Raw genomic sequence first — 115,343 nt, 5'->3', positions numbered from 1 at the left:
GTTGCCAATAGACCACCATCACCGATGTCATGGTAAGCCTTGATTAGACCACGGTTGTTCCAATCTTGAACCAACGCAAAGAATGCTTTGAAGTCATCGAAACTATCTACGTCTGGTGTTACAGAACCAATGGCTTTATAAACCTGAGCAAGGATCGAACCGCCTAGACGGAATTGACCTTTAGAAAGATCGATACGTACCAGTACAGACTCGATATTTTTAAGTTCAGGTGTAAGAGTTTTGCGAACATCCGTCACAGGTGCAAATGCTGTGATCACGCCTGACATTGGAGAAGTTACAGATTTATCTTCGCCTTCGTCATTCCAAGTGGTACGCATAGACAATGAGTCTTTACCTACAGGAATTGCAATACCTAGTGCAGGACACATTTCCATACCGATGGCTTTAACACCTTCGAATAGCGCTTGGTCTTCACCTTGTTGACCTGCAGCAGCCATCCAGTTTGCAGACAATTTAATGTCGCTGATCTGGTCGATTTTTGCAGACATGATGTTTGAAATCGATTCTGCTACAGATAAACGTGCAGAAGCAGCAGGATTTAACAACGCAACTGGCGGACGTTCACCCATTGCCATTGCTTCGCCTGTGTAACCGACAAGGCTCGTCGTTGTAACCGCAGCATCCGCTACAGGCACTTGCCACTTACCGACGAACTGATCACGTGCAACCATACCTGTAATCGAACGGTCACCAATGGTGATTAAGAACGATTTAGATGCAACAGTTGGGTTCTTAAGAACGCGGTAAATCGCATCTTTCAAATCTGTTACAGTTTCAGCAGTGAAATCATCACCCTTACGTTCAACAGTTTCGTATGACCGGCTCATACGCGGTGTACCGCCAAGCATCACTTGCATTGGCATATCCACAGCTTTGTTTTCAAACAATGGATCGTTCACAGTCAATTGACGCGCTTCAGTTGCTTCACCAAGTACGGCGAATGGGCAACGTTCACGTGCACATAATGATTCAAATAATTCTAATGAGCTTGGACGAATCGCCAATACATAACGCTCTTGCGCTTCGTTCGACCAGATCTCCATTGGAGACATGCCTTTTTCCAATGATGGAATTTTACGAAGATCAAGGATTGCACCTAACTCATGATCGTTCACAAGTTCAGGCATTGCATTTGAGATACCGCCCGCACCCACGTCATGTACAGATACGATTGGGTTATGGTCTTCCATGCGCCAGCATGCATCAATCACTTCTTGGCAACGGCGTTCCATCTCTGGGTTTTCACGCTGTACAGATGCGAAGTCTAGGTTTTCACCTAACTTACCACTGTCTACAGAAGACGCAGCACCACCGCCTAGACCGATCAGCATGGCAGGACCGCCAAGTACGATTAAAAGATCACCCGGTTGGATTGCATCTTTTTCAACATGGTCAGGACGGATGTTACCGTAACCGCCAGCAATCATAATTGGCTTATGGAAACCTTTTACGTCGCCATTTACATTTTGTTCAAAGGTACGGAAGTAACCATTTAAAGCAGGACGGCCGAATTCGTTGTTAAACGCAGCGCCACCCAATGGGCCTTCAATCATAATTTGAAGCGGAGATGCCATACGAGACGGCTTGCCGTAGTTTTCTTCCCAAGGCTGTTCAAAGCCAGGAATGTTCAAGTTAGAAACAGTGAAACCTGTTAAACCTGCTTTTGGCTTACCGCCACGGCCTGTCGCGCCTTCATCACGGATTTCACCGCCTGAACCAGTCGCTGCGCCTGCAAAAGGTGCAATCGCTGTCGGATGGTTATGCGTTTCCACCTTCATTAAGATGTGAGCAGCTTGGCTCTTATATTTGTAAACGTGCTGACCTGTTTCTTCGTCTTTTTTCGGATAGAAACGTTGAGTGTCAAAGCCCACGATCACTGATGCATTGTCTTTATATGCAGACAAAACGTCATCTGGAGATTCTTTATACGTGTTTTTAATCATTTGGAACAATGACAATGGCTGAACTTCACCATCAATTGTCCATTCAGAACCAAAGATTTTATGACGGCAGTGCTCAGAGTTTGCTTGAGCAAACATCATCAATTCGATGTCATGCGGGTTACGGCCAAGCTTGTTAAACGCTGCAACTAAATAATCAATTTCTTCGTCAGATAGTGCAAAACCAAACTCAGAGTTTGCTTTCACTAAAGCGTCTTTGCCTTGACCTAAAATATCAATTGCATTTAATGGCTTTGGTTCCGTTTCAGAGAACAGCGCAGTCGCTTCTTCAATTTGATTGAACACGCTTTCTGTCATGCGGTCATGCAATGCCAGTTTTACTTCATCAGAAACAGCATTTACGCCCTTCAAAGTAAATAAAACACCGCGTTCAAGGCGATGAACCGGTGTATTACAGTTTGCAAAAATATCCGTTGCTTTCGATGACCACGGAGAGATTGTCCCAACGCGTGGCGTCACTAATATTTGGACTTCATCACTTGCTGGCTGGCGCAATTCAAAAGATTGACCATCATTAAGCAGCTGTAAAGCAGATTGCTGTTGCTGTTCGCTTAGCGCTTGGTCAAATAGATAGACCAATTGGCTTTCAATTTCTTGAACAGAACTAATCGAAGATAGACGTGTTAATAGTTGCGTTTTCTTAAAAGAAGAGTGTGCTGGTGCACCGGCCACGATAAACATGCTGATTTTGGCTCCACGGGCTGGTCTTTTGAACCAAGCCGCAATGTGACTTGAAGAGAGCGCATATTCTACTGTGAATTAGTTAAATCAGCTAGATGGCAAAAGCAGTTTCTATCCGAGAATGACACAAGATTTTTTAAATTTTGTTTTTATATTCAGTAAGCAATATTGAATCTAGTCGCACAGATTAACATAGTTTTAATTGTAAAAATTATTAATTCAAAATAAATATTAAAACGTCTTGTTTTTCCTCATCCGCCCACTTTAACAACCATGCAACGCCCTAAATAAAGCAAACAACGCTTAAACCGCTCATTGATCATCTATTCACATTTAAGCATGTAAAATATGCAATCTCAGCGGTTTAAACATTCAGTCAGTACATTGGCCTTGCTTACTTTTCCAAGGACTGCATCAAATGCAGTACAGCCTCCGAAGCCAAACTTAAAGATGCTGGATCAACCAAATCGATGGAATCACATTCCTGATGATAACAAGGTGCAAATTCTAAAACATCACCTTTCAATTGTTCATCAAAAAGAATAATTGATGCTACAGGCACTTTACCTAAAAATGGTGCGGTATCACTTGCCGTTAAAGTAGATACATCTTTTTTAACTGTAATACCCTTTTGCTGGAAAAAACCACTCAACTGTTTTTCCAGTGCCAAGTCACCAGCATGTACAGGTATAGCGCGCAGTCCATCCAGTAGCGGTTTGTATTCAGTCTCATTCATGCCACGCTCTTTCAGCATTTTCTCCATTTCATCTACAGAAGACTTCGTCACATCTGCAATCATAATGTCTGGATTTTTTGTTCCTACCATATCAACATTAATATAAGCCAATGTGTGCTGCAGCTGAGATGGCGTCAAGTTTTTAACAAAGGCCTGTGAACCGCCTATGCCTTCTTCTTCAGAATCCCAAAAAGCAAGATAAACGGTATTGTTCGGTTTATTTTGCGGTTTTGCATAATGGTGAATCAACTCCAGCAGCAGCGCAGTGCCTGAACCATTATCGTTAATCCCCGGACCTGTTTTCACAGAATCATAATGTGCACCCACAATGACCGCGTCATCTATATTTTTACCTTTGATTTCGACAATAATATTTTGACCAACCACCTTTGCTCTATTTTCAAAGGCAATCATCTGCGCTTGGAATCCTGCTTCTTTGGCTTCATTCATAATGTATTTTGCACTTGCCAGCCCACCCGCAGTTCCTACCGCACGGTTGCCTGCATGTTTTACAGCAATATCCTGTAAAGCCTGCAAATGCTCCATCATTTTCGTGCTGCTGAGTGTAACTGCAGCGTATTGAACTTCTGCTGGCGAAATACCTGGTGTTTGAACTGAAGCGCAGCCAAATAATGAAATACTGCAGCCAATTGCCAATAACGGCGCTAAAAAATTAAATTTCATTCAATTCCCCTCATCTTTATATGCATCAATATTTAGAGAATTCTAATTCAGCATATATATGAGGATATAGGCGCTTTAAGTAAGTCACTGCCTCTTCATTTTAAATATAAAAATGGAGCAATATCTATATGCTCCATTTTTCAAAAATAGTTAAGCTGATTTGTTTAAAGTAAAGCCGGCAGTAGCAAATTCAATCACGCCATTTTCTTTGACATAAACTTTCCAGTCTTCCAGAAGCTCATGCAGTTTTTCTGGATACCGCTCTGCCAAATCATCAATCTCACCAGCATCTACTGCCAAGTTATACAGCTGCCACTGATTTGGGCCATTTGGCGCAGGGATAAATAAGGCTTTCCAATCCCCTTTACGCAATGCTTTTTGCCCGAACAGCTCCCAGCCTGTAATGTGGTCTACATCATGAATATGATCTTGCTGCTGGTTTAAGTACGGCAGAATACTTTTACCGCGCAGCGGCACTAAATCACGGCCTTTATATTGTGTACCCGGATGCTGTACATCCAAAACATTTAAGAGTGTCGGCAGCCAGTCCATCACGGTAAGAAACTCGTGGCTGATTCCTTGCTGACGCCCAAAACCTGAATGTTTAATAAAAGCTGGTGTACGGATGCCGCCTTCACTGGTATGCGCCTTATACAGACGCGCTGGCGCAGTGGCTGCCTGCGCCCAATGTTCGCCATACCACACATAGGAATTGCCATTGCCGATATTGTCTAAAGCATTGTCATAATATTTGGCAATCACCGTCGAAATGTCTGGGCCAAATACAGGCAATGCTTCCAGCTGCGCGCCTTCTGCGCCATTATCAGACAGGAATATAATAACCGTATTGTCGTATTGCCCTGTTTTCTTTAAATGATCAATCACACGGCCAACGTTTTGATCCAGCCTATCCACCATCGCAGCATAAACTTCCATGGTGCGCGCAGATTGCTTCCTATCTGCATCTGACAATTCATCCCAAAATTTAGTTTTCGCCAGTACTGGATGAATGGTTGCATCCGCGCCGACCAAACCCAGTTCGCGGACACGATCCAAACGTTTTTGACGTAAGACTTCAGGGCCTGCATCATATACACCCTGATATTTTGCAATATCATCACGATGAGCTTGCAGCGGCCAATGCGGCGCCGAAAATGGCAGGTAGGCAAAGAATGGACGGCCTTGGCGCTGTGTATCATCTTGCAAATAGTCCAGCAATTTATCCGTAAAATAGTCTGACGAGTAAAAATCTTCGGGCAGTGAAGTCACATATTCGTCATTTTCCGCATATAAACCGCGGGTCACTTTTAACAAACCCGGCACTTCTTCTTCAGGTATATCCGCTTCAAAGGCATAATGATTGGCCGCCCCTGGCAATAAGGTAAAAGACTTTTCAAAACCGCGTTTTGCTGGAAAACGATCCGCTGTTAATCCCAAATGCCATTTCCCAGACATCACAGTGTAATAGCCAGCATCTTGCAGCAGCTCTGGCAAGGCTGCCACCTGATCATTCAAATAGCCTTCATAGCCCGGCTGGCCCTTTTGTTCAGGACGGATCGCTTCCGCCATCGACCCTAGTCCAGCCAAATGGTGATCTGTGCCTGACAGCAGCATCGAGCGGGTTGGCGAACAAGTTGAAGCTGTATGAAAATTAGTAAATCTTAAACCTTCAACTGCAATCGCATCTAAATTCGGTGTTTGTATTTCCCCACCAAAGGCACCCAGGTCAGTAAAACCCAAATCATCTGCGACAATGAGTAAAATATTTGGCTGCTGTTGTGACATCTGTTTTTATCTGCGTTTTTATAAAAAAACTACAGTGCCTGAAAACAGGACTGAAACCCTGTCAAAGATTTGACAATCTCTAGCTAAATTTCCGCAAAGCTATGCACTGAATAGCGTAGGAAAAGTGTCAAACTATAACGCGTTGCTCTAGTGCATTTCCTGTAATTTTGGCATGATGCATACAGTAAATAACTGAATAATGATAAATGACTCACATGCGTTGGCTTGAACTGCTCTCCACAGTTCGTATCGGCAGTAAAAAACAAAGTTCTGAACAGGCGCGCAGCCCTTTTCATAAAGACTATGACCGTATTATTTTTTCGCAAAGCTTTCGCCAGCTCAACCGCAAAACCCAAGTCCATCCGCTGACACAGCATGACGGCATTCATACGCGTTTAACACACTCGCTCGAAGTGTCTTGTATCGGCCGCTCACTTGGCATGCTGGCTGCTGAAAAAATTAAAGATCAGCTTCCGGTTTGGATTTCCCCTGCAGATGTCGGCGCAATCATTCAAGCTGCCTGTCTGGCACATGACATTGGCAACCCGCCATTTGGCCATGCTGGTGAATATGCCATCCGTGAGTGGTTTGATGACGCATCACATACCGATTTTTTAAAAGACTTAAGCCCTGAGCAAGAAGCCGATGTACGCCAATTCGAAGGCAATGCACAAGGCCTGCGCTTACTGACTAAAATTGATTATCACCCCAATGACGGCGGGATGCGCTTAACTTACGCAACCTTAGGGGCTTACTTAAAGTATCCATGGCTGTCCAAAACCATTGCGTCACAAGGCAACACGCCAGCCAGTAAACGCGCAAAGTTTGGCTGCTACCAATCTGAAAAAGAAATATTGCAGCAAATTGCTGAACAGCTCGGCCTGATCCAGCTCGGTGATTTCCACTATTGCCGTCACCCGCTGACCTACTTGCTCGAAGCTGCCGATGACATGTGCTATGCCCTAATTGATTTGGAAGACGGTATTATTCTCAACATGCTGAGCTATGAAGAAGTTGAGCCTATTTTTCTGAATTTGATTGGCGACTATGGTATTCCATCTGAGCTTTCAATGAATACCACGTGGCAGCAGAAAATTGCCGCGCTGCGCGGGCGCGTCATGAAACGCCTAGTAGATGAAGTGACGACCGCTTTTGCCAAACATCATTTTGAAATTCTTTCAGGCCAGCTGCAAGGCAGTCTACTGGACTATTGCCCAAATGATATTGGTCAAGGCATTAATCGTGCTAAGGATTTAGCACGGGATAAAATTTTTGAACATCCGCAAAAAGCTGGTTTAGAAATTATTGCGCATCAAAGCTTACAAAATATTTTAGATGCGTTCATTCCGCTAACCACGCCAAATAAAACGCTGAGCTTTAAAGAGCAGCGCCTAATGTCTATTTTACAGCGTTCAGGCACACAATTTGGTGAAGATCACTATGAAAACATCATGAGGGTATTAGATATTATCTCTAAATTTTCAGACCATCAGGCCTATAATTTGTCGCAAGAACTACAAGGCAATAAAGTTGGTTTTTTTTAAACCTATTCATTAAAATTTTTTTGTAGAACAGTGAATTAGAATATAATCTTTCGATGTTAAAAATGTAAATATCATAATTAGGAGAATAACTAAATGCTTAACTGGAATGATGATAAAACTATAAATGAAATCTTATACACCTCACTAACTCTCGCCACTGCTAAAACAGACCAATCATTAATCGGCGAAGCAGATCAGGCTGCACGTAATGCAATTCATTTTTGCCAACAAACTCCCCCTGTATCAGGATCTTTTACGCAAATTAAAAATGCTTATATTTTTAAAAATGTCAAACATGATAATTTTGGTGGGGTGAATGCAGCGATCGATGGCATTGTCAAAATCACACCTTCAAATCCAATTATTCGGGAAGATCTAGAAATAACGCTTACGACCATTGAAATGAACTTAACTATTGAATATTTAGAAGGTAATGAGTTTATTCAAGGTGATAAAAATACTTGGCTCGGACGAATTACAACAACGACGGTCAAACCGCACACACAAAGTCGACTCATTAATGCACAACAAGCGAGTAAAATTAGATTGGTTAATAAATCAGATCAACTTGTTGTTTACTCCCAAACAAAAAAAAATCGCTTTGCTATGACTACATACACTTTAACTGATTTTGAATCTGCACAATATTCAACATTGGATCAAAATGAGAATAAAATTAATTGGTTATCAACCAAAGCAAAATTACATGTAAAAAATAGTCCCATTGGCACCTATGAAGTTAGCTTCGATAATCAAGAACAACCCTTTATGATGGATATCCATTTTCCTATTTCGGGACATCTTGAAATCAAAGATCAAAACTCTTCTAACCTCATTCTTATAAGTGCAGATGAAAACGCCAAAAGATTTAATTATCAAGTTTTCCATCAAGGTAAGCCTCAGGATAAAATAACTAAAGATTGGGAAAATTTCTTAGGTTGGGAATCTGAAATTTATTCATTTTTATAAAGATAATTTTTATATTCTATTTTATAAGCTGATATTCATTCGAATGAGCTTAAACAAACATTTAATTTGAGTTTGTTATTTAGGGCCAAACAAATTGTTTATAACAATGAGCAATATTATGCATAATACTGCTCACTCAATTTACACTTTTCGTTTAAGAAGATAACTACATGATCGGATGCCTGATTGGTGAAGTGCTGGCGCTTGAAGCCCCAACTGTACTTTTAAATGTAAATGGCGTTGGCTACGAAGTTGACACCCCGCTTTCAACATTTTGCCAATTGCAAAAAGGACAAAAAGTCACTTTATGGACTCACTTGGCTGTACGCGAAGATGCTCAGCTTCTTTATGGCTTTGCCAATGCGCAAGAAAAAATCATTTTCCGCACACTGATTAAAGTGAATGGTGTCGGCCCTAAAATGGCACTTGGCATACTATCTACCTTAAGTGTCGAAATGCTGATTCATACCGTTGAAAATGGCGATGTGAAAACACTTGTGAAAGTACCAGGTGTAGGCGCCAAAACAGCTGAACGTTTGATGATTGAACTGCGTGACCGTTTTAAAGCCATGTCAGCTGTATCTGTTCCAAGTAACTCGACCAGCCCGCAAATTCAATTTACGGGCAACTCCGCTGTGGCTGAGGCAGAAGCTGCTTTACAATCTTTAGGCTATAAACCTGCCGAAGCACAAAAATTAGTGAATGCGACTAAAGGTGATTTCACTGAAGCCAGCGATATTATTCGAGCGGCATTAAAGTCGATGAATAAATAACTCATTAAAAAACATATCCCGACCTATCATTTGATATGTGCTGGCGACATGGATGTCGCCGTTAAACTGTGCTACAAGAATGTAGCATCAGTTTAACAAATGGGTTTTGTCACTTTTGCCCAGTCAAAAGTGAAAATCGCCTATACAATAGGTATAAATAGTCCAAAAGTTATTTAAGGCAGTGCTCACATTGACCTTGAGTTTTAGAGATTAATTACATCAATATGCAAGACCGTCTCATCAGTGGCTCCGAAAAACCCGAAGACCACTTCGACCGCGCCATTCGCCCAACGTCCCTCGAAGACTACATCGGACAACCCGTCGTACGCGAACAAATGGAAATCTTCATCGGGGCTGCCCGTGGTCGTGCTGAAGCACTTGATCACACATTAATTTTTGGCCCACCTGGTTTAGGTAAAACCACACTGGCCAATATTATTGCCAGAGAAATGGGTGGTAACCTAAAATCGACCTCTGGGCCAGTATTAGAACGTGCAGGCGACTTAGCGGCGATGCTGACCAACCTCGAAGAAGGCGATGTACTGTTTATTGATGAAATTCACCGCCTTTCACCAGTCATTGAAGAAATTTTGTATCCTGCAATGGAAGACTACCAGCTGGATATTATGATTGGCGAAGGCCCTGCTGCCCGCTCCATCAAACTAGATTTACCTCCATTTACGCTGGTGGCGGCAACCACTCGTGCAGGCTTGCTCACCTCGCCACTGCGTGACCGTTTTGGTATTGTGCAACGCTTAGAGTTTTACTCTGTCGAAGACTTAACACATATTGTTAGCCGTTCAGCCAATCTCATGGATGTGCCCATGACCGCTGAAGGCGCTCAAGAAATTGCCCGCCGTTCACGAGGCACACCACGTATTGCCAACCGCCTATTGCGTCGTGTACGTGATTATGCACAGGTCAAAGGCACTGGCGAAGTCACTCAAGATATGGCACAGCGCGCATTGGATATGCTCAAAGTTGATAAAGATGGATTAGATACACTGGACCGTCGCTATTTATCTATGCTTCTAGAGCGTTTTGACGGTGGGCCTGCTGGCGTTGAAGCACTCGCCGCCGCTATGGCTGAAGACTCTGGCACACTTGAAGATGTCATTGAGCCATACTTAATTCAGCAAGGCTATGTGATGCGTACAGCACGCGGTCGCATCGCAACCAATATGGCTTATTTACAATTTGGAATGACTCCACCAGAACCCAAAGATAAATAAGGCCTAGACCACAAGATAAAAAGCAACTTCGGTTGCTTTTTTATCTTTCAATTGAGTGAATAATGCAGTGAAAACCTAAAAAAACACCTTCAAATTTGGGTAGAGATAAACATCCTTACAGCTCATAACATGCCATATAAATATGAGCGCTTAGTTAAAAAAGATACTTGGTTTTTTATTTTTAAAATCATAATCATAATTTATACAAATGAATAAAATCGTCTTTCTCAGTCGCAGAAATCACACTCCAACTACATTTTAAACAATAAAACAACAATTCATTCATCAAAAGATCTTGTTTAAAACATAATGCTCAGTTAATTTTATAAATGTGATTCATTTAACACTATTTTTGTAAAATGTAAGTTGAACAATAAAACAGCGGAACATAAAAATAAAATCTAAACCCGTATAGCCAGATCAAAAGAAGTACAAAAGTTTTATTGCTGTTCTATGTCAGCGTACATAGACAGCAATAAAACACTTAAATTACTTAATACTAAAGGGAAACGGTCATGAAAAATTTTATTTTATTTGCGTGCGCATCTTGCATAGCAACAGTTGCTTTAGCAGATTCGTCTTGGCAATGTGCCAATTCAATTGCTGAAATATCTTGTGCTAAACAAGGATATTGTCAAATTCCTCAAAACCTAAACAATACATTTAGCATTACCATTAAAAATAACAACCAAATTGCCGTATGTGCGCAAAATAACTGTTGGCGTGGTTCTAGCCAAGCCGTACAAAATGGCAACCAAACCACCTATGCCATTAAGCAATTTAGTTGGACTACCCTTGATCAACCCAATAGTGAATACCTACTCGCAGTAGATCAAAATACACAGCACTTATCACTACAAGGTGCAGGTAAAAAATATAATCTACAATGTGTAAATGCCTAATCCAATATATCTATCGAAATTAGAAGGAAATTATATGCACCACATCAGGCTGTGAGCGCTAGCACATCGAACAAAAAAAATACCTTGTGCTAGCGATCTTCCAGTTTCTCATGTGACTTTTATTGAACAACCAAAAAACCAACGAAGATATAAAAATTTCATGCATGTCTATGTTATATGTGTCGCGAGCCTTTCCGACGTTTAAAACAGCAAATATCCTTATAGAAAGTTAAGTACTGATCAAATAAACCACAGCCTCATAGGCCAGTCTAGATTTGAAATCTTGTGCCATTGGACTAAGCAGTCATAGTGCTAAAATTTTCGCTCACACCGCTTGACCTTTAGCTAAGTAAAAGTCAATTTAAAGACCTCAATCTTATGCTAAATCACAGCAATCATTTTAAAATAGATCCAAAAACGGAATAAACACATGGCGAATAAATTCGAGTTCAATATTCGTGTCTATATTGAAGATACTGATGCTGGTGGCATCGTCTACCACGCCAATCATATTCGCTTTATGGAACGCACTCGCACCGAATGGCTTCGCGCATCAGGCATTAGTCATTATTGGCATCAAAAAGACTATAATTTTGTCGTACATAAAATTAGTGTGAAATATGCACGCCCTATTCTTATGGATGACTTAATTACCGTAACTGCTTCTGTGGTTTCATGTAAAGCTACGTCATTTGTATTGCAACAAAATATTTATCGTGGTGAAATTATGCTTGCATCGGGTGAGGTCGAATTGGCATGTATTAATGCAGATATGCGACCAACCCGACTTCCTGAAGAAATTCGTGATCTAATTCTAAAAGAATTGGAACAAGATTAAAAAAATTACTTGGCTTAATGTAACTATGGCAACACAACTAGAATCTTCTCTGCACGTCACTGATCTAATTTTACAGGCGAGCCCTGTTGTACAGCTGGTGATGCTTCTCCTTCTATTCGCATCACTGTATAGCTGGTATCTGATTGCCAAATTGCATTTAAGCTATAAAAAAGCCCAGACCGATGATGAACATTTCCAAAAAATCTTTTGGTCTGGTGCTGAACTAAATACGCTATATAACAATGCCCAACTCAACTCTAAGCGTGTTGGCCTCGAAGACATTTTCTATCAAGGTTTAGGCGAGTTTTTAAAACTTAAAAAGCGTCAAGCAAGTTTGCCACAAAGCATTGAAAGCACCGAACGTATTTTGCGTGTTGGTTTAAGCCGTGATCAAAGCTATTTAGAACAAGGCCTTGGTGCTTTAGCCAGCATTGGTTCTGTTGCGCCTTATGTGGGTTTATTTGGTACTGTTTGGGGCATTATGAATGCATTCATTGGTCTTGCAGATGTTGACCAAGTGACTTTGGCAACGGTTGCGCCAGGTATTGCAGAAGCCTTAATTGCAACAGCCATCGGTTTATTTGCCGCAATTCCTGCTGTACTTGCATTCAACCATTTTACTGCTAAAGGTGAAGCAATTTATTCAGATCGTGCCTTATTTTCTGAAGAAATGGTGGCTTTATTACAACGCCAATCTTTGGGTTCTGATCAGGAACAAAAATAAATGGCTATTCAACGTTCTGGACGCTTTGAGCGTATTAAAAAGCCCCTAAAAAGTGATATGAATGTGGTTCCCTACATTGATGTCATGTTGGTACTTTTGGTTATTTTCATGGTCACTGCACCCATGATTACCACCGGTGTAAAAGTCGACTTACCACAGGCCAATAGCAGTCCTATTCAATCTGAAGACCGCCCTGCCATTGTGACTTTAGAAGCTGACGGCACAATTAAACTTGAAGATAAAACCCATAAAAATGATGTACTCAGTTTGGCTGAGCTGACTGTGGCATTAACAGATGCTCAAAGTCAGGCAAAAGCTGAGCAAAAGCAATTGAGCGTACTCATAAATGGTAGCGAATCTCGCCCTTATGGCGAAGTCATTAAACTTATGTCCGCATTACAAGATGCAGGATTATCTCAAGTTGGATTACTGACCGAGCCATTAAAATAATTTATGAAAGATTTTAAGAAGCCTCCGTTTAAGCAAAAAAAAATTGCCATTGGTTTTACGCTCGGCGTACATATAGTGGCAGTTGTTGGTTTGCTTTATCTCGGCATGAGTAAACCACCTGAACCCCCTAAACAAATTAAAACGCTTCTGATCAAACCAGAAGATTTAAAGCCTGTTACACGTGAAGAAACAGCCTTTGATGAAACTGCACATGAAAATATTGCTCCTGAGATCACACAAACTGCTGAGCCGAGTCAAGAGCCTGCACCGGTTGTTCCAACAGCCCCACCACCACAAACAATACCAACACCTGTACCAACGCCTGCAGTAGACACTAAAAAGCTAGATGCTCAAAAAGCGGCGCAGCAAGCTAAGTTAGCCGAAGAAGCTGAACGCAAAGCGGCAGATGATGCGAAACGTGCAGAACAAAAACGTTTAGCTCAAGAAGCGAATCAGCAAAAAGCGAAAGCCGAGGCTAAGGCAAAAGCTGAAGCTCAAGCACAAGCCGAAGCAGATATTAAACGCAAAGCTGAATTAGAAAAGGCAGCGCAAGATGCCAAACGCCAAGCGGATTTGAATGCTAAACGTCAAGCTGAAAATGCAAAATTAAAAGCAGATGAGGCAAAACGTAAAGCTGAAGCAGACGCGAAGGCTAAAGCTAACGCGAAAGCCAAGGCAGATGCCGACGCCAGAGCGAAAGCAAATGCAGAAGCGAATAAACGTAAAGCAGATGCTGATGCCAAAGCAAGAGCCGATGCAAAAGTAAAAGCAGATGTAGACGCCAAAGCGAAAGCAAATGCGGAAGCCAATAAACGTAAAGCTGACGCGGATGCGAAAGCCAATAAACGTAAAGCTGACGCGGATGCGAAAGCAAGAGCCGACGCTAAGGCCAAAGCAGATGCTGATGCCAAAGCGAAAGCAAATGCGGAGGCCAACAAGCGTAAAGCAGAAGCTGATGCTAAGGCTAAAGCCGATGCAAAAGCCAAAGCAGATGCAGAAGCGCGTGAACGTGCTGCCGAAGAAGCCAAAGCCTCGTCTGCACGTAAAGCTGCTGAAGAAGCTGCTGAGAAAAAAGCGGAAGCGAAAAAAATTGCATCGTCTGCAAAACGTGATTTTGAAAATAAAATCCGTCGCGTATGGGACACACCTTCTGGTTCAGCAGGTAAAACTGCAACTGCACGAATTAGCTTAACCGAAAGTGGTTCAGTTCGTTCCGTGGTTGTTACAGCCAGCGATCCTGATATGAAAGCGAGTATTGAAGCTGCAGTTCGTGCCGCTGCTCCCTATCCAATGCCATCAGATCCTGATGCAAGACGCGAAGCCATGACTTTAACGTCTACGTTTAGGTCTGCAAATTAAATACAAGCTATTCAACATCTTTAAAATCCCTGCACATCTGTCAGGGATTTTTTGCAAGTGCTTCAAATAAATCACTAGACTAATATGCTCAATAAAATGCAATTAATAACCCTAAAAATTCAAAATAATTCCACATTCCGCAGTTAATTTATATGCATGGAAAATACTGTCATAAAAAATTCACTGCCTAATGAACACTGCAACACAACAAGCTGATAATATTTGGACAGTTTTTCACACTCCAATAACAGATTAATCATAATGTGATGCTTTTAATATTTTTAAAACATGCCATTATGTGACACATTCACAGTAACAAAAATTTATAGATTTAGAGTATTCAGCGAATGATGGAAATGACGCGTAAACATCTGCTTTGCTTAGCCGTTTTGACTGCATTTAGTCCTGTTTTAATCACTCAATCCCATGCACAGTTGCATTTGGAAATTACCAAAGCACCTGAAGAAGCCCCAAAGATTGCCATTATCCCTTTTGCCAATGATCAAAACATTTATCCAATTGTCGAAAATGATTTAAATCGTTCAGGCAAATTTAGCAGTGCATCAAAGAATCTTCCTGCAACAGCGGCATTAAATGCACCCAATGCAGAAGCTTGGCAAGCAGCGGGTATTCCGTATGTTGTGACAGGTAACCTAAAACAAACTGCGGACGGTTCATACGAGATTCAATATCAGCTCTATGATGTTGAAAAAAAACAGTATCTACTCAATGAACTTTTGAATGTGCCTGCTTCGCGTACACGCCAAGCAGCACACATGATTAGTGATGCAATTTACGAAGCACTCACTGGCATTAAAGGTGATTTTACTGGCCGTATTGCTTATGTATTACGTAATCCTGCTACACCAGAACAGCGTTATACCCTACAAATTGCAGATACAGATGGCGAACAACCACGTACCGTATTAACCTCGCGTGATCCTATCTTATCGCCTGCTTGGACACCGAATGCAAAAAAAATCGCTTACGTTTCATTTGAAACCAAACGACCTGCAATTTACATTCAAGATTTAGCGACTGGCAGTCGCGAAAAAGTTGCAAGTTTCCGCGGTTTAAATGGAGCACCAAGTTTCTCACCTGATGGTAAAAGCATGTTGTTTACAGCATCTATGCACGGCAACCCAGAAATTTATCAAATGGACTTGGAAACCCGCCAACTACAGCGTATGACCAATGACAGTGCAATTGATACTGAAGCACGCTATGCCCCAGACGGGAAATCTTTTATTTTTACCTCTGACCGCGGTGGCTCACCACAGATTTATCGTTATAGCTTTGCCGATGGCAACAGTAAACGATTAACTTTCCGTGGTGCATTTAACGCTCGTGGCACCCTGAGTGCTGATGGTAAAAAACTGGCATTGGTACATCGTCCAAGTGGTAGTAACTACAAAGTCGCAGTACAAAATATTGACTCGGGTGTAACCAATATCTTAACGCCGACCAGCTTAGATGAATCACCAAGTTTTTCTCCAAATGGACAAATGGTGGTCTACGCAACACGTGAAGCCAATCGTGGCCTTCTATCAATCATGTCACTTGATGGTCGTTTCCGTATGAACTTACCAAGTGAACAAGGTGAAGTTCGTGAACCCGCATGGGCACCAAAATAATATTTACTTTTAAAAACTTTATGGAGATATAAATATGCAAGCAATTAAACTTTTTGTTTTACCTTTATTGGCTACCGCTGTTGTGATGACTGGCTGTGCAAGTCGAAAACCAGTGAATGTTGCTGAAGCAGGTCAAAATCCATCAACTTCTACAACTGTAAACACTGAAGGTCTTAGCGAAGACGCAGCTTTAAATGCGCAGAACCTTGCTGGTGCATCTTCAAAAGGTGTTACGGCTGCCAACAAAGCATTTTTAGCAAAACGCGTTGTGCACTTTGATTACGATAGCAGCGAATTAAGTAATGATGATATCCAAACATTACAAGCACATGCGCAATTTTTAATGGCCAATGCAAACTCACGTGTTGCTTTAACAGGCCATACAGATGAACGTGGTACGCGTGAATACAATATGGCACTTGGTGAACGTCGTGCAAAAGCAGTCGAAAGCTTCCTTGTAACAACAGGCGTAAATGCCAACCAACTCGAAGCAGTAAGCTACGGTAAGGAAATGCCGATTAATGCGGGCCATGATGAAAATGCATGGAAAGAAAACCGTCGCGTAGAAATCAACTACGAAGCTGTTCCTCCATTACTTAAATAAGTCGCACATTTGCTCAAGTAAATCATTTTACTCAAGCAATAAAAAAAGCCCTCCATGAATGAGGGCTTTTTTTATTGCTTAATGTTTGAAGGAGATGCTACCAGAATATGTTATTCAGCTGATTCAGCAGGCTCTTCTGAACTTTGCATAGACTCAATAAGATCATGCTTATTAAATTTTTTATATTCAGGCTTAGCGTCGTAACCACTCCAAGCTTCCTTAACCTTTTCTGCAGAAATTTCATCCAATGAAATTCCTTCTGTAGGTGATGGAGTCGCATCAAATTTTTGAATCGTCATTGTTGTGCTCCTATGTATTAAAAATCAATCCCCATTCCTTCAACATAGCATGTTCTTCTAGACTTGCAAGCGCAAAATCACGGCAAATAATCGAGTTTAATTGTTCTTTTAACTCATTCTCATCTAAAATACGCACATATTCAATTCCGATCATTTTGACCGCTTTATTTTGGAGCCATCCAGTTATGTCACGTTTAAGCTTATCCCAATTTTTACAACAACAAAGTGGAAATTTAACGCCTGCTTTAGCTCAAGTTATTGAAACTATTGGTAATACGTGCAAAGACATCGACGTACTCCTTCAAAAAGGTGCTTTAGCTGGTGTATTAGGTAGTGCTCAACACGAAAACGTGCAAGGCGAAGAGCAAAAGAAACTCGACGTTATTTCAAATGACTATCTTATCGATGCTTTAAAAGTTCATCCACATGTTGGCGGCTTAGCTTCTGAAGAACTTGATGAGTTTACACCAGCACAAGAAAATGGTGATTACCTTGTGTTATTTGACCCACTTGATGGTTCAAGCAACATCGATATCAATATGTGTGTAGGTACAATTTTTTCAATTTTGCCAGCTAAAAATGCGGTAACGCAAGCTGAAGACTTTATGCAAGCAGGCCGTGAGCAAGCAGCTGCAGGTTATGTCCTCTATGGTCCATCGACCATGATGGCATTAACAGTCGGCGCTGGTGTTGTATTCTTTACTTTTGATCCAGAAACTAAAGAATTTTTATTAACCGCTGATGCAATTCAAGTAGCCGCAGATACCAAAGAATATGCAATCAATGCATCAAATGCACGTCATTGGGAAGCACCTGTACAACGTTATATCGATGAACTACTTGCAGGTAAAACTGGCCCACGTGAAAAAGACTTCAACATGCGTTGGGTTGCATGCATGGTTGGCGATATTCACCGCATCTTATGCCGTAGCGGTATCTTCATGTACCCATACGACTTAAAAGATCCGAAAAAAGCTGGTCGTTTACGTTTAATGTATGAAGCGAACCCAATGAGCATGCTTATGGAGCAAGCTGGTGGCGCATCAACTACAGGTCGCGTACGTATTCTTGATATTCAACCGACTGAATTACACCAACGTGTTCCTGTCATTATCGGTTCTAAAAACGAAGTTGATTTAGTCACAAGCTACCACAACTAAAACCTTATTTTTCTATAGACCCATAGTACCTTGTACTATGGGTTTTGAGTCTCCCCAATATGTCTATTGTATTTTTAGAATCTAAAGATAATGCCAAAATTAAACACCTCCGTGGTTTAATTGAGCAAAGTAGCTACCGAAAAAAACAAGGTCAAACCGTACTTGAAGGTACACATCTTGGTTTAGCGTGGGTTGAACAAAAACGTCGTATCAACTCGATTTTCACCACAGAAAAGTACCTCGAACATCCAGATATCTGCGATATTTTAGATGAATATGATGGCTCAGTTTTTGTCATTGCCGAAAGCTTGTATCGAGACCTCAGCACTTTAGGTACAACCTTGCCCTTCTTAGCGATTGTTGACCTGCCAAGTTCTAGCCAAGCATTACAATTTGATTTAGACACGCTTATTTTAGAAAACGTACAAGATCCTGGTAATGTTGGCACCTTGTTACGTTCAGCTGCTGCTGCGGGTATTCAGCAAGTTGTATGTACTAAAGGTTCAGCATCACTTTGGTCGCCTCGCGTGCTCCGTGCAGGCATGGGTGCTCATTTTTCAATTAAAACCTTTGAAAACATTCAACTCGAAGATATTTTAGAACGCTTTGAAATTCCAGTTTATGTGACCAGCTCACACCGCTCAACCAGTTTATATGATCAAGACTTAAAACAGCCTAGTGTTTGGGTTTTAGGCAATGAAGGTCAAGGCGTAAGCGAATATGCACTTGCGCATGCAAAAGCTGTAAGCATCCCACAACCAGGTGGTCAAGAATCATTAAATGTTGCAATCGCAGGTTCTGTTTGCTTCTTTGAAATGGTTCGCCAACGTATTTAATCGTTATTTTATTTTAAATCGGCTAGCCGATTTAAAAAAATAGATTACACTAGAAAAATAACAAGTATTTTTGTCAACCAAACCATTATTTTCAACGTTATATGTAGTATGAATTTGGAAATAATGGTGGGTATCCAATGACAGGATTTTCCATCTCTATGGATTTAGCGCCTAAACAGTCAGACAGTACACCAGCTAGTGTTCTTAAGAGCACGGCTGAGTCTCGTCTAAAAAACTTCATGCATGAAGTGACTGGTCGCGCCCTTGTCATGATCGAAAGTGCAACACAAGGTCAACAAGGTATTGCAATGGACTTGGTTCAAGAAGCCTTTATTTCATTACATAAGTCCTATGCAGAAAAATCCACAGAAGAATGGTATCCATTGTTCTACACCATTTTAAATAACAAATTACAGGATTGGCGTCGTAAAGAAGCGCGTCGTGCACAGCCCTTCTCTTTTTTCAGAAAAGTTTCATTAGATGATGACGAATTTGAAGTACAAGATGTGGTTGACGAATCGACCCCAAATCCCTCTGATTTTTTAACTCAAGCAGTGACTGCAGAAGAAATTCAAGAAGCCATTGCTCAATTGCCTGTGCGTCAACAACAAGCATTTATGCTCCGCGCATGGGAAGGCTTTGACACGCATACCACTGCAGAAATTATGAATTGCACCGAAGGCAGTGTTAAAACGCATTATCACCGTGCAATTCAGGGCCTTCGCGCCTCATTAGCACATTTAAATCCCAATTTGGGAGGGTCATCCGAATGAAGCAAGATGATTTTGTAAAAAACGTGAGCCAAAAGCTTGATCGGCTTGCACAGCAACATCAACATAAAGCACAAGTGATGAATAACGTGCTTGACCAAATCCATGAGCGAGAAACATCTCGTTATGGCTTATGGAAAATGTCTAGCTTCGCACTCGCCGCAGCTATTGCTGGTTTTATTGTATTACCTAATTCAGTCACTTTGAATGAAAAACCTGATACTCAAGTTATTTCTACACCTAAACTTTCACCTCAAATGGTTGAAGATTTAGAAATGTTAATGGTTTTGGGTGAGGATAAATCTTCTCATGGTAGCTAAAAAGTTAGCATTGGCATTTTGTGCGTTCAGTTTCCTGCAAACTAGCTTTGCGGGCTTTGAACGTTTTTGGATTTTTTCAAAAGATGCCAATACTCAAGTCAGTGATACCTGGGACTCTTTGTCTGATGCTGAACAACTGGCACTGATTAAACGTTATCAGTCATTGAAAGAAATTCCATCTGAGCAAAGTACCAACTTACAACAACGTATGGATTGGTTTAATCAGCTGCCTGATGCAGATAAGCAACGTATGCGCGAAACTTGGCAAAAAATGAGTACTCAAGAACGTAAAGACTTGGCTCACCGCTTACAACGTGCTGCACCTGATGACCGTGCTAGTATTCGCGAAGAATACATCAATAAATATTTAAAGGTTGAAAATCTTAGCCATTAATTATGCATGACAAGCTTAAAAAGCTCATTAAAATGCCAGCATAATCGCTGGCATTTTTGCATAAATTGCAACATTAAATCCGTAAGTACAAACTACTTTTAAATAATGCGATAAAACTTCAACATAACTACTTTGTCAAATAGGTACAAAAAAGCCAGTACATGAGTACTGGCTTTTTATATAAAGGGCTAGCCATAAAATAATACATAGCTAACCAAGACTACAGATTATGCTTTTGATTTACGACGGAATACTGCTAAGCCCATTAACGCAAATACACCCAACACGCCCATAGAGCCTCCACCACCACTCGATGAAGTATTGGTGTTTTTAGCTGCATTTTTAAGTGTAATGGTAGCTTGATTTGATTCCGTACCTTCAGAATCAAATACTGAATATTTCACAGGATAATCAAACTGACTGAGATTATTTTTCACAGAAAATTCAATATTGCCACCATAGCATGTCTCACGTGCATAAGCTTCAGGACATGGCCCACTAAATTCAGCTTTAAAGTTTAAACCTGCAGGAATCGTGTCAAATTTAATTGCTGTGTTCTGACCTAACGCATTTTGGAACCAGATTTTTTTACCAGCAGGTACTGTATTTTCTGGCCCATCTCCGTGATCGTGATCATTTTCCAACGGATTAACGCTGACCGTTAAATTATTATTACTACTAATGCTGTATTCATCAGATACAGCCACTGGCGCAATGTTGTTAAATGTAGACTTTAAAATGCCTGAAGATGTAACTGTTGGATTTTCTTTATCCGTTAGCGTATATGTGCAATAACCAATTACACCTGGAGCACTCACCGCACCACTACTACGGTATAAAACAATTTGTTTTAAACCAGCATTCCACTCACAAATCAAATCAGAATCAGCACCAGTATTAACAACCGTAGGCACACCATTATTTATCAATAGATCTGTGCCTAATCCGAGTGTTTTAACACTGACGTTATAATGATCTGCATCCAAGCGTTTAACAATTTGATTCCCTGAAGCATCCGTTGATTTTTCACTTGCCAATGCCAACTTGAATGGATCGAAATAAATCGCGCGATATTTCAAATTCGCTTTTAAGCTATTTAAATATGGCTCCATTTCAGATAAATCATCTTGGTTCGCAATTTTGTATTGTTTAAAGTTTGGATCTTCAATGTCTTTTTTCAGTTGATCAACAATTTTTTCATAGCTATCAACCAAGGTCACCAAAGATGTATTTTTTAAGTCTTGTACATCTGCAGCGGTTAAGTTCATTACTTCAACTGAACCAATTTCACACAGGTTACGTTGATCCGGTGTTAACAATAACGTCGCATCAATGACACGCTGAATCCCTCGTTGATCCGCTGAAACGGTACTAAAGGTATTACAGTTAATAGAAGAGACATCAAATAAGTCATAGCCCGTTGAATATCGCTTAGGATAATACAATGGTAAGAAAACGTTATATGCAGATGCTGGCATTAAATTCGACAAGATATTCGACATCGCTGTATTACTGACATCGACATTTTTATAGTCATCTACTGCTTCATCTAATGCAGACTTTGGTAAATCACATTTTGATGCGCTCAGTTCTAAAGCATTGTTAAAAGCAATGAAGCTTAATTCATCATCAGGTTTTGCATTATTTATAAAACGACATGATTTAGAGTTTGCAATATTTTTACCATTATATGCAAAGACATTAAAGCCTAATTGCTTAGTACCATTTTTGTCATAATACAGACCCGTATATGCATCATTTTCTACAATAGTATTATTCGCAAGAACGATATTTGAGTACTGACTTAATAAGTTATTTCCTTCTGATATCGCCTTAATCACGCTACCATTGTTTGGATTTGCAATATTTTGCGCAATTGTATTGGTCGATATCGTAGCAGAGACATTTCCACAAAAGTCTAAAATACTTTGGTTATCCGTCGCGCCATTTTTAATAATACTGCTTTGCAATAAGCTAAGAACAGGCTTGCTATCACTCATATTGCTGACGCAATCCATGGCCAATACGCTACCTTTCGTAGCTTTATTGCCTTGTAATAATGTACTGTTAATCGTTAAAGTTCTTTCACCATTTTGTGCCAAAGCATAGATTGCACCACCAGCCTGTACGGCAGTTGAATCTAGAATTGCACTTCGGTTTAAAGACAAATTACCGCCAGAAAAAATTGCACCACCCAAATCAGCTTTACCATTTTTCAATGCGACATCGGTCAAGTCTAAATTGGCAAAAGTTTGCGCTGTATTGAAGATACGATGTGTGCCATCCCCAACAATAAAGGTTTTTAAATCTTCATAAGCAGGATAAGCATCTGTAAGCGCATTGCGTTGATCGTAGTTATAGCGTGTCGCACCTCGAATATCGACAGCTGACTCTGGCTTCAATTCTCCACGAGTTAGCTTGTAAGTACCTTCCTTCAGCTGAATAACATCGGCTTGTGTAGAATTGGTATCACCTGCGCTACAACCACCAAACGCGGCATTTTTATGCGCCGCAAAAATGGCTTCACGTAAAGAACAGTTATCTAAGTTTTCACCATTCTCATCTTCAAATGTGTTGACTTCAATGGTTTTTTCTTCTGCCGCCATCAATGACATCGCAGAAAGAACCATGAGCACTAATAATCCTTTTTTATAATTTTTCATGGCAATTCCCTTCTTATTTTTTTAGACGGCGTAAACCAATCAATCCAAACAAGCCCATTAATCCATAAAGGCCAAATGCGCCACCGGAGGTTTTTACAGACTTACTATCAATATCGTTGTCTGGTTCTTGATAAATACGGACTTCCGCAGAAATATACTTATTTGCTGGGTTATAACGTGTTGAAGACGTTACGACTTGAAGCTCAAAAATATCAGCGCCATGCCAAGCACCATTTGGAATATATTCTAAATCGCCATTCAAATTGAGCGTTGTTTTTCCTTTAGATTCCGCTTGAGTCTGTTTAATGACTAAGCATCCATCTTGCCAAGCTGCACCTGTGGGATTTTTACCAACAACAACATCACATTGTTCTTTAGGAATTAAATCGCTATCCCCTAATGATTGTAGAATATTAAATTTTGCGGTTTGGCCTGGCTTAATATCGTCAGCAATACGCGGAATACTGCTTGGAACAATAATTTCAACTGCACCACGGTCACACCACAAATTATTTGTTTCACGGTTTTTATCACGCTGATCCTTACTTTCACACGCTACGAATTGCTTATTTCCATTCGCTTCAGTTTGGCCTTTATTCAAGATAGGACCAGAAAAAATATCGGCAAAACTTACTAAAATACGTGGACGCAAATAACCCAAAAATGCATTGTTTGGAACGCTATATGGACACAGTAATGCAGTTGTATCATCATTTAGATTCTTACAAACACCTTCGTCTTCACCCGCAATTAAATCATTTTTTGCCCATACCGTATTATTATTTTCAACAGCCGCCGTTGGACATTCAGCAGTCAGTAAGTTGTTATAAATAACGCTTTTATCGGTACTTTGATCTACAACTTTACAGTTCATTGAGCCACTGGCAGTACCATTGCCCAACAAGATACTATTTGCAAGATATCCCTGTCCGTCTTGAACATCTAGCAAAACACCACCACCATTTTTAATAATAGTGAGGTTATTTAAACCAATGCCATCTTTAAGATTCAGTGCAAAACCTGAATTTTTAAAAAATGTTGAATTGGTAATTAAATGATCACGTGCTGGAAAAACTAATGAACTTGCATTCGCCAATGGATTTTCGGTATAAATCGTCACATCGCCCGTATTTCCTTTAAACACAGAAGAAGCGATCCAGAAATTTGGCGCAACACTATAAATCGCCGCTCCGTTATTGGCTTGGTTATTTTCGAAGAGCACATTATAAGTTTGAACGACGCTGCCTAAAGAGGCACTTTCACTTGAAAAACCAACATTATAAATAGCACCGCCTTTATCTGCACGGCCACCTTTTAATGCACTACTTTGCAGTGTTAATTTCTCATTATTATAAATAATACCGCCTAAACTTGCACAAGCACTGGTTCCACAACCTTGAAAAGAAACTTCTTGGAAGTTGACTGTAATCAAAGCTTTATTGCCATCATCAATATGGAAAATTTGATCTTGGCCATCCATTTGAATCGTGGCATTGTTTAAGCCAACCGCGACTGATTGATTTTCAGTACTGTCATAGGTGGTTTTAAGGGTTAAGCCTGCTTTTATATCAATACGGCTTTTTAATTTATATGTTGCTTGTTTTTCAAGCAAAATAATTGAGACAGCACCTTCGCCTCCACAGCCGTGATAGCCTTCTTTTGGCATGCCTGCATTAATATATTGAATTGCTTCACGTAGTGAACAAACGTTGTCATCTACATCATTATCATCAGTCGTTGTTACTGCAATTTCAGCACTATAGGCGTGCCCTGCAAAACACAGTAAACCCATGACTATGCTCCGTTTGAGCATCACATTCTCCTTGATTTTTTTTTATCTTTTTATATTTCGCTGCTCGTTCCTGACAGCTACATACTATTTTTGTGTACTTTGTCACAGCTAGAGCAATTACTCAAGTTTTTTATCGATTAACGGTATTCATCAATCAGTGCATAAATTTGACGTAAATTTGCATGGCTAATTTTCAGCTTTTCACCTTTAAGTAGTTGAATTAACTGCTCAAGCGTTTGTAATAATACCGAGGTTTGATGCGGGCCATGTAAAAGTAAATAATCTATGATTTGCGGATCAATATGTATGCCTCGACGGTTCAACACTGAAGTGACCAAAGCCTGTCGATCTGCATATAAACTACCATTTGGCACCTTTACACTCACCGCTTGTGTTAAACGTGACTGTAAATCAGGTAATTCTAGTTTGAGCTCAATGGGTGCAAAGCGGGATGAAAACACCAACTGCCCACCGCCTTCATTATTATAATTGATTAAATGAAATACTGCTTTTTGCCAATGTGGTACACCGCTAATCGCTTCAATGTCATCTAGTGCCACCAGATCATAACGATCGAGTGATGTAATCGCTTCTGTCGGGGCATCTAAAAGTTCTAACAACGAAACTTGTATCGCGGTTTTACCAATTTCCAGATATGAATCGCAAATCGCCGAGAGTAAATGACTCTTTCCAGACCCTGCTCCCCCATAAACATAAAAGCGATTCATGAGACCTGCATGTAGCTGTCGAACCGCATCAATGACATGCCCCCAGCTCGGCCCTGAAAAATCACTGATTCGGGCATCAAGTTGGGGTTCTATATCTAATTGCAATTGACGCATTTATTAAGCAGGCCTTATCTATCTTTATTTTCTGGTTTTTCAATCTTACTCGAATTTTCAGCGTCTTGCAGTGTATTTAGCGCGCTGTCTTTCAATTCAATATCAATATTGGCTTGTTCGGTTTCAATGCTAATTGAACCTGCACCATGAGTATTCACATGTGCGTTTGCACCAATATATATTGTACTACGTTCATAAGTCTCACGCGCATGGCGCAATAACACCACAATAACCGCAGCAACAGGTAATGCAATCAACATGCCCAAGAAACCAGCCAACTGTGCACCAGCCAAAACAGCAAAAACTACGGCAACAGGTGATAAGCCAATTTTATCGCCTAAAAGGAAAGGTTGTAGAATATAGCCTTCTACAGCCTGACCAATTAAAAATACAACCAGCACCAGTACCAACTGCATCCAATCCATACCAAATTGGAAGAAAGTTGCAATGACAGCAGCAATAATACCTACCGCAAAACCTAAGTAAGGAATAATACTGGCTAGGCCTGCAATCATGCCGATAATTAAACCGACTTCCAAACCAATAACTTGTAGCCCGACTGCATATACCACGCCAAGCAAAAACATCACCAAGAACTGACCTTTTACAAATGCACCTAATACACTGTGACATTCACCTACAATTGTCATGGTGCTAGCTTCATATTGGCGAGGAATTAAACGACGCATACGCTCAAGCATCGGCTCCCAATCCAGTAAAAAATAAAAAGCAATCACTGGAATAAGTACAACCGTACCGCCAATTTGGATAAAGTTCAGACCAGACTGTGCAACCTTCATCAACATCGCTTGAATGCTGTCTGCACTATAATTTGTTTGGATATATTCCATGATTGCCGCAGACATCTGCTCGGTGTCAATTTCCATTGGCACAAGATTAAATGTATGAGACAGCCATGGCAGAAAGGTATAATTAATCCAATGAATATTTGCAGGAATATTTGTTTTTGCATACATTAATTGTTGCCAAATGAGAGGTACCAAGTACCAAATGGCAATCGTTAATGCGACACCAATACCGACAAATACTACGCTGATTGATATCCAGCGAGGTAAGCCAATTCGATGTAGTTTATTCACCAAAGGACTAAACAAATAGGCGATTAAAAAAGCACCTACAAAAGGAATCACCACAGGTTTGAGTAAATAAATAACCCAAAGAATAAGTGCAATGCCAGCCAGAATAAAAATGCGGCGCAAGGTGCGATCGCCCATAAAACTCACCTTTATGTCAGTGTAATCGTTATAAAAGAGAAATATTTTAATAAAGATAGCATTTTAGCGCATAAATAACATAAGAGTTTCGTTTATTCAGGTTATAATCGCCGCGCGAATGCGGAGACTTCATTATGAGCAACTCAACTTCTACCCCAAACACTGGTTTAAGCTACAAAGATGCAGGTGTCGACATTGAAGCGGGCGACGCATTAGTCGATCGTATCAAATCAGTCGCTAAGCGCACAAAACGTCCTGAAGTAATGGGCGGTCTAGGTGGCTTTGGCGCACTTTGTAAAATTCCTAAAGGTTATGAAGAACCTGTCCTCGTATCCGGCACAGATGGTGTTGGTACTAAATTACGTTTAGCATTGAATTTGAACCGTCATGACACTATTGGTCAAGATTTGGTTGCAATGTGCGTAAACGATCTTTTGGTTTGTGGTGCTGAACCATTATTCTTCCTCGATTACTATGCAACAGGCCACTTAAATGTAGACGTTGCAGCTAATGTCGTAACAGGTATTGGCGCAGGTTGTGAACTTGCAGGCTGTGCGCTTGTAGGTGGCGAAACTGCTGAAATGCCTGGCATGTATGAAGGTGAAGATTATGACCTTGCAGGCTTCTGCGTAGGTGTAGTTGAGCAAAGCAAAATTATTGATGGCTCTAAAGTTAAAGCGGGTGACGTTTTAGTAGGTGTTGCATCAAGTGGCGCGCACTCAAACGGTTATTCACTTCTTCGTAAAATTTTAGATGTGAAAAACGTTGATATGACTCAAATCGTTGATGGTCGTCCACTTGCTGATACAGCGATGGAACCAACACGCATTTATGTCAAACCAATTCTTCAGTTATTAAAAGAAGTTGATGTACACGCAATGGCGCACATCACAGGTGGCGGTTTACCAGGTAACCTACCTCGCGTACTTCCAAATGGCGCTCAAGCTGTAGTCAATGAAGCTTCTTGGGAATGGCCAGAATTGTTCAAACTTCTTCAAAAAGAAGGTGGTGTTGAACAATTTGAAATGTACCGCACATTTAACTGTGGCGTAGGTATGGTATTGGTTGTTGATGCTGCAGATGCAGAAAAAACAGTTGAATTGCTCAATAGTCTTGGCGAAAAAGCATTCGCAATGGGTCATATTGCAGACAATGCTGAATCTGTTGAAGGCGCTGACGAAAAAATCCGTGTGATTTTTGCATAAGCACTTCCAATGATTAAAATTGCTGTTCTTGTTTCAGGAAGTGGCTCTAACCTTCAAGCCTTAATCGATGCAAATCTATCTGGGAAAATTGTTGGAGTCATTTCAAATAAACCTGAAGCATTTGCACTACAACGTGCAAAAAATGCAAACATTGCAACTGCAGTGATTGAGCATAAACAATATCCAAATCGTGAAGCCTTTGATGATGTGATGCATCAGCAACTACTCGACTGGGATGTTGATTTAGTCATTCTTGCAGGCTTCATGCGGATTTTAAGTGCCAAATTTGTGCATGCTTGGGAAGGGAAAATGATCAACATTCACCCTTCTCTATTGCCTCATTACAAAGGCATGCATACGCATCAACGTGTACTCAATACAGGTGATGCCCTACATGGTTGTACAGTTCACTACGTGACTGCAGAACTCGATGCTGGCCAAGCGCTTGCACAAGCAGTGCTTAAAGTGAATACGCATGATACTGCTGACAGCTTAGCAAACCGCGTACATGTTTTAGAACACATCATTTACCCACAAGTAGCTGAATGGATTTGCACTGGCACCATTCAACACACTGAAAATGGTGTACTGTTCCGTGGTCATCCAATGACTGAAGCAGTTCAATTCTGCAAATTTTAAGCCGTATATCAGATATAAAAAAACGCATCCTAGGATGCGTTTTTTATTATGCTGAACCTTAGTTCTGCTAATTTTTTGTTGCAAGCAACTGCTTAAGCAAATTCGCAACTTCGACAGGTTGCTCTAATGGAAACATGTGCCCGCCTTCGGTCATACGTAGTGGTATGTCAAATTTTTTGCTCACCTGTTGCGGGAACTTATGTTGCAAAAACGGACTGCCTTTAGGCACCAGCAACTGTGCAGGAACTTTGGTCTTTGACTGTGGTAGCCAATACCAAGACGGATTCGTGTTGAACATTTTGACTTCATCATATTTGCTAATGGTCAGTTCTACACCACCGCGAATATGGTCTTCAGTCAAAGCATAGTCAATATAGTGTTGAAAACACTCTGGATCGAAATCTTTATAAAAGCCTTTCGTCACTAAAGATGTAAATGCTTGCTCACGAGATTCCCAATGATCACGACGATTTTTTGACAGTCCTGCAGGTGACAACTTATCCAACATTTTAAGCTTCAAAGTTTTCACTACATGTAACATGAATGATGCAGTGCCAGTCACAAACGGCGGATCCATCAAAATAAGTTGTGAAAACAATTCTGGACGTTGCTGCGCTGCTTTAAAAGTTAGTACCGCACCTAAAGAGTGACCAAGACCAATGACTGGGCGCCCTTTGGCTTGTCTTACAATACTATCAATCAGTTGTTGTGTCAGACTCTGCCAATGATTATCAATAGGATAACGGCGATCTGGGCCAATAAGTGGCACATAAATCACGTCAAAGTCATCTTCAAGTGCTTGAAAAAACTTGGTGTACACTTGTGCAGGTACACCATTGGCATGTGCAAAATGAATAATCGGCTTCATTGTAATTTTGCACTACCTTCAGTCTGTACTTGCTGACTTAGAGACGTTGCAAAACCTTGTCCAATTGAAGCCCCCATACGACCTAAAATTGAATCGAATGGACTATATTCAACGGTATAATTCACAGTTTTATCAGTTTTTAATTCACGTTTTAAACTTTGAATACTGCCAGTACGGTCTGCAATACCCAATTTAACTGCTTGTTCACCAGTCCAGAATAAACCAGAGAAAATCGCTGGATCTGTAGATTTTAGTTTTTTACCACGACCCTGTTTAACCGCATTAATAAAGTGGTCATGGACATTATCCAATACACCTTGTACATGTGCTTTTTGTGCAGGATCTACAGGTTGAGTCATCGACAGTAAGGCTTTGTTTTCACCCGAAGTCATGGTGCGATCTTCTACACCTAACTTTTGCATCAATTGATTGACGCCATAATTTGGCATAATCACACCAATTGAGCCAACTAAACTTGATGGGTTTACAATAATTTCATCTGCTGCCGAAGCAATATAATATGCACCTGAAGCACCAGTATCACCAATCACGGCATAAAGTTTTTTATCTTTGTGCTGTTGTTTTAGATACTGAATTTCTTGCCAAATTTCGTCAGATTGAACAGGTGAACCACCTGGTGAGTTAATATTTAACACCACAGCTTTGCTCTGTTTATTTTCAAAAGCACGCTTTAATGAACGAATAGTATCTGTGCTATTTACACTTTGTTTATCCGCTGCAATCGTTCCAATAATATCCACAACCGCAATGTGTGAACTTGAAGCTGCTGCATCACTTGAAGTTGAACTTGCAGTACTACAGCCCTTACCTAAAGCAACCAATACAAAAAGGATATAAGCAAAGGTCAAAAATTTAAAGAAAATCCCCCAGCGACGTGTGCGACGTTGCTCTTCAACTGACGCTAAAACCGCTTTTTCTAAGATTTTCCATTCATTGCCAGTGGGCTGATGGACGTTATTTGTTGATGTTGTCTTCTGAATTTCACTTTCAGGCTTTGGTGGCCAATCGGACATAAAAAATCCAATATTCAATTATAATGTTGTCCCATTATATACATGTAAATGGTGAAAACTGTCTATACCACGCAATTTCGCCTATAATTAATTTAATTTTTCTCCATTTGAAATAATCCAATAAAACATGAATGATCAAAGCCCTCATAACGCCACCCACCGTGCATTGAGTTTTATCAGTCGTATGCCGATTCAGTTCTCGCGTTTTTTTGCTCGTGGATTAGCGGCATTGGTCAATACTTTCAAAATTTCAAAGACTTCTGCCACAATTCGCTTAAATTTAAATATTGCACTGCCAGAACTCGATCAGACAACACGTGAAAAAATTACAGAACAAGCGATTCGTAATGAGTTAAGTTCATATTTTGAATTTTTCAGCATTTGGGGTTCATCTGCTGAGAAAAATTTAGCGCGTATAAATAAAGTATATGGCGAAGAGTTTTTTCACGAAACTTTAGCTGAAAATAAAGGCTTAGTTTTGGTGGTCCCACATTTTGGTACTTGGGAAGTAATGAACGCTTGGTTTGCCCAACACAGCAAAATGACCATTATGTACAAACCCGTCAAAAATGAAACTGCGGACCAGTTTGTGCGTAATGCACGTAGCCGAGAGCAAGCCACACTTGTCCCTACAGATGAATCTGGTGTGCGCCAAATTTTCAAAGCGCTCAAACAAGGCGGTATGACCGTCATATTACCTGATCATACCCCTAATGTTGGCGGTGACATGATTGAGTATTTTGGCTTACCCCTGGCAACCAGCAATCTGAGTGCTAAACTGATTCAAAAAACCAAATGTGGTGCTTTATTTGCCTATGCAATGCGTAATGAAGATGGGCTTTTTGATATACACATTGAAAAATTAGATTCACATATTTATGAAGGTACGGCAAATGATGGTTCAGGTGTGATTTTCTCAGCTTTAGAAAACCTGATTCGCCGTTATCCAGAACATTATCATTGGAGTTATAAACGCTTTAAGGCCAATCCTGCTTTAGAAGATATTTATAACATAGCACCTGAACAAGCGATTGAAATTGTGCAAACATTGCGTTCAGAGACTGCACACTTAAAACACGTGGATTACACTGCGCAAAATACCGTAAAGGCATAACACTTCAACAAATTTCGAGCTCAATGATTTAACCATTGCCATTGATCTCGAAATGCGATGAGCTGTATTCGACCATCTTTGGCTTTAAATTCTATACTGCCTTTTTCGGCTGTACTCAACATCGGGATATTTAAAGCCTTCAGTCTTGCCAGAGTTTCTTTACTCGGGTGTCCATAGCGGTTCCACTTTCCAGCCGATGCAATAGCCAATTTAGGCTGATAGTGCTGTAAAAAATCAAATGATGAACTGTGTCGACTGCCATGATGGCCCAAGACCAACACATCGACTTGTAAATTTGGATAAGCTTTTAATAACTCATATTCCGTTTGCCAGCCTGCATCCCCCATCAATAAATAGGATTGATAAGGCATTGCATGGTTCATTCGAATGTACAGCACACATGAGTTTTCATTACGCTCAGCCCCTGCTCTCACCGCTTGTATATTATTGGGTGAAAGGACTTCTATCTGTACATTTTCCCATTGCCAAACTTGTCCCTGTTGACAGTATTCAAATTGTGTTGCATTAGGCACAGCTACATGCTCACTGGCATATAAGCTTTTAATTGCCAGTTGATCTTGTATAGAAAAATAGGCCCCACTATGATCTTGATCTAAATGCGTCAACACCAATTGATCTATGCTTGATAGTCCTTGCCTCGACAGAAAAGGCAAAATAATATTCTTACCAATACTAAATTTCTGCTCATCATAATAACCACCTGTATCGACCATCATGCTGTGCCGACCTTCACGCACCAAAATAGACTGACCTTGCCCTACATCTAATACCGTGAGTTGAAAAGGTTGCGGTGTATAGGACTTCAAGCAAATCGCAACTAAACCTAATAACAACCACGCTTTCGGTACAATGCCATCTGGAAGATAAAAAATAAAAATACATAGGCTCAGAAGTAAAATCGTCGCAGGATTAAAAGTAATATTTAATAATTGTGGATTAAATACATGGTCAATTACATTCAATAGGCTCAAAAGTAGCGTTAGACAAAAATCATTGAATTGAAAAATCACCGCTGCAATGCCCGGCGCAAAAAAATTAACGAACGCCGCCAGCACATCTAAAGGTACAACCACCAAACCTAAGCTTGGAATTGCCAATAAATTACTTAAAGGTGCAATCCAAGCCACCTGCTTAAAAAACAGTGCCATCATGGGAAAAAGTGCTATAAAAATTTTCCATTGTGATGTGATCAGCACATGAAGGGATAAGCGCAGTTTGACCCACCAAGCCGTATTGGCTTCAAGCGATTGCTGTTGTAGCCAAAGTGTTTGATAAATTCTGAGTAAAATAAAACATGCGCCATAAGACAACCAAAACGCTGCCGATAAAATACTAAAAGGATCAAATAACAATAAAAGCGTTGCACTATAAACCAATAACTTAAGGGCATAGACTCTTAAGCGTAAAACCAACATGCCACTGGCAACGACCGTCATAATAAAAGTTCGCATTGCAGGAATTTCAAAACCCACAAAAGCACAGTACACAAATACACAGCCCATAAATGGCCAAATTAAAATAAATTGGCGTGGTATTTTTAAATACAACCGCGGTGCAAATTTGCGTATGCAACGCGTGATGATCCAACAGATCAACATGGCAAAAATTAAGACATGGGGCCCAGATATGGCCAACAAATGACTGATGCCAAAACGTTGAAATTGATCTACGGTCGCTTCATCTAATAAGCTTTTATCTCCTGTTAATAAGGCCAGTAACAATCCTTTATGTGCTAAGGGCAAATGAAAGATTTTGACTCTAAACGCCAGCCTTTGTTTTTCAGTCCACAGACGAAACTGAGGGATTAACTTTTGCTGTTGATACAAAATATCGCTATAACCCAATGCTTTAATTTGAGCTTCATTTAGCGCTATGGCACGTTTAACTCTAAAAGTGGCCTGAATATTTTGCTGGAGTAACCATTGTTCTTGATCAAATACACCAGCAGTTGCATAAGTGTGCGCAGGCTTTAACTGGCCTTCGAGTTGATAATAATGACCTAATTCCAACTCTAAATCTGAAGATGAAACCGTCTTGGTTTTAGGCAAATAAAGTAAATACTGCAAAGGTTGCCGAGCGGCATTTAACACCATAACGCGTTGTTGAATACTGTGTTCACTATATTGATTTAAAGCATGCACATAAACCAATATGCTGGTATTTTCAGGCTGATGTACTGTGTATTGTAAACGTTGCTTAAGTTGTTGATTGGCGTACGCAAAGCCCAAATAAGCACCTAAACACAGAACCACTGCCATACTTAATGTTTTGAATACAATGCCTTTTTGAGCAATAAATTTACTACTGATGATAATGAATACAAAGCTCAGTAAAGCCAATACTGTGCTCATCTGCGCATCAAATCCTGTTGTTCCCATCCACGCTGTGCCAAAAATCCAGCCCAAGCAAAAACAAAGCAACATATTTTTTATTCTAATATTTTATGATTGCTGGCAATAATAAAGCCCACCGAGGTGAGCTTCAATTCATAGCGGAATATTCCAATAATATGCTTATACACCAAGCACTCAATTGATACTCAGTGATCGACCCAAACACCATCTTGCATGTGCAAAACAGCATCTGCGGATTTTGCCAATTGCTCGTCATGCGTCACAATCAGCATCGCCATATTAAATTCTTGACGTAGCTCCGAAAGTAACTCAAAAATTTTCACCGCAGTTTTACGGTCAAGGTTACCCGTTGGCTCATCTGCCATCATCAGTTTGGGTTTGGTCACTAAAGCGCGAGCCAAAGCCACACGCTGACGCTCACCACCTGATAATTCGCCTGGTTTATGGGTTAAACGATGCGATAATCCCACACGCTCAAGCAAATACTCAGCTTGCTGATTTACTTCTTTAAAATTCGTACCTTTGCGAAGCATCAATGGCATCGCTACATTTTCTAAAGCGCTAAATTCAGGCAATAAATGATGAAATTGATAAACAAAGCCTAAATGTTCATTACGGATATAACCGCGCTCAGCCTCACCCAAATTATCAAAACGGCGTCCCTGTACAAATACCTGCCCCGTTGTTGGGCGATCTAGGCCACCCAAAACATGAAGCAATGTACTTTTACCTGAGCCACTCGAACCCACAATCGAAATAAACTCGCCTGTTTTAACCTGAAGCGACAAATTACGAATCACATCAACAGTTGTTTTACCATCGGTAAATGACTTACTGATATTTTGCGCATCTAAAACTACATTACTCATAACGCAATGCCTCCGCAGGTTGAATTTTAGCTGCACGCATTGCAGGGTAAATCGTTGCCAAGAAACTCAACAACAATGACAACACCACGATTAAACACACATCTTGCCATCTTAAATATGATGGTAAATAGTTAATAAAGTAGGCATCAAACATGTGTAAGCCTAATGCTGTATTTAACCAACCAACAAAACCACTAATCCCTGAAGCTGCAATAATTCCCAAAATTGCACCAGACACCGTACCAATCACCCCAATAATGGTGCCTTGAACCATAAAGATTCGTGTAATTGTCCGCGGTGAAGCACCTAAGGTACGTAAAATTGCAATATCTGATTTTTTATCCGTAACGACCATCACCAATGAAGAAACAATATTAAACGCAGCAACCAAGACAATTAGGAACAAAAGCAGACTCACCATGGCTTTTTCCATTTGAATCGCGCTAAACAAATTCCCGTGAGTATACGTCCAATCCGAAGCATAGAAGTTTGCAGGTAACTCACGCACAATTTCTTGTGAAACTTGTGGCGCCATAAAAATGTCGTCCAACTTCATTCGTATGCCTTGCGCACCATCTGGTAGGCGCAATAAAGTAGATGCGTCATTTAAGGCAATATAGCCCATCATAGAATCGACTTCGGCACCAATACTAAAAATCCCCACCACTTTAAAACGCTTAAAGCGAGGTACAACCCCTGCAGGCGACGGGGTTGCTTCAGGCAATACCAAGGTAATACTGTCATTTAAGCCCAAACCTAAAGCGTCAGTCATTTGCTTACCCAGCACAATACCAAACTCACCTTGCTTAAGTTTATCTAGGCTACCAGCGATCATGTGATCTTGGATAATTGAGACTTTTTTCTCATACTTTGGTTCAATACCATTGACCATAATACCAGCAACTTGGCCTTGTGCTGTCAGCATTCCCTGCAATTGTGTAAAAGGTGCAACACCTTGAACATGGGAATGATGCTCAATTTTCTTTGCAAGATCGGGCCAATTTGTTAAAATTTGTGTTGATGAAACAGTGGCTTGAGGTATCATTCCCAAAACACGGTTTTTCAACTCACGGTCAAACCCATTCATTACGGAAAGGACCGTAATGAGCACAGCCACACCTAACGTGAGGCCGATCATAGAAACCAAAGCAATAAAAGAAATGAAGTGGTTACTGCGCCGTGCGCGAGTGTACCTCAACCCAATATATAGCGAGATCGGTTTAAACATAACCATCTAGTCCGAGGTAATTTAATTATGGAAAATGTACAGCATCAAAGCGGTTTAACGGAACGTCGCGTAATGTCTCGTATCGATGCTGCCTTGCGCATTAACTATCAGATCATTTCTGATGAGGTTGCGCTAAATGATCCTTACGATCCTAATTTTATCTTGCCGCGCTATTTTCTACTACTTGCAGAGTTAGATCAATTTGATCATGCGCTCAACTACGAATTAGAACAATTAGCTGAAAAAGATCAACAAATTTCTCGAATATTATCCTTATTCAACCAAAAGTTAAACCTGATTACGGGCTCTTTATACGACGCAATTGTACAAAGCATGTTACCAGTACCTGAGCATGTGAATTTTTCAGAAACAGGTTTAAGCTTTTTTAGCGACCGTCCAATCATGGAAGGCACTTATTTACACATGACGCTCAGTCATCCTGAAAATTTCTTCCATATTGCAGCGACAGCGCATGTAGTTTATAGCCGTCAGGAAGAAAATGGGAAATATCGTACGGGTGCATACTTTATTACTTTACACCCGCAAGACCGTGTAAAAATTGCAGAATGTGTAGAACTCACACAAAGTAAAAACTGAGGTCTTTATTTTTTCAGGTTGTGGGCGAGCGTTCGATTCGCCCTAAAATCTTTATAAAAATAAACACATAACCCAAAAAGTAAAACTGCAGTACCGCACAATACCAACAATGTTAATTTTTCATGGTTGAATACTGCCCCCACCACAATCGCTAACATGGGCGTCATCACTGTGGTTAAAGACAATGTCGTCGCTTTAATATTTTGCACCAATTTAAAATAGCAGAACATTGCAATCAGCGACGCCATAATCACAGCATATAACAAGGCCAACACTGACTTAGTGGAAGGCATCTGAGTGGGGAAATCTGCCCAAATAAAAGGCACCATACATAATGCAATGAGCGAAGAAATTAAAATAGAGCCCGTTGCTTGGGCTATTGGATTCAGAGGCGCATTGACTTTTTTTACCCAAAATATAGATGCACAATAAATCAGCACACTCATAAGCATGAGTAATATACCTATAGGCTGTACATGCTGACCACTACCACCCATACAGATAATTCCAAGGCCACATACTGCAATACACATACCAAACCATTGCAGACGATGCAAATGCATACGAAAAACAAAATGACCAATCAACCCAGTAATAATCGGAGCTAAACCAAACATTAAGGCAATAATGCCTGAGCTTAAATAACTGGTTGCCATATACGTAAAAATTTGCGAGCCAATAAAACTACATGAACCAGCAATATAACTATGTATGGACCGTGCGTCATAAGGCAATGCTTGGCGCATAAGGAGCAATAACACACCAGCTAAAGGCAAAGCTAAGAAAAAACGTAGTGCTAAAGCCCAATATAGGTTGATATCTTCCACACTCCATACAATCGCCAAGGGCGTTGTGGCCCAAATGATGATCAATAGCACATAGGTGGACATGAGATTGAGTTTTGAAGGCATGGGGCTTATACCGAGGTCTTACGTTTTTGTTTCATAATGGTCTGGTCTAAACTACTTGAAAACTCACGCTTGTCTCGCTCTGAAATCGGTGGCGGCCCACCTGTTTGCACCCCTGCACCACGTAATGTGTCCATAAAATCACGCAGATGAAGGCGGGCTTTCACATTGGCTATTGTGTAAATTTCACCACGTGGATGAATAGCAATCCCGCCTTTTTCAATCACTTGCGCTGCCAGTGGAATATCTTGCGTCATCACAATGTCGTTTTCTTTCATCCGATCGATAATTTCTTTATCGGCCGCATCCGCACCACTCATGACCTGAATAGAATTAATCCGTACCGATGGTGTAATGCCCACGTTTTGATTGGCAACAAAAGTGACTTCGAGTTGATAACGGTCAGATGCGCGAATAATGACATCTCTAAGAATGCGAGGTAATGCATCGGCATCTACCCAAAGTTTAAATGGCAACAAAAAAACGCTTCCAACACAAAATACAAAGAACTAGTGTAGCAAAGAAGCATGACAACTCGATGCCAAAGCCCTACGTTTTACCACATAGAATTCAAATCAATCTACTTATTTACATATATAAAATGAATGAAAGAATCTAAAAAATGGCAGTTATTGCCAATCCATTGGGCCATAGTTGAGAGGTTTTTTGGCATATTCTTAAAAATTTGCACTATTTCATTGCGATTTTTTCATGACTTGACTTGAAAATTGAAAATAACCCTCGATTTAATATATAGATAACAACCCAGCATCAATTGTGTATATGAAAAATCAAAATAGACCAGAAATTATCACCATTGAAGACCAAAACTTCGGTAGTCATATTGAACATTGGTCCCTGCTGACAGATCAACCTGCCTCAGACGTACCAAAATGGTTAGGCCAAGCGCTTGATCAACCCATTATGCCTATGGGGCTTTGTACTGCTGAATGTGATATGGATGCGACGACATGGCTCATTCAAGGGCCAAATAAAGCATCTGTGCAACTCTCCCAAGTGATTGCTGTAGAAAACAATAAACCCAAAGCAGTAAAAACCGCATTTCCATGCTTTGATAGCCCGTATAAAGTTACGGCCAAAGTCGAACGGATTATTCGTTGCACAACCAATACACAAGCGGTCTTACAACTCAATGTTGGTGGCAATAGCGTGGTCTATGCTTTTGATAATTTATATAGCGTAAATTCTGCACACTATGACAAAGCACAAAATTATGCAGTACAGTTAAATGCATGGGCATATCAATTAGAAGCCGTTGCTGAACAAGAGCAATTGGTGGTTGATGATCCTGCTTCAATTAAACATCACCGTGCTTTAAATGACATTTTGGCACAGCATAATGGTGTGGCGCCAGAAAACTTACAAGACTTGCTCGATGCTTGGGAGCCTCAATCTGAAGATGACAAAGCGCCTGTTACTGTTAACTTTTCTAAAATGGTTGCTTACCTATACGGCGAAACACTCGGTCAAGAAGATGAGGCGTGGTTCCAAGGCAGTATTGTAGGTAAAACTGAAATGCAATTTATGCAACAAAGCTACACACTCTATGATGTTACGCTCATTCATGAGGAAAACCAGCCTGCAGTATTGATGCGTATTGCTACCCGTGATGCGAATTTTAAAGATTTTCAAATTGGTCAATTTATTCGTGGTAACGTTTGGCTACAAGCGAATATTTATAGCAAAGCTTAGTCCTCAGTAACGACTTCGCTTCAAAAGTAAAAAACAATCATCCCTGCACATGCAGGGATTTTTATTTAATTAAAATCAATTATTTAAAGATATTCCATTGATTTTATTTCATTAATTTTTAAGCAACATGCTGGTCATAAAACTTTAATTAAATAGAATTACCCACAGTTTTAGATTTATTAATGCTTTTTAAATTCATTTTAAAATACACTTATCCACAATTTTAAATTCAAAAACTATCTTAAATAAATCACAAAAAATATACCGATATAATCATAAAATGCCTGCAAGAAATAGAAATAGCCTTAAAAATACGTTGCTTAATGTAGATGCTCATCCTTGGACTAATAAAATAAAAGCATTGTGTTATTTAATTGAGATTAGTACTTTATTTAATCAATTATTTGTGCTAAAAATGCAATCTTGAAATAGGAATTAACGATAAATAGATCGGAAAATAAATATCTATGAAAATCGTGCAAGAAGAAAATATTCAGAGCGTCGAACACCAACTGAATTCTCGATACCAAGTCGATGGAATGTCATGTCTATTTTTTGCATTAGGCATGTTGATGTGCGCATATATTTTGCATACATTTATTCTTTAATTTCCAAACAAATACAAAAAAAGCCCATCAATTTGATGGGCTTTTTTCGCTACAGAAATTATGCATTACGTTTTGCAAAATCATCCATAAAGTCAACCAAAGCTTGTACGCCTTCAAGCGGTACAGCATTGTAAATGCTCGCACGCATACCACCTACTGAACGGTGACCCGCCAAATTAAGTAAGTGATGTTCTTCAGCTTCTTTCAAGAACTGTTTTTCAAGCTCAGGCTTAGCCAAAGTAAATGGTACATTCATAATTGAACGGTTTTCTTTAGCAATTGGATTTGCATAAAAGTCGCTTGAATCAATATAGCTATAAAGCAGTTCAGCTTTTGCAAGATTGGCTTTATGAATGGCTTCTACACCACCTTGTGCAAGTAACCATTCAAAAACTAAACCTGATAAGTACCATGCATAAGTTGATGGCGTATTCACCATAGAATCATTTTTTGCTTGTGCAGAATATTTCAAAATACTTGGAATTTCAGCTTTTGCTTGATCTAACAAATCATCACGAACAATAACGATTGTTAAGCCAGCTGGGCCAATATTCTTTTGCGCACCAGCGTAAATTAGACCGAACTTGCTGACATCAATTGGTGCAGACAAAATACTTGAAGATAAATCCGCAACCAAAGGTTTATCAGTTTCTGGAATATTCGCGAATTGAATACCACCAATCGTTTCATTGTCTGCATAGTGTACATAAGCAGCATCTGCAGATAAATTCCATTCACTTTGGTCTTTAATTGCAAGCTTACCGTCTACAGTTGTACCCGCTTCAACAACATTAATGTCGCCATAGCGCTGTGCTTCTTTGAGTGCTTTTTCAGACCAAATCCCTGTATGGATATAATCAGCTTTGCTGTTTTTACCCAATAGATTCAGTGGAATTGCAGAAAACTGCAATGATGCACCACCTTGTAAGAACAATACTTTGTAGTTCTCTGGAATATTCATGAGCTTGCGTAAGTCTGCTTCTGCTTTTTCAGCAACAGCAACATAGTCCGCACTACGGTGGCTCATTTCCATGATCGAAAGACCCTTGCCTTGCCAATCGAGCATCTCAGCTTGAGCTTTTTCTAAAACGGCAGTAGGTAATGCAGCAGGACCAGCACAGAAGTTGTACGCGCGCATGATTTTTCCTTTCAAAGTGAAACACAATAAAATGATGGCATTTAACCACAGATAGCCTGTGCTTGCAGTAAATTAAGTTGAAAAAATTTCAATGCTGTCGGACATTTAAAGCTAAAACTTCAATAAGGCGCTGATCTTTTTGTGAGTTTTACTAATAATATTTCCTAACCTACACATACAAGATCATTCAATTTTTTGCTGGATTGAATTTCATTCGATCTATTACCTAAATGCCTACCCCAATTTAAACCGACTGAGGTCACCTTCATGTGTGAGCTATGCCTTTTCAATTGCGCAAAATTTTCCTTAAGCTTCATACTGTTTTGCGTCCAATTTTCAGCTTATACTCAAGCTAAATAAAGTATATATTTCAAACAGAATTAAAAAATTGATATGCATGCGGTGCGAATTAAGCTGTTCTTTGTTTTATACTGCAGTTGAAAATACGGAGAATCGATTGAATGTTAAAATATTTCGTACATTTCAATAGTGCAGATTTATGCCTCAATACAATGATAAAAATGAATAGCGCAACAAAATGTACAATGCTAGTTTGCACGTTGCTGGCAAGTCCATTCTGCACAGCACAAAGTATGAGTTTTCAACAAGCCGAGATTGATTTACTCAACAACTCCTACAGTAATCAAGCCAATTTAGCATTACAACAAGCCTCACAACTAGAAGCTGAAGCCATTAAAGGCATTGGCTTACCCCGCGTAGATTTAAACGTACGTGCATACGCTTTTCATAATGAATTAGACGTGCCTTTAGGGGCCGTTAAAAATAACCTTGAGCAGTCGCTAACGAATGGCTTAAATGCCAAAATTGATGAGTTTAATTTAGGTGCAATTGCAGACCCACTCAAAGAAAGCTTAAAACAACCTATCCATGATGGTGTTGGTTTAATTCCAGATTCGTCACAGGTTGTATTGGATGATCAAGTGATTCGTCCTTCTGTCTCTGTCATGATGCCTCTTTACACAGGTGGCTTAACCCAGAGCGCCAAAGACGTTGCTAAAATCAAAGCACAGCGCAGTGAATTAACCACGCAGCAACAACAAGACACACAGCGTTTTGAGTTAATCCAAGCCTATTTTAATGCTCAACTACAAAAACAATTATTGGCCAGTAGCCAATCCAATCTCAGCGCGATGCAACTCCACTACCAAAATGCACTTAAATTAGAACGCCAAGGCTTTATTAGTAAAGGTCAGCGCATGCAATTTGAAGTGGCTCAAAATAATGCAACACGTTCTGTCAATAATAGCCAAGCACAATACCAAGCCAGCTTATTTAAGCTGAATAATCTTTTACACCATAGCCAAATTAACGATTTAACCACGCCACTGTTTATTAACACCCAACCGCAACGTGCGCTACAACAGTGGCTAGACAGTTTTGCGAATGAATCCACACTCATACAAAAAATGCAGATGGACACTGCACTAGCCAATGCCAATGTAAAAGTTCAACAGGCAAGCAAAAAGCCGAATGTATTTGCCTTTGGTGAATACAGCCTAGACAGCAATCAAAACTGGATTGTGGGTGTCGGTGCCAAATACAATCTATTTTCAGGTATCGATAAAAACAAAAATGTGCAAGCTGCCGAATTACAACGTTATGCCTCTGAACTATTAACTGCACGAACCAAGCAAGAAATTGAAAATACAATTTTTAGCGCATTTAGCGAGGCACAAACTGCACAGCAAAGTGATGCGCTGCTACAACAAAATATAAAGGCAGCTCAAGAGAACCTACGCATACAGCAATTATCATTCAAAGAAGATATGGGTACGGCGACCCAAGTGATTGATGCGCAAAATACACTTAACGGCTTAAAAGCCGAAACAGCATTGAATGCTTTTAAATATGTCATGTCATTGGCAACATTATTACAAAGCCACGGCTCAATACAGCAGTTTCAAAGCTTTATCAATCAACCCAATACACACTACATTCGTTAAATTCACATGGGGAATCGTATGAATCAGGATCCAAATTCAAAAGAGACCACAGAAGAGCTCCCAAGCCCTGAAACGAATGCTAAAAGTGATGTAACAGCAAACAGCACGCTCGATCATTCAGATTCAACTCAAAATCGTCATTCCGTAGCTCAATCTGCACCCACGTCAGCTGAAAATCAGAAACAAGAGCAGACAGAATCTACAAATATGCAAAAAAAACCCGTTTCGAGCATCGTGAAGCTGATTGCAATTGTGCTACTGATTTGTGTATTAGGACTGATTGCTTTTGGACTCTGGAAAAGTTATCAACCCAAAGAGGTAGAACTACAAGGTCGAGTTGAGGCAGAAACCATTCATATCGCGACTAAAGTGCCGAGCCGAATTGAAGAAATTTATGTGCATGAAGGGCAAAAAGTACATAAAAACCAAGAATTGGTACGACTATATAGCCCAGAAGTTGATGCTAAAAAACAACAAGCACTTGCCAGCTTACAATCTGCTTTAGCTTTACAGTCCACCACAGATCGCGGCTCACAAGACGAGAATATTGCCAGCTTATACGCCAATTGGCAGTCGTTAAAAGCTCAACAAGAATTAGCACAAACCACCTATACCCGCGGTGCTCACTTGTTTCAAGAGGGTGTTATCTCTCGTCAACGTCGTGATGAAATGCAGGCAGCCGCGCGCTCTTCTGCACAAATGACTGAGGCCGCTTATCAGCAATATGCCCGTGCACAACGTGGCAGTACGCCCCAACAGAAATCTACTGCCGACGCACAAGTCGACATTGCCAATGCTGCAGTTGCTGAAGCCAATGCGCTTGAAGCTGAAACTAAATTGCTCTCACCAGTAAATGGAACCATTTCCAAAACCTATGCCAAACCGTCTGAGTTAGTGGCAATCGGTGTGCCTGTGGCCAGTATTATTTTAGATGATGACATTTCAATTAGTTTAAATGTTCGTGAAGATCAATACCGTTCGGTCTATCAGGCTCAAACCATGCAAGGCTATGTTCCTGCCTTAGATAAAACAGCAAACTTTAAAGTAAAAAATATTGATGCCGAAGGTGAATTCGCCACCATCAAAACGACGCGTCAAACAGGCGGTTATGATATTCGAAGCTTTAAAGTGCATTTAGTGCCTGAGCAGGCAATGCCCGAGTTAAAAGTGGGGATGAGTGTCTTATTTAAAGTTAAAGAGGCACCATAAGTATGTGGGCAGGGATCAGCCGTGAATGTCGCTACTTATTAAAACACAAATGGGATTTGTGTTTGGTCAGCCTTGCCCCCCTGTTTGTCATTGTTCTATTTAGCTGTATGTTTGCCCAAGGTAAACCGTCTCATTTACCCATTGCAATATTAGACCAAGACCACGGTGCCTTAAGTCAAAACATTGAACGCTATTTGGCACTCAATGAAACACTACACATTCAAACAGTCAGTGAAAACCAAGCTGAAATAGAACGTCTACTGAACCAAAATAATATTTGGGGCTATGTGTTGATCCCTTCGGGCGCAGAACAGCGCTTTGTACAAGCCAAAGATGCTGAAATTAGCATTATGTATAACCAAAGCTATTTTAGCGTAGGCAATACTATTTCTTCTGCCATGCTGGTAAGTACCTTACAAGCACTCGCTAACTTTGCAGGACAAAATTATTTAGAACAAAAAATTCCTTATTTGGAAGCTCCTACGGCAAATGTCAAAATATCTGCACTTTACAATCCAGGCTTAAATTATGAGTTCTATTTAGAACCTTATATGATTCCGGCAATATTGCATTTGTTGCTCTGTTGCTGTGTGGCCTTTGCTGTTGGGCAAGAGTTTAAGTTTAATCGCGCTCAAGATTGGTTAAAACCGCAAGGTTTGTTTTACGCCCTCCTCTCTAAGAATTTAACCTATGTCGCAATTTTTAGTGTGTGGACTTGGCTCTGGATGTTTTGGCTGATTGATGTACGAGGTTGGTTTATTGCTGGCCATTTGTGGTTGATTCTGCTGGCTCAAATTGTATTTTATAGTGCCTATGCCTTTTTAAGCAGTGCCTTGGTCTTAGCTACAGGTAATTTAAGTAAAACCTTCGGCGTGATTGCCGTTTATGGTGGCTCATCCTTAAGCTTTGCGGGCGTGACTTTGCCTTTAAATAATGCCCCTCTATTTACCAAGTTTTGGGCGCATATTATTCCCTATACTCCTTATGCCAAATTACAAACTGAACAATGGGTGATTGGTAGCCCTTTAAGCTCCTCAGTACAGCCCTTATTGGTATTGTTGGTCTATGCGCTCGTATATGGTGCGCTGGCCTATCTATTTTTAAAGAAACAAGCACGAGGGCTTAAACCATGAATAGCCTGCTGTATTATTTCTGCAAAACCTTTAAAGATATTTTTGCCAATTCATCTATTTTAACTACACTGATTTTATCAGTTGTGCTCTATAGCTTTTTTTATCCAACGGCCTATCAGGCACAGCAAGCTCAATCCATTCCCATTGTAATTGTAGATGAAGAGCAAAGTGCCATGACGTCAGCGATTATTGGTCAAGTTGCTCAAAGTCCAAATGTTGAAATTAAAGCCGTGACTGCAAATTTTTTAGATGCCGAGAACATGGTTCGGCATCAGCAGGCTGATGGTATTTTATTATTACCAGAAAACCTCAGCCAAAGTATACGACGCGGCGAAGAAGGTGGGATTGGACTGTATTTAAGTGCGGTTAATTTTTTAAAAACCAAACAAATTGGCCTAGGCTTGGCCAGTTCAATTGAAAACTCATTGAAGGAATACACAGAAAAATTTGGCAATATTTCGCATTTCTCCCCCGCTCTTTCTGTTCATCAAGTGCCTTTGTTTAATACCTTATCTGGTTACGGTAGTTATATTTTTCCAGCAGTTGCACCTTTAATTATTCATCAAACGATATTACTGGGGTTGTGCATGCTCATTGCAGGTTATCGTGAACAAGGCTGGACTGCCCAGCCTAAAGAACTCATTGCCATTTTCCTTGCAATATTATTCATTGGCTGTTTGGGATGTTTTTATTTATTTGGTTTTACCTTCTGGCTTTATGACTACCCACGTGGCGGAAACTTTTGGGGTATGTTACTTGCTGTACCTATCTATGTAGGATGCATTATTTCTTTAAGCATGCTCTTAGCTTCATTTTTAGATATGCCTGAACGCGCTGGACACCTCATTGTATTTACATCTATTCCGCTCTTTCTATTAACAGGTACAGCTTGGCCATTGGCCGCGATGCCTGAATGGATGCAATCTTTCTCAATGCTTCTACCTTCTACCCAAGGGATACAAATGTTCATCCAACTCAACCAAATGGGTGTAGAAACTAGTCTTGTCGTACCTAAATTAATCTATTTAGCATGTTTTATGGCCATTTGCTTCACCATTGCTTATTTCAGACTCACCGCTAGAGCTAAATTGCATTGATTCTTCGTTTTCATCTACTTTATAAATAAAATATAACTTAAAAATCGATTTCATAACTAAAACTGTCCCAAATATAACCAAATAGAATAGCAATGATTAAATTTTGTTAGCCGATTCACCACAATCGATTCACAATAAAGTTCTCCCAATCCGCTTTTTCTCGCCATGAATACTCTGTTTTTTAATACGGGTATGAGGACCTTTTGCGGATTTTATTTCTAGATAACTTTTTTCAGAGCTGAGTATGAAAAAAATTAAGATGAGCCTTGCGTGGCAAATCGTTATTGCGCTGATTTTAGGTATACTTGTAGGCTCATTCCTTCACTATTCTCCTGAATATCGTGATGTCCTAGTGAGTAATGTTTTAACTCCATTGGGCTCAATTTTCATTAACCTCATCAAAATGATTGTGATTCCACTTGTGGTATCAATGTTAATTTTGGGTATTGCAAATACGAGTCAAGGGGCAAGCCTTGGTAAGCTTGGTTTCAGAACGATTTTGTATTTTGAAATTATTACCACAGTTGCAATTTTAGTGGGTTTAGTTGCTGCAAACATTTTCCAACCAGGTGCAGGCATTGACATGTCTAGCCTCACCCAAGTGGATATTTCTAAATACCAAGAAACGACCCATGCAGTTAGTGAGCAATCACATGGTATCGTGCAAACTGTATTATCGCTGATTCCACCAAACTTCTTCGCAGCTCTCACTAGCGGTCAAATGCTACCGATTATTTTCTTCTCGGTGATGTTTGGTATTGGTTTAGGTGCTTTAGATCAAGAAACAAAACAACCTTTACTTAATGTATTGAATGCCGTTTCTGAAACCATGTTCAAAGTAACGCACATGATTATGAAGTTTGCACCGCTGGGTGTATTCGGTCTGATCGCTGCAACTGTTGCGAACTTTGGTTTTAGTTCTTTATTGCCTTTAGTAAAATTAGCATTATTGGTTTATGGTGCAATTTTATTCTTTGCTTTTGTTGTTTTAGGGTTGGTTGCCAAAATTTGTGGTTTCAGCATCTGGACCATTATTAAAATCTTGAAAGACGAGCTCATTCTTGCATATTCAACAGCAAGTTCTGAAACTGTATTACCTCGTATCATGGAAAAAATGGAAGCTTACGGTGCGCCAAAACCGATTACTAGCTTCGTGATTCCAATTGGTTATTCATTTAACCTAGATGGTTCAACACTTTATCAAAGTATTGCCGCAATTTTTATTGCGCAGCTCTACGGTATCGATCTTTCAATTGGCCAACAAATCATTCTAGTACTTACACTCATGATCACCTCTAAAGGTATCGCAGGTGTTCCTGGCGTATCTTTCGTGGTACTTCTTGCAACATTGGGTAGTGTAGGTATTCCTTTGGAAGGCTTAGCATTTATTGCAGGTATTGACCGTATCTTAGATATGGCACGCACTGCATTAAACGTAATTGGTAACGCACTTGCGGTACTGGTTATTAGTAAATGGGAAGGCCAATTTGACACTGAAAAACAAAAAAATTATCACGAGACGATGAGTCAGCGCGGATAATACTTTTTTCAAGTCAAATCAAAATGGACGTTTCGGCGTCCATTTTTTATGGCTTGGCTAAAAGTATATTCTGCAATTTATATTGCTATGAAATATAAAATCGATAATATAGATTAAATAATAAACTAAAAATTCAATAACATGGGGAACATAAAATGGAACAATTTATTGCCAAAATTCAAAATCATATTGAGCATGTAAAACGTGTCGGTAACCATTGTTCTACAGAAGAGACAACAAAACAGGCACTTATTTTACCGTTATTAGAAATTTTAGGATTTAATCCCTACGATCCTACAAAAGTATTAGCAGAATTTGCAGCTGATTTTCCTGGTGTAAAATCAACTGAGCGCGTTGATTATGCGCTTTACTGTAATGGTCAACCTGTTATGTTCATTGAAGCTAAAGCCCATGATGCAAACTTAACTAACCATGCTCCACAATTATCTCGATATTTTAATAGTAGTCTAGGTGTGACAATTGGTGCGATTACAAATGGCCGTGAGTGGAGGTTTTTTACAGACTTAATTAATACTAATGTCATGGATGAAAAACCTTTTTTGACTATAGATTTCACCAAACACAAAGCTGAGGAATTAATTCAACTTGCCGAATTTAAACATGACAACTTTCACGTAGATAAACTAAGATTTTTCGCTGAGGAAAACCAATATATCCAACAATTCAAAACAGTTATTAAAAAAAGTATAAATGAAGTAGATTTAGACTTTGTCCGCTATGTCGCTCAACAAGCGAACATACCTCGCCAACTAAATACAAAATTTTTAGAAACCATTCAACCTTTTGTAAAGCAAGCAGTAGAACAGGCCATCAGTGATACTGTAGTTAAAGGCTTGTCTTCACCAACAATTATTACTGCTCAACCTATAGAGCTTCCAATAGCTCCTAATCCAATAGAATCTAACATCGATTCCCCACGTGATATTATTAATGAAGAAAATACAAAGATTGTTACTACGCTTGATGAACAATTACTATTTAAGCTAGTTCAAGAACTATTACCCAACCATGAATTAATCGCAAAAGATACCGAAAGTTACTATTCGATACTGTATCAAAATAAAAATAATAGATGGCTATTTCGCTATGATGTAAATCGTAAACGTCCAACCATCCAGTTTATTGTCCCACTCGATGACACAAAGCGTAATGAATTAGCAAGAGCTGGACTAGAAGTACAAGCAAATGGTCAAATATTTTTAGATAAACCAGAGTATATTTACCGTACAGTGGGTTTACTCAATGACGCTATTGAATATTGTATGAATGATGAAAACTTCAAAAGAAATGTATAAAAGGACGCTTATGCGCCCTTTTTTTAATCAGATCCAATTGAATACACCCAGATTATTTAGTTGATTCACCAAATACTGACAGATTCAAATTACGAATTTTGCTACTTCCAGCGGGTTTATCAAAACTCACATCGTACTGTACGAGGTTTTTATTACTGTAACCATATTCATAGGTCACCGTGTATAAAGATGGCTTTTCTGTTGATGTTTCAATGTGTTTAGAAACAATATTTTTACGTGTGTAGTCTTGCTTTGGAATTGTGCGCGTAAATTTACGTAGCTCTTTTTCATTTTGCATAAACTTGGCTTTCAGTTCAGGCTCGAAATATGGATATAGTTTTTCAAGGTTACCTTCACGTAATTGATCATAGACGGCTTGCGCAACTTGAGCTTGTTCCGCACTTGGATCAGCTATGGCATTTTGTCCAATTTGACCACAACCCGACATCACTATTGCACAACCGAGTAAAACTATTTTTGCCTTCATATCCACGCTTTTCCACATTTCAGGTCTGTAGTATATACATCATTATGACCATATTATTTAAGTTTAGAAATAAAAAAGGACGCCGTAGCGCCCTCTTTTAAGATCATGACTTAGTCTTCTTCAGGCTCATTTAAATCGTCTGATTCAGTTTCAGTTTGATCCATAATAGTTGAGTCATCTACCAATTGCTCTGCATCAATCGCTGAAACTTCTTCTAAAATTTCATCTTCTTCTACAGCTTCAATAGCTTCAACACCCACCAATGTTTCGTTGTCACCCAAACGGATTAAGCGAACACCTTGTGCGTTACGACCTGTTTGTGCAACTTCAGAGGCACGTGTACGAACCAATGTGCCACCATCAGAAATCAACATCAATTCTTTCGATGCATCAATCGCAACAGCACCCACTAACTCACCATTACGGTCAGAAGTTTTAATGGCAATAACACCCTTACCACCACGTTTCTTGGTTGGGAAGTCATCTACAGGAGTACGTTTACCATAACCATTTGCAGAGGCACAAAGCACTTCGCCAGTTTCTGGTACAACCACAAGCGATACAATACGGCTCAAGAAATTAGCATCTGAATCTTCATCATCAGAATCTACATCTGCTTCTTCTGCTTCTTCAGATTGTGCAGCGCCAATCGTTACACGCATACCGCGTACACCTTTGGCTGAACGGCCCATGGCACGAACATCAGTTTCAGCAAAACGAATCGCCTTACCTTCATTCGAGAACAACATAATTTGCTGTTCGCCATCCGTAATCGCTACACCAATTAAGGTATCGCCTTCGACCAACTCAAGCGCACGTAAACCATTTGAACGTACATTTGAGAACTGGTCTAATTCAACACGTTTAATCGTACCAAATTCAGTTGCCATAAATACGTAGAAGTTTTTACGCAAGTTTTCAGCAAGTTCTGCAAATTCAGCAACAATTTCATCGTCCAAATCAGTTGTAGAAAGCTCTACACCTAATTCTTTCAATTGAACACGCAATGCATCCGTTAGGTCATCACCATCTGCAATCTCTGCAAAAGCAGCTTCTAGTGCATCATAGTGATTCGCAATAATTTCATTTTGTTGCAATTGTGCTTTATTTGCTTTCACAAACGTGCGGAAATCAGCTAAACGCTCTTTGAATTTCTTCGGCGCATCAATCACAGGAAGAATCGCTGTAATTGTCTCATTGTCATCCAGTGGCAATAAATTCACCATTGGACGGCCTTTGGCACCGCGAGATGCTTGAGGCACTTCAAACACACGTAAACGGTAAACCTTACCTACGTTCGTGAAGCAAAGCACTGTTGCATGGCTTGATGTCACAATCAGATGCTGAATGTAGTCATCTTCTTTCATTGAAGTTGCAGACTTACCACGACCACCACGACGCTGTGCAGCATAATCAGATAATGGCTGTGTTTTTGCATAACCTGATTGAGAAACAGTCAGTACCATTTGCTCTTCAGGAATTAAATCTTCACGAGAGAAGTCAATACGTGACTCTACAATCTCAGTACGACGCGCATCGCCATACTGTTGCAAAATCAGCGCAAGCTCTTCTTTAATCACATTCATCAATAAATTGAAATCATTTAAAATTGCAGTGTATTCAGCAATTTGAGAAAGAATTTCAGAATATTCAGCTTGTAATTTATCTTGCTCTAGACCAGTTAAACGATGTAAACGAAGCTCTAGAATCGCACCCACTTGCGTTGGAGATAAGCGATAAATATCGCCAGTCAACCCAAATGGACGGCTTGGATCTTCACCTTCAATCTCGTCTGGACGTACAGATACTGCACCTGCTTTTTCAAGCAATGCAACAACACCGCCACCTGCCCATTCACCCGCTTGCAAGCGCTCACGTGCTTCTGCAGGGTTCGCAGAGGTTTTAATGGTTTCAATAATTGCGTCAATGTTAGCAAGCGCAACAGTTAAACCTTCTAAGATATGACCACGTTCACGCGCTTTGCGTAGTTCGTACATAGTACGACGTGTAACCACTTCTTGGCGGTGACGAATAAAGGCTGCAATAATATCTTTTAGATTCATCAACTTTGGCTGGCCATTGTCTAGGCAAACCATGTTGATGCTAAATGAGTTCTCAAGCTGTGTGTTTTGGAATAGGTTATTCACCACAACTTCAGCGTTTTCACCACGCTTTAAGTCAATGGCGATACGCATACCGTCTTTGTCTGACTCATCACGAAGTTCAGAAATACCTTCCAGTTTTTTCTCTTTAACCAACTCAGCAATACGTTCAATCGTTTTCGCTTTGTTGACCTGATAAGGAATTTCTGTAAATACGATGGTATTACGACTCGTTTTTGCATCTTCTTCAATGTGGTATTTACCACGAATATGCAAACGGCCTTTACCTGTACGGTAAGCATCAACAATACCTGATTTACCGTAGATGATGCCACCCGTAGGGAAATCTGGACCAGAGATATGCTCCATCAAACCTTCAATTGAGATTTGTGGGTCGTTGGCATAAGCCAAACATGCATTAATCACTTCCGTCATATTGTGTGGCGCCATATTGGTCGCCATACCTACTGCAATACCCGCTACACCATTAATGAGTAGATTAGGTACACGAGTAGGCATTACTTGAGGAATACGTTCAGAACCGTCGTAGTTATCTTCCCATTCAACGGTATCTTTTTCTAAGTCAGCCAAAAGCTCATGCGTTAATTTACGCATACGAACTTCGGTATAACGCATTGCAGCGGCACTGTCACCATCGACAGAACCAAAGTTACCTTGGCCATCGACCAATTGGTAGCGCAAACTAAAGTCTTGTGCCATACGAACAATTGTTTCGTATACAGCATAATCACCATGCGGGTGATATTTACCGATCACGTCACCAACAACACGGGCAGACTTTTTGTATGCTTTGTTGTAATCATTGCCCAATTCGTGCATTGCGAACAGCACACGACGATGAACTGGTTTTAGACCATCACGTACATCAGGCAATGCACGAGATACAATCACGCTCATCGCATAATCGAGATATGAACTTTTCAGCTCATCCTCAATGGCAATCGGTCTAATTTCCGATACGCTCATGCATACTCCTTGTTATACAAGCAGAATTCTGCCCGCATTTATATATCGTAAAATCAGCTAAAAATTGGTTCAAAAAAACCGAACCAATATTAAAAATTCAGTCGGCCATTATAGCACAAATAGCATCGTTTTTGCGTCAAAGATTACGATCTATAACTATGATTTTTTGTGTGTATTTTCAGCATTTTCACAAATATTTAACAGCTGTATTTTAATCACTTTATCCATCTATAATTATTCTGTAATCGCCTCTTCAACTGCTTATTCTTTTTAAATCTTCTTCATGCATTTAGCGTGAGCTAGATCACCTTAAGACCAGCATACGCCGAAGTAACATCATTCAGTTATGCGCTCTATTTGGACGCTATACCAGTTTACTTTTATGAGGCATGACAACGTTCATTTTGGGTTGATTAAACCCCTTCAGCATGCGTATTTTCTCATCTACGTAGCTTTTAAAAGCTTCCCCATATCTAAATTATGAAAACTTACACAAAATCTAAACCCAATAAAAAACGCCCTTATGCATCATGCATAAGAGCGTTTTTTGAACTAAGTTCAGAAATTAGATTTTAGATACTAATTCTGGAACTACAGTGTTCAAATCACCTACTAACCAGTAGTCAGCTACTGCGTTAATTGGCGCTTCTTCATCTTTGTTGATCGCAACGATCACTTTAGATTCTTTCATACCTGCCAAGTGCTGAATCGCACCAGAGATACCTACAGCGATATACAATTCAGGCGCAACGATTTTACCTGTTTGACCTACTTGCATGTCGTTTGGAACGAAACCAGCGTCAACCGCAGCACGTGAAGCACCTTGAGCAGCGCCTAGCTTGTCAGCTAATGGGTCAAGTACAGCGTGATAGTTTTCACCTGAACCAACACCGCGACCACCAGATACAACAATGCGAGCAGCTGTTAATTCTGGACGTTCTGATTTCACGATTTCTTCAGAAACGAACTTAGAAATGCCAGCATCGCCAGTTGAAGCAGCAGCTTCAACTGCAGCAGAACCGCCTTCAGCAGCAACAGCATCAAATGCAGTACCACGAACAGTTGCAACTACAACTGATTCACCAGATTCTACAGTTGCAATCGCGTTGCCTGCATAGATAGGACGTTTGAAAGTTTTAGGACCTTCAACAGCAATGATGTCAGTGATCATGCTTACGTCAAGAAGCGCAGCCGCACGTGGAAGTACGTTTTTACCCGTTGTCGTAGAAGCAGCAAGGATGTGAGAATAACCCGCACCGATTGAAGCAACTAATTTAGCAACGTTTTCAGCCAATTGATTAGCATAAGCCGCGTCATCAGCAAGTAATACTTTGCTTACACCCGCAACTTTAGCTGCTTGGTCTGCAACTGCTTGCGCGCCAGAACCAGCTACCAATACAGTGATATCACCACCGATTTTTTGCGCCGCAGCAACAACGTTTAAAGTTGCACCGTTAAGTGCTTTGTTGTCGTGCTCAGCGATAACTAAAATACTCATGATTTTATCCTTCTGTATTAGATCACTTTCGCTTCGTTTTTCAATTTTTCTACAAGCTCATCTACAGATTTCACTTGTACGCCAGCTTTACGTTCAGCAGGAGCTTCAACTTTAACAGTTTTAAGCTTAGTTGCTGGAGAAACGCCATAATCAGCTGGTGACTTAGTATCAAGCGGTTTTTTACGCGCTTTCATGATGTTTGGAAGAGCCGCATAACGTGGTTCATTCAAACGCAAGTCAGTTGTGATGATTGCTGGAAGAGAAAGCTCAACAGTTTGTAAACCACCGTCGATTTCACGAGTCACTTGTACTTTGTCGCCTTCAACTTTAACTTCTGAAGCAAAAGTACCTTGACCTGCGCCAAGTAAAGCACCCAACATTTGACCAACTTGGTTAGAGTCGTCATCAATTGCTTGTTTACCAAGAAGAATCAATTGAGGTTGTTCAGCGTCTACTACGCCTTTAAGAATTTTTGCAACTTCAAGCGCACCTAGTTGGCTGTCATCAGCTTCAACTAGAATACCGCGGTCAGCACCAAGAGCCATAGAAGAACGAATTTGTTCTTGAGCTTCTTTAGGACCAATAGAAACAACAACGATTTCTGAAACAGTTCCTTTTTCTTTTAAACGAACCGCTTCTTCCACTGCGATTTCACAGAATGGGTTGATAGACATTTTAACGTTAGTAAGGTCAACCCCACTATTGTCCGGTTTAACGCGAACTTTAACGTTGGCATCAACCACACGTTTTACAGCAACAAGAGCCTTCATGTAATCCTCGGCTGTTTTAGCAAATGTAAATGTTATGAAAAGTTATAATAACTCTTCACTTAAAATTTTTTAGGTGCCCTATCTTGCAATGTGTATGGCATTTCGGTCAAGTCACAATTATCGAAAGACCTGTAAAAATGCGTAAATTTCCTTGAACTAATGGTTCACATTTTTATATCGCACTTGAATTGGACTGTTTTTCATAAAGTTTTTGTTATTTTTTAACCATTGATTTATATTATGTTTTTACCTGATTTACATCATCAAAAGTTTTGATCGATCTGTTTTTAGATGTTTATCCACTCAATATGGCTCGCTTAAATGCGCAGATTGCTTGTAATCGGGGTTATGTCATTTAAGACAGAATAGTTTTTCATCTTATTTTTTATACAATCTAACAATAAATCAGATGTCCTATTTTTTAGCTTCCATTCTTGTGGCTGTGACTCAAAACCCAAAATACATCATGATTCAAATCATAAAAAAAAGCCCGTTTAGATAAAACGAGCTTCTTTAAAGTACTTAACTGGTTCTAGTGCTTATGTATTTTTAATTTGAAATTAGCCAAATTGCTGCCAATCCCAATAGACCGCCAGATGTACCATCAATCCATTTTTGTTTGCGTTCATCAATATGGGTTTTTGCGCTAATTTTTGCAAAAACCAAACTCAAGGCGCAGTACACGATAAAGATCAACCCAATAAATACCAATGAAAGTAATAGGCCTTGAGCAACTGTATTGCCTGCTTTATCTATAAACTGAGGCAGAATTGCAAAATAAATCAACATGCCTTTGGGATTAAGCAATGCCGTAAAAAAGCCCTTCTTAATAGGTGAACTGGTGCTTTTATTTTCAATATGGATCGCATTTTTACTAAAGACCGACTTTAACAAGGTCACAGCCAGATAAATTAAGTAAGCAATCCCCAGCCAACGAATAGTTTCAAACAAAATTGGGAACGATACAATAATAGCTGCTAAGCCTAATGCGACCAAAATGGAATGCACCAAATAGCCCGAGCAAATCCCTAGAGTTGCCATCATGCCTACTTTTGCATCCTTACCCATCACTTGAGACAGAACAAATAGCATATCTGGCCCTGGTGTAAAAATTAGCGGTGTAACCGTTAAAGCAAAGAGTACTAATACAGACATTTTCCTTTTCCTATCGCTGTACTGATGGAAAAAATAGTATCTTCGAATTGCGCTAAAATATGATTTCAAATATTCTAATAAATTACTTATTTTTAGAATTATATTCTATTTTATGAAAATTTCTTCCAAGTCTATTCTAGTAAAGCTGGATCGTATTGATAAAAATATCATTCACTCGCTTCAAAGTAATGGTCGCATGCAAAACAATGAATTGGCCAAAGCCATTGGGCTTTCACCTTCATCTTGCTTAAGACGTGTAAAGTTATTAGAAGAAGCTGGCGTAATTCAAAGCTATACCACAGTGGTAGACCCACAGCGGATTGGTTTTCAATTGTTATTATTTTCTCGAATTTGGTTGGTTGGCCAAGATGCCGAAACAATCGATTTATTTATCGAAGCAATGAAAGAGCTACCCCAAGTCATGGAGTGCTATATTATTTTAGGTGAGTGCGATGCCATGCTAAAAGTCGTGGTGCCAGACTTAGAAAGTTACCGTAAGTTTCAATCAACGCATTTGACCAAAAAAAATGGCATTACCAGCGTAAAAACGGATGTTCCAAGTCAAATCGTGAAACAGAGCTACCAATTACCTTTAGAAGATTTATAAGTCTTAAAAGATTTATCCGTCTGCCCATGTCTTATTTACGTAAGTCATCATTCAACATAAAAGAGATCAACAATCAGGATGAATTGATGATCTCTCTTTCGCTTGTCTCATTACTCTTTATCTGCAGACTGATTGTCTAAAAAGTCTCGATGAATATGGCTTAAATTAATAAGCTCGTGGTCTTTTAAATTAAAAATCTGCCAAACAGCAATTGCATCTTCTTTTAGGTCTACAGCAACAGTCGGTTTGGTATAAATTTGCCATTGTAGATCTGAAATCCAAACATAATATTGTTGGCTTGCCTCATGATAAGCCAAAACTTTACCTTCAGCATTAATGCCTTGTACCTTCGCACCTTCGGGCAATGCCACTTCTATTTTAGGCAAGCTAATTTCAACAAAATGTTTAATTTGTCGTAAACCATAGCCGATAAAAATATCTTTCTGCGCTGGGCTAAGCTGGTTATATTTTTCTTGAAGATTGGAAATCATTGTTTCTGCCTAGTTTTTAAATCAAATTCTTTATATTGCATGGGTGCTTAAGGAATGCATTTTCTGTATGGTTTTCATTGAGTTCAGCCATACGATTGCGACTATGTTTTATCCATCTCTATTCATCTAGCAGTTATACGCTATTTTTATACTTGAAAAAGTGACTATTTATTATTCTACATTAGTACAAAAGATCAATTTAAGTCATTTCAAAACAATAAATCACTATAATAAATTGAATTTAAACATATAAAAAATTACCTACAGATTTTAGAAATTTAATATAGAAACGAAAAATTCAAACAATTGCTGTGAATCTTCTATTTTTATGTCACTTTTAAAGCATTAAATTCTCGATAAATGCTGGTACTTTTTATTCTAAAATTTTAAATCAAACACTAAAAACAAGAATAATCAAAACTATACATGGCACAAGCATTGCATTAGCAAGTCTACAAACATACATTTCTGGGGTAGGCTTCATGTTGGGTTTTAAAAAAACTATTTTACTAATCTCTCTTTCAGGTTTTCTAACCGCATGTAATGACTCAAAAGATAGCAATTCAGCTTCTGAAACAATCCAGCCAGTACCCTTTAATCCTGTTGAAGCCAGTATTGCTGATGTGCATCAATCGATTCAAACCAAAGGTGCAACATGCGTTCAAATCGTGCAAAGCTATTTGGATCGTATTCAGGCCTATGACAAACAAGGACCAACATTAAACAGCATCATTTCTGTTAATCCTACAGCACTGAAAGATGCCAAAGACTTAGATGATTACTATGCCAGTACAGGTAAACTGAAAGGTGCTTTACACTGTGTGACAGTATTGCCTAAAGACAACATTGATGCCATCAACATGGCCAATACAGCTGGTTCTAAAGCACTGATTGATAATTTCCCACAAGACGATGCATACATTATTAAAAATATTAAAGATCATGGTGGCATTATTTTAGGTAAAGCCAATTTAGATGAATTTGCCTTTGGGTTTGGTGGTAGCTCTAGCCATAAAAATGGTGGACAGACCAAAAATGCTTACGATCTGAGCAAAGGCCCAGGGGGTTCATCCGCAGGTACAGGTGCTGCCATTAATGCAAGCTTAGCCCTGATTGGTATTGGAACAGATACAGGTGGCTCAATTCGTATTCCATCATCATTACAAGGCCTTGTTGGTTTGCGTCCTTCACTACGTCTAGTTAGTCAAGATGGCATCATTCCTCTTGCACCAACACAAGATACGGCTGGCCCGATGTGTCGTAAAGCCGTCGACTGTGCCATTTTAATGGATAGCATGACGGGTTTTGATCATTCAGCATCTTCAAATCAACGCAATGATTTTGACCGTTTAGCACCATTATTAAGCACTGAAAGCGAATATAAAACCTTGTTTTCAGTACCAACAAGCTACGTGCCTACAGCAGATAATAACTTACAAGGAAAACGTATTGGCTTAGTCCGTGCACTATATGCTCAGCCGAATAATGCGGGTGTATTCACTGAGGACGGCCAATTAATTAATCAAGCAATGGATCAAGCAGTTGCCAAATTAACCGCAGCGGGTGCCATTGTTGAGGAAGTAACAATAGATGATTTATCTACGATTCTTAGCACTTATTCAAGTTTGTCTTCTTATGAGTTTAAAATTTCACTTACTAACTATTTAAAAACCACACGAAGTATTTTTCAGTCTTATACCGATTTGCAAAACAGTGGCTTAATGATTTCAAGTTTTAATAACTATGACCGTGACAGTACGGCGCAATCATTTATTGAGGGTTATCACCTGAACACCGTCGTACGTGCGCCACATGTCCGTGGTAGTTTAAATAAAGCCTTAGATCATACCAATGCAACTGGACAACTTACAGGGACCAGCTTTGATGCGCTTGCTTATCCAACCATGCATGCTTTGGCGCCAAATTTAGGCCGTAGCCCATCGGCGGGGACCAATAATCGCCTGAGCCCATTTAGTGGCTTCCCTGCACTTTCAATGCCTGCAGCACAAGTGGTTGCGAGTACCAGCCAATATCCAATGAACGTCAATATTGAATTTATTGCACGTGAATTTGATGAGCCTACACTATTTAAAATTGCGACAGCGTTTGAAAAAATTAACCCAGTGCGCCAAACACCCGTACATACGCCTGCTTTATAAATATTGGGCGGACTCATCTGCCTTATAACAAGCACAAAATAAAAAGAAGGCCATGCCTTCTTTTTATTTTGTCTTACTTTTTCAATTGTGCTCTGGGGTGCGCCTGATCATAAACTTGTGCCAAATGATCAAAATCCACATGGGTATAAATTTGAGTTGTGGTTAAATTACTATGCCCCAACATTTCTTGTACGGCGCGTAAATCTCGACTATTCGACAGCATATGACTGGCAAAACAATGTCTTAACAAATGCGGATGGAGATCGATATTCACCCCAGCACGTTGCGCTTGTAGCTTCACGCGATTTTCAATTTGACGTGCACCAAGTGGGTTTCCCTTTTGGGTAATAAAAACATTTGCTTCTGGGACAAAGTCCCCATGCCACAGCGGATATATTTGTAGCCATTGTATGACGGCATCTTTAGCTTTCACGCCAAAAGGGACCACACGCGTTTTATTGCCCTTACCTGTAATGCGCAGTAACTGTCGATTAAAATCAACATCCTTAATTCTTAAAGACTGTACTTCTGCTAAGCGTAATCCACTGGAATATAAAAGCTCTAAAATCGCTTTATCTCTAAGCCACATCTGCTGTTGTGCTTCTGAAGCTGGTGCAGGCTGATCTAAAATTTGATTGACCGTTTCTATATCGACTAAACCGGGCAATGGACGAGACTGTCGTTTGAGCTGAAAATCATCAGCTGGGTTAAAGGCCATATATTGCCCCTGCTCAGCCCACTTCATAAACTGGCGCACAGCGGATAATATGCGTTGCAAACTACTCGAACTCAGTTGTTGATGTTCAACTTTAGAACCTAAAAACTCACGTAAATCTGCACTTTCAATATCATTTAAGTTGAGGTTTCGCGTCGCACAAAATGCCAAAAAATCACTGACATCGCGTTCATAAGCTTGCAAAGTATGTTCCGATTGATTTTGGATTTTTCGCTCCTTTAACCACATAGATAGCAATACTTGTGGCTCAAATCCTTCTAACATACTTCAGCACTCCCACTGAGCTAAATAATGAGCAATAAACGTCGCGGTTTGATCTGGATATTTTTCTGCAAACAGATGATCACCACCTTCTACAATGTGAAGTTGCGCTTTGGCAAAGGTGGACTGTAAATAAGTGCCCACCGCGATAGGGCTCACGGGGTCCTGATCTCCCCACAACAATAAGACAGGCTGTAAAATAGTCTGTAATTGTGGGCTGTAATCAATACTTGCTGTACAGAACCAATCAGGATAGTTTAAATATTGTTGTTGATAGGCACTACGCCTATCTTGCGCCTGAAAAGGCGCTAAGTTCACTCCACCGGAGGTTGCCAGTAAAACTAAGCCTTTCACCAAGTGCGGTTTTTGCAATGCTGCTTGCACTGCAAAAATCCCCCCCATTGACTGCGCAATAACAATGCTTTCCTGCTCAATTTGTTCTAATACGTATTGAGTCAAACTTGCAAAATCATAGACATCTGCATGCGAAGGTTGCATGCCGAATGAAGGGTATGCAATCACTCTTTGAGATGTAAAATTACCAAATGTGCGCTTAGCCAGCCTTTGCTGGACAGGTTGCCAAAAAGCTGTGCTACCCGATGCGCCTGGTAAAAAGATCAGTTGCATAGTTTTAATTGATGAAAAATATCTGATTAGAAACAGCATAGCTGATTTTTACCCATAAAAAAGCACCTTCATTTGAAAGTGCTTTTTTCGTTTTCCATATTTAGCCTGGTTTTGGCTTAAGCTTGGAAATATCGCAAATCTAAACGGCCTTCGTAAACGGTCGCAGTCGGACCTGTCATCCAAACTACATCGCCTTCTTTCCATTCAATTTGTAGCTTACCGCCAGCCAATTCAATTTCGACTTTGCTTGAAAGTAAACCACGGCGCATACCCGATACAGCAGCTGCACATGCACCTGTACCACAAGCTAAAGTTTCACCGACACCACGTTCAAACACACGCAAACGCGCATGCTTTTCATCAATGATTTGCATAAAACCAGCGTTTACACGTTGCGGAAAACGCTCATGAGATTCAACTTGTGGGCCAATACGTGGCACATCAGCTGTAATCACATCAGGAACAATGGTCACCGCATGCGGATTACCCATATTCACCACATCAATTGTCAACTTTTCATCATTGGCTAATGCAATGTCATACAAGTTTTCAGGCTCTTCTGCCAAAAATGGAATTTCTTGTGGCAAGAATTTTGGATAGCCCATATTAACGCGAACCCAACCATTTTCACCCAATTCAGGTTCAACAATACCTGCTTTGGTTTGTACCTTAATTTTGGTTTTTGTGGTCAATTGGCGCTCGTGTACAAAACGCGCAAAACAACGTACCCCATTACCGCATTGCTCTACTTCAGAACCATCTGCGTTAAAGATACGGTATTTAAAATCTGCATTTGGTACATCTGGTGGTTCTACAATCAACAATTGATCAAAACCAATACCAAAGTGACGATCCGCTAAACGCTGAATCGTTAGTGCATCTAAATAAACACGTTGGCTAATTAAATCTAAAACCAGAAAGTCATTGCCCAAGCCATGCATTTTGGTAAATTCTACTAACATCTCGAATCACTCCTTAAGGCAAAAGACGTTCACGTTCCCATAACGATTCTATTGTTTCGCGTTCACGAACTAAGTGTGATTGCGCACCATCGACCATCACTTCAGCTGCACGACCACGGCTATTGTAGTTCGAACTCATAACAAAACCGTATGCGCCTGCGCCCAATACAGCAAGCACATCATTTTCTTGAATGGCTAATTCGCGCTCTTTACCTAAGAAATCGCCAGTTTCACAAATTGCACCCACCACATCCCAAGTTTTTGTTTCAGCTTGAGGATTTGGTGTAACTGCTTGAATGTCCATCCATGCTACATAAAGCGCGGGACGGATTAAGTCATTCATCGCTGCGTCAATAATGGCAAAATTGCGGTGATTGGTTGGTTTAAGCAAATCAACTTTGGTTAATAATGTACCTGCATTGGCAGAAATACTACGACCCGGTTCCATATAGACTTTCATACCAAGTTTTTCTAAAGCAGGTTTCATGGCATTGGCATATTCTTCAACAGAAGGTGGCGTTTCATCTTTATAAATCACACCCAAGCCACCGCCAATATCGATATGCTTAAGATGAATACCTAAAGTTTTTAAATGATCAATCATGATCATGACGCGCTCTAAAGCATCAACAAATGGCTGCGTTTCAGTTAACTGCGAACCAATATGACAATCAATACCCACAACATCTAAATTGGGTAATGAAGCAGCATATTGATAAGTTTCATATACACTGTCTGATGGAATACCAAATTTATTTTCTTTTAAGCCAGTCGAGATATATGGATGTGTTTTAGCATCGACATCTGGATTCACGCGTAATGAAATCGGCGCTTTTTTGCCAAGTTTCGCTGCGACATTTTGAATACGATCCAACTCTGCATAAGATTCAACATTAAAACATGCAATGCCAACTTCAAGTGCTTTTTGAATATCTGCTTCAGTTTTACCTAAACCCGAAAATACAATTTTAGACGCATCGCCACCCGCTTTGAGTACACGAGCCAATTCGCCACCAGTCACAATATCAAAACCTGCACCAAGCTTGGCCAATACATTCAATACCGCAATGTTGGAGTTAGACTTCACCGCAAAACAAATTTGATGGTCGATAAAGCTAAATGCACGATCCATATCTAAATAATGCTTTTCAAAAGCCGCTTTAGAATAGACATATAGTGGTGTGCCGTATTGCACTGCGAGCGCTTGTAATGAACATTGCTCAGCATGCAAAACCCCATTGATGCGGGTGAAACTCATGAAAGTATCCTTGCTTAAATCAAATCAGATGTAGTTTTTGAAGCTCTGGCTTCGGTCTCTGCAGACTACTGAGCTGGTGCCTGTTGCTCACGCACGTCCTCAGCTTTTTTTTCTGTATTCTGATCTGAATACAGTAAATATTTTGCACGTTTGTCAGCGTTCGCATCGCCTGGCAAATGTAATGCGCCCGACTGGCCACAAGCAGTCAAAAGTAAACTGCCCAAGAAAAGCATCACCACCTTGCAACTCATAACACGGTTCATACGCGTACCTAAAAATATTTTTTCCGAGTATAACGTGATCAACACACGGATAAAAGAAAAGCCCACGATTTCTCAATAAGCTGATCCTGACTCTGATTCAAAATTAGGCAACTTTGATTTGCTTTGGCACAAGTTCTTCTTTAATTTTACTGTGCATTGTAAGCAATAGTACTGCAATTAAAATAGAGCTTAACGCGTAGCGTCTTTAAATCTTAAAATAATCATCAGACTCGCATCACAATTCGATCTTTTATTCTTCAGTCTTTTTCAGGTTCGATACGTATGACTTTATCAATTATAGTCATAAAAAAACTGCCCAATGTGGACAGTTTTTTTAACACAGATACTTATTTTTGCTTTTTCTTATAAAAACCAAAATAACCAATGACCAAAATGACAAACCAGATTGGGCTCACCATCAAGGCTTTCATGGTGTCTGCTTCCATTGACAATACATAAATCATGCCGATAAAGAAGGCAATAACCAACCAACACGTATACAACCCGCCTGGCAGTTTAAATGTTGATTTGGCATGAAGCTCTGGACGTGTTTTGTAGTACACAATATAACTCCAGATGATCATCAGCCATACACAAATAAACAAGACTGTTGAAAGTGTAGTTGCCAATGTAAAGGCTTCAACCGTATTCGGAACAAAGTACTGAAGTGCAGCACCCAATAACAAACAAACTGCAGAGAAATACAATGCATTTGCAGGTACAGCGCGTTTATTCAATTTACCAAAAGCTTTTGGCCCTTGCTCTTCACGAGACAAACCAAACAACATACGCGAAGTTGAAAATACGCCACTGTTCATCGATGACATCACCGATGACAAGACCACCAAGTTCATAATAATGGCAGCTGCAGCAATACCCGCTTGGCTAAATAAATTTACGAAAGGCGAAATGCTTGGATCAATCTTGTTCCAAGGTGTTACAGACATCACGATCACCAAAGCCAATACATAGAAAATAATAATACGGATTGGAATCGAGTTAACCGCTTTAGGTAAATTATGCTCAGGATCTTTGGTTTCAGCAGCAGTCGTACCCACCAATTCAACCCCCACAAATGCAAAAATAGCAATTTGGAAGCCTGCTAAGAACCCTGTGACCCCTGTTGGGAATAATCCACCATGTGACCATAAGTGCGTAAATGAAGCAATTTCACCAGCTGTTGAAGTAAATCCGGTAAAAATCATCCACAAACCGACGCCAATCAGCACCACAATGGCTAAAATTTTGATGAGGGCAAACCAAAACTCTAACTCACCAAATAGCTTAACGGTGACTAAGTTTAGCCCCATAATAAACACAATGGCGGCAATACTAATGAGCACCCCTTCTTCAGGCGAAAATGGGTTACCTCCATTAAAAAACTGCAAATAGTAAATAATTGCAGAAAGATCGGCGATACCTATCGTAATCCAACACAGCCAGTAGGTCCAACCGACAAAATAACCCGCCCACGGGCCAATCAAATCCGTTGCAAAGTCAATAAAAGAGATGGATCCGTAAATTTGAACAACTCCTATAAGTGATATTCTGCTCCTCAAATGATGTTATAAACATCAATATATGGAGTATTTTATGGCACGTAGACCAAGAAGAAATCATTCAAATGATTTTAAAGCTAAGGTAGCACTTGCTGCGATTAAAGCAGAAAAAACACTTGCTGAATTGAGTGCTGAGTTTGATGTTCATCAAAACCAAATTATTGACTGGAAAAATCAATTGATCTCAGCTTCCTCGCAAGCTTTCGATCAATCAAAAGCTCCAACAGAACCACCCATCGATCTAAAAAAACTACATGCAAAAATCGGTGAGCAGGCATTAGAAATTGATTTTTTAGAAGGTGTGTTGAAGAAACTGGGCCGCTTCAACCACAAAAGTTAATCGACGACTCACTTCAGATTTCAGTATCTAAGCAAGCTAAGCTGCTGAAAGTCTCCCGTGGTTGTTATTACTATCGCCCAAAACCTGTGAGTGCATCAGATCTGAAGCTGATGCGATGTATTGATGAATTACATATGCAATATCCTTTTGCAGGCAGTCGTATGATGCGTGATTTGTTGAATCGTCAAGGACATCATATAGGACGACGTCATACACGTACTTTAATGAAGAAAATGGGTATTCAGGCGTTATATTGCAAACCAAATTTAAGCCAGGCTAATCAAGCTCACCGTAAATATCCATATCTGCTCAAAGGATTGGCTATTCAGCGCAGTAATCAAGTGTGGTCTACGGATATAACGTATATCCCTATGGCAAAAGGCTTTGTTTATTTATGTGCTGTGATTGATTGGCATAGCCGCAAGGTACTTGCGCATAGAGTATCGATTAGTATGGAGGTGGATTTTTGTATTTCGGCTTTAAATGAAGCGATTGAAAAATATGGTCGACCTGAAATATTTAATACAGACCAAGGCAGCCAGTTTACCAGTGATGCATTTATTGATGTATTGAAATCAAATGGCATTCAAATCAGTATGGATGGTAAAGGTCGATGGGTAGATAATGTGATGGTTGAACGATTATGGCGGAGCGTTAAATATGAAGAGGTGTATCTCAAAGCTTATAGCAGTGTCACAGATGCGAAAAAGCAATTAAGTGCATATTTTGAGTTTTATAATTTGAAACGACCTCATTCGAGTCTAGACAAAATGACACCAAATGAGTTTTACTATGATCAGCTACCCCAACAAAACAAGGTGGCTTAACTAGAGCGGAATATCACTTATAAATACGCTTTTAGTTGTTCAAACAAGTGGGACCACCTCTAAATGACTTGTACTGCAAGTTAGATAACAAAAGTTCACCTAATGCTCGCATGACCAAAAAGACCATGAAACCAATGATCATATAGATCACCAGTATAGATGGACCTGCCAAACTAATTGTTTTACCAGAGCCCATGAATAAGCCCGTACCAATCGCGCCACCAATTGCAATTAATTGGAGATGTCGGTTAGACAGACTACGTTGCAGATCGCCATTTTCAGCTGGCGAACTATTATTTTGGTGATTCATTCTTGATTCAATTTTGCTGTCCAATCGGCACAAATTAACTTAATTGATTAAAAAAATACAAAATTATTTTCGCTTGATCTGTATTTTCGGATTAATTGCTGTATTTAATTTATTTTTCTTATATACAAAGTATAAATATTACACTAAATATAAGTAGTGACATCAACGCATACATCAATATAAAAACTTGAAAACATGAGTAATAAAAAAACCTCCTTGCCTCAAAAAGGAATTAAACACTGGAAGTTTCGACTAACTGGCATAGCACTTGCTTAATGCAAGCTTAAATAACCTAGATGGGATGGATAAGAAAAATATGCAAAACTTACAAAATTTTATGGAGACCCTAAGCGGATTAGTCTGGGGTCCTTACATGCTCGTACTGATTGTCGGTACAGGTGTGTTCCTCACATTCCGCTTATTATTTTGGCAATTCCGTATGTTGCCATTGGCTTTCAAACAAGTCTTTGGTAAACATCCCAAAAAACATGAAGGTGATATTAGTCAATTTGCCTCACTCATGACGGCCCTTTCAGCCACGATTGGTACGGGTAATATTGCAGGTGTTGCTACAGCCTGCGTACTTGGTGGCCCTGGTGCTGTATTTTGGATGTGGATGACCGCGCTATTTGGTATGGCCACTAAATACGGCGAAGGCGTATTGGCAGTTAAATTTCGTATAAAAAATGAAAAAGGTGAAATGTCTGGTGGCCCGATGTATTACATCGAGCGTGGACTAGGCGCTAAATGGAAATGGCTGGCAGTACTTTTTGCGCTGTTTGGTACCTTGGCATCCTTTGGTATTGGCAGTTCCGTGCAATCTAACACTGTGGCATTAGCGGTTGAAAAGAGCTTAGGCATTAGTACACTTACCACAGCGATTATCATTACTGCTTTCTCTGCCTTGGTCATTTTAGGTGGTATTAAATCAATTTCAAAAGCGTCTTCGGTGATTGTTCCTGTCATGGCGATAGGCTATGTGTTAGGCGGTCTCATCATTATTGTGAACAACCTAGAGCTGGTTGTCCCTGCACTAAAATTGATCTTTACTTATGCATTTACAGGTGAAGCGGCCGCAGGTGGCGCAATCGGTGCTGCAATTCGCTATGGTGTTGCACGCGGTGTATTCTCAAATGAAGCAGGTATGGGTTCTGCGCCCATTGCGGCAGCAGCAGCACAAACTGATCATCCTGCACGCCAAGGTCTTGTATCTATGACAGGTACATTCCTCGATACAATTGTTGTGTGCTCAATCACTGGTATTGTTTTAGTCATGGGCTTTATTATGGCTGGCAATTCGTTTGGCGATCAAACCGGTGCTGTCCTCACGATTAGTGTATTTGACAAACTCCTACCAGGTTTTGGTGGCTGGGTGGTGACCTTTGGTATTATTTTCTTCGCCTATTCAACGATTTTAGGTTGGAGCTACTATGGCGAAAAATGCTGTACTTATTTATTGGGTGATAAATCCATCTTAATTTATCGTCTTATTTATATCGCATCTGTCTTTGTAGGCTGTGTGGTGACCCTTGATTTGGTTTGGTTATTTGCAGATACCTTTAATGGACTTATGGCTGCACCAAACTGTCTCGCACTGTTACTCCTTTCGGGCATTATTGTGAAAGAATCCAAAGACTTTATTGAACGTCGTAAAAACGGTGAACTGTACTAAAACAAAGTCTACCGCTCAAAAAGCCACACATTTGTGTGGCTTTTTTAATGTGTCCATGAGCATCCAAATAAATACTCAATGGTAAACCTTAACTTAAACGACCACGTGCCGTAGAATCTTGGTCTTCATCTTCAAACTGATTTTCTAAGTCAGCTGACTCTTGACGATCAGCTTCAATTTCTAAAGCCACTTCCAGCGATAATACAAAAAAGAAGACATCTTCAATTTTCATATTACCCTCTTCATCTTCAAGATGCTGTTGCACCAATTGATATTGTGGATCTTGCTCATCAAATGGAAGCTCTAAATAAACATCTCCTAAATAGCCATCAATGAGACTTTCATCCTCAATGCCCATACATGGTGTATATGCAATTCCATGTTCATCTAACCATGCCAAAACAACATTACGCGCATTGTCTTCTAAATCTTTATCTTCAATGTAATTTTCAAAATGTAAAAAAAGCACATCACGTTTTTTTTCACGCGCAATCGCATCGATATGTTGTATTAGCATTGGCATTGCAGTGATCCATTTTGAGTAATTTAAGCATCTATTATAGAGCCTGAAATGCAATTCATGCTAATGAGCAAGCACTTATGCGACACAGATTGACTGGAAACAGCCAATTTTCATTCGAATCCATAGCGTTCCAACTTATTCATGGTTATGCTCTTGCACAATGACAACAGCTTTCGACTTGGGTTATGGCAAAAGCAAAAAGTGTTTATCGTTGCGAACAATGTGGTGCAGACCATCCTAAATGGTCAGGCCAATGTAGCGATTGTGGGGAATGGAATTGTTTAAATGAAGTCAGCATTGCACCTGCTGTCAGCCATCGCGCACAGCCGAAAATGGGCGGTGGTTATGCAGGCCAAGCTGCCAGTATTACCACACTCAATAAGATTTCAGTGTCCAATGAAACACGTCTGGCAACTGGCATAGGCGAATTTGACCGTGTATTGGGTGGCGGTTTAGTCACAGGTTCAGTGGTACTGATTGGTGGTGACCCTGGTATTGGTAAATCTACCATTTTATTACAAACCGCCACGCACATGGCATCTGCCAATAGCCCAGCACTCTATGTCACAGGTGAGGAATCACTTTCTCAAGTTGCGCTACGTGCTAATCGACTCGATTTGCCCACGGATCAATTAAAGGTTATGGCCGAAACCTGTGTTGAGCGTATTTGCGAAGTACTGGCACATGAACGTCCCGCTGTAGCCATTTTAGACTCAATTCAAACGCTGTATACCGAAACCTTACAATCTGCACCTGGCGGTGTTTCACAAATTCGTGAGTCGGCAGCTTTACTCACACGCTTTGCCAAAAATAGTGGCACGGCGTTGTTTATTGTGGGTCACGTGACCAAAGAAGGCTCATTAGCAGGCCCTCGCGTATTAGAACACATGGTCGATTGTGTATTGTATTTTGAAGGACAAGCAGACTCTCGCTTTCGTATGATTCGTGCGGTTAAAAACCGTTTTGGAGCGGTCAATGAACTGGGCGTGTTTGGCATGACCGATAAAGGCCTACGCGAAGTATCTAACCCTTCTGCTATTTTTTTAAGTCGTTATGACGAAGCCATTCCAGGCTCGATTGTGATGATTAGCCGTGAAGGTACACGCCCACTATTAGTGGAGGTTCAGGCCTTAGTGGATGATGCGCATGGGCAACCACGTCGCGTGGCTTTGGGCTTAGAACAAAACCGCTTAAATATGCTCCTTGCTGTTATGCACCGACATGGTGGCGTACAAACCTCAGGCCAAGATGTCTATGTAAACATCGTGGGTGGCTTAAAAATTACCGAAACAGGTTCTGATTTAGCAGTCCTACTTGCCTGTGCATCCAGTATTCGCGGTAAGGCCTTACCACAACAGCTAGCTGTTTTTGGTGAAGTCGGGTTATCTGGTGAAATTCGCCCTGTGCCCAATGGTCAAGAGCGCTTAAAAGAAGCGATTAAACATGGATTTAAATACATTATTGTGCCTCGGGGCAATGCGCCACAAAAATCGATTGCAGGCGTACAAATCATTTCTGTCGCCCGTTTACACGAAGCTTTAACAGAGGCGATGAACTTAAGTGAAGAGCTCAGCTAATCCAAGTGATGTTTGCTTGTATATTTTTTAATTAAAAATACGATTTAGATATTGAAATTCAGCGCAAATGACTGCATAAATAAGAAGAATCTATTTCTTTTTATTTTTTATAGGAAAACTCAATGGAAGTTCGACAGCGTGGTTTGATTGCGGGTTTATTAACGGCTGCTTTATTAGTAGCGCCTTTAACAGCTGAAGCGAAACGTGCTGGTGGTGGTAAAAGCCATGGTATGTCTCGTCAAGCAGCACCAACTCAGTCTTACCAACAGCCTCGTCAAGCTACTCCAGCTCAACAGCCAGTTGCTCCTGCAACTGCGCCTGCTAAATCTGGTCCAGGCGTTGGCGGTATGGTTGCTGCTGGTGTAGCTGGTGCTGCAATTGGTGCGGTAGCAGCCAATGCATTAGCAGATGACAAGAACACTCATGCAACTTCGGAAGCTCAGCAGCAAGCTGCTGCACCAGCTGAAGAAGAAAAAGGTGGTCTTCCAAGCTGGATTTGGATCTTACTAGCTGCTGCTGTTGCCTTCTTCATTTTCCGTAAGATGGGCGCAAAAAAAAAACTAGCTACTAACAACCCATACGCACCTAACAATGGTGGTGCTGGTAATACAGCACCATTTGGTCAAGCACCTAATGCGCCTCGTGGCGGTGATAACACCAATATTTTTGGTCAATCAGTGGGCGGTTCAACACCATCTGCACCTGTAAATAACGCACCTTTTGCAGGTGGCGCATACACGAATTCTGGTAGTCAGTTGCCTGATGGTACTGAGCCTGCAGCATTCTTACGTATTGCACGCCAACGCTTTAACCATATTCAGTCTATGAATACGGCGAGCAATATTTCAGAAATTCAGCGTTATTTAACTCCTGATCTTTACCAGTCAATGTATCAAGATATTATGGCTAACCAAGATCAAGACGTTGCTGAGTTTTCTAACTTAAATGCAATGGTGACTGATTCTGCAACTGAAAATGGCCAATACGTTGTAAGCGTTCGCTTTACAGGTACTGTGAGCGAAGACTTAAACAGCCTTCCACAACCATTTGCAGAAATTTGGCATTTTGTTAAACCTGCTGGTTCTACACAAGATTGGTTGGTTGCTGGCATTCAACAAGAAAGCTAAGCATCACTTCTAAAAAAGCGATCTTCGGATCGCTTTTTTTTATGGCTAAAATTCGCTTTTCTGAGCCAATCACTTTAATCTAGGCAGGTTTATTTTTGAGGTTGCCTTATGTCGCAGCGTATTACTCCCCCTATTGCTTTAATTAATCGTGCATCTGCTGGTAATGCTGAAGCTCAATTTGAGCTAGCCGAAGCCTATATGCACAGCGAACATGAAGACGATATTGATCTGGCTGAAGAATGGGCACTCAGAGCAGCACAATTGGGCTTAACTGAAGCAATGTATTGGCTGGGTGAAGGCTATACAGTTTATGCTAAAGAATTACGCGAAGAAGACCCAGAAGAGTCTAAAAAATACTTTGAATATGGTTTTAATTGGTTAACTCAGGCCAGCAAAGATAAACATGCTGCCGCTATTTTTGAGTTAGCAGGCTATTACCGCCGTGGTGATGCCACTGAAAAAGACGTGAGCAAGTCTATTGAACTGGTTGAACAAGCAGCCAAATTAGGCGATGTACAAGCCATGCGCGATTTATCTTTTATCTATGCAAATGGCTTAGGTATTGATGCCAATGAAGAACAAGCTGATTTTTGGGATCAACAAGCACAGCTTGCTGAAAGCAAAAATACTGAGCAATAAGCAATACAGCCCATCATAATGGGCTGTAATTTTTTGCACTCTTACATTAAGCATCAACAACAATGGCTTGTCTAAAAATACCTTCCACTGCACGTTGTTGTTCAAATAACGCTGCTGGCATTGCTTCAAAACTGTCAAAAAAACTAATCTCATTGGCATCAACTGCATACACCAACGAGTGATTGCCCTCACCTTCTAAAGTGTCGTAATACACAATCACATATTGCTTTTGCTCAAAAGCTTGCTGGATTTCTGCATAGCTAAGTGCAGGTAAAATTGGCAATTGAATTTGTTGTGCTGTGTTCAATTCCTTTAGATCTTCTTCACTTGGCTCTAAGTCTTCATCAGTATGAAATTGAATCTGATAGCCAAACTTTTTTAAGCCAATGGCAAGACCCAATGAACTTGTTCCATACTCTGCATCATAGCCGCACACATTGACCAGCTGATCTATTTCAGCATCTAGGCCTAAGTGCTGCAGCAGCATCCATACGGCATAGATACCGCCATTGGCTTCTAAATTGGCAAGTGCTTCTGGGATTTCCAAAGACATGAAAGGAACTCAAAATTTATCTAAAATTAATATTAATATTAATATTAATACAAATACTTTAATTTTAGGGATTATTCCAACAACCTGAACTTTGACTATCAAAAAATTCTACTTCTATTTTAGGAGCTATTACTTTAATTAATGTATTAATCCGATGACATTCTTTCTGCTCTTTAGAATAAGTCGAGATAGCAACTTTACCTACAGTACCTTGTTTAAAAATTTGCTGGATTAAATGGGACTCTTGTTCACCTAAGCCCCATCCATAAATAACTAAATTTTTATTTTCAGCCACTAAGCTTGGTAAAACTTCATAAAATATTGTGCTCAAATATGGACTACTTTTTATTGACTCTAATTTTTTAATCCCTGTGCCTTCAGCTATAAATAATGGAATTTTGTCTTCACACCACTGCGATGTAATAACATCCAATAAACTTTTAGACTCATCTCTTTGTAGTTTATTCTCAGCATTTTTAGCATCTCTAAAGATACATAAATTACCATGTTGGTAAAAGGTCAACGTGACGTCTTTTTGATGCCGTCCGTATGGTTGTTTAAACTTTTCCCAATCATGATCAAACTGGCCGTATCCAATAAAGCAATCTTTAAAAATATGACCATCATTGTTGATGCTACTCCCATTACCATACATACGTATCCAATACAGAATCAAATCATAATTAAGTGAAACAATCGTAGAAAACTGCTTTGTAAATTTATAAAGATCAGATAAATGATCAAATATTTGTGCATGTTCGCAATGAACTTCTTTAACAACTTCGATTAGAGCATTTTTAATATTCTCATAAGCTGAATCAATTTTTGTATCGTGTATACCTAAATGATTATTTACCAACTTTGCATGCCAAACTAATCTCAAAACTAACTCGAAATCATCTGTATCAAACTCCTTAAAAAGTTTGGATATATCTGCATTAAAAAGTTCTAATTTTTCAGCTTCTTCTTTTAAAGAATCAAAACGAAATTTTTGATGCAGAGCAACACTAGCCCCATTGCCAATTATTAAACTCCCATTTTTATAATCATCCTTAATTTCACCCCATTCTTTGATAGGGTAATTAAAGCTATCCATCATAGTACAATCTCGAAATTTACTTATATGACAGATATTAACCAATTGAAGATTGGAACTCACTCTATTTCCAAGTACAATACTTCGCTAGTCGAGGGATGCTGCGACTTTCTTATAGGCACTAAATATAAGATCGCTAGGCTCGACGATTCGGTTGAACATTCGTTTCAATCAACAACGGCATCCGCGAACATAATGATCAATTGTTTTTATTAAGGAGATCGTGATGAACGCGGTTAATGCTTCATTTACAGATTACAAAGTTGCCGACATTTCACTAGCTGACTACGGCCGTAAAGAAATCAAACTTGCTGAAGCAGAAATGCCAGCGCTAATGGGTCTTCGTAAACGCTATGCTGCAGCTAAACCGCTTGCTGGCGCGAAAATCCTTGGCTGTATCCACATGACAATTCAAACTGCAGTTTTAATTGAAACTCTAGTTGAATTAGGCGCAGAAGTTCGCTGGACTTCATGCAACATCTTCTCTACGCAAGACCACGCTGCTGCTGCAATCGCGGCTGCTGGTATTCCAGTTTTTGCTTGGAAAGGCGAAACTGAAGAAGAATACGTTTGGTGCTTAGAACAGCAAATCAACGTAAACGGCACACCTTGGGATGCCAACATGATTCTGGACGATGGCGGTGACTTAACTGCACTTGTTCACGAAAAATATCCTGAAGTGATTGCTAAAATCCACGGTATTACTGAAGAAACTACAACAGGTGTTCAACGTCTTTACGAAATGCACCGCGACGGTACTTTAAAAGTTCCTGCAATCAACGTAAACGACTCTGTAACTAAGTCTAAAAACGACAACAAATACGGCTGCCGTCACTCTCTAAATGATGCAATCAAACGCGGTACAGATATGCTTTTATCTGGCCGTCGTGCGCTTGTAATCGGTTATGGCGACGTAGGTAAAGGTTCTGCTCAATCACTTCGTCAAGAAGGCATGATTGTACGTGTAACTGAAGTTGACCCAATCTGCGCAATGCAAGCATGCATGGACGGTTACGAAGTTGTTGCTCCGTACAAAAACGGCGTTCAAACTGGCAAAAAAGAAGATATCAACCTTGATCTTCTTCAAAACACTGACTTGATCGTAACGACTACTGGTAACTACCACGTATGTGACGCAGCAATGCTTGATTCATTAAAAGCTGGTGCTGTTGTTTGTAACATCGGTCACTTCGATACTGAAATCGACACAAACTACCTACGCGGTTACAAGTGGGTTGAAGTTAAGCCACAAGTTCACCAAGTGTATCGTACAGAAAACGAAAACGATTACTTAATCCTTCTTTCTGAAGGCCGTTTGGTGAACCTTGGTAACGCAACTGGTCACCCATCACGTATTATGGATGGTTCTTTTGCTAACCAAGTATTGGGTCAAATGCACCTATTCGCTGAAAAATTTGCTGATCTTCCAGAAGATCAAAAACAAGCTGCAATCCGTGTAGAACTTATTCCTAAGAAATTAGACGAAGAAGTTGCTGCGGCAATGGTTGCTGGTTTCGGCGGCGTATTGACAACTTTGACTCAAGAACAAGCTGATTACCTAGGTGTTCAAGTTGAAGGCCCGTTCAAAGCTGAGGCTTATAAATACTAAGTTTTTCACCTCTCCTAACCTCTCCTGTTAGGAGAGGAACTTTCCATTGAGAATTTAATTTTCTCATGGACTCTCCTTCTCTTGCGCCATATATGGCTCAGGAGAAGGCTGGGATGAGGGCAATAATAAACAAACAGTATTTATAAAAAAGGATTTGAACATGTCAAAACAGATTCCTATTTCCTTTGAGTTCTTCCCGACCAAAACTGATGCTGGCGCGGAAAAACTTAAAGTTGTTCACCAAGAACTTCAATTATTAAATCCTGAGTTTTTCTCTGTAACCTATGGTGCAGGCGGTTCTACGCGTGAACGTACACTGTCTACCCTTGCCGATTTTAATGGCAAAGGTACACCTGTTGCTCCTCACCTTTCTTGTATTGGTGACAGCAAAGAACGTATTGCAGAACTTCTAGATTTGTACAAATCACAAGGCATTGACCGTATTGTTGCACTTCGTGGTGACTTACCTTCAGGCCAAGTTGGCTTAGGCGAATTGCCTTATGCAACTGATCTTGTACGTTTCATTCGTGAACATTCAGGTGATCATTTCAAAATTGAAGTGGCAGCGTACCCAGAAATGCACCCGCAGGCAGACAGCTTTGATTTAGACATCAAACGTTTCTGTGATAAAGCCAATGCAGGCGCAAATGCAGCATTGACACAGTTCTTCTTTAATCCAGATGCATACTTCTACTTCGTAGAACGCATTCAAAAAGAAGGCGTGAACATTCCTGTAGCACCAGGCATTATGCCTATTACCAATGCAAGCAACCTCATTCGCTTCGCTGATGGTACAGGTGCTGAAATTCCTCGCTGGATTCGTAAGCAATTGGCAACTTATGGCGACGATACTGATTCAATCAAAGCCTTTGGTCATGAAGTGATTGTAAAACTTTGCGAACGCCTAATTGTAGGTGGTGCACCAAGCCTGCACTTCTACACCATGAACACCACTGATCCAACTCGCCAGCTTGTGCAAGACTTAGGTCTGGCTTAAGTATTTTAGACTTCTGAGCCTTACAAAATTTCCTATTTCTTTACTGAGATAGTTATAAGCCGTAATTCAGAAGTCTTTTTATTTCACCTTTTGAGAGTAAAGCCAAATGCCTCGTTTTTTTATTGAAGCAGACCTAAATGTTGATACCACTGTCGAACTGACTGAAACAGTATTTCATCACTGGGTTAAAGTGCTACGCGCGCAAACAGGTGAAACTGCCACATTCTTTAATGGCCAAGGTGGCGAATACGAAGTGACATTAACGGACGTTGCTAAAAAATCAGCATCTGTTGCTGTAACAGCTTTTAATCCTGCCAACCGTACCCCTGCTTTTACAGCCTTACTTGGCCAAGTCATGAGTAAAGGCGATCGCATGGATTATGCGATTCAAAAAGCGGTTGAACTCGGTGTTTCTGAAATTCAATTGCTCACTTCTGAACGCTGTGAAATGCGTTTGAAGTATGACCGCGACCAAAAAAAATTAGATCATTGGCAAGGTATTGCGATTGCAGCCTGTGAACAATGCGGTTTGAATGTGGTTCCAAAAATCCTTGCACCCATTAGTTTAGACAAATGGCTTGCTTCTAAATTACCAGTCACTAAACTCGTACTTGCTCCAAACAAGGACCAAACAGACGTCTTAGCCAATGCAACGCCAAATATCGCATTGCTCATTGGCCCAGAGGGTGGTTTAAGTGAAGCAGAAATTGAAAGTGCTAACCAAGCTGGCTTTATCAATTGGTGCATAGGTGAACGTGTTTTACGTACAGAAACCGCCCCAGTTGTTGCACTTTCTATACTTAATTATCGAATAATCAATAATTTCATCTGATTTTTTATATTTATGTATACATATTGATTGATTTTTGTGCTTCTGGCAATTACCCTTATTTAGATAAAATGTATGGCCTTGAAAGGATTTCGAGCTGTTTACAGCTAGGCCAATAAAAATTGACTTAATTATTACATTGAAATAAGGCATTGATATTCATGATAGAAGATCAATATGAATATATTCGGGAGCATAATCATGCCGCCCAAATTGCAAATACAATTCGTTTAAGCCGTTATTTTCTAACCAGTATTCTCGTTGTTTGTCTCTATATTTTCTGTATTTACAAATTTTTTAGTTCAACGCCTGCACCTTATTTTTATACATGGTTTTTTACAACAGAAATTATCGTTTGCCTGTTTTGGCTTGTAAGTACAGCGCATTTTAAACCTGGGCTTTATAATTTAAATCACGCCCATCGCTGGCTACAAATTCAGTGTTTTACCGTAGGTTGCTTGGTAGCTATAGGAATTTATATCCTTTACAACTACCTCCCAACCATCAATCCAGATTTTGAAGAAATTCATGCGCTAACACTTTCAGCATTATTATTGATCGTGACTCAAAGCTTTAGCCTGACCTACTTAACCCAAAAGTTAAATTATTTTTGTCTCACTTTTTTGCCTTCGATCATTCCATTTTTATTTTCACAATATTTTATTCAACACGACACCAACCCCCTTTTTAGTCTGGCTCTGAATTTTGCACTTATTGTTATTTTATTATGTGCAACAACGTCATATCGAATTAACCTGCGCCTGAGTACCACGTATGCACGCAATCAACTCTTAATGAAAGATGCTGCACAACAAGTCACGTGGACAGATGATTTATGCAAACAGCTTCAAGATGAAATAAACCACTCTAAAGATATTGAACTACAACTACAGCTGAACAACCAACTGCTCGAGCAAAAAGTACGTGAACGTACCTATGATATTGAGCAAATGAACAAAGACTTAGAAAATCAACAAGAAAACTTAGTATTAGCACACGAAATTGCAGGCCTTAGACCTTGGGATTGGAACATTAAAGATCGTAAAATTCGGATCACCAACCACTTATATGAAAAACAAGTCCGTGATTCAAAACAGCACCTTGAACAATTACAACACCAAATTCATCCTGATGATGCAGAACAATTAAAACTAACCTTAAAACTGCATTTACGCGGTGAAAGTGAACGTTACGAAGCCAACTACCGTATTCAAAACTCAGAGGGCAAGTGGACTTGGGTACATGACATTGGTCGTGTGGTTGAACGTGATCCAAATACAAAAAAAGCCATCCGCATGGTAGGCATTCGTCGTGATATTCAAAAAGAAAAAATGTCACAAGAGCGAATTAAATTAGCCACCAGTGTATTACAACAAGCTGCTGAAGGCATTTTTATACTCGACGAAGAGCTCTGTTATATCGACGTCAATCCTTATTATGAAAAGTTAACAGGCTTTAGTAGCAACCAAATTTTAGGTAAACACCTATTTGACATCACAGCGAATTACAAGTCACAACAACGTAGTGCCCACTACAGTGTGATTAAACAACTCATGAATATGAATGAGTTTGATGGCGAATTAAATGAAAAATTCCTCTCTGGCAAAGAACTTACCTTGTGGATGCACATTAATGCCATCACTGATGAAGACCATAAAGTCACGCACTATATTGGTATTGTGTCTGACTTAACTGAACGTAAACTCCAAGAGCAACGTTTATCTTATTTAGAAAATTATGACACGCTGACAGATTTACCTAATCGTTTTTACTACAACTATCAATTACATAAACTTTTGGTAACACAGCGTGACTCACAATTTGCCATTATTCGCCTCAATATCGATCGCTTCCGCCCACTCAACGAATATTTAAACCATAACGGTGGTGATGAATTACTACGCCAAGTTGCTCAGCGTTTGCGTTTGACCAACCCAGAAGCACTATTCATGGCGCATTTAAATGGTGATGACTTTGCCATTGTGTATGAAGTGTCCCACTTATGCCCTTCGGTACACGATCAATGTGCACGTATTAACAAAGCATTTGGCTTGCCATTTAATATTGCCAAACAAGATCATTTAATTACCATCTCTATGGGCGTTGCTTTCTACCCAGAGCATGGACGCCAATTGGATTATTTAAACAATTGTGCCGAGCAAGCCCTCACCGAAGCTAAAACACTAGGTGGCAACACGATTCGTTATTATTCGAAAGAAAATACAGCCCTTTTAGAGCAAGGTATATTCCTCGAACGTGACTTACGCAAAGCCATTCAAAACAACGAATTAATGGTTTATTACCAGCCTAAAATCAACTTTAGAGATAAAAATGTATGTGGTTTTGAAGCACTAGTACGCTGGAATCATGCTGAAAAGGGAATTATTCCACCTAATCTTTTTATTCCACTTGCAGAGCAAACTAGCCTAATATCAGACATTGGTCGTATCGTAATACAACAAACTGCCAAACAAATCCGCCAATGGAAAGACATGGGCTTTAATAATATTTGCGTCTCAGTGAATATTGTTGCACAGCAACTCAGACGCGGACAATTGCTCGAAGTTTTAGACGATGCAATGAGCCTCAACCAAATTGAAGGCCAAGATTTAGAACTTGAAATTACCGAATCTTCACTGTTAGAAAATTCCGAGGATGTTAAAAATCAACTGAACGAAATTAAGCTACGTAATATTAATATTTCACTCGATGATTTTGGAACTGGTTATTCTTCACTCTCCTATCTTGCTGATTTTCCAATTGATATATTAAAAATTGACCGCAGTTTCGTATCTAAAATTGGGCAAAACAAACAAGCCGCCATTGTGAGTGCCATGATTGCAATGGGCAAAGCCATGGGAATGACCGTCGTTGCTGAAGGGATTGAAACCGAACAGCAACTTCAATACTTACAAGACCTCGATTGTGATATTGCACAAGGTTACCTATTTTCTAAGCCGCTACCAGAACAAGAAGCAACCGAATATTTAGAACAAAATACCTGTGCCTCACTTATAGCTACTTAATATAAGACAAAAAAATGTGACAGTTCAGGATTCAAAAAATGACACGCTGAGTCTGTCCCAACTGTCTAACAAGTGATATATTCAGTTGATTAATAGCTATTAAACTCCCGTTTTCTGGGCAACTTAAAACAATCGAGATACAGATGGACGATCAATCTTTAAAACAGCAGGCATTGTATTATCATGAGTTTCCAACGCCAGGTAAAATTAGCGTAACACCAAGCAAACAGCTTGTTAACCAACATGATTTAGCGCTTGCTTACTCTCCAGGTGTCGCTGCACCATGTTTAGAAATTGAAAAAGACCCATCTAAAGCTGCACTGTATACTGCACGTGGTAACTTGGTTGCCGTAGTAACGAATGGTACTGCCGTTCTTGGCTTAGGTAATATTGGTCCTTTAGCTTCTAAACCTGTGATGGAAGGTAAAGGCGTATTATTCAAAAAATTCGCTGGTGTTGACGTATTTGACATCGAAATTGCTGAAAATGATCCAGACAAAATTGTTGATATTGTTGCAGCATTAGAACCAACTTTTGGTGGTATTAACCTTGAAGACATCAAGGCACCAGAATGTTTCTATATTGAGCAAAAACTCCGTGAACGCATGAATATTCCTGTATTCCATGACGATCAACACGGTACATCAATTATTGTTGGTTCAGCGCTGTTAAATGCCCTACAACTGAATGGCAAAAAAATTGAAGAACTCAAAATTGTCGCTTCAGGTGCAGGTGCTGCTGCTCTATCTTGTCTTAACTTGCTTTGTGCCTTAGGTGCAAAAAAAGAAAACATCATTGTGGCTGACTCACGTGGTTTATTAACTACGCAACGTCAAGGCCTTGATGATTCTAAAAAAGCATACGTACAAGATATTGAAGGTACACAACTTGCCGATGTTATGGCGGGTGCAGATATGTTCCTTGGCCTTTCTGCTGCTGGTATCTTGACTCAAGATATGGTTAAAGAGATGGCGGACAACCCGATCATCTTCGCTTTGGCTAACCCAGATCCAGAAATTTTACCTGAACATGCCCACGCTGCACGTCCAGATGTGATTATGGCTACAGGCCGCTCGGACTATCCAAACCAAGTAAACAACGCCCTTTGCTTCCCATATATTTTCCGTGGTGCATTGGATGTTGGCGCAACCACCATTAACGAAGAAATGAAAATTGCATGTGTACACGCGATTGCGCGTATGGCACATGTAGAAGCAGATGCTGCATCTTATGGTGAAAAATCTGCATCATTTGGTCGTGATTACCTTATTCCACGCCCATTAGATCAACGTTTGATTTTGGAAATTGCACCAGCAATTGCACAAGCTGCAATGGACTCAGGTGTTGCAACTCGCCCAATTCAAGACTTTGCTCACTACCGTCAACGTTTGTCTGAGTTTGTTTATAACTCAGCATTCATGATGAAACCTATTTTTGCGCAAGCAAAAACAGATCCGAAGCGCATTGCATACGCTGAAGGTGAAGACCTTCGTGTACTTCGTGCGGTTCAAATTGCTGTAGATGAAGGTATGGCTAAACCAATCTTGGTGGGTCGCCCTGCTGTGATTGAAGCAAATATTAAAAAGCTTGGTTTACGCCTTGAAAATGGTTTCAACATTGAAATCGTAGATCAAGAGAAAAACCCGCACTATGAACAATTTGCTGATGACTATTATGAGCTTATGGCACGTAAAGGCGTAACACCTGAATACGCGCAACGTGAGTCTCGTCGTCGTTCTACGCTCATTGCAGCAATGCTGGTTCGTCATGGTTTAGCAGACGGTATGCTTTGTGGTACCTATTCAAGCTATGACATTCACCTTGACTTCGTAAAAAATGTGATTGGTTTAAAAGAAGGTCGTAGCACATTCTTCACCCTCAATGCATTGATGCTTGAAGATCGCAATTTATTTATTGCCGACACCTACGTAAATACTAATCCAACGGCTGAACAGCTGGCTGAGATGACCATTTTAGCTGCTGAAGAAGTACGTCGTTTTGGTATCACACCACGTGTTGCTTTACTTTCGCACTCAAGCTTTGGTTCAGATCAAAATGATCCAAGTGCACAAAAAATGCGTAAAGTATTCGAAATTTTAACTGAAATTGCACCTGAACTAGAAGTTGAAGGCGAAATGCATGCCGATGCGGCATTAGACGAAAATATTCGTCATTTTGCATTCCCGAATTCACGCTTCAAAGGTTCTGCAAATTTATTGATTATGCCGAACTTAGATGCAGCCAACATCTCGTTTAACTTGTTGAAATCAACATCAGGTAACAATGTCACCATTGGCCCGATCTTGCTTGGTGCAGCGAAGCCTGTTCATATTTTGACACCAACAGCGACAACACGTCGTTTAGTGAATATGACAGCACTTACAGTTGCTGAAATTCAAGAAAACGAAAAAAATGCACTGTGATTTAGTTCACTGAATCCACAGTTCTGACTTGAGAAAACCTCTATTCTGTAGCATGATGACTGCAAGAATAGAGGTTTTTTCATGCAAGTTTATTTAGTGGGCGGTGCAGTTCGAGATCAATTGCTTGGACACCCCTATCACGAAAAAGATTATGTAGTGGTCGGCGCGACGCCGGAACACATGCTTGCCCAAGGCTATCAACCTGTGGGTAAAGATTTCCCCGTTTTCCTTCATCCAGAGACCAAAGATGAGTACGCCTTAGCGCGTACAGAACGTAAATCCGGACATGGCTATCATGGCTTCGAGTTTTATACCGATGTCAGCGTAACATTGGAGCAGGATTTAATTCGTCGTGACCTGACGATCAATGCAATTGCAAAAGATCAGGATGGAAATATCTACGACCCATACGGCGGTCAACGTGATTTACAATTGCGCCTATTACGCCATGTATCCGATGCATTTGCGGAAGATCCGCTACGTGTATTACGTATTGCGCGTTTTGCAGCCCGTTATAAAGCACTCGGTTTTCGTGTAGCAGATGAAACACTTGAGTTAATGCGTCAATTGGTCACTTCTGGTGAGTTAAATGCGTTAACGTCTGAACGTGTATGGAAGGAAACATCTCGTGCACTAATGGAAAATCATGCCGATGAATACTTTGAAGTACTCAGAAGTTGCGGTGCATTAAAAGTCTTATTCCCTGAATTAGATGCACTCTACGGTATTCCTCAGCGCCCCGAGTACCACCCTGAAATTGACTGTGGCATTCATACCATGATGTCATTATATCAAGCTTGCCGTGCTGGCTATTCCCTTGATGTACGATTTGCAGTATTGGTTCATGACCTTGGTAAAGCACTCACACCTGCAGAAGAATGGCCACGCCATATTATGCATGAGGAACGTGGTGTTAAACCTGTATCTGATGTTTGTGATCGTTTAAAAGTTCCAACAAATACCATGCAGTTAGCAATTGCTGTATGTAAGGAGCATTTAAAGTGCCACCAAGCACTTACCCTAAAACCGGGTACTTTATGGCGCCTATTACAACGTTTAGATGTATTACGTCGCCCAGAACGTGTTGAAGCCTTTGTACAAGCTTGTGAATGTGATTCTAGAGGCCGTTTAGGCTTAGAAGACCGTGACTACCCTCAATCACGCTATGTTTTGGATGCTATGCAAGTGGTGCGTAATATTAAAGCACAGGATTTGCCGCCTGAGATTCAGGGACCAGATATTGGAGAAATGCTGATTGAGCGCCGAATTGCAGCACTTGGCGTTTTAAAAGCTAAATACACTGCTCTTGCTGATTAAGCACATTCTGAAATAAAAAAGCTTCTTTGGGAGCTTTTTTATTTTTGGCGAAACAGTAATAAAGATGTAAAAATAATAATAACAGCGTTAATGTTCATCTTTTTTGCAACAATCTTTACCATCAATCTACCAATAAAACATTTATGCTCTAACTAAACAATGGAGCAGTTGCTACATGCATGCCTATATTCGCCCACTTCAATTAGATACTGATCTCAAAGATATTCATCGTCTTACCTACCAACTCGGTTATCAAATTAAGCTTGAACGCATTCAAAAGCATTGGCAACTCATTCATTTAGATCCGCATTATCAAACATTGGTTATCGAATCTAATGCACAAGTCATTGGCTATGCAGGATTGATCAAACAATACAGCTGGGAATTTGAGGATGGTTTTTTTCGAATTCGAGCTTTTGTCATTGATGAGCAGTATAGAAGTCTTGGCTTAGGTAGAACACTGATGCAGGCTATTGAGAAAATAGCGATCAAACAAGGTTTAAAACGTATTTTACTTAATAGTGGCAATCGTCCCGAACGGTATCCAGCCCATGTTTTTTATAAAAGCTTAGGATTTGAAGCCTATAGTTTGGGCTTTACGAAATACTTAAAATGATCGGCTGATTTAATCATCAGCCTATCATTGAATAGATCTTATGAAATATCAGCGGTGAAAGTAATGACTTTTTCCAATTTCATTTGATTTTGCACCACCATTAGCAAGCGATCAATGCCTAAAGCGATCCCTGAACATTCGGGCATATTGGGTAAGGCAGCTAGCAAATACTCATCAATCGGCATGATATGCAAACCAAGCTTTTCACGTTCCGCATTATCCGCCTCAAAACGACTACGAAGCACATCTGCATCAATCAGTTCATCATAGGCATTGGCCAATTCTAAACCTTCGATATACAGTTCAAAGCGTGCCGCCACCAACTCACCGTCTTCATCAATACGCGTTTTTGCTAGTGATGCCATTTCAGGTGGAAAGTCCGTTAAAAATACGGGGGTATCAAACCCTAAACTCGGTTCTACCATGTGTGAAAACAATAAATCGATATAGGCTAAACGGTCGTCGCCTAAATCTAAATTTAAGCCCACACGGCGACAAGCATCTTTCAGCTCTTGTAGCGTTGCCTTAAGTGGGTTCAAATCCAAACGATCCATAAATGCGTGTTTATAACTATAAATGGTGGGTCTAACTTCACCAAAGCGATGTGCTAAAACAACATTTAATAAGTCGGTAACCTCTAACATTAAATCTTTCAGTGAAAATGCAGGTCGATACCATTCCAACATGGTAAATTCACTATTATGTTTACGACCATGCTCATCATCACGGAATACTTTGCAAATTTGATAAATGGGTCCGCTACCATGCGCCAATAAACGCTTCATAGCAAACTCAGGCGAAGTTTGTAAATAATGCGTGGCCTTTTTACCTAAAACATGACGCTGGGCTTGTACTGAAGCCAAATGCACATCCGTTACCCCTGCTTGAGATAAGACTGGCGTTTCCACTTCCAATACATCACGTGATGCAAAAAACTGACGTAACTGTGCATACATTTTTGCACGCGCACGCATCGCTTCTAAATCACAAGTCGGTTGATAATGTACATGACTCATGCTTTAGGCCCTCCATGCGCAGCCCATTCACGACGAAGCGGATAGGTTTTACGTAAATAGTCAAAAGCTTTTTGATCTACCTTACCATCCGCCAGACAGGCACGCAGATTTGCATCATCACGAGCAATATCATAAATTTCTGTCAGATGATTTTTTAGCGCTTCTTTTAGTGTCTGATTAACGAATAGTGCTTCGCAAGTGGGTAATTGCGTTTCAAATTGTTTGCTTGCAACATAATGAAAGGTTTTGCAAAAAGCCTCATAGATCATTTGTGTGCCACGTGCTTTGCCTTCTAAGCTATAACCCGCAATATGAGGTGTAACCAAAGTGATTAAGTTAAGCAATTCTTCTGAAATTTCTGGCTCATGTTCAAATACATCAAGCACGACTTGACGCTGATTTTTTTGAATATCTGTAATTAAATCCGCTTCTGCAACCACTGGCCCACGTGCAGAGTTAATCAAAATTGCATCTTTTTTCATTTGCGACAATGCAGATGCATCGATTAAGTGATAAGTCGAATGCTGAACATTTTTGGTCAACGGCACATGTGTTGAAATCGCATCGGCAGTTTTTAATAGTTCTGCAAATTCTACTTGCTTGACATGATCGCGTTGCACAAAAGGATCGTAGCCAATCACATTCCAACCCAATAGCTGTGCCATTGTCGCCAAACGTGAACCGACATTACCCAAACCAACAACACCCAAAGTAAAAGCATCGCCAGCGTCTAATAATTCAGGTTTTAATTTTAATAAAGCAGTAATGACATATTCTGCAACAGCTTGCGCATTACAACCTGCCGCATTTGACCATGTCATGCCTTGTTGCTCAATTGCAGCGATATCTAAATGATCTGTTCCAATCGTTGCACTACCCACAAATTTTAATGATGATCCAGCAATAAGCGTTGTATTTACTTTCGTTACAGAACGAACCAAAAGTGCATCCGCATCTTGCACATCAGTTGCCGTTAAAGTGCGACCTGCTTTTTGTTGTATTTCACCAAATTCTGCAAAGAAATATTCGGTATATGCCAGATTTTCATCTGCAACAATTTTCATAATACATTCCACTACTGTAATGGCACTATGATAACGCTTTGGCTAGACGCTGACTATTCTCTCTTCCCTCACGCCCAGACCTACTAAGATAAAATAAGCCACATCTTATTCAATTCGTACTCTGCCTTAGCTTTATATAAAGCTAAAACCATGTCGATTTTTTGATTGGGCAATGCTTCGTCAAACTATTGGCAATAATCCGCTTTTTGATCTTCAATTAATGACAATGCGGCATTCCAGGCCACCCTAATAATAGGCTCTGCCTGTGGACTTTCAAATTGTTTGAGTGTGTGTTCACGCACTTCTGGACTAGGATAATGCAATGATGAACTGCTCAAGGCTTTAATCTGAATTTGGCATGCACGTTCTAAAAAGTAAATTTCATGAAAGGCTCGTGCAACCGTATCACCTGTTGCCAGCAACCCGTGATTACGTAAAATCATGCACCGATAATGGGCCATGTCTTTCACCAAACGTACCCGCTCTTCAGTCGAAAAAGCAATCCCTTCATATTCATGATAAGCAATATTTTGATAAAACTTCAGCGCATGTTGTGATAAAGGTAATAGGCCTTGTGTCTGTGCTGAAACCGCAATACCATCCGCAGTATGGGTATGTATTACACAGTTTATATCTGCCCGCGCATGATGTAAGGCGGAATGAATTACAAAACCTGCAACATTAACCATTTTACCTTCATCATAATGTGCGACGATGTTCCCTTCATGATCAATTTTGACCAAATCTGAAGCGCGCATACGATCAAAGGTAACGCCATATTTATTAATTAAAAAATATTCAGGCTGATGTGCTAAACGTAAACTAATGTGCGTATCAATTAAGTCAGTCATTTTATAATAAGCAATCAAACGATATAAGGCCGCCAGCTGACAACGTGCTTGCCATTCCTGTTCATCAATTTCTAGTGGTTTATCCATTTCTCACTCCTTATTATTTGATAACTCAGCGACTTTTTATTTGATTATTCGTATGAATTATTCTTAGCAATTTTATCATAGTGCTACCACGAATCTCTTGTTTCAGACTACAGTCTATTTCATACAGATTTATGGTTACTATGCTTTTATCGCATTTAATGTTGGACTTAAGCAAAGTACTTCAATAGTAGAATGTTTATTTGTATCAAGTCTATCTATTCTTTCGGCTCATGAATGGATATTGGCCTAAATGAGACACAAAAAAAAAGCCCTTGTTTTCACAAGGGCTTTTTTGAATTTGGCGGAAGCGGTGAGATTCGAACTCACGGAGGGGTATAAGCCCTCGTCGGTTTTCAAGACCGGTGCATTAAACCGCTCTGCCACGCTTCCATGGGCGCTATCATATAAATATTCTTTCAGAATGGCAAATATTTTTCAGATATTTCATAGTAATTTAGCACTGTTTAATTATTTTTTATTCAATTCAACGAGAGCGACATGTTTTTTAGGCATTCATGTACATTTAAATGTCTTACTCAGCATTGTGTTCTAGATCGTTAGCGTCTTTATAAAACAAAATACAAGCGTGGATTTTGCCTTAGAAATAGACGTCATCTTAGCGTGAGCATTTTAAGACGACTTTGCTATCAACAACAAATAAAATTCCAAGTATAAAAAAACCCAATCTTTCGATTGGGTTTTTTGAATTTGGCGGAAGCGGTGAGATTCGAACTCACGGAGGGGTATAAGCCCTCGTCGGTTTTCAAGACCGGTGCATTAAACCGCTCTGCCACGCTTCCATGTTGCGCATCATATAAATAAAATGAGTGCTTGGCAATTATTTTTCAACAATTTCGGTTTGAGTGCTCAAAATAAAAACAAAATACTCATTCCACAACTGTACATATCGCTTGTGAGGAAACGATCAGCAAAAACTCCGTGCTGAATCGAATAAGATCTTTCAAATCAAAGCGCTTGATATTCAGCTTCAGCGCCCTATGATAGTAGCAAGCCGATAACAGCTCATTCTTACTACGGCATCGTTTATCACACAAATTGGAGACAAATCTTTTGAATCGAAAACTACTCACAGCTGAAGGTTATCAACGACTACAAGATGAGTTAAACGATTTGGTTCGTAAGGAACGTCCTGAAATCACCAAAATTGTGTCTTGGGCTGCCAGTCTTGGCGATCGCTCAGAAAATGCTGACTACCACTACAACAAAAGAAAGCTACGTGAAATTGACCGTCGTATTCGCTTTTTAACCAAGCTGTTTGAAGTGGCACATAAAGTCGAATACAGCCCAGAGCAAGCTGGTAAAGCATATTTTGGCGCGTGGGTTGAACTCGAAAATGATGATGCTGAACGCATTAAATTTCGTATTGTCGGTGATGAAGAAATATATGGGCGTAAAGATTATATCTCTTTGCAATCTCCTGTAGCCAAAGCCTGCTTAGGCAAATCCATCGATGATGAAATACAAGTACAAACACCGAATGGTAAAAAAAGCTGGTATATCATTCAAATTCAATATGATGTACCAGCCTAATCTCAATTCAAGATTGCCATTAAACCCCAAACACTGTGTATGTATTTGTAGGTAAAGCTAAGCTTACTTTATACATAGTAAATGGTGCGCTTCTTAGAAAATTTATCTAGCTGTTTTAAAAAGCCTTCAAAATAATCTTTTTCTTTCTCTTCAGTTCGATAGCCAGCATATAAGGTGCGACGCAAACCCGTTGCTGACACACAATCTAAACGGCGTGAAGTCACCCAGCCTTTTTGTTCATATTCATTTACCACCCAATCAGGTAAAGCAGCAATACCTCTACCACTTGCGACCAATTGAATTAACATTTGCGTTAAATCTGTGGTACGGATTTGCTTCGGCAAAATATTTGCAGGTATAAACAAGCGCGACATAATATCCAAACGATGCTTATCGACGGGGTAAGTTACCAATGTTTCATCTGCAAGCTCTTGTACCGTAATATCTTTCGCTCTAACTAAGGGATGCGTATTCGACAAAACTAAACGTGATTCATATTCAAAGATGGGAAAATATTCAATGCCTTTTAGTGCAATAGGATCCGCAGTAATTAATAAGTCAAACTCCCCTGTTTGTAACAGTTCATGCGGATTCGCCTCAAAACCTGAGGCAAAGTCTAAATCGACATCTGGATACTGCTGGCGATATTGATTAAGCAAAGGCATGAGCCAATCAAAACAACTATGACATTCTGAAGAAAAAGTAATTCGACCCGTTTGCCCATGCACAATACGCGTAATATCCGATTGGGCAATTTGCACTTGAGGTAAAATTTCATCGGCTAACTTTAATAAACGTTGCCCTACATTGGAAAAACTTACCGGGCGACTGCGACGGTTAACCACCTCAACACCAAACCAATGGTCAAGCTCTTTAAGTTGATGCGAAATCGCAGAAGGTGTGAGACACAAATCATTGGCTGCTGATACCAAAGAGCCATGCTCTCTTAAAGCAATCAGCGTTTTTAAATGACGAAGTTCAATCATGGGAGATCTAGATGTAATAATCAATGCAAACACTATAAGTGAATATTTTTCATCTTTCAATTTTAATCATTAGATTCCTTCACAAACAAAGTTTTCTTCCTTTCAAATACAGTCCTCCTATATGTGGAATTCCGTCCAAATCCAGATTCTCAACGACAGACTTGCTCTGCAAATCAAATAGCATCAAGAATGCTTTAAATGGCTAGCCTTAATACAGCGACATTTATGGATCAGGGATCTATCAAATATAGGCATCAAATTTTTAATAGCTAAAATCGTAAATATGACTAAAAAGTGTCAATGAAAAATGGGACATGATTGGCTGTTATTTCCTGCAAAAGCACAGCAATTTTTACTTATCAAGCTGAACACTAAAATTTGCATAAATTTCATACATTAGATCAACTCTTTTCTTCATATATACATCCTGAATTTTATTTAAAAATCTCAGTTTTTAAAGCTCTCATGATGGCCTAATCTTATCGGTAGTTATCGCTTAAGCTCGTTGTACTGTTAATGGCTTATTTACAACTATCGTTTTCACCTATAAAACAAGTTAATTTTGTCTATTTTTACAATCAAGCATACAACAATATCTCGTTGTTATTTATTGCATATTTAGTGCATTTTTTTTAAAAGTAGCCCAATACTCCAAAGTTTAAATTGAACCATCAAATACACTGTAATATACGTAAAATCTGAGTTTATTTAACGCATAAAATAAGTCCATTTAAGATACAAAACAGCCTCGTTTCAGGTCATTTTTTGAAGAATGACATTTTCAATTTAATAAGATTTTTTGACATATTTACTTTCATTTTCAAGTATCAAAATTTACACAATTCGCTCACTTTTAACACAACACTTGTACCACCATATTTTGCAATTTTTTTTATTTATTTATTTCAATAACTTATATTGTTAATTTTTAAATATTTTCGTACAAAATTTGACAAGCATTTTTTTGCTCTTTATTATGCGCACATCTTTTAAGCGAATTTGTTTTTTCATCAGTGTAGAAATTCTACATATTTCCCATTTTTTCCTAGTCATTCTGAATGACGTTCATGACTGCCCAACCCTTATTGAATTTATCAAACTTGAGAAAGTATGAGGCATTTTTTGTCTTCACTTTTTAGGGCATAAATTACTTGTAGCGGAGACAACATGCACAGTAGTTCAACTTCTGGGTCGAGGCTTTGCCTTAACTCTTTAAACTCTCTCCCTTTAAAAGCATTTGTATTTAGTACTGTCTTAATTCCGTTTCACAGTATTAATGCAAGTAAGACAACCCATCAATATGATTCGGTTGTAAATAGCAACAAACTAATTGTCGTATCAGTTGCAGATGTAAGCACTGCCTTTAAAGATGGCCAGCACTTACATGGCTTTGGTTATGATCTTGCGCGCAACTATGCAGAAAGCATCAATGTAAAACTTGATTTTAAAATTGTTCCAGACAATGCAACCGCTTTAAAAATGGTATCTAAAGGTCAAGCCAACTTCGCCATGACCACCAGTAGCATTCAATCGATTGAAGCTAAGCATTTAACTTCATTTTCTGCGAGCTGTGGCGATACCGTTTCACTGCAAAAAAATGGCTTAAATAGCAACCTGAATTGGGTTTTTAAAGACGCCAGTGATCCACTTAGCCAAACTGCAAGTGGTTTTATTTGCCGTGCAAAGCAAAATGGTTCTATTGGGCAATTAGCATCTTTTTATAATCGTAATGTTTTAAAGCAAGATGCGCTCAACACGATCCAACGGGATCTGAGCAAACGTATGCCTATATATAAGGCAAGCTTTAAGAAAACTGCACAGCAATATAATCTTGACTGGCATTTATTGGCAGCTATTGGTTATCAAGAGTCATATTTAAAACCGGACTCTGTATCACCTACTGGCGTACGCGGGCTGATGATGCTGACCAACAGCACAGCGAAAGCAATGGGTGTAAGTAATCGCACAGATCCAGCGCAAAGCATCCAAGGCGGTGCGAAGTACTATGATCAAATGCTGGCACGATATGCACATATCCCAATGCCTGACCGTAACTGGTATGCATTGGTTGCATATAACATGGGGCCAGGTGCAGTTTCGCAATTGCAAAGCAAAATTAAAGCTCAGGGTAAAAATCCAAACAAATGGGTGAACCTCTACACTTATTTAGACCGTAACAAAGCCAGCAATGGTCGTTATCGTCAAGCTGTACAATATGTCACACGTATCCGTGCCTATTTAGAGCATATTAAGACCACACCGCAATTGGTGAATATCTAAAGCTAGTTTTATACGCCTCGCTCAAAGATCGAAAAAAAAAGCTTACCCAAGGGTAAGCTTTTTTGATTTGAAGTGATTCACTTCATCTCATGAGTCTTAAGCCGTTTGCTCAAGTACTTTTTTGAATAAGTCTTTTTGTTCTTGGCTAGGCTTTGCAGTTTGCAGTGCCATCAATTGTGACATGTCACCTTGAACTTTTATTTTGCCTGTCATGAATGCTTGCATAGCTGCAGCCATATCAAACTCAAGGAATACTTTACGTAAAGTTTCAGCATCCATGTTTAGCGTTGTTTTTGCGTTTGCAGATAAGCCTTTTTTAATTGCGCCACCGTCTAAAGACAATTCAGTATTGCCAGAAGCGTCTGCAACAACCAAATTAATCGCAAGATTTGCCAGAGCTGGTGGTAAGTTTAAGTCACCTGCTTGAGCAGTTAGAGTTTCTACAGTCGAAAACCAATCGTCAGTTAAAAAAGCTGGCATGTTCTATCCTCAATCTCTTTGTTCGTGTGTGCAGCCTATCCAGACAGCATTTTAAAAGAAGCATTTTTTGCTTGTCGCTTGTTATAGCATGATCACCTGCAAAATAGCTAAAGAATTTTGCACGCACCGTTCAATTTTAATCAAAACCATACAACAATGAATAAAATCAAATACATAAAAAAAGCACCTGAGTTTCAGATGCTTTTTTGAATGCCTTTAGAACTTAGTCCGCAACAAAACCTAAATTCACCATGTTAATGCGTTTGCTTTCGCCTTCTGGTGCTTCTTCAGTTGAGCATGCACCCTCTTTGAAGTCAAACTCACGTTCACTATCTAGCGCTTCGAAATCAAATAATTCTCGGTCAGCCAATTGTGATGGTGATACATTTTGCAATGCACCAAAAATGCTGTGCAAACGTTTTGGATATTCTTTATCCCAGCTACGAAGCATATCGTTCAATATGGCACGCTGTAAGTTTTCTTGCGAGCCACATAAGTTACATGGAATGATTGGAAACTTGCGCATTTCAGCATATTTGATAATGTCTTTTTCTTCCACATAAGCCAGTGGACGAATCAAGATATTCTTTTTATCCGAAGATAAAAGTTTTGGTGGCATCGCTTTTAAGCTACCGCCATGGAACAAGTTCAAAAAGAAAGTCGCCAAGATATCATCACGATGATGACCTAAAGCCACTTTAGTTGCACCAATTTCTTGCGCAAAACCATACAAAGAACCACGACGTAAACGAGAACACACAGCACAATAAGTTTTACCTTCAGGGGTAAGTTTTTTTGTGATGCTATAAGTGTCTTTTTCCAAGATATAGTACGGAATGTTATTTTCTTCTAAATAACGTGGCAGTACTTCTTCAGGGAAACCTGGCTGTTTTTGGTCAAGGTTAACTGCAACCACATCAAAGTTGATTGGCGCAATGCGTTTAAACTGAAGCAAGATATCCAGCAAGGTATAACTGTCTTTACCACCAGAAATACACACCATAACCTTGTCACCATCTTCGATCATTTTAAAATCGCGGATCGCATGACCGACTTGGCGACGGAGCTTTTTCAGCAAACGATAGTAAGCTGAGCTGGTAGGCAGTTCAGGCTTGAAATTAAATCCTTGTTCGGACTCAACTGGCGAGTACATAGACGAGATTAACCCATAAATAAAATAACCGCGCAATTTTAGCTGATTCGCTCTCTCACCGCATTAAAAGAATGTAAATTCCATAAATTGTCAAAATACAGTCATAATCAAGTAATCGAAGCGCGGTAAATTTGAACGCTTGCGTCTGTTTTTTAGCCAAGATGCTTATCTTTTGGACTTTTCCACAGTTTTCCACAAAAGCTGTGGATAACTTTGTGGATTCTAAAAGGCTTGACAGCTTGATCCACCCTTATTTTAAGGCTTTCATTTAGATTGATCATTTTTTGATCAATTTAATATTCCTTAAATATCAATACCTTAAATGTGTCAAGTTATGCTCATTAAAAAAAAATAAATATTTTTTTTGATTATTGAATCAGCAAAATGACTTGCTTTTTACAAACTAGCCGATAAATAAACAGATCAAAGCTTTTCATCGCTTTTATTTTTGCTACACTCTATTTGTACTGTTTGGGGACAGAAGTTTTTTCGACGACGACAATGAAAAATAAATCAAAAAATTTTGCATTTTGCATTTTGGGATCAGTACTGTCTTTCGGCATGGTTGAAATAAGCCATGCAGGAAAAATTTATATTTATAAAGATAAACAAGGCAGCACCCTACTCACCAACCGTCAAAGTGCAGATAAATCACTCACAAAAGTGAAAGTGACCTATTATCCAGACAGTAATATCCACACTTATAATAACTGGGGATCAAACGAATCTTCAGTTTTGCCCAGCTATAGCCGTAACAAAAATGCCTTCGACCACATTATTAAACAGGCCGCTCAACAACACGGTGTTTCTGAAGGTTTAATTAAAGCCGTCATGCATACTGAATCTGGCTTTAATGTGAATGCCCGTTCCCCAGTCGGTGCCCAAGGTCTAATGCAACTGATGCCAGCAACAGCTCGACGCTTTAATGTGTCAAATGCTTATGATCCATTTCAAAACATTATGGCAGGTGCACGTTACTTGGCATGGTTAACCAAGCGCTTTAATGGCAACACGTCTTTAGTTTTAGCTGGTTATAATGCAGGAGAAGGCAATGTGCAAAAGTACGGCGGTGTGCCACCTTTTCGTGAAACACAAGACTATGTACGCCGTGTGACCAGTCGCTATAACAACTTATATGCAAACGGCGCAAGTACAATCAGCGATTACAATACCAGTACGGCATCAAATTCAGGTGCAGGCAAAATCATTGCTAGCTCAGCCAATTATGAGCAAAATGAAACATCGACTGAACTTAAAGCCAGTAATAAATATCAGCGTCATGTAATTCAAAATGCGAGCAATAGCTTTACTGATGCACCAGGCTCCTATACCACGGCCAATGCGACTGCCTCTGCACATATCTATTTTAAAGATTAAAAAGACAGCATTTTTCTTTTTTCTGAGAGATTTACTAATTATTTCTTGAAATTATTAGACTTTCACCTCATATTGAACTTAATGATTATGATTTGTAGATCAGATTATTTTTCCATAATACGAGGATTTTCTCAATGATGCGGATTGGTTTGTTCTTGCTAACCAACCTCGCGGTACTGATTGTAGCTGGCATTATTTTGTCACTCTTCGGTGTCGGCAGTTACCACGGCGCAGGCGGCTTACAGCTTGGCAACCTAATGGTAATCTGTTTTGTGTTTGGTATGGTTGGTTCTTTAATTTCTCTATTCATGTCTAAATGGATGGCGAAAAAAACCACTGGTACTGAAATTATCGACCCGAACGCACCGCGTAGCCAAGCTGAAGCGTGGCTTTTACAAGAAGTTGCTCAACTTGCGCAACGTGCTGGCATTAAAATGCCTGAAGTTGGTATTTTCCCCTCTTATCAATCTAACGCTTTCGCAACAGGTTGGAACAAAAACGACGCACTTGTCGCTGTTTCAACGGGTTTGCTAGAACGTATGAACAAAGACGAACTTCGCGCTGTATTGGCACATGAAATTGGCCACGTAGCCAATGGCGACATGGTGACCTTGGCTTTGGTTCAAGGTGTAGTCAACGCCTTTGTGATGTTCTTTGCACGTGTTGCAGGCGATTTTATTGACCGTAATGTCTTTGGTCGCGAAGAAGGTGAAGCACCTGGTATCGCTTATTTTGTGATTACGATTGTGCTGGATATCGTGTTTGGTATTCTTGCTTCATCTATCGTGATGTGGTTCTCGCGTTATCGTGAATACCGCGCTGACGAAGCGGGTGCTCGCCTAGCAGGCAAACAAGCCATGATTTCTGCATTGTTACGTTTACAAGCAGAATCTGAAATGCCAGATGCGATGCCTAAAGAAATGAAAGCTTTTGCGATTTCTGCAGGACGTGAAGAAGGTTTTAGTTTAGCTGCTTTGTTCCAAACTCACCCAACGATCGAACAACGTGTTGCCGCATTACAGCAATTAGATTGCCCATAATGTTAGCTTAAGTATTCGATGAAAAAAGCCTCCTTCGCGGAGGCTTTTTTAATGTCTGTATTGTTGTTTAAATACATCACATTTAAAAATGCTGTATCCATTGCCACAACCAAACACCACCCATCCACATCGCAAATAAAAATAATACAATGAACAACAGCCCCAACAAGTCTGGAATATGAATCCAGATCCACGCCACAATTGGATTACGCCAAAAAGCTGAATGTTGCTGTTTCTGTTCTAATTGTTCGTGCAAGAAAGGATGCACCACATGTGTATCACTACGAATTTGATATTCTTCACGAATATGCGTATGTACCACATCTAAGGCCTTGCGACTTGGACGAATAAAAACATCAAATACCGTTCCTACAATAGGAATAAAGCCCACAACAGCATCTAACATTGCCATTTTCATCACAGGGTTTAGTTTTTGCTGTGGTACACCAATTTGCTTGGCTTTCATAATGGCATAACAGGTCAAAACAAAACCTGCGATGTCTCCTGCAATTGGAATGGTACTTAAAGCAGCATCCGCACCTACGCCTTGCTTGGTAAATGGAATCCTTATGACAGAGTCCATCATGTTGGCAAATTTAGCCAAGTCACGTTCTAAGCGAATCACCTCTTGCTCTGACAATTTTTTTTCAAGATTTTTAATCTGTTTATTTTCGGTCATTGTATTGTCCAAATGCGATTAAATCAGGCAAAACATAAGTTATAAATCCATAGTAACTTACTTAAAGTAATAGCTGAGAGGCAATAAATAAATACACCAATACACCAGAGGCGTCACAAATAGAAGTCACTAAGGGTGCAGATGCACTGGCTGGGTCTAGCCCCATGCGGTTTAATATAAATGGCAGACTCATACCAATCAAACAACCCAACATCACAATTGCCATCATACTGAGTGCCAACACCAAAGCGACCATTTCATCACCACGGTAATAGCCCAATGCAGAGACGGCAATTGCCATCGTGGCGCCAAGACATAATGCCACCAAACTTTCACGGCCAATCAGATAAAACCAGTCTTTAAAATGCACATCCCCTGTTGCCAAGGCACGCACCATTAAAGTTGCAGATTGTGATCCTGCATTTCCGCCACTGCCAACCAATAAAGGTAAGAAGAACACCAATACTAAATTTGTGGCAATAATATCTTCAAAGTGTGCAATTCCAAATCCCGATAGCAAACTGCCAAATACTAAAAACACCAGCCAAAATACCCGCTTTTGATAGAGCTGAAAGATTGGCGCTGTTTTTAAACTCAGTTTGCTATTGGCATTGACCGCACCCGCTTTTAAAAAATCTTCAGTGGCTTCTTCACTGACCACATCCAAAGCATCGTCATAGGTCACAATACCCAGTAATTGCATTTGATCATTCACAATTGGCAAAGCAATAAAATCATAATAACTAAGCTTTTTAGCAACGCTTTCTTGGTCATCATCCACATGTGCATAAATTACTTCTTTATGCATTACATCGGCAATGATGTCCTCAGGATTGGCTAAAATCATTTCTCGTAATGAAATCACGCCTTTCAGTTGTTTGTGTTCATTCACGATATAAATTTGGTACAAGGTATCTGGATTAGACGTATCTTGTCTGAGTTGTTCTATCGCCTGCTGAATAGTAATTTCCGCAGGCAAAGTCGCGACATCCAAACTCATAATCGCGCCAGCGGATTCTTCCTGATATGCTGCTAAGGAACGAATTTGTAGTCGCTTATTTAAACTGAGTCGGGTATATAATTGCTTTTGTACGATGGGCGATAATGCCTTGACCAAATCTGCACTATCGTCTGAATGCATTTGCTCAATTATTTCAACCAAATCTGCAATATTCAGTTGCTCAGCTAATTTAACGCGCTCGGCTGGGCTATAAAATGAAAATACATCAGCCTTATTTCCCAATAAATGCAATAACTGCACCTGAGTGCTTGGCTTAAATTGCTGTAGTACCAGTGCAATATCGGCTACATTTAAATATTGTAATAAATGATTAGCCTGTTCATATTGTTGGGACTGGATTGCGATTTTTATTTGCTCAACTAAGTTTTCTCTTTCAACCATCATCGCCTCCACTTATTTATGCATTCATGTCATCTTCATTTTTTATAAATTTTTACTACATTCTTTATACTCATTATGCCCTCAAGTCGGCTTATAAAAGCCCAAAAGTACAATAAATAAATATTCTCAATGGGTTTAAAACGCTTGTACTGATTGGAGATAGAACCTCAAACTGCAGAGCACTCTACACACGCAAAAACCATAAGACCCAGCCAAAGTAAAAATATTTTTAAATTATGCGCAATTTAATCACTAAGCATAATGAAGTGCTTTATTTAGAGATAATCTATATTTTCCTTAAATCCAATCATGGCTTCAGTTTACATTTGTAACATATAGGCACGCTTGCAAAGGCATGCAGTCAATCAAGTTGTATTTATTTTTTAGACTTGTTGCATGAGCTACATTTTTTATTCATGTTTTTAGTATATAAGTACAAAGTAATTTCTGTGTTTATGCTCAGTCTATTTTGGCTGATTTAAAGCGTTGGCGCTCGTAGCTTAACCTATAAATGGAACTTTTCAGCGCAATGGAAAGTAATTAAATTATGCTCTCTAAATATTTTATCCAGCGCCCTATTTTTGCTTTTGTACTGGCCATTTTTGTGATGGTTGCTGGTGTATTTGCATTATTAAATTTACCTGTAGAGCGTTATCCAGATATCGCGCCACCGCGTATTTCCATTAGCGCAACCTATTCAGGTGCAGATGCGCAAACTGTAGAAGAAAGCATCACCCAAATATTAGAGCAGCAAATTACAGGGCTGGATCATTTACTGTATTTTAGCTCCAGCAGTGATGCCAATGGCCGTAGCCGCATTAATATTAGTTTTGAAAATGGTACTGATCCAGATACAGCGCAAGTTCAAGTACAAAACTCTATTAATAGTGTATTAAGTCGCTTACCAGATGATGTCCAACGCCAAGGGGTTAGAGTCCTCAAGTCTTTAGGTGATACCTATATGGTGATTGGCCTATATGATGAGCAACATAAAAGCAGCAATATTGAACTGTCTGATTATTTATTGACGCATTTAGAGAGCGAATTAGGACGCGTTGAAGGCGTTGGTGAAGTTGACGTATTTGGTTCAAAGTTTGCCATGCGGATATGGTTAAATCCAAATCAACTCAAAAAATACAACCTCATCCCAAGTGATATTCAAAAAGCAGTTGAAGCACAGAATACGCAAGTGGCTGCTGGTGGTATTGGTGAACTTCCTAGCGCACAAGAACAATATTTAAATGCCAAAGTCAGTTCGGGCTCTCGTTTAAAAACGCCTGAAGAATTTCAAAATATTATTTTAAAAGCCAATGTTGATGGTAGTTTTGTCTATTTAAAAGATGTTGCACGAGTAGAGTTAGGTGCAGAAAATTACCAATCTTACAACAGCATTAATGGTTATCCTTCTGCAGGTATGGCTATTTCTTTAGCCTCTGGTGCTAATGCCATTCAAACTGCAAAACGTATTCAAGACACCGTCGACCGTTTGTCTAAGTCTTTACCAAATGGCTATAAACTGGTTTATCCAAGCGACAACACACCATTTGTCCGTGAATCCATTAAAGAAGTGGTCAAAACATTATTTGAAGCCATTCTTTTGGTTATTGTCGTCATGTTCCTGTTTTTGCAAAGCTGGCGTGCAACTTTAATTCCTGCCATTACTGTTCCTGTCGTACTTTTAGGCACAATGGGTGTACTCCTGCTTTTAGGTTTGAGTATTAATACCCTCACCTTATTTGCACTTGTACTGGCCATTGGCCTACTGGTGGACGATGCCATTGTGGTGGTTGAAAATGTTGAACGGCTGATGCACGAACAACATTTAGATGCCAAACAAGCGTCTTTAGCTTCTATGCATGAAATTAGTGGCGCACTGGTGGGTATTACCTTGGTGCTCACTGCTGTATTTATTCCAATGGCATTTTTTGGTGGTTCTACTGGGGTCATTTATCGTCAGTTTGCACTGACCTTAATTACTGCCATGTCGATCTCACTTGCAGTCGCGTTAGTACTTACACCTGCATTGTGTGCACTTATTTTAAAACCAACGACACAACCATTTACTTGGGCGACGCGATTTAACCGCTTGCTTGAAGCTATAAAACATCAATATGTAAAACTTAGCCATACCATTATTGATTTTAAATGGGTGAGCTTTGTAATCATTGCTGCACTTATTCTTGTGTTTGCACTGTTTTATCGTGCCTTACCAACCAGCTTCTTACCCAATGAAGACCAAGGTCGTTTAAGTGTACAAATTACCTTACAAGACAATGCACCAATGTCACAGACCATGAAAGTGGGTGAATCGGTTCGTGATTATTTCTTAGAACATGAAAAAAATAATGTTGATCTGGTTATGCTCCGCTATGGCAGCAACCGTACGGGTACAGGTCAACACATGGCCCAAGGCTTTATTAAGCTCAAGCCGTGGGATGAACGTAGTGGGCAAAAAAATAATGCCAATGCTATACGTGAGCGTGCGAATGCTTATTTCCGTAGTCATGCCAATGCCAAAATTAACATTACTGCACCGCCAGTTGTCATTGGCTTAGGAGATACCGACAGCCTAAGTTTTTGGATTCGTGATATTAATGGTCAAGGTCGTCAATTTTTAAATCAGCAATTCACGCAATTAAAGCAAGATTCTGCGCAATACTCAGGTTTTGAAAATCTTGATAAAAAAGCTGCGCCAGACAAAGCCAAATTAGAGGTTAATATCGACCCTAAAGCGGCCATGTCTTCTGGCCTCGCGATGGCTGACATCAACAGTACATTATCAGCTGCATTGGGTGGTAAATATATCAATGACTTTATTGATAGAGGCCGAATTAAACGCGTCATGATGCAAAGTGATGCGCCCTTCCGAGCTACACCAGAAGATTTACAATACTGGTCTGTACGCAACAATCAAAATGAAATGGTACCCTTTGCGAGCTTCTCAACCATTAATTGGTCTGGTGGTCCAGAATTGGTCAACCGCTTTAATGGTTATAGTGCACTTGAAGTTAATGCAGACAAAACTGCAGCTGTTAGCTCAGGCCAAGCAATGCAACAAGTCGCAAGCTTGGTAGATCAAGCCAAAGATATTGATTTAGCTTGGAGCGGACTGTCTTTTGAGGAACAAAAAACCAGTAATCAAGCACTGTTTTTATATGCAGTTTCTATCGGATTTATTTTTCTATGTTTAGCGGCTTTATATGAAAGTTGGTCCATTCCTGCTGCAGTCATGATTGCAATTCCTTTAGGGATTGGAGGCTGTGTGATCTTTTCATTCTTGGGCGGTTTCCCAAATGATATTTATTTCCAAATCGCACTGCTCACAACCATTGGTTTATCGTGTAAAAATGCCATCTTAATTATTGAGTTTGCTGCAATGGCACAGCGCGAAGGCAAACATGTGATTAATGCAGCTATAGAAGCAGCTTCATTACGTTTTCGTCCTATTCTAATGACATCATTGGCCTTTGGTGCTGGTGTTATTCCGCTGATATTTGCACAAGGTGCTGGCGCAGTCAGCCGTCAAGAAATCGGCCTGGGTGTATTTGGTGGAGTGATTTTTGGTACGGTCTTGGTTCTCATTTTTATTCCTTTTGCCTTCGTGATGATCCGCACATGGTTTAAACCCAAAGCCAGCCCAACAAAATAAAGTTTCTAACATAAAAAAGACGCAAAATGCGTCTTTTCTTATGTGCTACCGATCAACCTACAGTTTAGACAAGATGATCTTCAATGACATCATTTGGGCTGTACTGTAGATGTCGTATTCTGCGCCACTTCAACAACATGCTCAACGATAGGCTCCACTCTTGTTTGTATGTCGGCTGTCACTACTTTCACTTGAGGCGTTTCAGCATGCGGTTCACTCAAATGCTGTGCTGCTGGATGATCAGTATTGCCTTCTTGGGCTTTCACTGTAGATGTTGCTTGTACGACTTGCTCAGGTTCTTGCATATTCACTGCTGTTACTACTGGGGTTGCAGCCACTGCTTGTACGGTAGCTTCAGTCGGTTGCACAGGTGTTGCAGGTGTTGCAGGTGTTGCAGGTGTTGCAGGTGTTGCAGGTGTTGCAGGTGTTGCAGGTGTTGCAGGTGTTGCAGGTGTTGCAGGTGTTGCAGGTGTTGCAGGTGTTGCAGGTGTTGCAGGTGTTGCAGGTGTTGCAGGTGTTGCAGGTGTTGCAGGTGTTGCAGGTGTTGCAGGTGTTGCAGGTGTTGCAGGTGTTGCAGGTGTTGCAGGTGTTGCAGGTGTTGCAGGTGTTGCAGGTGTTGCAGGTGTTGCAGGTGTTGCAGGTGTTGCAGGTGTTGCAGGTGTTGCAGGTGTTGCAGGTGTTGCAGGTGTTGCAGGTGTTGCAGGTGTTGCAGGTGTTGCAGGTGTTGCAGGTGTTGCAGGTGTTGCAGGTGTTGCAGGTGTTGCAGGTGTTGCAGGTGTTGCAGGTGTTGCAGGTGTTGCAGGTGTTGCAGGTGTTGCAGGTGTTGCAGGTGTTGCAGGTGTTGCAGGTGTTGCAGGTGTTGCAGGTGTTGCAGGTGAGCCTAAAGGCTTCCACTCATAATGACCAGTACTAAGTTCTACAATTTCACCCACCCCAGGAAAAGGCAAATGCGGTGCAGCAATCCAAGTATGAGCCTGTGCATACTGTGCAAATAATGATTCACGTGTGTGACTGGCCTGTACAGGATCAGTATCAAAATCAACCGAAAGTTTAGGTTCAATAAACTGTAAAGTATGCGAATGGACAATATCACCAACAAAGACCAATGCCTTATTTTGGCTCTTTAACAAATAAGAATAATGCCCAGGTGTATGTCCAGCGCTTTGTATAACCTCTATGCCATTAATATCTGAACCTGCTTTAAATGTCCTTAAACTTTTAGACAACTGATAAGGTGCCAATACCGCCTTAATTTGCGCTGCTGTAGCTTGATAATTTGCTCGCTTGTCTTCTGCAACACTTTGCGGAACTTGCTCTGCCGACCAAAAAGCAAGCTCGGGCTCACTCACATATACCGTCGCGAGTGGAAAAACAGCGACATTATTTTGCGTCAAACCACATACATGATCTAAATGTAAATGCGTCAGCATTATGCTATTAATATGCGATAGTTTATAACCTGCTGCCTGAATATTCGTGGCCATCGCACCGAGTTTATCGCCCATACAACTCCCTGCACCATTATCTACAAGGGTTAAATTACCGTGACGATCATCAATTAAAAACGCATTGACACTGGTAGGCAAATACTGGGATTGAGACAAGTTGGCTTTTGCAAAAACTTGTTGTACCTCTTCTGGGCTCAGATTTTTATTAAACAAACTTCCTTTTAGATCAATCGAGCCATCACGTAGCGCAATCACTTTATATTCACCAAAGTTAAATGCAAAATAACCTTGCTCAGTCAGTGCTTCATTGACGACTGTCGCTGTTGTAGGTTGCACTTCGGTGGCATTGGCCTGAAAAGTCAAACAAGCCAATAGGATGAGGAATATATTATTTTTCATGGTACTGCCTTATCAAAACGCTACCTCAATCTAAACTGAAGTAGTAATCTTATTATTCAATGTCGTTATAGGAATTTTGTGCGGCAATTTTGCCTGATTTTTATGCATTTTTTAAGTCTTAAACTGACTTTAATCACATTAAATTTTAAATTTACTGCTAAAAGCATGTGTTTTAGTGTAATTGTCTTACTCAATTTTCAGTCACATTTAAGTTATGCCTCATAAAATGAATGAAATATAAAACTTTCACCATGACACATGAGTAGCTATTCCCCATACAAAGGCAAAACTGGCGTTAAGCGTATTTTAAACGCAACTCAATATTCTATCGCTGGTTTTAAAGCCGCATTTCAAAATGAAGCCGCATTTCGACAAATCGTGTTGATAAATGCGATCCTTATTCCAATCAGCTGTTTTCTTCAGGTGAGTCGTGCAGAACATGCCCTGATGATTGCGGTCTGCTTGTTTGCACTTATTGTTGAGTTATTTAACTCTGCAATTGAAGCTGTTGTAGATCGGGTTTCTTTAGATAAACACCCCCTTTCTAAAAATGCCAAAGATATGGGCAGTGCTGCACAATTTGTCGCATTAGCCATTATTTTCTTTACTTGGCTCATTATTCTTTGGCCAAATCAAAGCTAAATACTCTATAAATATAGTGCAAGACTAATGCGAATAATCAATAAAAAGCGGGCCAAAGCCTGCTTTTTTTATGTATATATTTTTGACTTAAATAACTAAGTAATAGGAATAAAAAAACCCAGCTTATGCTGGGTTTTTCGAATCAGTTCAGTGCTTAGTGAGCAGCGAATTGGTTCATTGTGTTTTTAGCATCATCGTGTGCTTTAAGAGCGTTGTCACCAGAGAAGATCTCTTTGTGGTCATCACCGATGTCCGAACCAGCCATTGCTTGGTGTTTAACACAAGCGATACCGCCACGGATTTCTTTACGCTGTACGCCAGCAACATAAGCCAACATACCTTCAGAACCGAAGTAACCTTGAGCAAGCTCGTGAGTAGAAAGAGCAGCTGTGTGGTAAGTCGGAAGTGTGATCAAGTGATGGAACACACCAGCTTCACGAGAAGCATCTGCTTGGAATGTACGTACTTTTTCGTCAGCATCAGCAGCTAATTCAGTCGCATCGTACTCAGCGCTCATTAGTTTAGCGCGGTCGTAAGCAGAAACGTCTTTACCTTCAGCAACCCAACGGTCGTAAGCTTGTTGACGGAAGTTTAAAGTCCAGTTGAATGAAGGCGAGTTGTTGTAAACAAGCTTAGCATTTGGAACTGTTTCTTTAACACGGTTAACCATGTGAGCGATTTCTTCAACGTTTGGAGTCGCAGTTTCGATCCAAAGAAGGTCCGCACCGTTTTGAAGGCTAGATACACAGTCAAGTACAACGCGGTCGATTTGCGTGTCTGGACGGAATTGGTACAAGCCAGAAGCAAGACGTTTTGGACGGTGAAGTTTACCGTTACGCTTGATTAGGATTTCGTCTTCTTGAGCTTCTGAAATGTCGATTTCAGTAGTATCTAAGTAGCTGATGTATTGAGAAGCGATGTCGCCTGGCTCTTTAACCACTGGGATTTTTTGAGTCAAGTCAGCGCCTTCAGAGTCAGTACGAGCAACGATGATACCGTCGTCAAGACCCATTTCTAAGAATGCATAGCGAAGAGCGTGGATTTTCGCGATGAAGTCTTCGTGTGGAACTGTTACTTTACCAGCTTGGTGACCACATTGTTTAGCATCAGATACTTGGTTTTCGATTTGAAGTGCACAAGCACCCGCTTCGATCATTTTCTTAGCTAGTAAGTAAGTTGCTTCTTCGTTACCGAAACCTGCGTCGATGTCCGCAATAATTGGCACAACGTGAGTTTGGAAACCGTCGATTTGAGCAGTGATTTCAGCAGCTTTAGCAGTATCACCAGCTTCGTTTGCTTTTTTAAGCGCACGGAACAAGTCGTTTAATTCTTTAGCGTCAGCTTGACGAAGGAAAGTGTAGATTTCTTCGATCAATGCAGGTACTGAAGTTTTTTCGTGCATAGATTGGTCAGGAAGTGGACCGAATTCTGAACGAAGCGCAGCAACCATCCAACCAGAAAGGTAGATATAGCGACGTTCTGTAGTACCGAAGTATTTTTTGTTCGCAATCATTTTTTGCTGTGCGATGAAACCGTGCCAGCAACCTAGTGATTGAGTGTATTTGCTAGAGTCTGCATCGTATGCAGCCATATCACGACGCATAATTGCAGCTGTGTATTTCGCGATGTCTAAACCAGTTTTGAAACGGTTTTGCAGTTGCATGCGTGCAGCATCTTCTGGGCTGATGTCGCGCCATGTTGCACCGAATTTTGCTTTTAATTCGCGGATTGCATCAATCGCTGATAAATATGTAGTCATGATATTTTCCTGTAATAATATTAGGATTTCCCAAACGAATGGCTAAAATCATACCCTCAATTTATTGTTCAGATTTAGAGCGCTTCGTTTCGATGAACTTAGATTAGATTGGCCAATAAAATTAATCCAATATTCTGTATTAATTTTCGATATTTATTTAAAAAATGGGTAGATCAAAGTCTAAATATATTTTAACCAAAATTATATAAGTTATTATTTTTAAATAATTTATATAATTTATTTTTAGTTTACTTTTCACCCAAGTTGTTTTCTTTTTATTCATTAGACTTAAGTCTTGAAAGGCTTTAAAAGTGTGATTTTTTACTAAAAATTGGCAAATTTGATCAAAATCACAACACTTTTTAACTTAACTGAGCGGTTTGTTTTTAGCTTTTAAATGCTAATTTCATCAGTAAAAATAAGTATTAAATATTCCTGTTCATATTCACATGTGAATGCGAATTTTTATCTTCTTTAAGACGCTATGTAGCGCTCATGCCCTCGCGGAACAGTTGAATTTATTAGGCTAACTGTATTTTTTAGCCTGCAATTGGACGTCTTTTTTTTCATCAGTTTATTACACAAGGCGGATGGCTTATGGCATAATCAAAATAATTTCATGATTTTATTTTCGGTATTTATTTTATGAATCTGGAGCGTGTCGATCTTAATCTACTCATTTACCTTGACGTGCTACTTCGTGAAAAAAATGTAACGCGTGCTGCAGAACAATTAGGCGTAACCCAACCTGCAATGAGTAATATTTTACGTCGTCTACGTAATTTATTTAATGATCCGCTTTTGATTCGTTCTTCTGAAGGTATGACCCCGACAGAACGCGCCTTAGAATTACAACCGCGTATTCGCGATGCGCTTTCTGATCTCTCGATGATTTTGGAACCACGTACTGAATTCCGACCTTATACATCGAATCGCGTTTTTCGCATTATGACTTCTGACTATGCCGAAGCGACTTTAGTACCTCGCTTAGTCAAAGCACTCCGCTCAGAAGCACCAAATGTCGTACTCGACTTTTTAACACCAAGTGATGTGTCTTATCGTGATATGGAACAAGGTAAGGTCGATCTTGCAATTAACCGTTTTAATGAAATACCGCAAAGTTTTCACCAAGTTTTAGTTTGGCGTGACAGCTTTTCTTGCTTACTCAATGGTAAACACCCTGCTGCAAACAACCTCAATTTAAAAAGCTATTTAGATGCTCAACATATCTGGGTATCTAAAACAGGTATGGGCGTTGGCTTTGGTGTCAATCCAGAAAAGCAAGCAGGCTTAGGTTGGATTGACCAAGCCTTAGAACGTATTGGTCAAAAGCGTAAAATTTCTGTATTTACACGTCATTATCAAATGCCTGGGCTATTGGCTTCCAATGTTGATTTAGTTGCGACCCTACCGACACGTATTGCGCGCCTTCAAGCAAAAAGCCAAAACTTACTGATTAAAGACCCACCATTTTATATTCCAGAATTTGAATTAAAAATGGCTTGGTGTCCTTTATTACATCATCACCCTGCACATCGCTGGTTACGTCAGCTTATTTTGTATGTTGCACGCCAAATGATTGAAGAAGAAAACCGTGAATTTTTAATGAATAACTCTCAATTTTCTCATTATTAAACATAAATTTTCTTAAATTCTTCTTTTTTAAGCTTATACTAGAACTCGAGGAAATCATTAAACTGATCTCCTTGAGTTTTTTTATGTTAAAAATATTCAAAATAATGATGATCCACAGGTGCCTCAGTGAGCCTCTTCCAAAACATCCTAATCATCGTCATCCTTATTGCGGGAGCTGGTTTTTTATCTTTAACTGAAATCGCCCTTGCCGGTGCACGTAAAGTTAAATTAAAAATCTTGGCAGAATCGGGCGATGAGCGTGCTCAGAAAGTGCTCGATTTACAAGAAAATTCAGCAGATTTCTTTGCTGCCTCGCAAATTGGCCTAAATGCAGTCGCAATTCTCGGCGGTATTTTGGGTGAAGGTGCATTTCGCCCTTATTTCTATGACATGGTTGCACGCTTTTATCATGGCCCGTGGACGGAAAGTATTAGCTTTGCCTTGTCTTTCACATTAGTTACTTCTTTATTTATTTTATTTGCAGACCTCATGCCAAAACGTTTGGCAATGATTGCACCTGAAAAAATCGCGGTTTCTGTGATTAACCCGATTCAAGTCTTCATTGTGGTCTGCAGACCATTGGCATGGTTTATCAATGCCATTGCCAATATGCTGTTCCGCTTATTTAAAGTGAACACCACCCGCGACGACAATATTACCTTTGATGATATTTCAGCAGTGATGGATGCTGGCGCACAAGCTGGCGTTCTGCAAAAACAAGAACATCATTTCATTGAAAATGTATTTGAACTCGAAGAACGTAACGTCCCTTCAAGTATGACGACCCGTGAAAACGTGGTGTATTTTACCCTCAAGGAATCTGAATCGAGTATTCGTCAAAAGCTGGCAGAATATCCTTATTCTAAATTTTTAGTCTGCAGTGAAAATATTGACGATGTGATTGGTTATGTTGATGCCAAAGATATTTTGGTTCGTATCCTCAATAATCAATCCCTTTTACAATTAAACGAAAATACCATTCGTAATGTACTCACCATTCCAGATACGCTCACACTGTCTGAATTACTCGACCGTTTCCGTTCCACCAAAGAGAAATTTGCGGTCGTTATTAATGAATATGCGCTGGTCGTTGGTGTAATTACCTTGTCAGATATCATGATTACGGTAATGGGTGATTGGGTTACGCCAATTGAGGAAGATCAGCAAATTATTAAACGTGATAATAATTCATGGCTGATTGAAGGTAGCACACCAATCGAAGACATGATGCATGCGCTAGCGATTGATGAAATGCCAGATACAGACAATTATGAAACCTTAGCGGGCTTTATGATGTATAAGCTTCGCAAAATTCCACGCCCTGCTGATGCAGTCATTTATGGTGGTTATAAATTCGAAGTGGTCGATGTCGATCATTTTAAAATTGACCAATTACTGGTAACGCGCTTATTAGAGCAATCCGAAGTACCACCTGAAGAAGCAACAAGTTAAATAAATGATTGAATGTAGGGCACAAGCGTGCCCTACAACTTCAACCACAAAAGACAAAACAATAAAAAATAACGGATTTACCTCATGTCGATACATGCTTTAATCGCCTGCTTTAGTTTTTATTCTGCAGTGTATTTAATTTACCGCTTTTTTGCGGTTCAGCCCCAACCCTTATATTTAATTTTTGCGGTAATCCTATTTATTTGTTCTTGGTTAGTCGTTCCAAGTCATAACAGTCGAAAGCGCAGAAATTACGACCAAACGATGCAAATGGGCTGGGATTCAATGCTCTTTGATCCACTCATCTTTTGGTGGCGTCTGTTTATGTTTCCTATTCGCTTTATCTTTCGTTTTTGGCTGCATGATTAGCCATTAAGATGCTTTATGTAGCCACAACATCATCCATCTTAGTTACCAAACTACATCAAAGCACTTATGGTTGTGTTTATTTAAATTACAATGACTTACATTATAAAATTCCACAGCCTCAATCACATGATTTTTCAATCAACTAAGCTTTTGTTTTATTGATTTTATTTTTTCAAAAAATAATGATGAAATTCACATTTTAATTACATAGTTTTGCCCCTGTTGTTTTTTTTATATCCTCCATGAGCGCTTTGAAAGCCCTCATGAATAAAAACTCAAAGGATTGAAAAACCATGTTAACGCTACTTGGCCTTGGCATGATCATCTGCTTTATGTATTTGATTATGTCTCGCCGAATGAGTCCACTCGTCGCACTCACCCTAATTCCCCTATTGTTTGCACTTCTTGCATGGTTAATGGGTTTTTATTTCGACAGCCTTGCTCATATTCAAATTCATGAAATTGGCGAAATGATGCTTGAAGGCGTTAAAAAATTAGCGCCAACGGGGATTATGCTGTTATTCGCGATTCTGTATTTTGCCATTATGATTGATACAGGATTATTTGATCCCTCAGTTAAGTTTATTTTACGTTTGGTTAAAGGTGATCCACTTAAAGTCGTCTTAGGCACTATTACCCTTACTATTATTGTGTCGCTAGATGGTGATGGCTCAACAACTTATATGATTTGTGTGGCAGCCATGCTTCCCTTGTATCGTCGTCTCGATATGAGCCCACTAATTATGGCCTGCCTGATGATGCTCTCGAGTGGCATTATGAACTTAACACCGTGGGGTGGTCCTACCGCACGTGCAACCAGTGCTTTACATGTTGATCCTAGCGATGTCTTCATTCCGATGGTTTTACCCATGCTGTTTGCAATAGCTTGGGTGTATTTCTTAGGTTATATGTATGGCCGTATGGAACGTAAACGCTTAGGCGTTATAGAACTCGATATTAGCCATGGCGACAATATCCAAATTTCGACAAATCCCGAAGCAAATCGTGCACATCTACGTTGGTTTAATGGCTTGCTTACTGTTGCACTCATGGTTTGTTTAGTCATGAATGTACTACCTATGCCTATTTTATTTATGGTGGCATTATGTATTGCACTGGTAGTTAATTACCGCCAAATTGACATGCAAAAACAATTGGTCGCACACCATGCAGGAAGTGCGCTCAATGTCGTAGGGATTATTTTTGCTGCAGGCATTTTTACCGGTATTTTGGCTGGTACAGGTATGGTCGAAGCAATGTCTAAAGAATTGGTCGCCATTATTCCAACCAGCATGGGCCCCTACTTAGCACCTATTACAGCGGTCATTAGTATGCCTATGACCTTTTTTATGTCGAATGATGCATTTTATTATGGGGTACTACCAATTTTATCTGATGCTGCCATGCACTATGGTATTGAACCTGTCGAAATGGCACGTGCATCCATTGTCGGGCAACCCGTACACCTACTTTCGCCACTGGTTCCTTCAACTTATTTACTCTGTGGCTTAGCAGGGATTGAATTTGGTCAACATCAACGCTTTACGATTCTTTGGGCTATTATCACTTGTTTGGTTATGCTGGTATCTGGCTTAGTTTTTGGCATGTTCCCGTTTTATTCATCCATTAGCTAAACGCGATATATTCTGTACATTATTCAAAAATAACCACAAAAAAAAGCGCCAAAAGGCGCTTTTTTTTGTGGCTACATACATATCAGTGTTTACTGATTAACGCATCCAAAAGTGCTTGATAATGAATTGAAATATCATCTTCTAAAATAGCATAGGCATTATCAAACTGAACCATTGGCCAGCCTTCTTTCCAGAATGGGAAAATATTATGCAAATCATGCGTTACTGTTGCGTCTTCACGCAGAATAGCTTGAGCAACTTGTGACAACACCTGAGCTGTTTCAGCACCATCTACAGCCATATAATCAATACCACGCACTTTTAAAATACGGATACGGTCTTTTTTATAACGAATTTTTTTACTTTGTGCTTCATTAAGATTTAAAGCCAAAGTTACCGCTTCAACAAATTTATCTTCAAAAGACTGGTTGAGTGCGACCAATGCCTGCTTATGCGATTCTTGACGGCCTGCTTTACCCCCATTACGGATAATTTGCGCAGCCTCAGTATTTAAAACATCACTTTTCATCGATGTTAAAATATCTAAAATTTCGATATCGCTTAAAGATTCAGGAGATTGACCAGCCATACACTGCCTTTACAAAAATTCTTAAAGCAGTATTTTCTCATATTCAGCTTATAAAAAGGGAAATATCTTTCATTGTGTTTTGCTTTTTAGCCTAGATCATTCAATTGGCGAATAAAAAATTGCTCATCCGTGTAAAAATTGTTTTATATTGAAGCGTCTTTAAATCGTTTATTCTTTCCATGCTTAAAATTCCACAGGCTTTACAGTATCTAGAACAATTAAAATCACAGTATCCTGCAGCCTTTAAGCGTAATTTTCTATTTTATAGCCTCATTAAAACCAAAGGCTTAATTGATGAAATCAAAGAGCTTTTGCCATGGTTATTGGCAGCTATGATTTTTGTTTCGAGTAGCATGGTACTCGGAGATTTTTTGCAAAAGACATTACCCAATTGGAGTGAGTTTCGCGCTGAAGGCCTTGCTGTACTTGCGATCATGCTTTTTTTTATGCTGATATGCCCACTGATTATTAAGCAAATGAAGCACAGCTCAATTTCATTGTATAAGCAAGTGCGCCATACCCCCATTAAGCTCACTGTGCTGATTATTATACAAGCTATCAATATTGCTTATATCGAAAGTTCTTTTTTACAAGCTTTGCTGTTTTTCTTTGCGCTAAGCTTTGGCTTTGTTAAATTTTACAAAGAAAATTTATTTCGTTCAGATTGTGAAACTACTGGTTATTTTTGCTTACAAGAAATACGTCGCGTCAATTATTGGACCTATAAGCAGATATTAAAAACCAAACTCCGTTTGCGCTTTTGCAAAAGCCAATCTGCTCAGTACACTACCCTTACACAACAACTCAAACAAATGCAGGACTTACATTTAGAAACCCTACATTTTGAACATAAACTATGTAAAAGCATTAAACATATTGATATCGATGCTTATTTAGAAGAAATGAGCAAATAAAAAAACTGGGCAACATGCCCAGTTTTTAGTTTTAACATCTAAGTGCTCTTTACAACTGTCTAAGCACTCTTTGCAACCGTCACAACAGTTTTGAAGTTTGAGTCGAAAGATACAGCTTTCGCAGTTGTTGAGTCTATTTGGTAGTTTTTATTTTTTACCGTATCAACAAAAACCCAATTTGCATTTACAGCTGTTTGCTTAAACTCTACAAGTAAATAACCACGTTGACTCAAATTACAATATTGCAATTCATCAATCAATAAAGCAAAAGCTTGCTCAAAGCTGTGTAAATCTGTTGGGCTAATTTGCAAATATTTTTCCATCCCTGGAGATGACACAGAACTGGTTGCCAACTCTAGACCTGCTTTCTGGCCATTTTGTGCATACAAGGTCGAATACCAAGCATTGTGTGTATCGCCAGCCAATACCACCACTTGCTTTTTCAGCTTTTGTAACATGCCATACAATGCTTCACGCTCATATGCATAGCCATCCCAAGCATCTAAATTATAAGGCAATACCGTTTGAATCCGTGTCAATTGCTGTGTTGTCAATTTAGATGGATCTGTTAAATACTGGATTTTAATTGCAGATAATTCTGTAATCATCTGCTTGATTGCTGCGAGCTCTGTAGCACCAGCCGTACCACTTTGCACTTTTGCTAAAATAGTTAATACTTCTGCGGGTATCAGCATTTTAGCCATTAAAACCTGCTGGCCCAGTACATTCCATTTTGCTTGAGAATTAGCAAGCGACGTGTTTAACCATGCGAATTGTTCAGCACCCATTAAAGTACGAGAACTGTTATACAAATCAGATGTAAATTTTGCACTCTCTAAGCCACCTACTGCTGTCATATAGTTTGCATAATCAAGCTGTTCGCTACGCGCTAGTATGCGTGTATCTAGCATATTTAGTTGCACTAAATTGCCATAATTAAACTGACGGTAAATATGTAAATGATCTTCAGCGCTTTTAGCTCGAATTGGCATCCATTCAAAATAGGCTTGCAAAGCCGCTGCCTTTCGTTCGGCAAAACTGCCTTCATTGGCTTGATGGTTTTCTGCACCATCTAACCATGTATCGTTACTTAGCTCATGATCGTCCCAAATAACAACAAAAGGATGGCGCTGATGTAAAGCTTGTAAATCTGGATCTAAACGATACAAAGCATAGCGTTTACGGTAGTCGTTGAGGTTGAGAATTTCTTGACTATTGTCAGATGCAAACTCACGACCTAGGGCTTTAGCATCTTCTGTCGCATAGCCACCTTGGCCATATTCATAAATATAATCACCTAAATGCAAAACTGCATCGACATCAAGCGTGGCCATTTCTTTATACACATGAAAATAACCCGCTGGATAATTTGAGCACGAGCACACAGCAAAACGGACCTGCTCGAGCGCTGTAGACGGCTCAGCTAAAGTCTTGGTACGCCCCACAGCTGAAATGACAGCACCAAATTTAAAACGATAATAATAATTTTGATTGGCTTTTAATTTATCGGCATCTACTTTCACGGTAAAGTCATCTGCACTACTGGTTTGGGCCTTACCACGATTTTGTATATTTTTAAATTCGGAGTCTGTGGCAATTTCCCAATCTAGTTCCAAACGTAAATTTACATCAGCGACCGTTACCCGCGTCCAAAGGATGACTCTATCTTGGAGCGGATCCCCACTTGCAACCCCATGCAAAAATTGTAATGCAATTGTATT

Annotated in this window: 94 protein-coding genes, 2 tRNA genes and 2 pseudogenes (2 of these 98 cut by a window edge); 51 read left to right on the top strand and 47 right to left on the bottom strand. The window is 39.8% G+C overall.

Going from position 1 to position 115,343, the window contains the following annotated elements:
- From purL to C9E88_RS05350, 3 genes are all read right to left on the bottom strand, one after another.
- Positions 1 to 2,663: the 5' portion of a phosphoribosylformylglycinamidine synthase gene (purL, locus tag C9E88_RS05360; protein WP_106985640.1), read on the bottom strand. Its footprint begins 1,174 nt before the window's first position; only the first 2,663 of its 3,837 coding nucleotides appear in the window; the start codon lies at positions 2,661 to 2,663; its stop codon lies beyond the left edge, outside the window.
- A gap of 394 nt (positions 2,664 to 3,057) precedes the next feature.
- Positions 3,058 to 4,083 carry a M20/M25/M40 family metallo-hydrolase gene (locus C9E88_RS05355; RefSeq protein WP_106985641.1) on the bottom strand — a complete coding sequence of 342 codons (1,026 nt, stop codon included), beginning with the start codon at positions 4,081 to 4,083 and terminating at the stop codon, positions 3,058 to 3,060.
- A 150-nt stretch (positions 4,084 to 4,233) separates the two neighbouring features.
- Positions 4,234 to 5,868, bottom strand: coding sequence for an arylsulfatase (locus C9E88_RS05350; RefSeq protein ID WP_106985642.1), 1,635 nt, complete (start codon positions 5,866 to 5,868; stop codon positions 4,234 to 4,236).
- 206 nt (positions 5,869 to 6,074) lie between these two features.
- Between C9E88_RS05350 and C9E88_RS05345 the strand changes: the two genes are divergently transcribed.
- The 11 genes from C9E88_RS05345 (at position 6,075) to pal (ending at position 16,897) form a co-directional block, all read left to right on the top strand.
- Positions 6,075 to 7,412: a deoxyguanosinetriphosphate triphosphohydrolase gene (locus C9E88_RS05345; protein WP_106985643.1), complete on the top strand. Its 1,338-nt coding sequence runs from the start codon at positions 6,075 to 6,077 to the stop codon at positions 7,410 to 7,412.
- 93 nt (positions 7,413 to 7,505) lie between these two features.
- Positions 7,506 to 8,381, top strand: coding sequence for a hypothetical protein (locus tag C9E88_RS05340; RefSeq protein ID WP_106985644.1), 876 nt, complete (start codon positions 7,506 to 7,508; stop codon positions 8,379 to 8,381).
- A 170-nt stretch (positions 8,382 to 8,551) separates the two neighbouring features.
- Positions 8,552 to 9,154, top strand: a complete 603-nt coding sequence (ruvA, locus tag C9E88_RS05335) for a Holliday junction branch migration protein RuvA (protein WP_106985645.1) — start codon at positions 8,552 to 8,554, stop codon at positions 9,152 to 9,154.
- Between the two features lie 224 nt (positions 9,155 to 9,378).
- Positions 9,379 to 10,386: a Holliday junction branch migration DNA helicase RuvB gene (ruvB, locus tag C9E88_RS05330; protein ID WP_106985646.1), complete on the top strand. Its 1,008-nt coding sequence runs from the start codon at positions 9,379 to 9,381 to the stop codon at positions 10,384 to 10,386.
- Positions 10,387 to 10,901: 515 nt separating this feature from the next.
- Positions 10,902 to 11,288, top strand: a complete 387-nt coding sequence (locus C9E88_RS05325; RefSeq protein WP_106985647.1) for a hypothetical protein — start codon at positions 10,902 to 10,904, stop codon at positions 11,286 to 11,288.
- A gap of 430 nt (positions 11,289 to 11,718) precedes the next feature.
- Entirely contained in the window at positions 11,719 to 12,126 is a 408-nt protein-coding gene (gene ybgC, locus C9E88_RS05320) for a tol-pal system-associated acyl-CoA thioesterase (protein WP_106985648.1), read from the top strand.
- 25 nt (positions 12,127 to 12,151) lie between these two features.
- Positions 12,152 to 12,850, top strand: a complete 699-nt coding sequence (gene tolQ / locus C9E88_RS05315) for a protein TolQ (RefSeq protein ID WP_106985649.1) — start codon at positions 12,152 to 12,154, stop codon at positions 12,848 to 12,850.
- Positions 12,851 to 13,300: a protein TolR gene (gene tolR / locus C9E88_RS05310; RefSeq protein ID WP_106985650.1), complete on the top strand. Its 450-nt coding sequence runs from the start codon at positions 12,851 to 12,853 to the stop codon at positions 13,298 to 13,300. It abuts the gene before it with no gap.
- Between the two features lie 3 nt (positions 13,301 to 13,303).
- Positions 13,304 to 14,659: a cell envelope integrity protein TolA gene (gene tolA, locus C9E88_RS05305; RefSeq protein ID WP_106985651.1), complete on the top strand. Its 1,356-nt coding sequence runs from the start codon at positions 13,304 to 13,306 to the stop codon at positions 14,657 to 14,659.
- A gap of 350 nt (positions 14,660 to 15,009) precedes the next feature.
- Positions 15,010 to 16,293, top strand: coding sequence for a Tol-Pal system beta propeller repeat protein TolB (tolB, locus tag C9E88_RS05300; RefSeq protein ID WP_167514221.1), 1,284 nt, complete (start codon positions 15,010 to 15,012; stop codon positions 16,291 to 16,293).
- A 34-nt stretch (positions 16,294 to 16,327) separates the two neighbouring features.
- The gene (gene pal, locus C9E88_RS05295; RefSeq protein ID WP_106985653.1) at positions 16,328 to 16,897 is read left to right on the top strand and encodes a peptidoglycan-associated lipoprotein Pal; all 570 of its coding nucleotides are present in this window, start codon (positions 16,328 to 16,330) and stop codon (positions 16,895 to 16,897) included.
- Between the two features lie 110 nt (positions 16,898 to 17,007).
- On the opposite strand, the gene C9E88_RS05290 is transcribed toward pal, so the two are convergent.
- The gene (locus C9E88_RS05290; RefSeq protein ID WP_106985654.1) at positions 17,008 to 17,196 is read right to left on the bottom strand and encodes an NF038105 family protein; all 189 of its coding nucleotides are present in this window, start codon (positions 17,194 to 17,196) and stop codon (positions 17,008 to 17,010) included.
- A gap of 10 nt (positions 17,197 to 17,206) precedes the next feature.
- Positions 17,207 to 17,350, bottom strand: coding sequence for a hypothetical protein (locus C9E88_RS17595; protein ID WP_167514209.1), 144 nt, complete (start codon positions 17,348 to 17,350; stop codon positions 17,207 to 17,209).
- Positions 17,351 to 17,381: 31 nt separating this feature from the next.
- On the opposite strand from C9E88_RS17595, the gene C9E88_RS05285 reads away from it, so the two are divergent.
- From C9E88_RS05285 to C9E88_RS05265, 5 genes are all read left to right on the top strand, one after another.
- Positions 17,382 to 18,356: a class 1 fructose-bisphosphatase gene (locus C9E88_RS05285; RefSeq protein ID WP_106985655.1), complete on the top strand. Its 975-nt coding sequence runs from the start codon at positions 17,382 to 17,384 to the stop codon at positions 18,354 to 18,356.
- 59 nt (positions 18,357 to 18,415) lie between these two features.
- Positions 18,416 to 19,192 (top strand): TrmH family RNA methyltransferase, encoded by a 777-nt coding sequence (locus C9E88_RS05280; RefSeq protein ID WP_106985656.1) that lies wholly within the window; start codon positions 18,416 to 18,418, stop codon positions 19,190 to 19,192.
- Between the two features lie 158 nt (positions 19,193 to 19,350).
- Complete coding sequence (locus C9E88_RS05275; protein ID WP_106985657.1) at positions 19,351 to 19,965, top strand: RNA polymerase sigma factor; 615 nt, start codon at positions 19,351 to 19,353, stop codon at positions 19,963 to 19,965.
- On the top strand, positions 19,962 to 20,282 hold the full coding sequence (locus tag C9E88_RS05270) for a hypothetical protein (RefSeq protein ID WP_106985658.1): 321 nt from the start codon (positions 19,962 to 19,964) through the stop codon (positions 20,280 to 20,282). Before C9E88_RS05275 ends, C9E88_RS05270 begins: the two co-directional genes overlap by 4 nt.
- A complete protein-coding gene (locus tag C9E88_RS05265) occupies positions 20,272 to 20,676 on the top strand; it encodes a DUF3106 domain-containing protein (protein ID WP_106985659.1) in 405 nt (134 codons plus the stop codon). Before C9E88_RS05270 ends, C9E88_RS05265 begins: the two co-directional genes overlap by 11 nt.
- Positions 20,677 to 20,903: 227 nt before the next feature.
- On the opposite strand, the gene C9E88_RS05260 is transcribed toward C9E88_RS05265, so the two are convergent.
- The 4 genes from C9E88_RS05260 to cxpE form a co-directional block, all read right to left on the bottom strand.
- The gene (locus C9E88_RS05260) at positions 20,904 to 23,339 is read right to left on the bottom strand and encodes a CSLREA domain-containing protein (RefSeq protein WP_106985695.1); all 2,436 of its coding nucleotides are present in this window, start codon (positions 23,337 to 23,339) and stop codon (positions 20,904 to 20,906) included.
- Between the two features lie 13 nt (positions 23,340 to 23,352).
- The gene (rbtA, locus tag C9E88_RS05255) at positions 23,353 to 25,131 is read right to left on the bottom strand and encodes a rhombotarget A (RefSeq protein ID WP_264766850.1); all 1,779 of its coding nucleotides are present in this window, start codon (positions 25,129 to 25,131) and stop codon (positions 23,353 to 23,355) included.
- A gap of 137 nt (positions 25,132 to 25,268) precedes the next feature.
- On the bottom strand, positions 25,269 to 25,973 hold the full coding sequence (gene hda / locus C9E88_RS05250) for a DnaA regulatory inactivator Hda (protein WP_106985661.1): 705 nt from the start codon (positions 25,971 to 25,973) through the stop codon (positions 25,269 to 25,271).
- A 14-nt stretch (positions 25,974 to 25,987) separates the two neighbouring features.
- Positions 25,988 to 27,208: a chloramphenicol efflux transporter CxpE gene (cxpE, locus tag C9E88_RS05245; protein WP_106985662.1), complete on the bottom strand. Its 1,221-nt coding sequence runs from the start codon at positions 27,206 to 27,208 to the stop codon at positions 25,988 to 25,990.
- A gap of 134 nt (positions 27,209 to 27,342) precedes the next feature.
- Between cxpE and purM the strand changes: the two genes are divergently transcribed.
- Positions 27,343 to 28,413 (top strand): phosphoribosylformylglycinamidine cyclo-ligase, encoded by a 1,071-nt coding sequence (gene purM / locus C9E88_RS05240; RefSeq protein WP_106985663.1) that lies wholly within the window; start codon positions 27,343 to 27,345, stop codon positions 28,411 to 28,413.
- 9 nt (positions 28,414 to 28,422) lie between these two features.
- Positions 28,423 to 29,052 (top strand): phosphoribosylglycinamide formyltransferase, encoded by a 630-nt coding sequence (gene purN, locus C9E88_RS05235; protein ID WP_106985664.1) that lies wholly within the window; start codon positions 28,423 to 28,425, stop codon positions 29,050 to 29,052.
- A gap of 67 nt (positions 29,053 to 29,119) precedes the next feature.
- On the opposite strand, the gene C9E88_RS05230 is transcribed toward purN, so the two are convergent.
- A complete protein-coding gene (locus C9E88_RS05230; RefSeq protein ID WP_106985665.1) occupies positions 29,120 to 29,920 on the bottom strand; it encodes an alpha/beta fold hydrolase in 801 nt (266 codons plus the stop codon).
- Positions 29,917 to 30,954 (bottom strand): signal peptide peptidase SppA, encoded by a 1,038-nt coding sequence (sppA, locus tag C9E88_RS05225; RefSeq protein WP_106985666.1) that lies wholly within the window; start codon positions 30,952 to 30,954, stop codon positions 29,917 to 29,919. Before sppA ends, C9E88_RS05230 begins: the two co-directional genes overlap by 4 nt.
- 127 nt (positions 30,955 to 31,081) lie before the next feature.
- On the opposite strand from sppA, the gene C9E88_RS05220 reads away from it, so the two are divergent.
- Positions 31,082 to 32,068 carry a lysophospholipid acyltransferase family protein gene (locus C9E88_RS05220; protein ID WP_106985667.1) on the top strand — a complete coding sequence of 329 codons (987 nt, stop codon included), beginning with the start codon at positions 31,082 to 31,084 and terminating at the stop codon, positions 32,066 to 32,068.
- A gap of 20 nt (positions 32,069 to 32,088) precedes the next feature.
- Here the strand turns inward: C9E88_RS05220 and C9E88_RS05215 are convergent, their stop codons facing one another.
- The 3 genes from C9E88_RS05215 to C9E88_RS05205 form a co-directional block, all read right to left on the bottom strand.
- Complete coding sequence (locus C9E88_RS05215) at positions 32,089 to 34,512, bottom strand: DNA internalization-related competence protein ComEC/Rec2 (protein WP_106985668.1); 2,424 nt, start codon at positions 34,510 to 34,512, stop codon at positions 32,089 to 32,091.
- A gap of 116 nt (positions 34,513 to 34,628) precedes the next feature.
- Positions 34,629 to 35,312 carry a lipoprotein-releasing ABC transporter ATP-binding protein LolD gene (gene lolD, locus C9E88_RS05210; RefSeq protein WP_106985669.1) on the bottom strand — a complete coding sequence of 228 codons (684 nt, stop codon included), beginning with the start codon at positions 35,310 to 35,312 and terminating at the stop codon, positions 34,629 to 34,631.
- Entirely contained in the window at positions 35,305 to 36,540 is a 1,236-nt protein-coding gene (locus C9E88_RS05205) for a lipoprotein-releasing ABC transporter permease subunit (protein WP_106985670.1), read from the bottom strand. The genes lolD and C9E88_RS05205 overlap by 8 nt, the downstream gene beginning before the upstream one ends.
- A gap of 27 nt (positions 36,541 to 36,567) precedes the next feature.
- On the opposite strand from C9E88_RS05205, the gene C9E88_RS05200 reads away from it, so the two are divergent.
- Positions 36,568 to 37,137, top strand: coding sequence for a PilZ domain-containing protein (locus C9E88_RS05200; protein ID WP_106985671.1), 570 nt, complete (start codon positions 36,568 to 36,570; stop codon positions 37,135 to 37,137).
- A 5-nt stretch (positions 37,138 to 37,142) separates the two neighbouring features.
- Here C9E88_RS05200 and C9E88_RS05195 read toward each other — a convergent pair whose 3' ends face one another.
- Positions 37,143 to 38,048 carry a DMT family transporter gene (locus tag C9E88_RS05195; RefSeq protein WP_106985672.1) on the bottom strand — a complete coding sequence of 302 codons (906 nt, stop codon included), beginning with the start codon at positions 38,046 to 38,048 and terminating at the stop codon, positions 37,143 to 37,145.
- Positions 38,049 to 38,053: 5 nt separating this feature from the next.
- Positions 38,054 to 38,524: a YaiI/YqxD family protein gene (locus tag C9E88_RS05190; RefSeq protein WP_106985673.1), complete on the bottom strand. Its 471-nt coding sequence runs from the start codon at positions 38,522 to 38,524 to the stop codon at positions 38,054 to 38,056.
- A gap of 304 nt (positions 38,525 to 38,828) precedes the next feature.
- On the opposite strand from C9E88_RS05190, the gene C9E88_RS05185 reads away from it, so the two are divergent.
- Complete coding sequence (locus C9E88_RS05185) at positions 38,829 to 39,758, top strand: hypothetical protein (protein ID WP_106985674.1); 930 nt, start codon at positions 38,829 to 38,831, stop codon at positions 39,756 to 39,758.
- Positions 39,759 to 40,424: 666 nt separating this feature from the next.
- On the opposite strand, the gene serC is transcribed toward C9E88_RS05185, so the two are convergent.
- Positions 40,425 to 41,504, bottom strand: a complete 1,080-nt coding sequence (gene serC / locus C9E88_RS05180; RefSeq protein WP_106985675.1) for a 3-phosphoserine/phosphohydroxythreonine transaminase — start codon at positions 41,502 to 41,504, stop codon at positions 40,425 to 40,427.
- Positions 41,505 to 42,049: 545 nt separating this feature from the next.
- Between serC and C9E88_RS05175 the strand changes: the two genes are divergently transcribed.
- From C9E88_RS05175 to C9E88_RS05150, 6 genes are all read left to right on the top strand, one after another.
- Positions 42,050 to 43,468 carry a TolC family protein gene (locus C9E88_RS05175; protein WP_227865926.1) on the top strand — a complete coding sequence of 473 codons (1,419 nt, stop codon included), beginning with the start codon at positions 42,050 to 42,052 and terminating at the stop codon, positions 43,466 to 43,468.
- A gap of 18 nt (positions 43,469 to 43,486) precedes the next feature.
- Complete coding sequence (locus C9E88_RS05170; protein WP_106985677.1) at positions 43,487 to 44,677, top strand: HlyD family secretion protein; 1,191 nt, start codon at positions 43,487 to 43,489, stop codon at positions 44,675 to 44,677.
- Between the two features lie 2 nt (positions 44,678 to 44,679).
- Complete coding sequence (locus C9E88_RS05165) at positions 44,680 to 45,810, top strand: ABC transporter permease (protein ID WP_106985678.1); 1,131 nt, start codon at positions 44,680 to 44,682, stop codon at positions 45,808 to 45,810.
- Positions 45,807 to 46,907, top strand: coding sequence for an ABC transporter permease (locus C9E88_RS05160; RefSeq protein WP_106985679.1), 1,101 nt, complete (start codon positions 45,807 to 45,809; stop codon positions 46,905 to 46,907). The genes C9E88_RS05165 and C9E88_RS05160 overlap by 4 nt, the downstream gene beginning before the upstream one ends.
- A gap of 244 nt (positions 46,908 to 47,151) precedes the next feature.
- A complete protein-coding gene (gene gltP / locus C9E88_RS05155) occupies positions 47,152 to 48,447 on the top strand; it encodes a glutamate/aspartate:proton symporter GltP (RefSeq protein ID WP_106985680.1) in 1,296 nt (431 codons plus the stop codon).
- Positions 48,448 to 48,602: 155 nt separating this feature from the next.
- Positions 48,603 to 49,763 (top strand): type I restriction endonuclease, encoded by a 1,161-nt coding sequence (locus C9E88_RS05150; RefSeq protein ID WP_106985681.1) that lies wholly within the window; start codon positions 48,603 to 48,605, stop codon positions 49,761 to 49,763.
- Positions 49,764 to 49,815: 52 nt separating this feature from the next.
- On the opposite strand, the gene C9E88_RS05145 is transcribed toward C9E88_RS05150, so the two are convergent.
- From C9E88_RS05145 to C9E88_RS05125, 5 genes are all read right to left on the bottom strand, one after another.
- The gene (locus C9E88_RS05145; protein ID WP_106985682.1) at positions 49,816 to 50,250 is read right to left on the bottom strand and encodes a DUF3887 domain-containing protein; all 435 of its coding nucleotides are present in this window, start codon (positions 50,248 to 50,250) and stop codon (positions 49,816 to 49,818) included.
- Positions 50,251 to 50,360: 110 nt separating this feature from the next.
- On the bottom strand, positions 50,361 to 53,339 hold the full coding sequence (gene gyrA / locus C9E88_RS05140; protein WP_106985683.1) for a DNA gyrase subunit A: 2,979 nt from the start codon (positions 53,337 to 53,339) through the stop codon (positions 50,361 to 50,363).
- Between the two features lie 565 nt (positions 53,340 to 53,904).
- Positions 53,905 to 54,837: an FAD-binding protein gene (locus tag C9E88_RS05135; RefSeq protein ID WP_106985684.1), complete on the bottom strand. Its 933-nt coding sequence runs from the start codon at positions 54,835 to 54,837 to the stop codon at positions 53,905 to 53,907.
- A gap of 17 nt (positions 54,838 to 54,854) precedes the next feature.
- On the bottom strand, positions 54,855 to 55,607 hold the full coding sequence (locus tag C9E88_RS05130) for an electron transfer flavoprotein subunit beta/FixA family protein (protein WP_106985685.1): 753 nt from the start codon (positions 55,605 to 55,607) through the stop codon (positions 54,855 to 54,857).
- A gap of 549 nt (positions 55,608 to 56,156) precedes the next feature.
- Positions 56,157 to 56,762 carry a LysE family translocator gene (locus C9E88_RS05125; protein ID WP_106985686.1) on the bottom strand — a complete coding sequence of 202 codons (606 nt, stop codon included), beginning with the start codon at positions 56,760 to 56,762 and terminating at the stop codon, positions 56,157 to 56,159.
- 112 nt (positions 56,763 to 56,874) lie between these two features.
- Between C9E88_RS05125 and C9E88_RS05120 the strand changes: the two genes are divergently transcribed.
- Complete coding sequence (locus C9E88_RS05120) at positions 56,875 to 57,369, top strand: Lrp/AsnC family transcriptional regulator (RefSeq protein WP_106985687.1); 495 nt, start codon at positions 56,875 to 56,877, stop codon at positions 57,367 to 57,369.
- A 110-nt stretch (positions 57,370 to 57,479) separates the two neighbouring features.
- Here the strand turns inward: C9E88_RS05120 and C9E88_RS05115 are convergent, their stop codons facing one another.
- Positions 57,480 to 57,860 carry a hypothetical protein gene (locus tag C9E88_RS05115; protein WP_106985688.1) on the bottom strand — a complete coding sequence of 127 codons (381 nt, stop codon included), beginning with the start codon at positions 57,858 to 57,860 and terminating at the stop codon, positions 57,480 to 57,482.
- A 482-nt stretch (positions 57,861 to 58,342) separates the two neighbouring features.
- Between C9E88_RS05115 and C9E88_RS05110 the strand changes: the two genes are divergently transcribed.
- Entirely contained in the window at positions 58,343 to 60,019 is a 1,677-nt protein-coding gene (locus C9E88_RS05110) for an amidase (protein ID WP_106985689.1), read from the top strand.
- Positions 60,020 to 60,092: 73 nt separating this feature from the next.
- Here the strand turns inward: C9E88_RS05110 and xerA are convergent, their stop codons facing one another.
- The 6 genes and pseudogenes from xerA to C9E88_RS05080 all read right to left on the bottom strand — a co-directional run.
- Complete coding sequence (xerA, locus tag C9E88_RS05105; RefSeq protein WP_106985690.1) at positions 60,093 to 61,019, bottom strand: site-specific tyrosine recombinase/integron integrase; 927 nt, start codon at positions 61,017 to 61,019, stop codon at positions 60,093 to 60,095.
- A 3-nt stretch (positions 61,020 to 61,022) separates the two neighbouring features.
- A complete protein-coding gene (locus tag C9E88_RS05100) occupies positions 61,023 to 61,643 on the bottom strand; it encodes an alpha/beta fold hydrolase (RefSeq protein ID WP_106985691.1) in 621 nt (206 codons plus the stop codon).
- A gap of 116 nt (positions 61,644 to 61,759) precedes the next feature.
- Complete coding sequence (gene dapF, locus C9E88_RS05095) at positions 61,760 to 62,605, bottom strand: diaminopimelate epimerase (RefSeq protein WP_106985692.1); 846 nt, start codon at positions 62,603 to 62,605, stop codon at positions 61,760 to 61,762.
- A gap of 13 nt (positions 62,606 to 62,618) precedes the next feature.
- The gene (gene lysA, locus C9E88_RS05090) at positions 62,619 to 63,863 is read right to left on the bottom strand and encodes a diaminopimelate decarboxylase (RefSeq protein WP_106985693.1); all 1,245 of its coding nucleotides are present in this window, start codon (positions 63,861 to 63,863) and stop codon (positions 62,619 to 62,621) included.
- Between the two features lie 65 nt (positions 63,864 to 63,928).
- Positions 63,929 to 64,114, bottom strand: a complete 186-nt coding sequence (gene lptM / locus C9E88_RS05085; protein ID WP_106985696.1) for an LPS translocon maturation chaperone LptM — start codon at positions 64,112 to 64,114, stop codon at positions 63,929 to 63,931.
- A gap of 359 nt (positions 64,115 to 64,473) precedes the next feature.
- Positions 64,474 to 65,634, bottom strand: a pseudogene (locus tag C9E88_RS05080) (amino acid permease); the annotation flags it as partial.
- A gap of 85 nt (positions 65,635 to 65,719) precedes the next feature.
- Here C9E88_RS05080 and C9E88_RS05075 point away from each other — a divergent pair.
- A protein-coding gene (locus tag C9E88_RS05075) for an IS3-like element ISAba14 family transposase (RefSeq protein ID WP_223155595.1) occupies positions 65,720 to 66,852 on the top strand; the annotation gives its coding sequence in 2 pieces (ribosomal slippage) (positions 65,720 to 65,972 and positions 65,972 to 66,852; 1,134 coding nt in all).
- A gap of 61 nt (positions 66,853 to 66,913) precedes the next feature.
- On the opposite strand, the pseudogene C9E88_RS05070 reads toward C9E88_RS05075, so the two are convergent.
- Positions 66,914 to 67,162: pseudogene (locus tag C9E88_RS05070) on the bottom strand (amino acid transporter); the annotation flags it as partial.
- A gap of 316 nt (positions 67,163 to 67,478) precedes the next feature.
- On the opposite strand from C9E88_RS05070, the gene C9E88_RS05065 reads away from it, so the two are divergent.
- Positions 67,479 to 68,834 (top strand): alanine/glycine:cation symporter family protein, encoded by a 1,356-nt coding sequence (locus tag C9E88_RS05065; protein ID WP_106986439.1) that lies wholly within the window; start codon positions 67,479 to 67,481, stop codon positions 68,832 to 68,834.
- An 88-nt stretch (positions 68,835 to 68,922) separates the two neighbouring features.
- Here C9E88_RS05065 and C9E88_RS05060 read toward each other — a convergent pair whose 3' ends face one another.
- Positions 68,923 to 69,357 (bottom strand): hypothetical protein, encoded by a 435-nt coding sequence (locus C9E88_RS05060; protein ID WP_106986414.1) that lies wholly within the window; start codon positions 69,355 to 69,357, stop codon positions 68,923 to 68,925.
- Positions 69,358 to 69,542: 185 nt separating this feature from the next.
- Between C9E88_RS05060 and radA the strand changes: the two genes are divergently transcribed.
- The 3 genes from radA (at position 69,543) to C9E88_RS05045 (ending at position 72,700) form a co-directional block, all read left to right on the top strand.
- The gene (radA, locus tag C9E88_RS05055) at positions 69,543 to 70,934 is read left to right on the top strand and encodes a DNA repair protein RadA (protein WP_106986415.1); all 1,392 of its coding nucleotides are present in this window, start codon (positions 69,543 to 69,545) and stop codon (positions 70,932 to 70,934) included.
- 122 nt (positions 70,935 to 71,056) lie between these two features.
- Positions 71,057 to 72,061, top strand: coding sequence for a Tim44 domain-containing protein (locus C9E88_RS05050; protein WP_106986416.1), 1,005 nt, complete (start codon positions 71,057 to 71,059; stop codon positions 72,059 to 72,061).
- Between the two features lie 108 nt (positions 72,062 to 72,169).
- Positions 72,170 to 72,700 carry a tetratricopeptide repeat protein gene (locus C9E88_RS05045; protein WP_106986417.1) on the top strand — a complete coding sequence of 177 codons (531 nt, stop codon included), beginning with the start codon at positions 72,170 to 72,172 and terminating at the stop codon, positions 72,698 to 72,700.
- A gap of 46 nt (positions 72,701 to 72,746) precedes the next feature.
- Here the strand turns inward: C9E88_RS05045 and C9E88_RS05040 are convergent, their stop codons facing one another.
- Together C9E88_RS05040 and C9E88_RS05035 are read right to left on the bottom strand one after the other, a co-directional pair.
- Positions 72,747 to 73,253, bottom strand: coding sequence for a cysteine peptidase family C39 domain-containing protein (locus tag C9E88_RS05040; RefSeq protein WP_106986418.1), 507 nt, complete (start codon positions 73,251 to 73,253; stop codon positions 72,747 to 72,749).
- A 64-nt stretch (positions 73,254 to 73,317) separates the two neighbouring features.
- Positions 73,318 to 74,352: a DUF4917 family protein gene (locus tag C9E88_RS05035; RefSeq protein WP_227865869.1), complete on the bottom strand. Its 1,035-nt coding sequence runs from the start codon at positions 74,350 to 74,352 to the stop codon at positions 73,318 to 73,320.
- A gap of 223 nt (positions 74,353 to 74,575) precedes the next feature.
- Between C9E88_RS05035 and ahcY the strand changes: the two genes are divergently transcribed.
- The 7 genes from ahcY (at position 74,576) to C9E88_RS05000 (ending at position 85,166) form a co-directional block, all read left to right on the top strand.
- Entirely contained in the window at positions 74,576 to 75,958 is a 1,383-nt protein-coding gene (gene ahcY / locus C9E88_RS05030; protein WP_106986419.1) for an adenosylhomocysteinase, read from the top strand.
- Positions 75,959 to 76,118: 160 nt separating this feature from the next.
- Positions 76,119 to 76,955 carry a methylenetetrahydrofolate reductase [NAD(P)H] gene (metF, locus tag C9E88_RS05025; RefSeq protein ID WP_106986420.1) on the top strand — a complete coding sequence of 279 codons (837 nt, stop codon included), beginning with the start codon at positions 76,119 to 76,121 and terminating at the stop codon, positions 76,953 to 76,955.
- A 106-nt stretch (positions 76,956 to 77,061) separates the two neighbouring features.
- The gene (locus C9E88_RS05020; protein WP_106986421.1) at positions 77,062 to 77,787 is read left to right on the top strand and encodes a 16S rRNA (uracil(1498)-N(3))-methyltransferase; all 726 of its coding nucleotides are present in this window, start codon (positions 77,062 to 77,064) and stop codon (positions 77,785 to 77,787) included.
- A gap of 158 nt (positions 77,788 to 77,945) precedes the next feature.
- Entirely contained in the window at positions 77,946 to 80,810 is a 2,865-nt protein-coding gene (locus tag C9E88_RS05015; protein WP_106986422.1) for a putative bifunctional diguanylate cyclase/phosphodiesterase, read from the top strand.
- 143 nt (positions 80,811 to 80,953) lie between these two features.
- The gene (locus C9E88_RS05010) at positions 80,954 to 83,233 is read left to right on the top strand and encodes an NADP-dependent malic enzyme (RefSeq protein ID WP_106986423.1); all 2,280 of its coding nucleotides are present in this window, start codon (positions 80,954 to 80,956) and stop codon (positions 83,231 to 83,233) included.
- Between the two features lie 81 nt (positions 83,234 to 83,314).
- Positions 83,315 to 84,550, top strand: coding sequence for a multifunctional CCA addition/repair protein (locus C9E88_RS05005; protein WP_106986424.1), 1,236 nt, complete (start codon positions 83,315 to 83,317; stop codon positions 84,548 to 84,550).
- A gap of 175 nt (positions 84,551 to 84,725) precedes the next feature.
- On the top strand, positions 84,726 to 85,166 hold the full coding sequence (locus C9E88_RS05000; RefSeq protein ID WP_106986425.1) for a GNAT family N-acetyltransferase: 441 nt from the start codon (positions 84,726 to 84,728) through the stop codon (positions 85,164 to 85,166).
- Positions 85,167 to 85,204: 38 nt separating this feature from the next.
- Here the strand turns inward: C9E88_RS05000 and epmA are convergent, their stop codons facing one another.
- The 5 genes from epmA to C9E88_RS04975 form a co-directional block, all read right to left on the bottom strand.
- Entirely contained in the window at positions 85,205 to 86,182 is a 978-nt protein-coding gene (gene epmA / locus C9E88_RS04995) for an EF-P lysine aminoacylase EpmA (RefSeq protein WP_106986426.1), read from the bottom strand.
- A complete protein-coding gene (locus C9E88_RS04990; RefSeq protein ID WP_106986427.1) occupies positions 86,179 to 87,246 on the bottom strand; it encodes a 4-phosphoerythronate dehydrogenase in 1,068 nt (355 codons plus the stop codon). Before C9E88_RS04990 ends, epmA begins: the two co-directional genes overlap by 4 nt.
- Positions 87,247 to 87,431: 185 nt before the next feature.
- Positions 87,432 to 88,184 (bottom strand): class II aldolase/adducin family protein, encoded by a 753-nt coding sequence (locus C9E88_RS04985; protein ID WP_106986428.1) that lies wholly within the window; start codon positions 88,182 to 88,184, stop codon positions 87,432 to 87,434.
- Positions 88,185 to 88,483: 299 nt separating this feature from the next.
- Positions 88,484 to 88,574, bottom strand: a tRNA-Ser gene (locus tag C9E88_RS04980).
- Positions 88,575 to 88,893: 319 nt separating this feature from the next.
- Positions 88,894 to 88,984 (bottom strand) — tRNA-Ser (locus tag C9E88_RS04975).
- A 271-nt stretch (positions 88,985 to 89,255) separates the two neighbouring features.
- On the opposite strand from C9E88_RS04975, the gene greB reads away from it, so the two are divergent.
- Positions 89,256 to 89,735, top strand: coding sequence for a transcription elongation factor GreB (gene greB / locus C9E88_RS04970; protein WP_106986429.1), 480 nt, complete (start codon positions 89,256 to 89,258; stop codon positions 89,733 to 89,735).
- 68 nt (positions 89,736 to 89,803) lie between these two features.
- Here the strand turns inward: greB and C9E88_RS04965 are convergent, their stop codons facing one another.
- Positions 89,804 to 90,721, bottom strand: coding sequence for a LysR family transcriptional regulator (locus C9E88_RS04965; protein WP_106986430.1), 918 nt, complete (start codon positions 90,719 to 90,721; stop codon positions 89,804 to 89,806).
- Positions 90,722 to 91,888: 1,167 nt separating this feature from the next.
- Between C9E88_RS04965 and C9E88_RS04960 the strand changes: the two genes are divergently transcribed.
- Positions 91,889 to 93,001, top strand: a complete 1,113-nt coding sequence (locus C9E88_RS04960; protein WP_106986431.1) for an MltF family protein — start codon at positions 91,889 to 91,891, stop codon at positions 92,999 to 93,001.
- Between the two features lie 96 nt (positions 93,002 to 93,097).
- Here the strand turns inward: C9E88_RS04960 and C9E88_RS04955 are convergent, their stop codons facing one another.
- Together C9E88_RS04955 and ttcA are read right to left on the bottom strand one after the other, a co-directional pair.
- Entirely contained in the window at positions 93,098 to 93,481 is a 384-nt protein-coding gene (locus C9E88_RS04955) for an SCP2 sterol-binding domain-containing protein (protein ID WP_106986432.1), read from the bottom strand.
- 223 nt (positions 93,482 to 93,704) lie between these two features.
- The gene (ttcA, locus tag C9E88_RS04950; RefSeq protein WP_106986433.1) at positions 93,705 to 94,634 is read right to left on the bottom strand and encodes a tRNA 2-thiocytidine(32) synthetase TtcA; all 930 of its coding nucleotides are present in this window, start codon (positions 94,632 to 94,634) and stop codon (positions 93,705 to 93,707) included.
- A gap of 501 nt (positions 94,635 to 95,135) precedes the next feature.
- Here ttcA and C9E88_RS04940 point away from each other — a divergent pair.
- On the top strand, positions 95,136 to 96,011 hold the full coding sequence (locus tag C9E88_RS04940) for a lytic transglycosylase domain-containing protein (protein ID WP_106986434.1): 876 nt from the start codon (positions 95,136 to 95,138) through the stop codon (positions 96,009 to 96,011).
- A 134-nt stretch (positions 96,012 to 96,145) separates the two neighbouring features.
- Complete coding sequence (htpX, locus tag C9E88_RS04935; protein ID WP_106986435.1) at positions 96,146 to 97,051, top strand: protease HtpX; 906 nt, start codon at positions 96,146 to 96,148, stop codon at positions 97,049 to 97,051.
- An 82-nt stretch (positions 97,052 to 97,133) separates the two neighbouring features.
- Here htpX and C9E88_RS04930 read toward each other — a convergent pair whose 3' ends face one another.
- Both C9E88_RS04930 and mgtE read right to left on the bottom strand, forming a co-directional pair.
- Positions 97,134 to 97,730, bottom strand: coding sequence for a DUF4112 domain-containing protein (locus C9E88_RS04930; RefSeq protein ID WP_106986436.1), 597 nt, complete (start codon positions 97,728 to 97,730; stop codon positions 97,134 to 97,136).
- 61 nt (positions 97,731 to 97,791) lie between these two features.
- Positions 97,792 to 99,132, bottom strand: coding sequence for a magnesium transporter (mgtE, locus tag C9E88_RS04925; RefSeq protein WP_227865867.1), 1,341 nt, complete (start codon positions 99,130 to 99,132; stop codon positions 97,792 to 97,794).
- A 547-nt stretch (positions 99,133 to 99,679) separates the two neighbouring features.
- Between mgtE and C9E88_RS04920 the strand changes: the two genes are divergently transcribed.
- Positions 99,680 to 102,781, top strand: coding sequence for a multidrug efflux RND transporter permease subunit (locus tag C9E88_RS04920; RefSeq protein WP_106986438.1), 3,102 nt, complete (start codon positions 99,680 to 99,682; stop codon positions 102,779 to 102,781).
- Between the two features lie 89 nt (positions 102,782 to 102,870).
- Here the strand turns inward: C9E88_RS04920 and C9E88_RS17590 are convergent, their stop codons facing one another.
- Complete coding sequence (locus tag C9E88_RS17590; protein WP_167514208.1) at positions 102,871 to 104,628, bottom strand: MBL fold metallo-hydrolase; 1,758 nt, start codon at positions 104,626 to 104,628, stop codon at positions 102,871 to 102,873.
- 258 nt (positions 104,629 to 104,886) lie between these two features.
- On the opposite strand from C9E88_RS17590, the gene C9E88_RS04910 reads away from it, so the two are divergent.
- Positions 104,887 to 105,270, top strand: coding sequence for a diacylglycerol kinase (locus C9E88_RS04910; RefSeq protein ID WP_106984551.1), 384 nt, complete (start codon positions 104,887 to 104,889; stop codon positions 105,268 to 105,270).
- A gap of 154 nt (positions 105,271 to 105,424) precedes the next feature.
- On the opposite strand, the gene C9E88_RS04905 is transcribed toward C9E88_RS04910, so the two are convergent.
- The gene (locus C9E88_RS04905; RefSeq protein WP_106984550.1) at positions 105,425 to 107,029 is read right to left on the bottom strand and encodes an isocitrate lyase; all 1,605 of its coding nucleotides are present in this window, start codon (positions 107,027 to 107,029) and stop codon (positions 105,425 to 105,427) included.
- A gap of 645 nt (positions 107,030 to 107,674) precedes the next feature.
- On the opposite strand from C9E88_RS04905, the gene C9E88_RS04900 reads away from it, so the two are divergent.
- The 3 genes from C9E88_RS04900 (at position 107,675) to C9E88_RS04890 (ending at position 112,119) form a co-directional block, all read left to right on the top strand.
- On the top strand, positions 107,675 to 108,664 hold the full coding sequence (locus C9E88_RS04900) for a LysR family transcriptional regulator (RefSeq protein ID WP_106984549.1): 990 nt from the start codon (positions 107,675 to 107,677) through the stop codon (positions 108,662 to 108,664).
- A 126-nt stretch (positions 108,665 to 108,790) separates the two neighbouring features.
- Positions 108,791 to 110,116 carry a polyamine export protein PaeA gene (gene paeA, locus C9E88_RS04895; RefSeq protein ID WP_106984548.1) on the top strand — a complete coding sequence of 442 codons (1,326 nt, stop codon included), beginning with the start codon at positions 108,791 to 108,793 and terminating at the stop codon, positions 110,114 to 110,116.
- Positions 110,117 to 110,778: 662 nt separating this feature from the next.
- On the top strand, positions 110,779 to 112,119 hold the full coding sequence (locus tag C9E88_RS04890) for a CitMHS family transporter (protein WP_106984546.1): 1,341 nt from the start codon (positions 110,779 to 110,781) through the stop codon (positions 112,117 to 112,119).
- 82 nt (positions 112,120 to 112,201) lie between these two features.
- Here the strand turns inward: C9E88_RS04890 and C9E88_RS04885 are convergent, their stop codons facing one another.
- Positions 112,202 to 112,708, bottom strand: a complete 507-nt coding sequence (locus C9E88_RS04885) for a hypothetical protein (protein ID WP_106984545.1) — start codon at positions 112,706 to 112,708, stop codon at positions 112,202 to 112,204.
- 179 nt (positions 112,709 to 112,887) lie between these two features.
- Between C9E88_RS04885 and C9E88_RS04880 the strand changes: the two genes are divergently transcribed.
- On the top strand, positions 112,888 to 113,622 hold the full coding sequence (locus C9E88_RS04880; protein ID WP_106984544.1) for a hypothetical protein: 735 nt from the start codon (positions 112,888 to 112,890) through the stop codon (positions 113,620 to 113,622).
- Between the two features lie 59 nt (positions 113,623 to 113,681).
- Here C9E88_RS04880 and C9E88_RS04875 read toward each other — a convergent pair whose 3' ends face one another.
- Positions 113,682 to 115,343: the 3' portion of an alkaline phosphatase D family protein gene (locus C9E88_RS04875; RefSeq protein ID WP_106984543.1), read on the bottom strand. The gene runs 117 nt beyond the window's last position; 1,662 of the gene's 1,779 nt are visible here — the last part of the coding sequence; the start codon falls outside the window, past its right edge; the stop codon is at positions 113,682 to 113,684.

This window comes from Acinetobacter cumulans (genome assembly GCF_003024525.3).
Classification (GTDB): Bacteria; Pseudomonadota; Gammaproteobacteria; order Pseudomonadales; family Moraxellaceae; genus Acinetobacter; species Acinetobacter cumulans.
This window is presented reverse-complemented; position numbering and strand designations above follow the sequence as displayed.

Coding starts and splice junctions, on each gene's coding strand:
- C9E88_RS05355 (WP_106985641.1), bottom strand. CDS start 4,083: ATGAAATTTAATTTTTTAGCGCCGTTATTGGCAATTGGCTGCAGTATT.
- C9E88_RS05350 (WP_106985642.1), bottom strand. CDS start 5,868: ATGTCACAACAGCAGCCAAATATTTTACTCATTGTCGCAGATGATTTG.
- C9E88_RS05345 (WP_106985643.1), top strand. CDS start 6,075: ATGACTCACATGCGTTGGCTTGAACTGCTCTCCACAGTTCGTATCGGC.
- C9E88_RS05340 (WP_106985644.1), top strand. CDS start 7,506: ATGCTTAACTGGAATGATGATAAAACTATAAATGAAATCTTATACACC.
- ruvA (WP_106985645.1), top strand. CDS start 8,552: ATGATCGGATGCCTGATTGGTGAAGTGCTGGCGCTTGAAGCCCCAACT.
- ruvB (WP_106985646.1), top strand. CDS start 9,379: ATGCAAGACCGTCTCATCAGTGGCTCCGAAAAACCCGAAGACCACTTC.
- C9E88_RS05325 (WP_106985647.1), top strand. CDS start 10,902: ATGAAAAATTTTATTTTATTTGCGTGCGCATCTTGCATAGCAACAGTT.
- ybgC (WP_106985648.1), top strand. CDS start 11,719: ATGGCGAATAAATTCGAGTTCAATATTCGTGTCTATATTGAAGATACT.
- tolQ (WP_106985649.1), top strand. CDS start 12,152: ATGGCAACACAACTAGAATCTTCTCTGCACGTCACTGATCTAATTTTA.
- tolR (WP_106985650.1), top strand. CDS start 12,851: ATGGCTATTCAACGTTCTGGACGCTTTGAGCGTATTAAAAAGCCCCTA.
- tolA (WP_106985651.1), top strand. CDS start 13,304: ATGAAAGATTTTAAGAAGCCTCCGTTTAAGCAAAAAAAAATTGCCATT.
- tolB (WP_167514221.1), top strand. CDS start 15,010: ATGGAAATGACGCGTAAACATCTGCTTTGCTTAGCCGTTTTGACTGCA.
- pal (WP_106985653.1), top strand. CDS start 16,328: ATGCAAGCAATTAAACTTTTTGTTTTACCTTTATTGGCTACCGCTGTT.
- C9E88_RS05290 (WP_106985654.1), bottom strand. CDS start 17,196: ATGACGATTCAAAAATTTGATGCGACTCCATCACCTACAGAAGGAATT.
- C9E88_RS17595 (WP_167514209.1), bottom strand. CDS start 17,350: ATGATCGGAATTGAATATGTGCGTATTTTAGATGAGAATGAGTTAAAA.
- C9E88_RS05285 (WP_106985655.1), top strand. CDS start 17,382: ATGTCACGTTTAAGCTTATCCCAATTTTTACAACAACAAAGTGGAAAT.
- C9E88_RS05280 (WP_106985656.1), top strand. CDS start 18,416: ATGTCTATTGTATTTTTAGAATCTAAAGATAATGCCAAAATTAAACAC.
- C9E88_RS05275 (WP_106985657.1), top strand. CDS start 19,351: ATGGATTTAGCGCCTAAACAGTCAGACAGTACACCAGCTAGTGTTCTT.
- C9E88_RS05270 (WP_106985658.1), top strand. CDS start 19,962: ATGAAGCAAGATGATTTTGTAAAAAACGTGAGCCAAAAGCTTGATCGG.
- C9E88_RS05265 (WP_106985659.1), top strand. CDS start 20,272: ATGGTAGCTAAAAAGTTAGCATTGGCATTTTGTGCGTTCAGTTTCCTG.
- C9E88_RS05260 (WP_106985695.1), bottom strand. CDS start 23,339: ATGAAAAATTATAAAAAAGGATTATTAGTGCTCATGGTTCTTTCTGCG.
- rbtA (WP_264766850.1), bottom strand. CDS start 25,131: ATGGGTTTACTGTGTTTTGCAGGGCACGCCTATAGTGCTGAAATTGCA.
- hda (WP_106985661.1), bottom strand. CDS start 25,973: ATGCGTCAATTGCAATTAGATATAGAACCCCAACTTGATGCCCGAATC.
- cxpE (WP_106985662.1), bottom strand. CDS start 27,208: ATGGGCGATCGCACCTTGCGCCGCATTTTTATTCTGGCTGGCATTGCA.
- purM (WP_106985663.1), top strand. CDS start 27,343: ATGAGCAACTCAACTTCTACCCCAAACACTGGTTTAAGCTACAAAGAT.
- purN (WP_106985664.1), top strand. CDS start 28,423: ATGATTAAAATTGCTGTTCTTGTTTCAGGAAGTGGCTCTAACCTTCAA.
- C9E88_RS05230 (WP_106985665.1), bottom strand. CDS start 29,920: ATGAAGCCGATTATTCATTTTGCACATGCCAATGGTGTACCTGCACAA.
- sppA (WP_106985666.1), bottom strand. CDS start 30,954: ATGTCCGATTGGCCACCAAAGCCTGAAAGTGAAATTCAGAAGACAACA.
- C9E88_RS05220 (WP_106985667.1), top strand. CDS start 31,082: ATGAATGATCAAAGCCCTCATAACGCCACCCACCGTGCATTGAGTTTT.
- C9E88_RS05215 (WP_106985668.1), bottom strand. CDS start 34,512: ATGTTGCTTTGTTTTTGCTTGGGCTGGATTTTTGGCACAGCGTGGATG.
- lolD (WP_106985669.1), bottom strand. CDS start 35,312: ATGAGTAATGTAGTTTTAGATGCGCAAAATATCAGTAAGTCATTTACC.
- C9E88_RS05205 (WP_106985670.1), bottom strand. CDS start 36,540: ATGTTTAAACCGATCTCGCTATATATTGGGTTGAGGTACACTCGCGCA.
- C9E88_RS05200 (WP_106985671.1), top strand. CDS start 36,568: ATGGAAAATGTACAGCATCAAAGCGGTTTAACGGAACGTCGCGTAATG.
- C9E88_RS05195 (WP_106985672.1), bottom strand. CDS start 38,048: ATGCCTTCAAAACTCAATCTCATGTCCACCTATGTGCTATTGATCATC.
- C9E88_RS05185 (WP_106985674.1), top strand. CDS start 38,829: ATGAAAAATCAAAATAGACCAGAAATTATCACCATTGAAGACCAAAAC.
- serC (WP_106985675.1), bottom strand. CDS start 41,504: ATGCGCGCGTACAACTTCTGTGCTGGTCCTGCTGCATTACCTACTGCC.
- C9E88_RS05175 (WP_227865926.1), top strand. CDS start 42,050: ATGCTAGTTTGCACGTTGCTGGCAAGTCCATTCTGCACAGCACAAAGT.
- C9E88_RS05170 (WP_106985677.1), top strand. CDS start 43,487: ATGAATCAGGATCCAAATTCAAAAGAGACCACAGAAGAGCTCCCAAGC.
- C9E88_RS05165 (WP_106985678.1), top strand. CDS start 44,680: ATGTGGGCAGGGATCAGCCGTGAATGTCGCTACTTATTAAAACACAAA.
- C9E88_RS05160 (WP_106985679.1), top strand. CDS start 45,807: ATGAATAGCCTGCTGTATTATTTCTGCAAAACCTTTAAAGATATTTTT.
- gltP (WP_106985680.1), top strand. CDS start 47,152: ATGAAAAAAATTAAGATGAGCCTTGCGTGGCAAATCGTTATTGCGCTG.
- C9E88_RS05150 (WP_106985681.1), top strand. CDS start 48,603: ATGGAACAATTTATTGCCAAAATTCAAAATCATATTGAGCATGTAAAA.
- C9E88_RS05145 (WP_106985682.1), bottom strand. CDS start 50,250: ATGAAGGCAAAAATAGTTTTACTCGGTTGTGCAATAGTGATGTCGGGT.
- gyrA (WP_106985683.1), bottom strand. CDS start 53,339: ATGAGCGTATCGGAAATTAGACCGATTGCCATTGAGGATGAGCTGAAA.
- C9E88_RS05135 (WP_106985684.1), bottom strand. CDS start 54,837: ATGAGTATTTTAGTTATCGCTGAGCACGACAACAAAGCACTTAACGGT.
- C9E88_RS05130 (WP_106985685.1), bottom strand. CDS start 55,607: ATGAAGGCTCTTGTTGCTGTAAAACGTGTGGTTGATGCCAACGTTAAA.
- C9E88_RS05125 (WP_106985686.1), bottom strand. CDS start 56,762: ATGTCTGTATTAGTACTCTTTGCTTTAACGGTTACACCGCTAATTTTT.
- C9E88_RS05120 (WP_106985687.1), top strand. CDS start 56,875: ATGAAAATTTCTTCCAAGTCTATTCTAGTAAAGCTGGATCGTATTGAT.
- C9E88_RS05115 (WP_106985688.1), bottom strand. CDS start 57,860: ATGATTTCCAATCTTCAAGAAAAATATAACCAGCTTAGCCCAGCGCAG.
- C9E88_RS05110 (WP_106985689.1), top strand. CDS start 58,343: ATGTTGGGTTTTAAAAAAACTATTTTACTAATCTCTCTTTCAGGTTTT.
- xerA (WP_106985690.1), bottom strand. CDS start 61,019: ATGTTAGAAGGATTTGAGCCACAAGTATTGCTATCTATGTGGTTAAAG.
- C9E88_RS05100 (WP_106985691.1), bottom strand. CDS start 61,643: ATGCAACTGATCTTTTTACCAGGCGCATCGGGTAGCACAGCTTTTTGG.
- dapF (WP_106985692.1), bottom strand. CDS start 62,605: ATGTTAGTAGAATTTACCAAAATGCATGGCTTGGGCAATGACTTTCTG.
- lysA (WP_106985693.1), bottom strand. CDS start 63,863: ATGAGTTTCACCCGCATCAATGGGGTTTTGCATGCTGAGCAATGTTCA.
- lptM (WP_106985696.1), bottom strand. CDS start 64,114: ATGAGTTGCAAGGTGGTGATGCTTTTCTTGGGCAGTTTACTTTTGACT.
- C9E88_RS05065 (WP_106986439.1), top strand. CDS start 67,479: ATGCAAAACTTACAAAATTTTATGGAGACCCTAAGCGGATTAGTCTGG.
- C9E88_RS05060 (WP_106986414.1), bottom strand. CDS start 69,357: ATGCCAATGCTAATACAACATATCGATGCGATTGCGCGTGAAAAAAAA.
- radA (WP_106986415.1), top strand. CDS start 69,543: ATGGCAAAAGCAAAAAGTGTTTATCGTTGCGAACAATGTGGTGCAGAC.
- C9E88_RS05050 (WP_106986416.1), top strand. CDS start 71,057: ATGGAAGTTCGACAGCGTGGTTTGATTGCGGGTTTATTAACGGCTGCT.
- C9E88_RS05045 (WP_106986417.1), top strand. CDS start 72,170: ATGTCGCAGCGTATTACTCCCCCTATTGCTTTAATTAATCGTGCATCT.
- C9E88_RS05040 (WP_106986418.1), bottom strand. CDS start 73,253: ATGTCTTTGGAAATCCCAGAAGCACTTGCCAATTTAGAAGCCAATGGC.
- C9E88_RS05035 (WP_227865869.1), bottom strand. CDS start 74,352: ATGATGGATAGCTTTAATTACCCTATCAAAGAATGGGGTGAAATTAAG.
- ahcY (WP_106986419.1), top strand. CDS start 74,576: ATGAACGCGGTTAATGCTTCATTTACAGATTACAAAGTTGCCGACATT.
- metF (WP_106986420.1), top strand. CDS start 76,119: ATGTCAAAACAGATTCCTATTTCCTTTGAGTTCTTCCCGACCAAAACT.
- C9E88_RS05020 (WP_106986421.1), top strand. CDS start 77,062: ATGCCTCGTTTTTTTATTGAAGCAGACCTAAATGTTGATACCACTGTC.
- C9E88_RS05015 (WP_106986422.1), top strand. CDS start 77,946: ATGATAGAAGATCAATATGAATATATTCGGGAGCATAATCATGCCGCC.
- C9E88_RS05010 (WP_106986423.1), top strand. CDS start 80,954: ATGGACGATCAATCTTTAAAACAGCAGGCATTGTATTATCATGAGTTT.
- C9E88_RS05005 (WP_106986424.1), top strand. CDS start 83,315: ATGCAAGTTTATTTAGTGGGCGGTGCAGTTCGAGATCAATTGCTTGGA.
- C9E88_RS05000 (WP_106986425.1), top strand. CDS start 84,726: ATGCATGCCTATATTCGCCCACTTCAATTAGATACTGATCTCAAAGAT.
- epmA (WP_106986426.1), bottom strand. CDS start 86,182: ATGAGTCATGTACATTATCAACCGACTTGTGATTTAGAAGCGATGCGT.
- C9E88_RS04990 (WP_106986427.1), bottom strand. CDS start 87,246: ATGAAAATTGTTGCAGATGAAAATCTGGCATATACCGAATATTTCTTT.
- C9E88_RS04985 (WP_106986428.1), bottom strand. CDS start 88,184: ATGGATAAACCACTAGAAATTGATGAACAGGAATGGCAAGCACGTTGT.
- C9E88_RS04965 (WP_106986430.1), bottom strand. CDS start 90,721: ATGATTGAACTTCGTCATTTAAAAACGCTGATTGCTTTAAGAGAGCAT.
- C9E88_RS04960 (WP_106986431.1), top strand. CDS start 91,889: ATGCACAGTAGTTCAACTTCTGGGTCGAGGCTTTGCCTTAACTCTTTA.
- C9E88_RS04955 (WP_106986432.1), bottom strand. CDS start 93,481: ATGCCAGCTTTTTTAACTGACGATTGGTTTTCGACTGTAGAAACTCTA.
- ttcA (WP_106986433.1), bottom strand. CDS start 94,634: ATGTACTCGCCAGTTGAGTCCGAACAAGGATTTAATTTCAAGCCTGAA.
- C9E88_RS04940 (WP_106986434.1), top strand. CDS start 95,136: ATGAAAAATAAATCAAAAAATTTTGCATTTTGCATTTTGGGATCAGTA.
- htpX (WP_106986435.1), top strand. CDS start 96,146: ATGATGCGGATTGGTTTGTTCTTGCTAACCAACCTCGCGGTACTGATT.
- C9E88_RS04930 (WP_106986436.1), bottom strand. CDS start 97,730: ATGACCGAAAATAAACAGATTAAAAATCTTGAAAAAAAATTGTCAGAG.
- mgtE (WP_227865867.1), bottom strand. CDS start 99,132: ATGGTTGAAAGAGAAAACTTAGTTGAGCAAATAAAAATCGCAATCCAG.
- C9E88_RS04920 (WP_106986438.1), top strand. CDS start 99,680: ATGCTCTCTAAATATTTTATCCAGCGCCCTATTTTTGCTTTTGTACTG.
- C9E88_RS17590 (WP_167514208.1), bottom strand. CDS start 104,628: ATGAAAAATAATATATTCCTCATCCTATTGGCTTGTTTGACTTTTCAG.
- C9E88_RS04910 (WP_106984551.1), top strand. CDS start 104,887: ATGAGTAGCTATTCCCCATACAAAGGCAAAACTGGCGTTAAGCGTATT.
- C9E88_RS04905 (WP_106984550.1), bottom strand. CDS start 107,029: ATGACTACATATTTATCAGCGATTGATGCAATCCGCGAATTAAAAGCA.
- C9E88_RS04900 (WP_106984549.1), top strand. CDS start 107,675: ATGAATCTGGAGCGTGTCGATCTTAATCTACTCATTTACCTTGACGTG.
- C9E88_RS04890 (WP_106984546.1), top strand. CDS start 110,779: ATGTTAACGCTACTTGGCCTTGGCATGATCATCTGCTTTATGTATTTG.
- C9E88_RS04885 (WP_106984545.1), bottom strand. CDS start 112,708: ATGGCTGGTCAATCTCCTGAATCTTTAAGCGATATCGAAATTTTAGAT.
- C9E88_RS04880 (WP_106984544.1), top strand. CDS start 112,888: ATGCTTAAAATTCCACAGGCTTTACAGTATCTAGAACAATTAAAATCA.